Source organism: Thalassospira sp. TSL5-1 (assembly GCF_001907695.1).
In the GTDB taxonomy this organism is placed as follows: domain Bacteria; phylum Pseudomonadota; class Alphaproteobacteria; order Rhodospirillales; family Thalassospiraceae; genus Thalassospira.
In genome coordinates, this window is record NZ_KV880639.1 from 288358 (window position 1) to 388309 (window position 99952).

The following is a 99952-nucleotide window of genomic DNA, read 5'->3' on the forward strand; positions in this document are numbered from 1 at the left end:
CAACGGCCTTTGGCATTTTTTCGGTTGTGGCCCACTGGAATGACCTGTTCTGGAACCTGATTGTCACCTCCGACCCGCATCTTGCCACCCCGCCACGCGGCATTCTGTATTTCCGCGACCGGGAATCAGGCTCCGATATCGGCCCGCTGATGGCGGCAACCGTAATCGTCATCGCCCCCATGATTGTCGGTTTTTTAATGGCGCAACGCCGCTTCATTCAGGGGCTGGCAACCGGTGGCCTGAAAGGATAACGCCGCTACAACCCAACCGCCAAAAGGTCACAAACCCTTGTGGTCAAACGGCCTTTTCAACTTTGTTTTTTCACTTTCACCCGCCTGTTCACTTCCTTTGCACTTGCTTACTTCAGGAGAAAACCCGTGAAGAAAACCCTGTTTGCCGCCGCCCTGGGCCTTGCCGCCCTTGCGCCCGGCTTTGCCTTAGCACAGGACACCACCACCATTCGCGTGCATTACAGCATCCCCACCATTTGGGCCAATACACAGGAACAATTGGCAAAGGCCTTTATGGCCGCCAATCCTGACGTAAAAGTCGTTCTGGATGGCCCGGCTGACAGCTATGAAGATGGCACCCAGCGCCTGTTGCGTGAATCGGTCGCAGGTAAACTGCCCGATGTTGCCTATGTTGGCCTGAACCTGTGGCGCGTTCTGCAGGCACGCGACCTTTCCCAGCCGCTTGATCCCTTTATTGGTGACATGAAAGCGTTTGATGAAAAGGGTTACGGCCCTGCCGTTCGTTTGGGGCAATACAAAAACAAAACCTGGGCACTGGGCGTATCCGCCTCGACACTGGTAATGTATGTCAACCCGGACCTGGTCAAACAGGCGGGCGGATCGATGGAAAACTTCCCGACCGATTTTGACGGCATCATCAAACTGGCCGCCAAAATCAACGCCCTGTCCCCCACCACCGACGGCATCTGGATTGAACCGCATGACTGGCGTTTTCAGTCCCTGTTAGGTGCTTATGGCGGGCGCCCGATGAATACGGATGAAACCGACATTACCTTTGACAGCCCGGCGGGCATTGCTGCAGCAACCCTGTATCAGCGTTTCGCCAAAGAAGGCGGCATGAAAACCTATGGCAGCAGCGAAGCCCGCCAGGCTTTCCCGGCAGGCAAGCTGGGCATCATGCTCGAAAGCTCGTCGCTGCTGAACCGGTTTGTACAAGGTGCAGGCGACAAGTTTAATGTCACCGTCCGTCCGCTGCCGGTTATGGCCCCGGCCGACAAGGTTTATTTCCCCACCGGTGGTTCCGGCATGGTGATGCTGGCAACCGACCCCGCGCAGCAAAAAGCTGTGTGGCGTTATATGAAGTTTGTCACCAGCCCGGCAGGCGAAAAAATCATCGTTGAAAATACCGGCTACGCCCCGACCAATTCGATTTTGGTCAAGGACGACAGCTATCTTGCCAGCTATTACGCCGCCAACCCGCAGGCCCGTGCCGCCCACCAGCAAATCGCCAACTTTGCCGGTCCGTGGTATGCCTATCCGGGTGACGAAGGCGTTGCGGTAAACGACCTGATCGCGGCTGCCCTGGTTAATGTGACCGAAGGAGCCAATCCGGCCGAAACGGTTAAATCCCTGGCCGAAACAGTCCGTACCCGCCTTGGCATGAAATAATTAGTCTTAAAAAATCACCCGAAAACAAAAACCCCGGCGCACAAAACAGCGCCGGGATTTTTGCACATCTTATGTCGCACACAAGGGCCGCCTAAAGCGATGCCAACCGAAACGTTATTAACCGGTACGCTCAATGCCGTATTTTTCCATTTTACGATACAGGGTGTTGCGACTGATCCCGAGCATTTTTGCGGTTTTACTGACATGCCAATGCTGCCGAAGCAGCGCCTGTTCCAGGGCATCCTTTTCGGCCTGCCATAACGGGTTTTGCGACGGGCCCGACGCGGGCTTGTCACGCATTGTAACACCGGGCTGCATCTCGTCGGGCAAATCGGCTGCACGAATAATGCCATCCTCGGCAAAGACACAGGCATATTGTAACACATTGACCAGTTCACGCACATTGCCCGGCCAATGATGCTGGCGCAAAATTTCCATTGTTGCGTCATCACATTGCACAGGTTGCCCCTTGGCAAAATCCGCCAACAGCCGGGCAACAAGATCCTCCAGATCCGCCCGGTCACGCAAGGCGGGCAAGGCCAAACGTGCGCCTTTGATCCGATACAGCAAATCTTCGCGAAAATTGCCCTTGGCAACGGCGGCAGTCAAATCCACGTTCGAGGCACAAATCAGGCGAAAATCCACTGGTACCGATTTGGTACTGCCAAGCGGCTCAACACGCCGTTGCTCCAGAACCCGCAACAACCGGCCCTGAATGCCAATCGGCATATCGCCGATTTCATCCAAAAACAGCGTCCCGCCATCGGCCTGTTTGATACGCCCGCCAAAACCGTCGCGCGCCGCCCCGGTAAAGGCCCCGCTAGCATGACCAAACAATTCACTTTCAATCAGGCTTTCGGGCAAGGCCGCACAGTTAATGGCGACAAACGGTTTTTGCGCCCCAACCGCCTGATCATGAATGGCCCGCGCCATATGTTCCTTGCCGCTGCCCGTTTCGCCCGACATCAGCAAATTGATCTCGCCTGCCAGCAATTTACAACCCATCTGGAACAACCGCCGCAGGGCCGGGTCCTGGTCTGGAATATCGATATTTTGAGTGCGTGGCTTTGCCACGGCAGAGGCAATACCGGGAGTATAAAACCGGCGGCGCTGCTTTTCGGGCAGGGTCAATTGCCCAAACATCACGCCACCACCACCCAGCGGAACGGCTTGTGTTGCGCTGTTTTTATTGTCACTTGAGCCTGTTGCCAGCATTCGCGACATCAAACTGTCAAGGTCGGTCCCCAGTAACGATTTGACATGATTAATGCCCCCCTGGGCCGATAACAAACGCCGTGCCAGCGCCGTACTACCGGCAACACTGCCATCCGGGCGAATGGCAAGCAGCGCATCGCGCGCACTGCCGACATGGCTGGCATCGGGATGCAAATGCAAAATGATTTCGCCTGCACATTCCTCGAAAAACAAAATACGTTCGAGGGCATCGGCATAATCGGCAACAAGGCTGCGCACGCGCAAACAATCCTCGCGGCGGATGTCATTGCGCACCGCAGATACATCCAGTACCGAACACACCCGGCCTTCCGGGTCAAAAACCGGGGCGGCGGTGCAGGTTAATCCGGCATGCTGGGTTAAAAAATGTTCGTCTTTATGAATGGTAATCGCCCGCCCCTCGACCAGGCAGGTACCAATTCCGTTCGTACCCTCGCGTTCCTCGCTCCAGATCGCGCCGGGCAGAAGCCCATTTGAGCGAAAAGACGGCAACATGGAATGTGCGGCCACACTATCCAGGATCACGCCATCATGGTCGGTTAGAAAAACCGCATAACCTGCCGTATCGATCTGGCGATAGAGGGTGCGCACCGTATCATGCGCATGGTGAAACAACCGGCCACTGCGATCCCGGCGCTGGCGGGTCTGGCTTTCGGAAATGATTTCGGGGCGTCGGGCTGTTTCATGAACAAGACCAAACTGATCATGACACCGCTGCCACGATTCAAGGACGGCGCGGTTCTGGGCAACACCACTCAGTTGCAAGGCAGCCTCGATCCGTCCACCGGCATGGCTTCCAGACATCAGACGTTCCTTTTTCCTGTGCCGGCTGTTTTGGGGGCCTTGTTGTTTTCTGGCCTGCACTGCGTAGGAACAGCACACCGGTCACATTGAAATCCTAACAAAGCACAGGCCGGACACCAACCAGTTTCGACCACCTTCCACCAAGGTCGCATATATGCGCCAAAAACGGGACATTTTGTCTCATATGCTCCAAACACAGAACAGCAAAACAAAGCGGAACTCCCATCGGCTCCAACGGCCAAATAATTGATAATTATCATATTTTCTGCATCACACCTGCCTTTCCCCAATCTGGCACAGCCTTTGCCAGTGTAGAGATGGATAAATTCAAAAAAGTGGCAAATGCCATACATCACGGAGGATAAGTTCAGATGATCTACAAAAATCCCGGCGATTCCGGCAGCGTTGTCTCGTTCAAGTCACGTTATGAAAACTTCATCGGTGGTGAATGGGTTGCGCCGGCCAAGGGCCGCTATTTCGAGAATGTCTCGCCGGTAAATGGCAAAGTGTTTTGTGAAGTCGCCCGCTCCAGCGAGGAAGACATCAACAAGGCCATTGATGCCGCCGAAGCCGTTGCGAACAAATGGGGTAAAACCTCGGTCACGGACCGCGCCAATATCCTGAACAAAATTGCCGACCGCATGGAACAGAACCTGGAAATGCTGGCGGTTGCCGAAACCTGGGACAATGGCAAAGCCGTGCGTGAAACGCTGGCTGCCGACATTCCGCTCGCGATTGACCATTTCCGTTATTTTGCCGGTGCCATCCGCGCGCAGGAAGGCTCGCTGGGCGAAATTGATGACGATACCGTTGCCTATCATTTCCATGAGCCGCTGGGTGTTGTCGGCCAGATCATTCCCTGGAACTTCCCGATCCTGATGGCCGTCTGGAAGCTGGCCCCGGCCCTTGCTGCGGGTAACTGCGTGGTTCTGAAACCAGCCGAACAGACCCCGGCCTCGATTTGCGTGCTGATGGACCTGATCGGCGATCTTTTGCCTGCCGGTGTGATTAACGTGGTGCAGGGCTTTGGTGTCGAAGCGGGCAAACCGCTGGCACAAAGCAACCGCATTGCCAAAATTGCCTTTACCGGCGAAACCACCACTGGCCGCCTGATCATGCAGTATGCCAGCGAAAACATCATTCCGGTTACGCTGGAACTGGGCGGCAAATCGCCCAACATTTTCTTTGCCGACGTGATGGCACAGGATGATGATTTCCGCCAGAAAGCCGCCGAAGGCCTGACCATGTTTGCCCTTAACCAGGGCGAAGTCTGCACCTGCCCGTCGCGTGCCCTGGTCGAAGAAAGCATCTATGACAAATTCATGGATAACGTTCTTTCGCGTGTTGCCAAAATCAAACAGGGCAACCCGCTTGATACCGACACCATGATCGGCGCACAGGCCTCGACCGAGCAAATGGAAAAGATCCTGTCCTATCTTGATATTGGCAAACAGGAAAAAGCCGAAGTTCTGTGCGGCGGCAACAAGGCCGAACTTGAAGGCGATCTGGCGGGTGGGTTTTACATCCAGCCGACCATCTTTAAAGGCCACAACAAGATGCGCATCTTCCAGGAAGAAATCTTTGGCCCGGTGGTTTCTGTTACCACCTTTAAAGACGAAGCCGAAGCCATGCACATCGCCAACGATACCCTTTATGGCCTGGGGGCCGGTGTCTGGACCCGCGATGCCAACCGCGCCTACCGCTTTGGCCGCGCCATTAAGGCCGGTCGCGTCTGGACCAACTGCTATCACCTCTATCCGGCCCATGCGGCCTTTGGCGGTTACAAGCAGTCGGGTATCGGGCGTGAAAACCACAAGATGATGCTCAACCACTATCAGCAGACCAAAAACCTTCTGGTCAGCTACAATCCCAAACCGATGGGCTTCTTCTGATTTCTCCCCGGATGGTGGCCGGGTTCCTGTTTTCAGGGGCCTGGCAACCTTCTTATCGCAGGAGCAGAAAATGACCACGAACCCCGCGGCCGATGGCGGCAGCGACGGGAAAATACCCGACCGCGTGACCGCAACCGACGCCGCCCTTGAACTGATCCGTACCTTAAAGGACATCCACGGCCCGGTGATGTTTCACCAGTCTGGCGGGTGTTGCGATGGCAGTGCGCCCATGTGCTTTGCCCAGGGCGATTTCAAAACCGGAGCACAGGATGTGCTGCTGGGCGAAATTGAAGGCAGCCCGTTTTACATCGGCAAGGCGCAATATGAATATTGGCGTCACACCCAACTGATTATTGATGTTGTCGATGGGCGTGGCGGGATGTTTTCGCTTGAAGGGCCGGAAGGCAAAAGATTTCTCACCCGTTCACGCGTTTTCAGCGACGCGGAATGGGCCGCATTAAAGGATGCAGAACACGCAGAATAACCTCTATGCCTCCCGTTTTCCGTTCTGCCGAACTGGAAAACCGCAAGGCAGAACGTAACCGGTCTTTACCCCGATCCGGTTTTGTGTAGCGCGCTTTCTTGCCTCCTGCCTGTGACGGGATGTTCTCTCCGTCCCGGTGGAAATGCCAGCGCCGACGTTCTGTTTTGCAAACTTGTCCGCCGACCTCTCAGGAGCCGGCGGACTTTTTTTTTGCCGACAGCCTTTCGCCCGTCATTACGCAATCTGCAAAATGGCCAGCAAACCAAAGGCCGCCATCGACAGGCACACCAGCGACAGCTTTGCCGCAAAAATTACCTTTCCCCCAGCATTCATCACATTGCGCACATCCACACTTAACCCAAGGGCGGCCATCGCCATAATGGTCAGGATCGAGGACACATGCTGCATCGGGATCACGGCCGCGTCGGGCAGCAAATTCATCGACCGCAACGCCATCATGGCCAGAAAACCGATAATGAACCACGGCAGCAACTTGCCAATTGGCAGGCCCGCCCCAAGGCCGGTCTTGACGGCCTGTTCGCCCGCAACCATGCCATTTGCATCCGGGTTATTTTTACGCGCGATGCGCCGTGCGCCCAAACCCAGCGTGCAAATCACCGGCCCCAGCATCAAAACCCGCACCAGTTTCACCAATGTGCCAATCTGGGTGGCAACCAACCCGGCAGGGGCCGTTGCCGCCAAAACCTGCGGTACGGCATACACCGTTAACCCGGCAAAAATGCCATATTGCGTAGACGACATCCCCAGGGCCGCCTGCAGGAACGGCAAAAGCAGCACAAAAACCACCCCCAGCACAGCCGTAAAGGCTATCGAGGCGGCAACATCTTCGGCATCCGCGTCAATGACCGGGGCAGTGGCGGCAATGGCCGAATTTCCGCAAATCGAATTGCCACAGGCCACCAAAATCGCCAGCCGATTGGGCAGGCCCAGCAAACGGCCAATCATGTAACTGACAGCCAAACTCAGGCACACCACCAATACAATCCCGCCAACCAGATAAAACCCGGCCCCGGCCAGCGCGTTGATGCTAATGGAGGCGCCAAGCAGGACAATCGCCACTTCCAGAATGGTTTTGGCGCTAAAATTCACCCCGGCATCAAATTTATCAGGCAGGCCAAAAATGCTGCGATAGGCCGTGCCCAGCACAATCGCCAGCACCAGCCCCTCGATCCAGGGATGGCCAAACAGGTGCAATTCTGCCTTTTCGCCCATCTGTGCCACCAGGGATATGACAGTTGTTAAGGCCAAACCGGGCAACAGACGTTTGATATGATCGAAAATTAACATGGCAGCACCTGTAGAATTATGACAGGCGGAATTTCACATTTTACACAGTTCGCTTCCATCGAATAATATAAGATAAATCATTCGTTATTATTTGATGATTGGAACGCCGTTATGACATTTGAGCAATTGCGGATTTTTGTCGCCGTCGCCCAGCGCGAACATCTGACCCGTGCGGCCGAAATCATCAACCTTACGCCGTCTGCCGTGAGTGCCGCGATCAAAAACCTTGAAACCTATTATGGGGTAGAGCTGTTTCACCGCGTGGGACGACGGATCGAACTGACCGCAACGGGGCGGATTTTTCTGGATGAAGCCAGGGCCACCCTTGCCCGCGCCCGGGCCGCCGAACTGACCCTGGCCGAACTGGGCGGCCTTCAGCGCGGCACGCTCAATGTTGCGGCCAGCCAAACCATCGCCAGCTATTGGCTGCCACCGGTTCTCATGCGCTTCCACGACCAGTATCCGCGCATTGAAATCAACCTTGCCATCGGCAACACCCGCAATGTCAGCGATGCCATCCTTAATGGGTCATCCGATCTTGGCTTTATCGAAGGCGAGATTGATGAACCGGCTCTTTTGATGCGCGAAATTGCCAAGGATGCCCTGATGGTCATCGTTGCGCCAAACCATGACTGGGCCAAGGGCCAACCGCTGACATTTGCCGATCTTGTCACCCAAACAAGCTGGGTTCTGCGCGAAACCGGCTCTGGTACCCGGTCGGAATTTGAAAGTGCGTTGCGCCGCGCGGGTGTATCCCCAGCGGACCTTAATATCGTCATGACCTTCCCCTCCAATGAGTCGGTCATATCGGCCGCAGCTGCGGGCAATGCGGCAGCTGTTGTATCAAGCAGCGTCGCACTGCCCTTCATCGAACAGGGCCGTTTATGTGCCGCCAACATCACCCTGCCCGAACGTTCCTTTATGATGCTGCATCACAAGGAACGCCATCACAGCCGGGCGGCCAGTGTGCTGGGCGACATTGCCCTGTCCAAAAACTGAATGTCTGCCAGCCCCAGACCTTGCTTAAAAACAATTCCGGCCCGGGGCCGGCGCGCAAATATCACAAGGGCCAGGCACGTCAACCAGCTTCCCCGCCAGGGTTTAACCAGTTTGCATGCCCCTTAAACAATCAGGACTGCGACGCCTGCGTTGCTGAATGGCCCTCAGAAACCTCCGAAGCCGGGTCGGCTGTCTGCCCCGAAATATGATCACCGATCACCTGCTCATTCATCAAATAGGCGCGGCACAAAATGACAGCCAAAAACGCAAGCTCAACAACCCGGATAATCGAAGCGGCCCCCATCAGGGCCATATATTCCGGCATGCGCCAGAAATGCGTTGCTTGCAGTGTCGCATCATCTACAAGCACATTCATATAAACCAATACCGCGCCAGAACTGACCAGCACAAGCAGGCAGGGAATTAGCAAAAAGCGCAAAAAAGTTTCCATGGCGTTTATTTTGCCGCGGATAAAGGCTTCGCGCAGGCTGGCATGCTTCCCCTCGATGGCGGCGGGCACCATCGTCCCAATACGGGTAAGAATGTTGGATACGGCTGCCATCGCAACAAAAAAGCACAGGAAAAGAAGAAAATAGTTCGAAGTTAAGGCATAACCTGCCACCTGTGCGAAGGCGAAGACCACAAGAGCAAATGCGAGGCCGCATAACAGCACCACAAACAACAAGCGCCACGAAAACCTGAACACCGCCCTAAGACCGTGCCAGCGTTCCACTTTCCCGTGCTTCTCTGACGACACGATTGTGGCCTGAAACACAAACATCAACATGCCCGCCATCACCGCACCAGACAGGATCGTGACAGGCGTGCCATTCCTGCCAAGAATTTCACTTGAAACCTGGTCCACGGCAACAAGCACAATCACGAATAACACAGATAGAGCCCAATTCTGACGTATCACGAAAAAGGTTTCCGCAAACAAATTCCTGTCGAACCTGGCGTTTTCATAAGAAGTTGTTTGCAGCATGTCAGTTGCCGGTCTTTCATTCTGATCCGTCATTTCAACTCGTATCCACCAATCGTTATAAATGGTTTTTATTGGTGTAATAATGACCATACAGAGCAGAACAAACAACCATCCCCCGGCCAATCGGGACAAAGCAATTGATCAAATAAAACAATACAATTGAGATTTTAATATAAACTTTTACCCAAAGAACAACCCAAACGTATAGCCGACCGGATCACTCGAACGTCTAAAATCCCTTCAAACTTCAGATTTTTATGCAGGAAGCAATAAACAAGAAAAAACCTCAGACTGCGGCAACACCTTAAGATTCTGTCCTCCTTCTTTTTGCATTCGCGTAAAATCTTGTCGCCCCATAGCAGAACTGGCTAAAAGTTCTCATCGGCGCACTTCCGACCTGAAACACACATAACCGGAATAAAACCATGCCCCTTAAAAAGCTAAAATTTCAGGCCGACTGGAGACTGTATCAGGCGCGCATTCTGCATGAATTGGAAACCCACCTGAACGACAACCATCTTCATGTGGTCGCAGCACCGGGGTCGGGTAAAACCATTCTGGGGTTGGAAGTCATGCGCCGCATTGGTCATTCAACCGTTATCCTTGCACCGACCATTACGATCCGCAATCAGTGGATGGACCGTCTTGTGTCAATGTTTCTGCCGAAAGACGAGGCACACCCAGACTGGATATCGCAGGACATCAAAAACCCAAAATTCCTGACGATCATTACCTATCAGGCTTTGCATGCTGCTTTCTCGGGTACCGATGAACAGGAAGAACCCCGTGCAGCCACGACCAAAAAGCCCAAAATAGCCGATATCATCACGCAGCTTGCACAATTGAATGTCAAAACCATCATACTTGATGAAGCGCATCACCTGCGGAATGAATGGTGGAAAGCACTCACCAAACTTAAAAAAGGGTTACAAAAACCGACCATCGTTTCCCTTACAGCCACGCCACCTTATGACGTGGATGCCAACGAATGGCAAAAATATCAGGAACTTTGCGGGCCGGTAGATTCCGTCATTTCCGTACCGGAACTGGTGAAAAATGGCGACTTATGCCCTCACCAGGATTATGTGTACTTTTCTTTACCGACCAAATTGGAAAAAGAAAAACTAAAGCAATTCAAGAAAAGCATTGCCGAGCTTATTATCTTTCTTAAAAATAACACCACTTTCATGAATGCCCTAAGTGCGCATCCTTGGGTATATAACACAAAAGAACATATTGGAGAAATCCTTCAAGACCCCAAATTCTTTTCCTCTTTAATTATCTTTTTAAATGCTGCCGGGTATCCGCCCCCGCGCTATGCGCTGGATATTTTGGGCGTTGGACACTCCAGAATTCCCACCCTGGACCCTCAATGGCTGGAAACGTTACTAACCGGAATTTTATATACACATGCCAAATATCTCGACCGGCACGAACGTACTCTGGAGGCAATTCGCACGCACCTCAAACGGATTGGCGCCATCGAACGCAGCAGAGTTATTATTAACAATACCAAGGAAATTAAAAAATTACTGACCCGTAGCCTTGGTAAACTGGACAGCATTGCCGACATCACCCGCATGGAGGCAGATCACCTGAACGAAAATCTTCGGATGGTGATCCTGACGGATTATATTCGCAAATCGGAACTGCCAGTTAACGCCTTTGATTTACGGCCAATGGACAAAATTGGTGTTATTCCGATCTTTGAATATCTTCGCCGAAAAGACATTTCAAATGTCAAACTAGGCATTCTAACCGGGTCTCTTGTTTTCATTCCCAAAACATCACGGACCATTATTGAAAAGATTGCACCGAAATTAGATATTGACGTGAATCACATCCACTATGAGGCGGTTAAACACGACGAAAATTATATCTCGGTAAGCATCAAGGGCGAACACAAACAAAAGATTGTTCATTTGATTACCGAACTTTTCAATGCGGGCGGCATTACTGTCCTGATCGGCACACAGGCGCTACTTGGCGAGGGTTGGGATGCTCCATCCTTAAACACGCTCATTCTGGCAAGCGTTGTTGGCTCTTATATGCTTTCTAACCAGATGCGTGGCCGTGCCATTCGCACAAATTCCGATAATCCCGATAAAGTTGCCAATATCTGGCATCTTGTCGGGGTTGACATTGAAACACAGCGCGACAAGCTGCGATTCATATTCACCGGCCAAACCGATCGTCAAAAATTCTTCCATCCCTTCGATGAAATCAAAGAAGACCTTGGGCCTGATATCCTGATGTTACGCAGGCGTTTTCGCGCCTTTGAAGGACTGTCATATCAAGATCCGCCCCTTATCGAAAACGGCTTCAAACGACTTAATCTTGGCAAAATGAAATGGACAGAATCCGCAGTAACAGACCTTAACCAACAGATGTTGCAACGCGCACGCGAACGCGAACGATTGCCCGAATTGTGGGATAAGGCGTTGCTGGGTTCCAGCCCCCGACCGGAAATGCGGGAAAAGATCGAATCAAACTATGCACCACAAGGCTTTGCGTTCGAAAATACAATTAAAAGCCTGACAACAGAAGGGCTTATCTCCGGTGCAATAGTGGGTGTTTATTTACTCAGGGGAATTCATAAAGGCTCCTCTCTTCTCAACCTGCTTCTCTTCATCTTCGGTATTACCTTCATCGTCGCATTGCCAAAATTGGTCAAAGCACTTTATTTGCTGGTTCGTCACGGAACCCTGGAAAATTCAATAGAGCAAGTTGGATGGGCGGTATTGGAAACCCTCCACCATATGAAACTGATCGAGAGGAACCTAAGAGGCCTGCGCATTGAAACGGCTAAAAACGACCTGGGTGTTGTCTTTTGTCGCCTGGATGGTGCCAGCCCCAAAGAAAGAAAGTATTTTCTCGAAGCCATGCTCGAAGTCCTGGGACCGGTAGAAAACCCGCGCTATTTGCTAACCCATTACTCTTATCTGGGTAGGCTTTTACGTGTTAATTATCATCCTGTACCAACCATCATTGGTCAGAAGAAATCACATGCGGACTTCTTCACCAAATGCTGGAATCGCCGAGTTGGCTCTGTCGATTTGATTTATACAAAAAATGTTGAAGGCCGCATCACGCTGCTACAAGCTAGAACCCAGTCCTTTTCCGCTGCATTCCAAAAGAAAACAGATCGTATCAGCGTTTGGGAATAAATGATCAATAAACCTGCTAAATATAGCAAGGGCCTATAGGCTGCATCGCCAAGCAGCTCACTTCGACAGCAAAATAACAACACCGCAAAAAATCACGTCAAACACATATCGAATGGCAACATCTAAAATTATTCCAATAAAAATTGCGCATTCGCAATGCAGCATCCGGACCGATGATTTACCAGATTGACGACGCCAGACCCGATCAATCTTTGCAGTGTACTGCCAGAAGGCAGGCGTCCAAGAACACCCGGTCAGAATGGGTGTTTTGCCATGGTCCGGTATCACCCCGATGGCTGACTGGCAGCCATCGCGCCGGCAATTGGCACCAAACAAAGGGAGCTTCGCTTAGCAAAAGGACAGACAGGCAATGCTTGATCCTGAGATACTGGCGCGTGTGCAATTTGCCTTTACGATGTCGTTTCACATTATCTTTCCATCCCTGACCATCGGGCTGGCAAGTTTCCTGCTTGTGCTGGAAGCCCTTTGGCTGCGCACCGGAAACGATACCTATCTTTCACTTTATAAATTCTGGACCAAAATCTTCGCCCTGGCCTTTGGTATGGGGGTGGTTTCAGGCATCGTCATGTCCTATCAATTCGGCACGAACTGGGGGCCATTTGCCGAAATTTCCGGGCCGGTCATCGGCCCCTTAATGGCCTACGAAGTACTGACCGCCTTTTTCCTTGAGGCGGGGTTTCTTGGTGTCATGCTGTTTGGCCTTAACAAGGTTGGACCAAAGCTGCATATCACGGCAACCGCAATGGTTGCCATTGGAACACTTTTTTCCGCCTTCTGGATTTTGTCGGCCAATAGCTGGATGCAAACCCCGGCGGGGCATACCTTTGAAAACGGGCGACTGGTTGTTGAAAACTGGTTTGCAGCGGTTTTTAATCCCAGCTTCCCTTACCGTTTGGCGCATATGGTTCTGGCGGCTTATCTGACCACTGCCTTTGTCGTTGCCGGGGTTGGTGGCTGGCATTTACTGCGCAATCGCGAAAATGCCGCCGCGCGCATCATGTTTTCTATGGCCTTGTGGCTCATCACCTTTCTGGCACCTCTGCAAATTTTTGCCGGTGACATGCACGGTCTGAATACTCTGGAGCATCAGCCCGCCAAGGTCGCGGCAATGGAAGGGCATTTTGAAACCACCAAGGGCGGCACTCCGCTTATCCTGTTTGGCTGGCCCGACATGCAAGCGGGCGAAACCCGCTATGCGCTGGAAATCCCCTATCTCGGATCGATCATTCTGACCCATAGCCTGGATGGCGAGATTACCGGTCTTAACGACTTCGCCCCCGAAGACCGCCCCAATGCAGCCATTGTGTTCTGGTCATTCCGCATCATGGTGGGCATGGGCATGTTAATGTTGCTGGCCGGGCTGGGCAGCCTGTGGGCGCGTTACCGCAAAAGCCTGTTTGACTGCCGCATACTGCATCGTTTTGCCCTGATCATGGGGCCAAGCGGGTTTATCGCCGTCTTGGCAGGCTGGGTCACAACCGAGGTTGGCCGTCAGCCGTGGGTGATTTATGGCATCCTGCGAACTGCCGATGCCGGATCCCCGGTCTCGCCCATTGCGATTGCCGGCTCGACTATCGCCTTCTTTATTGTCTATGCCATCGTGTTTGGCGTGGGAACGGCCTATATGCTGCGTGCCATGCGCCAGGACCCACGCCATGCCCATATTGCCCCCGGCGAAATATACCGTGCCGATCACGCGGGCGTCGTCGATCATATCGACAGCCACAAACATTAAGGCGCAGGAGAAAGATTATGGATTATCAACTTATCTGGGTCCTGCTGATCGCCTTTGCCGTCTTTGCCTATGTTACCATGGACGGGTTTGATCTGGGCATTGGTATTCTATTTCCTTTTGAAAAGAATGCCGAAAACCGGGGCAAGATGATGAATTCCATCGCCCCGATATGGGATGGCAACGAAACCTGGCTGGTGTTGGGGGGCGGCGGCCTTTATGCAACCTTCCCTGCCGCCTATTCCCTGCTGATGACGGCCTTTTATATCCCCGTCATTATCATGTTGCTGGCCCTGGTGTTTCGCGGTGTTGCATTTGAATTTCGCGTCAAAAGCCGCGATCACACCAATCACTGGGATTTTGCCTTTGCTGCCGGATCCATCATTGCTGCTGCCATGCAGGGTGCCATGTTGGGGGCCTTCATTGAAGGCATCAATGTGCAAGACGGCCACTTTGTTGGTGGCCCGCTGGACTGGGTCAGCCCGTTTTCACTCTTTTGCGCCAGTGCTGTTGTCGTTGGTTATGCCCTGCTTGGTGCGGGCTGGCTGATCATGAAATGCGATGGCCCGTTGCAAGGACGTTTGCGCGCCATAGCCAAGCCCGCCGTCATCTGGATGGCAGCCAACCTTGGTGTTGTGTCACTCATGACCACCTATTTAAACCCGGCCTATGGTGAACGCTGGTTTTCAACACCCAATATCTACATTCTTGCCCCTATTCCGATTGTCACCATCGGGCTGATGTTTTGGTTGTGGCATGCGGTAAAACGGCGGGAAAAAACGGTATTTGGCATTACGCTTTCGGTTTTCTTCCTGTGTTATCTGGGATTTGGCATTACGCTGTTTCCCAATATCGTCCCGCCAATCATAAGCTTCCGCGAGGCTGCCGCCCCCGATAACAGCCTGTCCTTTCTGCTGGTTGGGGCCGCCGTCCTGCTGCCGATTATTCTGGGCTACACCGCCTATGCCTATTATGTGTTTCGTGGCAAAGTCGATGATACGGGATATCATTGATCATGGCAGCGCAAACCAAAAACAAAACACACCGCATGTTATGGTTTATCGGGCTTTATCTGGCCGGGCTCAGCACCCTTACCGCTGTGGCCTATGGCCTGCGCGCCCTGATGGGGCTTTATTAACACCAAACCTAAACACCAAATGGGCCGCATATGGCGGCCCGTTTGCTTACCCTCAAAATCAGTTACCCATCAGCATCAGGCCGTTGCAACGGGCTTGCGCAAACGCGCGCCGACCGTCATGGCAAGGCCGGCAAAAATCATCAGAAATGACAGACCCAAAATAACCCAGCCAGTTTCCGCCGGGCTGGCGGCAAGGGCCACAATCAGGCCAGAAAGTGGCAAACTAAGACTGTTAAACAAAATCACCACACCGGTTGTTTTGCCAAGGTCGCGTGCCGGAATAATGCGCTGGCGGGCCGTGCGGATATACACCGCATACATGCCATCAAAACCAAGGATCAGCACAAAACCCAGCGCATAAATCCAGTAATTGGGGCTAAGGGCGGTAACAATGCCGCCCACAATCACCATCACATAGCCAATGGCACCAAGCCGGCCAATGCCGAAATTGGTCATCGCAATCAATAACAACACCGAAACCGTTGCCAACGCGCCCATTGTTTGCAACAGCGCATAATAATTACCCGGCAATTCAAACAGACCCGTCACAACTGCCGCCGAGGTGGCCAGCGTTGCCCCAAAAACCAGATTAATCGCCGCTGTCAAAATCACCAGACGGCGCAAACCGGGCAAATACATCACATGATGAAATGCCACACGCAGCGGGGCCATAAAGGGGGTTGTGGTCACTTCGGGCTCAATCAATTCAATGGTATTGATCCGCCGCCAGACCATCATCGCCGCCTCGCCCAGCATAAACAGCACCGCCGCACCGCCAACAACAACCTGCCAGTTGCTGATGCCAAAAATGGTTGCGGCAGCCAGCGGGCCAATAATGATGCTGCATTGATCCACCGTTTGCGCCAGGGACTGGACCCGGTCAAAACGGGCGGTGGCAAAAATTTGCGGCAACATCACTTCGCGCGCCATAAAACCCTGGCTGGCCAACACCCCACACAGCGCAGAAATCATCACCACCCATACCGGATTGGGATAAAGCACAAAACCTGCCAGCCCAAGAACAGCAATGGCGGCCCGCCCAAGCTGGGTGATGCGGATCAGGCGAATGGGGGAAACGCGATCTGACAAAATACCGCAAAAGGGATAGCACAGGATGCGCGGCAGGGTTTCCACCGCATAAGCCAGCCCGGAAAGGGCAACGCTTTCGGTCGTCTGATAAACGACCAAAGGCACGATAAACAGCAAAAACTGATCGCCCAAACGGGCAGAAAACATCGAGGCAAAAAACAGCCGGGCATTCAGCGACATGGGCGGAACTTTCGCGGGAAAGGCGTGGTGGCGCCAATAAGGATAAATTGACGATATACCCGTCCTGCGTGCCGTCAATTAAATCAGTATCGTGAAAAAGGCCGCCCTGCCATGCGTTTAGCGCAGATATTCAAACGGATATACCCGCCCAGTCAAACAGGCATACAACCTGGCGCGCCCAACTGTCGGCTACCGGACACCCACCACACAGATAAACACATGAAAAATATGTGTTATTACAAAAGCAACCTTACGACCATATGTCGAATATGGCCTTTCCTGCCTCGAGATACAGTTCAACACGGCGAGACTTCACTGAAATCGCCGTGCCGACTGTTTGGATCCAAAGCTGAATACAGCTTAATACTGATTATGTACCCGCTTGATCAAGGCAGCCAGCCGCTCGATGCCAGAACGAATACGTTCGGGCTTCTCGGTTGCAAAACTTAGCCGCGCGGTATTAGTGCCAGAATGATCACAGAAAAACGCCTGGCCTGGCACAAAGGCAACTTTGGCGTCTTCCAGGGCCAGTTCCAGCAACTTACGGCTATCGATATATTCCGGCAAAGTTAACCATATGAACATGCCGCCTTCGGGGCGCGTATAGCTGACACCATCAGGCATAAAATCATCCAGGGCTTTCAGCATGGTATCGCGTTTATGGCGATAGGCATCGCGCAAACCTTCAATATGTCCGGGAAACAACCGGCTAGCGGCACGCAATGCGGCTTCCTGATTAACCGTTGAAACATGCAAGTCCCCTGCCTGTTTCATCAAAACCAGCCGTTCAATCACCGGGCGCGGGGCGGTGACCCAGCCAATGCGCAAGGCCGGTGCCAGGGTTTTGGAGAAAGTCCCCAACTGAATGACACAACCGGCATTGGGATCCCCCTTTGTTTCATCTAGCGCCAGCAATGATGGCAACTGCGTGCCATCATAAGACAGCTTGCAATAGGCAGCATCTTCCAGAATAACCGCGCCATATTTCCGTGCCACTTCAAGCACGGCCAAACGGCGCTCCAGCGAATAGGACCGGCCGGTGGGGTTTTGAAAATCCGGTGCCAGATAGGCAATGCGCGCGCCATTGGCAAAGGCTGTTTCAAGCTGGTCAATCACCGGGCCGTCATCATCCATATCCACGCCAACATAGTCCGGGCGGCGCATGGAAAAGGCCTGCATTGCGCCCAGATAGGTCGGCTTTTCCACCACAATCTGACGGCCCGATTCCAGCAGCAAGCGGCCCAGCATATCCAGGCCCTGCTGCGCGCCACAGGTGATAAGAATATTGTCGATGTCACGCTTTGCCCCGCTAGCGGCAAGATCATCGGCAATCCATTGGCGCAGTGCGGGCAAACCCTCGCTGATCGAATATTGCAGGCTGCGGCGTCCAGCGGCGTCATCGGCCATCAGGTCGCGGTAAACGGTGTTAAAATCATCCAGCGGAAACAGGGAAGGGTCAGGCACTCCACCAGCAAACGAGGTAATTTCCGGCCGTTCGGCCACCTTCAACAAATCCCGGATTTCCGACGCCGTCAGGGCGCGGGCGTCCCGCACGATCAAATCATTCCACTGGAGGGTCATGGCGCTTCTCTTTAGGTCAGTTTTGCTGTCCTTATTAAGCAAGCAATCCTGCCCTAAATCAACATTATTCTTCAAGAAGCATATTTTTTGAAATAAAATTACCGATCAGTCTTTTATAGGCCCAAGTCACGGATGGCTAACCGACAGCCTGCCCCGGCTTGCTTTTTGCAACCGTATTCTTTTTTTCCGCGTCGATACTGGCTACAATGCGCGCCACCTCACGAGATTGGGCAAAATGATAAAAATCGATGCGATCAACCTTAAAATCCTGCGTGCCTTGCAAGCCAATGCCAAGCTGACCAATCTTGTCCTGTCAAAACTGGTGGGGTTAAGCCCCAGCCCCTGCCTGGACCGGGTCAAAAAGCTGGAAAAGGAAAAGGTGATCAAACGCTATCGCGCGGTGATCGACCTTGAAAAACTGTGCCCGCATGTGCGCGTCTTTGCCGAGGTCACCCTGGAAGGCAAAGGAGAGGATGATTATAAAAAATTCGCCGACGCCATCCGTGAAATTCCCGAAGTCGTTGCCGGATATCGCATTTCCGGCCCCTATGACTATATGCTCAGCCTCGTCTGCCGCGATGTGCAGCACTACCATTCCCTGTCGGAAGAAATGATTTACGGCAATCTGGGCATTACCAAATTTATCGGTCACGTTGCCCTTGCCCAGACCAGAGCGTTCAAGGGCTTTCCGGTTTAATTGCCTGGCACCACAATCACCTACCGCATTCAGGCCGTTTAATTGCACAAATTAAAACTGGAATTCGCCACAGAGACAACAAATTTACTGTGAATTCTCAAATGGCGCTTGCATCGGAACGCATTCCGTATTACCCGGATTACAGAAGTGAAATTAATTCAATAACACTATAAATGTGTTATTTACCGTCAGGAAAGACAATGCAGCCTAATCTGACCCATCTCCGCCAGCTAGAGGCCGAGAGCATTCATATCATCCGCGAGGTGGCCGCGTCCTTTGAACGCCCGGTGATGCTTTATTCCATCGGCAAGGATTCATCGGTTCTGCTGCACCTGGCCCGCAAGGCCTTTTACCCGGCCCCGCCGCCCTTTCCCCTGATGCACGTTGATACCACCTGGAAATTCCGCGAAATGATCGAATTTCGCGACCGGGTGGCAAAGGAATATGGCTTCGAGCTGATTGTTCACATCAATAAAGAAGGTGTGAAACAGGGGATTGGCCCGTTCACGCATGGCTCCAGCGTACATACCGATGTTATGAAGACACAATCCCTCAAACAGGCGCTCAACAAATACAAGTTTGATGCGGCCTTTGGCGGTGCGCGCCGGGACGAGGAAAAAGCCCGTGCCAAGGAACGTGTTTTCTCTTTCCGCACCGAAACCCACCGCTGGGATCCGAAAAACCAGCGCCCGGAACTGTGGGATATTTACAATTCCCGTATCAATAAGGGCGAAAGCATCCGTGCCTTTCCGATCTCGAATTGGACGGAACTGGATATCTGGCAATATATCTATCTCGAACAAATCCCGATTGTGCCGCTTTATTACGCGGCCAAACGACCTGTTGTTGAACGTGACGGCACCCTGATCATGGTTGATGATGACCGTATGCCGCTGCGCGATGGTGAAGTGCCGGAAATGAAATCGGTCCGTTTCCGTACCCTTGGCTGCTATCCGTTAACCGGAGCGGTTGAATCGGAAGCCGCAACCCTGCCCGAAATCATTCAGGAAATGCTGCTGACCCGGTCTAGCGAACGCCAGGGCCGTATGATCGACCATGACGAAGCCGGATCGATGGAAAAGAAAAAGCAGGAAGGTTATTTCTGATGGCACACAAGTCTGATCTGATTGCCGATGATATTCTGGGCTATCTCAAGGCCCAGGAAGAAAAAAGCCTGCTGCGTTTCATTACCTGCGGCAGCGTGGATGATGGCAAAAGCACCCTGATTGGCCGCCTGCTTTGGGATTCAAAACTGATTTTTGAAGACCAGCTTGCCGCCCTGGAGGTCGATTCCCGCAAGGTTGGCACGCAGAATGGCGAAATTGATTTCGCGCTGCTGCTTGATGGTTTGCAGGCCGAACGCGAACAGGGCATCACCATTGATGTGGCCTATCGCTTTTTCTCGACCGACAAGCGCAAATTCATCGTCGCCGATACGCCGGGCCACGAACAATATACCCGCAACATGGCCACCGGCGCCTCGACCGCCGATGTTGCCATTATCCTGATTGATGCGCGCAAGGGCATCCTGACGCAAACCCGCCGCCACAGCTTTATTACCTCCCTTTTGGGTATTCGCAATGTGGTGCTGGCAGTCAACAAAATGGATCTGGTCAATTATGATCAGGCCACTTTTGATCAAATCGTTGCCGATTATCAGGAATTCGCCCAACAACTGAATTACCATTCCATTCAGGCGATCCCGATTTCCGCCCTGCGCGGTGACAACATCATTGAATCCAGCCCCAACACCGCCTGGTATGAGGGGCCCACCCTGCTTTCGCACCTTGAAACGGTTGAAGTGGAGCAGGAAGCAATTGAAAAACCCTTCCGCCTGCCGGTTCAATGGGTCAACCGCCCCAACCTGGATTTCCGCGGTTTTTCCGGCACGGTATCGTCGGGCGTGGTCAAGCCGGGTGACGCGATTGTGGTCTCCTCCTCGGGACAGACCAGCAAGGTCAAGGAAATCGTCACCTATGATGGCCATCTTGACCAGGCGATTGCCGGACAGGCCATTACCCTGACACTGGAAGATGAAATCGACATTTCCCGGGGCGATGTTCTGGCAGCGACCGAAGCCCGCACCGATTATGCCGACCAGTTTGAAGCCAAAATCATCTGGATGCACGAAGACGAAATGCTGCCGGGCCGCCCCTATTTAATCAAAATGGGCGGGCAGATTTCGGGCGCACAGATCAGCACCCTAAAATACAAGGTTAATGTCAATACGCTCGAACATATGGCCGGTAAAACGCTGGAGCTAAACGAAGTTGGCATTGCCAACATCGCAGCCGACCGCGCGTTGGCCTTTGACCCCTATGACGATAACCGCCATACGGGCCGCTTCATCATCATTGACCGCTATACCAACGCTACCGTTGGGGCGGGCATGATCAACCATTCCCTGCGCCGTGCGACCAATATCAAATGGCAGGAAATGGACATCAACAAACAGGCACGCGCCACCCAGAAGGGCCAGAAATCGGCTGTTCTGTGGTTTACCGGCCTGTCAGGTGCGGGCAAATCGACCATCGCCAACCTGGTTGAAAAGAAGCTCAATGCCCTTGGCAAACATACCTACAGCCTCGATGGCGACAATGTCCGTCATGGCCTGAACAAGGACCTTGGTTTTACCGATGCCGACCGCGTGGAAAATATCCGTCGCGTGGGTGAAACGGCCAAGCTGTTTGTCGATGCGGGTCTGATCACGCTGGTTTCCTTCATTTCACCGTTCAAAAGCGAACGGCAAATGGCACGCAGCCTGCTGGAAGACGGTGAATTCATCGAAGTCTTCATCAATACCCCGCTGGAAGTTTGTGAAGAACGCGATGTAAAGGGCCTGTATAAAAAGGCCCGCGAAGGCAAAATTGCCAACTTCACCGGCATCGACAGCCCCTATGAAGCCCCGGAAAACCCGGAAATCACGGTCAACACCTCGGACCAGTCTGCCGAGGACGCTGCTGAAATGGTGGTCCAAAAACTCGAGGAATTTGGCATTCTCGCTGCCTGGTTCCCGGAAATCTGACCCTGACCTAATTGCTTACCAAACACCCGGCAATGAATTTTGCCGGGTGTTTTTTGCATTATACGCTTGGCCCCCAAACCTACGCAATTTCCAACCAGTATAAATTTGCGCGCTGAACGCACGTTTTATCGCATTTGACGCGCAAATATGATAAAGTGACAGAGATTACAAAGGAGCCTGGCAATGACTGCCTCTAACACAAAAATGATCAAACGCCTTAACGCAACATTGCCTGACCCATTGGCAATTTATGTTGCGGAAATGACCGGCAAAGACGCCTTATACGAAACACCCAGCGAATTTATCCGCGATCTGGTGCGCCGACACATGGAAAAAACGCAAGACCAGGAACGTGCCGACATTCATGCACATCTAAAACGGTCTTTGCATGAAAATGATTATTCTGACTGGACGGATAACGACCTTACTGATGCCCGCAAAATCGCAATCGACTAGTTTTTCATGACCCGGATCGTCCGCAGTGCGGCTTTCAAACGCCAGCTTGTTGATTTAACGGCCGGCTATCGCGCACGGGCGAGCTCGAACATCGCGCTTAAATTCGTCGATCAGGTCGATAGCGCCATTCGCTTCATCGCGACAAAGCCGCTGGCCTGCCCGATCTATACCCGGATTGAACACAAAGATTTCCGGAAATGGAGCCTGCAGGATTTTCCGACATCTATCTTCTTCCGGTTTGAAAGTCAGGATATAATCATCCTCGAGGCTTTATACGCCCACCGAATGAACATTTCCGCTCGACTTTCGAAATCATAAGATAACCAAACGATTTAGCATTTCGCGCTTAAGCCCGTTTCGACCTGTTCCCAATCGCAAGCGCCTGATCGAGCATGGGTTGGCAGCGGGTGATATCAAGTCGCAAGCTGGTTTTACGGGCATCGGCAAACAGGCTGCGCAAGGCATCATCGGCTACCGGCTCGGCCAATGCACCAAATTCGTTTTGCAAAAAGGCATGATATGGCTCTGGCAGCGGGTCGCCATAATTTTTGCGGTTAAATAAGTACGTTTCCGCCAATTTAAAATTCTGTTCCATGTTGCGATAGAGGATGGTCTGGTAATTGGCTTGTAATTCCACCTCGCCATAGCGATTGACGAAGATGATGGGAAACATTACGGCCAGTTCGGGCAAATACCGATTGGGGTAGACCTTTCCGCCCCAATAAACCTCTGCCAGTTTGGCGTATTTGGCATAGTCGCGAATGGCGTAAAAACCGGATTTCGCCCAGGGCAAGATTTCCACCTGCGGCTTGCTGGGATTGACCGTATCATTGGCAACATCGACATAAAGGCTGCCAAACTGAAAGGCATTCTGGAAATAGCTGTTGCGCAAATTGCCCCACACCCGTTTGGCAATGCCCCCATTGAGGCAAAATTCGCGCAGGGCCTGCATGGCCGGGGTGGTTGGTTGCTGGATCTGCTGTTGCAAAAGGTTCAGCATACCCTTGCTGATTTCCAGACAATAGCCCTTGGGATAGGTCCGGCGCGGGTTGTTTGTGACTTCGGCAGAAAGGCGATAGGTGTTGTCAAACGCTGTGCGCAATTGCTGCAAATCGACATAAAGCGCATCCAGATGCGGCAGCAACCAGGTTTTGGTCAGTTTGGTCTGGCGCAACGTGATTTCGACCGGGGTTTCCTCGTTGGCACGATTTGTGATTTCCTCAAGTGTCAGAATATCCGGCATTTACAGACCTTTTTATGTTGCCGAGCGCCAGTCATAACCATACACGGCCCGCCCCAAAGCTTCATGGATAAAATACGCCTTCAGGTGTACGCGGCCTTCTGTCAATGCTGACGCAAAAAATTCATTCAGGCTGAAACCCGGGAATTTCCGGGTGACACACGTCACAATGGCCGCAATGTGGGCGCCGCAGCACAAGGTTTTTATTGCATCCCCCCGCCTTAATCCCCATCTTCAGGTAAACCTTTTGGACAGGGTCCAAGATCGAAAAGTCAGGATCGCGCACGAAACACATTTACCCCGGCACTTTTGTGCTTCCCGATAAACTTTAAACCGGGATTTCAAGGCACAAAAGCCCTTCAGGCGACAACGCCTTATGAATGCGATCCGTAACCGGCCCGGATAACCGGCCCTTTATCTTCCCGAACGACAGAACTGGAACTTTATATAATGCCCATGACGACCGCCAGCCCGGCACCCGAACCAAACCAGCACCACGATGATATCATCTATCCGGCCCTGATCCCGTTTTCGCTGGTGCATTTGGCCTGTTTTGCCGCGATCTGGACGGGAATCACATGGCAAGCCGCCATTTTGGGCCTTGTGTTATATGTCGTGCGCATGTTTGGGGTTACGGGTGGGTATCATCGCTATTTCTCCCATCGTGCCTTTGCCACCAGCCGCTTTTTCCAGTTTGTTCTGGCCCTCCTCGCGCAAAGCAGTGCGCAAAAAAGTGTTCTCTGGTGGGCCGCCAAACACCGCCATCATCACAAATATTCCGATACCGAAAACGATGTGCATTCCCCGCGCCATCGTGGATTTCTCTACAGCCATGTCGGTTGGATCTTCGCCCGCCAGCATGACCAGGCCGACCTGTCCACCGTAAGCGACCTGACCCGCTATCGCGAACTGATGTGGCTGCATAAATTTGAAACCGCGCCCGCCATTGTCCTGGCGGTGGCCAGTTTCCTGATTGCCGGGTGGTCGGGCCTTGTGGTTGGCTTTTTCTGGAGTACGGTTGCCTGTTACCACGGCACATTCGGCATTAATTCGCTGGCCCATGTCAGCGGACGCAAACGGTATGTCACCGGGGATGATTCGCGCAATAACTGGCTGCTGGCAATTGTGACTATGGGCGAAGGCTGGCACAACAACCACCACGCCTATCAAAGCAGTGCGCGCCAGGGGTTTCGCTGGTGGGAATATGATGCCACCTATTACATCCTGTGCGTCCTGTCATGGATTGGTTTGGTCCGCGATTTGAAACAGCCGCCCAAGCAGGTTTTGCGCAACGAACAGCGCCTAGGCACCAAGGTGATCAACCGGGCTGCCGAACAGCTTGCCGCCCGCTTTGACCCGGACCGCATTGCCAAGGCCATCAGCACCACCCTGCACGGCCCGGACCTGCAAAACCTGCAGGACGTACTGACCAATGCCCGCCACCGAACCGGCGATGCCCTTTCGGCGTTCCATTTGCCACACCTGCCCAGCCGGGACGAATTTATGGCAACCGCCCGGCAGATGTTTGCCAAGACCCGTTCGCTCGATGATATTATCGACCGCGCCTATGATTATTTCCTGGCATCCGTGGGCAACAGGTTAACCCCGGCACCCGCAACAGCGGGCTGACAGACAGGTTCAGCCCCCCGCAACAAATACCCCCGCAGGCAAAACACCCTGCGGGGGTATTTTGTTTCGCCCTCCGCCTGTCACCGCCTGGCACGGTCACAAGACAAGCAAAAATATCGGCTGATTTCACCACACCTATTCGTTTTGCACATAGCGCGTTTGTGCATGCCATGATTGACATTTTATTTTCAGTAAATGAATAATCAATCACACTATTTTTAGTGGACAAACCACCTCATACGATCGGATCTGCCTTCATGAATAACACTGCGACGCGCAAAACCTCTGGCTGGACATTGTTTTTACCCAAACTGGTCACAGTCTTTCGCGAGGGTTATTCGCTGGCACATCTAAGGCAGGATGCCATTTCGGGCATGACAGTGGCGGTCGTTGCCCTGCCGCTTTCCATGGCGCTGGCTATTGCCAGCGGCGCCACGCCGGACAAGGGGCTGATAACCGCCATTATTGCCGGTTTTTTCATATCTGCCCTGGGCGGCAGCCGTTTTCAAATCGGTGGGCCTACCGGTGCCTTTGTAGTGGTGGTGTTTAATGTCATCGCCCAATATGGCTATGACGGGTTGATCCTGGCAACGCTGATGGCCGGTATCATGCTGATCATTGCGGGGCTGGCGCGCTTTGGCACATGGATCAAATATATCCCCGAACCGGTGGTAACGGGCTTTACCTCCGGCATTGCGGTAATCATTTTCACCAGCCAGATCAAGGATCTGTTTGGCCTTAAAATGGCAGAACTGCCGGCCGAGTTTATCGCCAAGATCGAAGCCCTGTGGCAGGCTCGTGCAACCCTGGACCCGGTAAACCTGGCAATTGCATTGGGCGCACTGGCCGTCATCATCATCGCCCGGCGCACCGCCCCCAAACTTCCCAGTTTCCTGATCGCGGTTGCCCTGGCATCGGTAATTGTCGCTGTTGGCAATTTGCCCATCGAGACCATTGGCTCTCGCTTTGGTGGCATTTCAGCCGATATCGGCCTGCCCTCCCTGCCTGATGTCTCGACCGCACGTATCATGCAGCTCATGCCCAGCGCCTTTACCATCGCCTTTCTGGCCGGGATCGAAAGCCTGCTATCCGCAATGGTGGCCGATGGCATGACAGGCCGCCGCCATCGTTCCAACTGCGAACTGGTGGCCCAGGGTGTTGCCAATCTGGCATCCGGGCTGTTTGGCGGGCTGCCGGCGACCGGGGCCATTGCCCGCACGGCCACCAACATTCGTTCCGGGGCGAAATCGCCCATATCAGGCATGTTGCATGCGGTTTTTCTGCTGATTTTCATGCTGTTGCTGGCCCCGCTGGCAAATTACATTCCGCTGGCTGCCCTGGCCGCCGTGTTGATGGTTGTTGCCTGGAATATGAGCGAGATGGACCGTTTTGCCCGCCTGCTGCGCGGCCCGCTGGGCGACCGGCTGGTGCTGATCGTAACATTCGGCCTGACGGTGATGGTGGATTTGACGGTTGCCATTCAGGCCGGTGTGGTGCTGGCTGCCATCCTGTTTATGCACCGCATGTCTGAAAGTGTCATCATCTCCCAGACACCGGCAGGCAATGGCAATGCAAACAACGGCGACAAATTGAGCACACAAAACCGTTCCGGCACCACCCCGCTGATCCGCCAGGACCAGCCCGATGGATTGCCCGATAACCCGATCATGCGCGAGGGCATCCCCGATAATCTTGAAATTTATCGCCTGTCGGGACCGTTGTTTTTTGGCGTCGCCAACCGACTGACCGATGTGATCGACAGTGTAGCCGGTTATCCGCGCGATTTTATCCTGTGTATGGATGATGTGCCCATGATCGATGCCAGCGGCGCATCGCGGATCGAACATTTCATTTCCACCTGCCAGCGGCATGGCACACGGCTGTTTCTGGTGGGCTTAAGGTCTCAACCGCAAAAGGTTCTGGCGGGTATGGGCATCCTGGAACGCAACGCCCTGCATGTTGAATCCGACATTGCCGGTGCCTTGCAAAAAATCCGCCCAACGCGCTAAAATGGCCAATAAAGCAAAGCAGATTGCACAAAAGGCCGCCTTCTATTGACCATTGTTTTTCGGGTCGCGTGATCAAACAGTTACGCAATCAATGCGCGACCCAAAACCAACCCAGACGCGAATAATCATTAAATCCCTGCGATCGCACCCTTTTTTGGAAACCATTCATCGCGTGCAACGTTACCCCTGAATATAGTCTGTCTGCCCGGGTCTAGAGAGCCAGGCGATTATCTATTGCTGGCATTCGCGTGAACAACAATAGACAATTGTGAAAAGGCGGGCGCACAATACCGTCAGAAATTGACAATATTCAGGGAAGTTTTATGTCAAACAAAGACGTTGTGATCTCCGCGCGTGCGGTCAGCAAGCGGTTTGGGGGCGGCTCCAACGCTGTTCTGGCACTTGATGATGTATCGGTTGATATATTCCAGAACGAATTTTTCACCATGTTGGGGCCGTCTGGCTGCGGCAAAACCACGCTTTTGCGCCTGATTGGCGGATTCGAGCAGGCAAGTGGCGGTGAAATTGCCCTAGAAGGCAAAGCCCTAAACGACCTGCCCCCATTTAAACGCCCGATCAACACGGTATTTCAGTCCTATGCCCTGTTTCCGCATTTAACCGTGCGCGAAAACGTGACATTTGGCCTTGAAATGCAAAACATACCCAAGCGCGATGCCAACTGCCGCGCCGAAGAAATGCTGGAACTGGTGCGCCTGGCTGAATTTGGCGACCGCCAGCCCAGCCAGCTTTCCGGCGGGCAGCAGCAGCGTATTGCGCTCGCCCGTGCACTCGCCCCGGCCCCCAAGGTTTTGCTGCTGGATGAACCGCTTTCGGCACTTGACCTGAAATTGCGCAAGGAAATGCAGATCGAACTCAAACGCCTGCAAACCGAAACCGGCATTACCTTTATCTTCGTCACCCACGATCAGGAAGAAGCCCTGGCAATGTCAGACCGCATTGCCGTGATGAAATCGGGCAAGATCCTGCAAATCGGCACCCCGCGCGACATTTACGAAACCCCAACCCACCGCTTTGTCGCCGATTTCATTGGCGATAGCAATTTCCTGCAAGGTGAAATTCACCAAAACGGGGCGGATGCTGGCAATGCCGTCCTTGCGCTGCCGGGCGGGCAAACCATCAGCCTGGCCGGGGTGGCAGAAAACCCGTCGCGCCCTGCTCAACAAGCCAGCGCAACCATTGCCATTCGCCCGGAACGCATCATTCTGGCCCCACAAGGCAGCAGCGAGACAGCACTGCGCGGCAAAATCGACGATGTGGTTTATTTTGGTACCGACACCACCTATCACATCCGTCTGGATGATCAGACACGCCTGTTAACGCGCGTTCAAAACCGCGACGGGGCCACCATGTCCTTTGCGCGGGGGGATGATGTCGATATTACCCTTCCGGCCGCTGCCATCCGTGTATTGGTGGACTAGGCCGATGGAATTTTTCACCCGACACAAACGTTTCTGGCTGATCGCCCCGGCAGTGGTCTATATCGGCTTTTTCATGGGCCTGCCGCTTTTGCAAATGGCCTATGTTTCCATTCTCGAACGCGGCACAAATGGCGGGGTAAATTGGGGCAGCCTGTCCTTTGATGCCTATGTTTCGTTCATCTTTGACCGCGATCTGATGGATAATCTGATCGTCAATACCGACTATCTGCAAATCTTCCTGCGATCCTTCGAACTTTCAGCCCTGACCACCGTTCTGGCGCTGATCCTGGGTTTTCCCACCGCCTTTTATATTGCCATGCAGCCGCAAAGCCGGCGCAACATGTTCATCTTTCTGGTCACAATCCCGTTCTGGACCAACATCCTGGTACGCAACTATGCCTGGATGCTGCTGCTGCGCAATGGCGGACTGATTGACAATTTGCTGAATGCCGTTGGTCTGGATACCGGCGGGCTGGATATTCTTTATACGCCCTATGCCGTCTCCATCGGTCTGACCTACACCTATCTGCCCTTCATGGTGCTACCAATTTATGCCAGCCTTGAAAAACTGGATCACCGTTTGATCGAGGCAGCATTTGACCTGGGGGCCAACAAACGCAAGGCCATGACCCGCATCATTCTGCCGCTGGCAACACCGGGCATTATTGCCGGGTCCATTCTGGTTTTCATTCCCTGCCTGGGCGCCTATGTCACGCCAGAGCTTCTGGGTGGTGGCAAATTCATGATGATCGCCAATCTGATTGGCAGCCAGTTTGGCGCAGCACGCAATTGGCCCTTTGGCGCAGCACTGGGCTTTGTCCTGCTGGCATTGGTGCTGATCGCGATGATGGTCTATTCGCTTAAATTCAAAAAAATGCCGGAGGACGCATCATGAAAGTTGATCGCGCCAACCCGTTATGGCGGTTTCACGGCATTACGCCAATGGCGATTTTCTTTTTCGCCTATCTGTATTTGCCGATCATTGTGCTGCTGGTTCTTTCCTTTAACGAAAACCGGCTTGCCACCATCTGGACCGGCTTTTCCACGCACTGGTACAGCGTGGTGCTGGATAATTCCGACATGCTGCGCGCAGCGAAAAATTCGCTTATCATTGGCCTGTCGGCCACTGTCATCGCCACCCTTGCAGCAACCCTGGCCGCAATGGGCATGGCACGCGGTCGGTTTCGCGGCGAAACCGGCGTTGCCGCCATGCTGACATTGCCGCTGCTGGTCCCCGAAATCGTTACCGCCATTGCCACCTTGCTGTTTTTCATCGTGATTGGCGTCAAACTGGGGTTAATCAGCATCATCGCCGCCCATACGGTATTTTGCATTCCCTTTGCCTATTTGCCCATCCGCGCAAGGTTGGACGGTATGGACCCTGCCTTGATCGAGGCAGCAAACGACCTTTATGCCAATGAATGGCAGGCGTTTAAGCGCGTGACTTTTCCACTATTATGGCCGGGCATTCTTTCCGGTGCGATGCTGTCCTTCATCATCTCGCTCGATGATTTCGTGATTTCCTATTTCGTCGGCGGGGCCGGGTCCACCACCCTGCCAATCTATATCTTTGGCATGATCCGCATTGGCATTACGCCCGAGGTCAATGCCATTTCCGCCCTAATGCTGATCATATCGATCATTTTTGTCAGCATCTCGTTTTTAATTGACCGGATCCGGTATTAACAATCGGCCCTGTCATATTATTCGACGTAAAACGCGTGCGGTTTGGGGGACGGGGCCGCACGCCAGAGCATAAATCAGACCGTCCGATCAGGGAGTTTTAAAATGAAACTACGTTCTATCCTTCTGGGCGCATCCGCCTTTGCCCTTTTAAGCCTTGGAGCCGGGGCTGCCAAAGCCGACGGCGAGCTGTTTTTCTACAACTGGTCCAACTACTTCCCGCCGGAACTTTTTGAAAAATTTGAAAAGGAAACCGGTATCAAGGTGACGCTGGATGTTTATGATTCCAACGAAACCATGCTGGCGAAGCTCCAGGCCGGGGCATCGGGTTACGACATTGTTGTCGCATCCGATTACATGGTCGATGTCATGATCAAGGAAAAGCTGGCAACCGAATTTGATGCCAAAAGCCTTGAAAATTTCAAAGATGTCGCCAAGCCGCACGACACCATGAAATACGACCCGGAGCGCAAATATTCGGCTACGTATTTGTGGGGTACAACCGGCTTTACCTATGATTCCGATATCGCCAAAGAAAAGCTGGATGATAGCTGGAAAGAGTTTTTTGAACCACGCCCCGAATTCCAGGGCAAAATCGGTGCTTTGAATGACGAAGTCGAAATGTATGCCGCTGCGGCCTATTATGCCGGGGTGGATAAATGCACCGAAGACCCGAAAGAAGCACAACAAATCCTCGACATTTTGCAAAAGCAGAAACCCTATGTCGCGGTTTATAGCTCCGAAGGGACGATTGACCGGATGGCCGCCAAGGAAGTTGCCATGCACATGCAGTGGAATGGCGCATCGCACCGCACCAAAGAAAGCCTGCCCAGTGCCGTTTTTGTCTATCCCAGGGAAGGGCTGAGCTTCTGGTCCGATCACTTCATCATCCCCAAAGGGGCCCCACACTTTGACAATGCCAAAACCTTTATCAACTGGATGATGTTGCCCGAGAATGCCGCCGCCGCATCCAACTATACCGGTTATATGAATGGCATTAAGGGATCGGATGCCTATCTTGATGAAGCCCTCAAGAATGATCCGGCCGTGAACATGCCCGAGAAATATGCCGACCGGCTGGTTGCTGGCAAAAACTGTTCAACAAAGGCCCGCGATTTGCGCAACCGCGTCTGGACCAAGCTGAAAAGCTGATAAACCTGCGTTTTTGCGCCACAAACGTGGCTGACAGAGACTAAACCATCACCGGCAGCCGGTATCTGACAGTGAGCTCAGGTTTCCGGCTGCCTTTTTACCCCGCATATATATTTGGGGGCGTCACCATGACCCAAGACCTGACAGATACCGTCAATATCGCCCTGTGGGCCACCAATCTGGGTGTTGCCATTTCCGGCATCGCTGACTGGATCGCTCATATTGACCAGAAAATGAAACAGGCCCGTGCTGAAGGGGCCGATATTTTTGTCATGCCGGAATATGCCAGTGAACAATGGCTGGCCTTTAAGCCCCACGGCCTGCAACCGGACGAGGAAATCGCCTGGATGGCCGACTTGGCCCCAACCGTCATCGATGGCGCAACCAACCTTGCCATTCGCCATAACATGATGCTGGTTGCGGGTTCCATGCCCTGGCATATCGGTGATGATCCGCGCCGCGGTCAAACCAACCGGGCCCTTGCCTTTCTGCCCGATGGCAAAATGATTGCCCAGGATAAACTCAGCCTCACCCCGGGCGAACAGGAACCCGATAACTGGAACCTGACACCAGGTAAGAAATTGTCCGTCATCGACTGGTGCGGTTTGCGCATTGCCATTTTGATCTGCCTCGACATTGAAATGCCCGCCCTGTCCTGCCTGCTGGCCCGGCAAAATATCGATCTGGTGCTGGTGCCATCCATGACAGCCAAACCCTCGGGCTATCATCGGGTGTTTGGCTGTGCCAAGGCGCGTGCCGTGGAATTGATGTGCACCATTGCCGCCTGTGGCACCACCGGCGCAGCCATTAACACCACGCAAAACCCCACCAATTACAGCGGCTGTGCCGTTTATATTCCGTGCGAACCCGATTTGGGCCATAACGGCATATTCGCCATGATCGCACCCGATGGTGGGGATGGTGGCGATGGTCCCGTCTTGCTGGCCCGTGATGTCCCGGTTGGCAAAATCCGCCAGTTGCGCGCGGGCGATGCCGAAGTCTGGCCAGGGAACTGGTCGGCGCGCGAAATCGAGGTCACACAGGCCTGAATGTGATGGGGTCATTTGCGAAGCGAAGCATTACCGTCATTCTTCACGACGCCAATTGGCCCCATAAAATTTAGCAAACTGGTCCTTCGTCTAGAACCGACTGTACCTCACATTGGCCGAACTGCGTATCATTGAGGATAAAGACCATGACCACCGCGCCCCGATACAACCAGTTCGGCCAACCCATTGGCCACCCTGTCGAAAACTGGAAACCCAGCACCCTGCCACCTACTACAGCCATGACGGGCACCCACTGCCGGGTTGAACCGATTGACCCCGCCAAGCATGCCAACGACCTGTTCGAGGGCAACCGGGTGGCCGCGACGGGCGAACGCTTCACCTATCTTCCTTACGAGGCGTTCGAGGATGTTGGTACCTATCAAACCTGGCTTGAAAGCATGCGCGGACCGGACCCGATGCTGCATGCCATTATCGACCTTGCCAGCGGCAAAGCAGTAGGCATTGCGGCATTTCTGCGGCCCGATACCACACATGGTACAATTGAAGTTGGCCATATCAACTATACCCCGGCCCTGTCGCAAACCATTGCCGGCACCGAAGCCATGTATCTGATGATGAAACGGGCCTTCGACGAGTTGGGCTATCGCCGCTATGAATGGAAATGCGACGATCAGAACGCCCCGTCGCGCGCCGCCGCAACGCGGTATGGCTTTGTTTATGAAGGCACCTTCCGCCAGCACATGGTTTATAAGGGCCGCAATCGTGATTCGGCATGGTTTTCCATCCTCGATCAGGAATGGCCGCTGGTCCGTGCCGCATTTGAAGCCTGGCTTGCCCCAAAAAACTTCGATGCCAATGGCAAACAAATCAAAAGCCTGCAAACCCTGCGCACGGAATTGGCCGCATCATAAGGCCGGTGCAATAATCAAATTGTCCAACAGGATAAAACGCCGCCGCTGCCTGGCGGCGTTTTTATTGGGGGGTAACATGCCCTTCAGCAACCGGGCTCGTGCGCTGATCGTCTGATGATTATGAATTTGGCAGAAGTCACGTTATAACAAACCAACGCCTTAATCCCGGAGCCCCGAATGTTTGATGCTCGCCTGCGCCCGCTGATTGATCCACCTTTGAACGCAATGGCACGGCGGCTTTCGGGCAGCGGTATTACACCAAACATGGTCACAGCACTGGGGTTTCTTTTGGGCTTGATGGCCGCCTTTGCCCTGGCAATCAACCTTTATTACGTGGCTGCCACCCTGATCATCCTCAGCCGCCTGGCCGACGGTATGGACGGGGCCATTGCCCGCCATGCCGCCCCGCGCAGTCGCCACCCCAATGCCAAAACACAGGAAAGCGATATTGGCGGCTATTACGATATCGTTGCCGATTTTCTGTTTTATTCAGGCATGGTGCTGGCCTTTGCCATTGGACGCCCGCAGGATGCGTTAATGGCCGCGTTCCTGATTTTCTGCTTTGTCGGGACGGGCAGCAGTTTTCTCGCCTATGCCATTATCGCTGCCAAACGCGGGGACAATCATGAAAAACAGGGTAAAAAAAGCTTCTATTACCTGACCGGCATTACCGAAGGCAGCGAAACCATTGCCGTCCTGCTGGCCTTTTGTTTCTTCCCGCACTATTTCCAGCCCATCGCCGCCATTTTCGGGGTCCTGTGCCTAATCACAACCTTTGGCCGCGTCCTGCAAGCACGGCGCGATTTCTCCTGATCCAAGATCACGGTTGTGCCCTCCTATCAGCCTTTCACCTAAATCCTTTTGATGGGTCTTGACGGAATACACTCTCGACACCTAATACATTGGTATAGTAAATTATTCTTATGAAGATTAATTACCTCCTATAACAGGTATCGAGCAGAAGGGCGTCCCGCCTTGACTAACGACGAATTTGTTTTTCTCGAAGATGACGAAACCACGCCAGCGCCATCGCAGCCCCAAATGGCGCATGGCATTGCCTCGGCATGGCGCATTCTGGTCGTCGATGACGACCCCGATGTTCACGAAATCACGCAAATGGCGCTCGATGGTCTCGCTTTTCTGGGGCGCCCGGCAGAATTGCTTCATGCCTACAGCGCCAAAGAGGCCGCCGATCTTCTGACGCGGGAAACGGACATTGCCGTCATTTTACTGGATGTGGTGATGGAAACCAGCGATGCCGGCCTTAACCTGGTTGGGCATATTCGCGAAGCACTTGGTATGCGCAATGTCCGCATTATCCTGCGCACGGGGCAGCCCGGCCAGGCACCGGAAATGGATGCCATTACCAAATACGACATCGACGATTACAAAACCAAAACCGAGCTGACCCGCAACAAGCTGTTTACCACCATCACCACCGCCCTGCGTTCTTACGAGCGGATGCAAAAGCTCGACGCGAGCCGGGTGGGACTTGAAAAGATCATTTCTTCAAGCAACGAATTTCTGTCCCGTCGGGGTTTGCGCAACTTTGCCGAAGGGGTCATTACCCAACTTTCAAGCCTGATTGATGTTCATCCCGAAGGATTGGTTTGCGCAATTGGAGAACATGAACATCTAGACCTGATCGACAGCCATCAGCCGGTTCCAGCCGGTCATATTCAGATCATTGCTGCCGCGGGGCGCTATAGCGAACTGATCGGCCTTGATCTTGAGGAACTGCGTGCCAGTGACATCCGGGAAGCCCTGCGCACATGTATGTTGCGCAAAGAAACCATTCTGCTGCCTGACTGTGTTGTTCTCTATCTTTATGTCCGCGAGGGATATGCCCTTACAGTCTATATCGGTGCCCCCCACCCGGTTAGCGAGCTTGACCAGCATCTGCTTGAAATATTTTGCAGCAACCTGGCCCTGTGTGCCGAAAACATCCAGCTTGTCGAAAAACTCAAACGTCGCGCCTATGTCGATGAACTCACCGGACTTGCCAATCGCACGGCCATTCTGGAAACGATGACGGCCTTTCTTAAAAATCCCGATCCGCAGCCTCACTCCCTGATGCTGGTGGACCTGCAATTGTTTGCCGAAATCAATGATGTGCTGGGACATGCCTATGGTGACCGGCTCTTGTGCGCCGTTGGCGACCGACTTTCCAGTGTTCTGTCTGACTGCATAGTCGGCCGGATTGCCGCCGACCTGTTTGCCGTTGTCGGACGCAGCGAAGAACTATCACAAATATCAATGACCGCCATTTTCAAGGCCCCGTTCAAAATTGATCATTTTGAACTGCCCATGCGCATCGCTGCCGGATCAACCGACCTGTTTGCCGATGGGCAAACGGCACTGGATTTCATGAAGCAGGCCTATATCGCGCTCAAACGGGCAAAGTCAGCCGGGTTCGGTCAGGTCACAAAATATGACCCTCAACAGGCCGCCATCACCCGCGACCGCGCCCAGCGCCTTAATGACCTGCAAATGGCCCTGGAACGCAACCAGTTTGAATGCCATTTTCAGCCTCTGATTGATTTCACAACCGGCCGCCCCTGCGGCATGGAGGCCCTGGTGCGATGGCGCCGTACTGATGGCACCTTTGTCCCACCGTGCGACTTTATCCCGCTGGCCGAATATTCCGGACTGATCCGCCCGATTGGCGACTGGGTTTTACGCGAATCCCTGCACATGCTTGGTAAAATACATGCGGCAGGCTTTTCCGACATGCGCGTCTCGATCAATGTTTCAAAGGTGCAATTGCTGGCCGATACATTCATTGACGGGCTGGAACGCCTGGTTGCGCATGCCGGTATTTCGCCGCGTTTTGTTGAACTCGAAATCACCGAAAGCGCCTGTGACATTGGCATTGATGATCTTGAAATATTGCTGACACGTATTCGCGATTTGGGGTTCTCGATTGCCATTGACGATTTTGGCACCGGTTTTTCGTCATTGTCCTATCTGGACCGCCTTCCCGTCGACAAACTGAAAATTGACCGCTGTTTTGTCACCGGGCTCGATAGTGACGCCGAAAATGACAGCCGCATCGCCGAACTGATCATTCCCTTGGGGCATCGCCTGGGACTTAAAATTGTGGCCGAAGGCATCGAAACCGATAAACAGGCCCGCAAGTTGCGCGATATGTCCTGCGATATCGCCCAGGGATATTTGTACGGCCATCCCATGCCGGAAAACGAGATGTTGGTCTGGCTTGAAAATTTCAAGTCAGCTTAGGGGTAACAAACGCCAAATGACAACGCTGTTTCGTCTTGCATCGCTGGCTTTTCCTGCCTTGTTTGCCCTGGCAGGTTGTGAGGCCCCGCCGCCGGTTAAAATTGGCTTTGTTGCCGGGTTAACCGGCGCAGGAGCCGACACCGGCCTTGCGGCGCGCAACGCCCTGATGATGGTGGTTGACGAAACCAACAAAAATGGCGGTATTAACGGACGTTCCCTGGAACTGATCATTCGGGATGACCAAAAAAACACCGACCTTGCCAAAGACCTGATCGAGGAATTCCACAAGCTGGAAGTCGCAGCCATCATCGGGCCGATGATAAGTTCGGTCGGGTCGGCCATGCTGCCCGGTATCGATAAACACCAGATCGTCACCATTTCACCAACCGTTTCGGCACTGGAACTGGCCAACCGGGATGATCATCTTTTCCGCATCAATTCCACCACCAGCGAAAATGCCAGTATCTATGCCCGCAAACAGGCCGAACTGGGGCGCAAAAAAGTCTCTCTGGCACTTGACCATGCCAACGCCGTCTTTACCGAAAGCTGGGCAGCAGAATTCGAGCGCGCCTTTACCGCCCTTGGCGGTGAAGTCATTGCCCGCATTGCCTTTAACCATGAAAAAGAAACCGGGTTTTCGCAACCGGCCGAACAGCTGATTGCAACAAATGCCGATGCGTTTCTTTTGGTTGCCAACGGGTTTGACAGCGCGCAATTATCGCTTCAGCTTCGCAAACGTGGGGAGACACGCCCCATTGCCGCGGCCGAATGGGCCGCTTCGGAAGAACTGATTGTCATGGGCGGGTCTGCCGTAGAAGGGCTGGAAGTACTGCAAACCTATGACCGGCACAGCACGGACCCACATTTTCAGCGTTTTGTCAGCGCGTACAAATCCCGGTTCAATGCCATGCCGGGCTATACCAGTGTTGCGACGCACGATGCCGCCACTCTGCTTGTCGCCGGGCTGAAATTACAGCATCAGGCCAAAATCCCGCTGAAAAACGCCCTGTTGCAGCTTCCGCCGGTCAAGGGACTGCAACAACCGCTTCGTTTTAACAGCTATGGCGATTCCGGTCGGCAAAGCTATTACCTTATTATCCGCGATGGCCAGTTTGTGCTGCAATGAAAATCATTAAACCCTACCGGTTTCGCACCTGGCTGATTCTGTTGCTGTTTTCGACATCATTGTTCACCTTCATTGTCGTCGGCAGCCTGATTTTGCTGGTCAAAATTCCGCAAATTCGCAATGCACACGATGCGGCCCTTATCCAGGGCGTTTCCAACCTTACCGAGCGCAGCGAAACCATTCTGACGTTTCTGGAATCTGACCTTTATATCGTCGGCAACATGTTGGCACATGTGCCGGAAAACGACATACATCATGCTGTTATTGATCCGGAAAAAAGCCGTTTCAATGCAATTTATCTGGTGCGACCAAACGGTAAACTGACGATCACCTATATCCGCAACGCCAGTGCGCAACGCTGGCAGGAACTGGTTGGCATGGATATGTCACAAAATAGCCTGTTCCGCGCAGCTGCATCATCCGACAATGCAGTCTGGAGCGACCGTTACCTCTCTGTTGTCAGCGGTCACACAACCGAAGCCGTTGCAATGCGCCTTCCCGAAACCGGTGATATCATCATTGGCGAGCTTTCAATTCGGCGGCAAATCCTGCTTGACCAAAGCTTTGTCGGCAACAACGAAATCATCTTCACGATTGTCGACAGCAATGGCGAAATCATTGCCGACAGTGAAGCCAATGACATTAGCCAAATCTTTTTGCCCAAAATCACCAGCCTGATTCAAAATGACCGCGACAGTTCGGATCTCCAACAAATTACAATTGATGATATCGATTACGATATTGTCTCAAAATACTCTCAAACGCTGGGCTGGCATTTTACGGCACGGGTGACAACCGGCCTGGATAACCCCGAAGTCATCAGCCTGATCGATATTGTGCTTTTCTGTTTTGGCGGGTCGCTTTTGATCGGGTTGCTTATTGTGCCATTTTGGGCGCGCACCATGGTTTCACCGCTAAATGGCCTGGTTGAGCATGCGTCGCGTACCGCGCGTGGCACGCGGTTGCCCGCCCGTAAAAAAGGTGCCGTGCAGGAATTCAACCGTCTGCTTGCCGATCTTGACCGCCTGGCAACTGCTGTGCGCATTCGCCAGCAGGAACTGGGCCGCCTGAATGACGGCCTTGAAAAGCGTGTTCGTGAACGCACCGCCGAGCTTGAACGGAGCAATGCCGAACTTTCCACGACCCTTGAGGCCCTAAGCCTGACCCAGGACGAACTGGTTCAGGCCGAAAAAATGGCCGCCCTTGGCCGTCTTGTGGCGGGCATCGCGCACGAACTGAACACCCCGCTTGGCAATGGGCGCATGGCGGTTAGCACTCTTTCAGACCAAAACACCGAATTTTCCCGCCAGTTGGAACAGGGCATTCGCAAATCCGACTTGCACGATTACCTGGCCCAGAGTCAAAATCTGACGACGATGATCGAACGCAACATCATCCGTGCCAGTGATCTGGTTAGTAGCTTCAAACAGGTTGCGGTGGATCGCACATCATCATTACGGCGCAAATTCTCGCTGGCCGATGTCATTCATGAAATTGTCCTGACCCTGACGCCGTCGCTTAAAAATCGCCCCATCACCATCGAAAAACACATCGATACCGATTTTACACTCGACAGTTTTCCCGGCGAAATCGGCCAAATCATCACAAACCTAATCGACAATGCCCTTATTCATGCCTTTGATTCCAATCAGCAAGGGATCATTTCAGTGCATCTCGCAGCAGCCCCCGACAGGAAAGACGCCGTTCTGCTGGAGGTACGCGACAATGGCCGTGGCATGACAGAAGACGTTGTTGACCGTATCTTCGACCCCTTCTTTACCACACGCATGGGAAGTGGTGGCACCGGCCTTGGCCTGTCAATTACCGCCAATGCGGTCAATTCGCTGCTGGGCGGCACAATTAGCGCCACCAGCACACCGGGCGAAGGCACAACCTTTCGCGTGATCGTGCCACTGATCGCCCCGGAACATGTATCTGCCTGACCACAGGATCCAAAAAAAAACCCCCGACTGCCCTGTAACAGGCAATCGGGGGTTGGGGGCTTTATGCCGTTATCCCTCCCTGTTGGGTCACAACAGGAAACGGCACCAAACATTGGATCCGTTAATCAATGATCCGATTCTTCCACAAAATGTTCGGCAAGGCCGGTATCGTATTCAAGGCCTTCTGCCGTCAAGACGATGGATGCAGGATAACCTTCGCGCGCCAGGCCCTTACGGGCCAATGCCACCCAAACAGCAGGATTATTAAAACCGCTGGCATCGCGGGCCGACACCACAAATGCACCAACATGCACATGGTCACCATGCCCGTGCGGCAGGCGATGAATGGTGGCATCGCCGCTTTGCGCATCAATGCTGCCGGAATTCGGGTCTTTGGCCAAAATTTGGGCCAATGCCAGGGTGCGGGTTTGCAGGGCATTCAGTTTCTTGGGGTTGGCTTTTTGTACCGGCATTGCTGTGTCCTTGGCAAAAAACAGGTTGATTTTATCGCCTGACTTAGCCGCAAACGCGGCCCCACATCAAGCCCGATTTTACGATGGGAAGCACGCCACCAGCTGTTTGCGCAATTTGCGATCGCGCTTTAAATGCCATTCGCGACTCATGGCCTGCCCAAAGGTGCGGAAACGTTCCATATACACCACTTCCCAATGGCGCCCCCGGGTGGATTTGGCCCCCTTGCCGCTGTTATGGGCGGCAAGGCGGGCCTCAACATCGGTGGACCAGCCAACATAGGTGCGCGGGCTGGCACTGCCGGTTTCCCGCAACACATACACAAAGGTCCAGCTGGCCATAGCGGCCCTCAGCCCATTGTCGAATTAAATGCGCCACCATCAAGCAGCAGGTTCTGTCCAATCATGAAGCTGGCATATTCGCTGCACATAAAGGCACAGGTCGCCCCGAAATTAAGCGGATCGCCAAATTTACCGGTCGGCAGCGACGCCTGAGCACGGTCGCGGGCTTCATCCATCGAAATGTTTTCCGCCTTGGCGCGATTGCCCATCAGGGCATTAATGCGGTCCGTATCATGCTGGCCGGGCAACAGGTTGTTAATCACAACACCCTCCTTTGCCACCTGGCGCGCGGTACCCGCGACAAACCCGGTCAAACCGGCGCGGGCCGCGTTGGACAGGCCAAGCTGCGGGATCGGCGATTTGACCGAACCCGACGTGATATTAACAATCCGGCCCCATTTGCGCGCAATCATGCCCGGCAGAACCGTCGTGGTCAGCAAAATCGGGGTTAGCATATTGGACTGAATGGCGGCCTGCCATTCATCCTGCCCCCAATCGGACCACACACCGGGCGGCGGGCCACCGGCATTATTGACCAGAATATCGGGTTCCGGGCAGGCTGCCAGAACCTTATTGCGGCCTTCTTCGGTGGTGATATCGGTGGCAACAGTCTGCACATTCACGCCAAATGTATCACGAATATAGTGTGCCGTTTCTTCCAGCGGGCCTTCGCTGCGGGCATTTAACGTCAAATCAACACCGGCTTCGGCCAATTTAATGGCACAACCCCGTCCAAGGCCCTTGGACGACGCACAAACAATGGCCTTGCGGCCCTTAATTCCCAGATCCAATGGATCCTCCCATGAATGGTCGGTTTATCGATGGCGCAAAGATAGCCTGCCGGACATTCCAGCGTCAAAGATCAATGGCAACCGCGATAAACCGCATCATAGGTATAAACATAATCCATCGCCCGGCGGCCCACTTCATCGGCACTCATGCCCGGTTTGTAAATGCCCGATCCCAGGCCAAAACCGTTACATCCTGCCTTGGCAAAGCTTTCAAAATCAATCGGCTCCACACCGCCAACGGCAAAAACCGGTAGTGATTTTGGCAAAACAGCGCGCATCGCGGCAATACCTTGTGCGCCAACCTGGCTAGCCGGAAAAATCTTTAACCCGTCCGCCCCGGCCTTGATCGCGGCAAAACACTCGGTTGGCGTCATCACGCCGGGCCACGAACCCATGCCGCATTTTTTGGTATGCGCAATCACCTCGATATCGCAATTGGGCGATACGACAAATTCGGCATCAATACCTTTAAGGCGGTCAACATCCTCGACCGTCAATACCGTTCCCGCGCCAACTTTGGCATTGTCCCCAACCGCTTTTTTCATCACGGGTATCGCCTCGAACGGATCGGGCGAATTCAGCGGTATTTCCATCCGGGTAATGCCGGCATCCACCAATGCCCGGGCAATATCAGCTGCCTCGGAAGAGTGTATGCCCCGCAGAATGGCAATCAGATTACGATGTGACATCACATGATCCTTTCCGGTCTCAACGTTTCCTAGTGGGCCGATTTATAAGTTGGTCAAAACGGTATGGGCCCGCCGCAACCCGCCCAGGGTCGCCGCTTCGGCATCGATAATTTCAGCATCAAAACCATGAACCCGCAAGGCCTGGTTGTAACGGGCGGAAAGTTTGCCATCCCCGATCAGGGCAATGCTCTCGCTGTGGTCCAGCCGGGCAACAATATCGGCAATTTCACTGCCAATCACATAGCCCGACAACGTGGCCGCTCCGGCACCAGCCGTGTCCGTATTCGGGGCGACCAGCCCGCTTGCGCGAATGCCAAACAGACAATGCAACAAATCACCCTGTTTTTCGGCAACATGACGAATGGCGGATTCAAATGCCTGCGCATCATCCGCACCCGGCATGGAATGACGCAGGATCGATTGTTGCGACAGCAAAGCAAAAACCTCGCCGCTCATATAGGTGCGAAAACCGGTAATGCTGCCATTCTCAATACGGGCCCATTTACTGTGCGTACCAGGCAGGCAGACCCACCCGGCAAAATCGGGGTGATCGGCCATAAAACCGACAAGCTGGGTTTCCTCGCCGCGCATCACATCGGGGTCATCAACCTGGCACAAACCGGGCAGGATATGCACATCAAGCCCCACCTGCCTTAGCACCGGTTTCACCACCCCTGCCGCCAGTGTTTCCGGGCGTGCAGGAACCGTGGCATAAGGGGCCTCGCACCAGCCCTGTTTTGCACCGGCCATACCACATATGATGACGGAAATACGATCATCCTGCGACAGGTGATCAGGCAACCAGCCCGCAATCAGGTCACGCAGAACCGTTTCAAAACCCCCATCGGTAATTTTGTTCAGGCCAAGGTCCGACTCGGCACGCGCCAAAATAGCGTCATTCGCATCCATCGCCCACAGGCGAAGATTGGATGTTCCCCAGTCAACCGCGACCCAGTCAAGGCGCGAAGCAATATCCGTTTGCGACAAAGCCACCTCTACCTGCCCTAAATATTTGATGGTGCTGTTTATTTCCTCATACGATTAAACCCGATTGTCCCGCTTGTACATCCCGGATTTCAAATCCGTCACTGTCAACACGAACAACTAAAGACTTTTGACCAGCGCAATCAGATCATCTTCTACCTCGATCCCTTCGCTGGCAGCCTTGTCGCGCAGCGCCTGCCCGCGCCGTCCCGGCAGCCGCACGCCCGGGTCCAGGGCAATTTCTTCGGCCAAATGATAAATACGCGCGAGCGGATCAAACCCGGGCGCCGTATTTTTCGGGTCTATGGCAATAATTGTATGACCCAGCGCAGGCGGTGCGCCCTTATCGTCAAAAAGCGACGTTGCCTCATGCGAAAAATTAGCCGCGCTCAGCCCCGCGGCCAAAATTTCCACCATCAACGCCAAGGCCGCCCCCTTGGCATCGCCGGCCGGGATCATGGTGCCGTCCATTGCCGCATTGGCATTGGTCGTCGGGTTGCCATCGCGATCCAGCGCCCAGCCTTCGGGAATATCCACCCCTTTTTGGCGGGCGGCCATGATTTTGCCGCGCGCCACCTTGGACAGGGCCATATCCACCACAATTGGCGCCTTGCCTTGCACCGGTGCGGCAAAGGCCAGCGGATTGGTACCATACATCGGCCGCACCCCGCCCCACGGTGCCATCGCAGCAGGGGCATTTGCCGCCATGATGGCAAGCAATCCCTGCTGGGCAAACCGCTCCACCGTCAGACCCATAACGCCTGCATGGTGGGAACGGCGAATGGTTGCCATTGCAATGCCTTGCGACCGGGCCATGTCGGGCAACTCGGCAACGGCAATGTCAATCGCCGGGTACGCATAGCCGTGTGCGGCATCAATTGCCAGAATGCCCGGCGCCGGGCGGCTAAAAGTTGGTGTGACCTGACCGTCCACTTTGCCGCTACGGGCCTGGGTGGCATAGGCCTCGACCCGGCGAAAACCATGCCCGCCCTGCCCGGATGCCTCGGCAGCAATCAGTGCCGTTGCCACCGATGCGGCATTTTCAGCCGAGACGTTATTACGAACAAGGACGTCAACAATCAATTGACGGGAATCGGACAAAGACAAAAGCATCGGCAATACCTGACATATAAAACAACGTGCCTTCTGCACCCCGGCACTTTAAACCGGTATTCAATTGGGATGCTTGTGTTTTTTTGGGCTGCGCAGCGCATACCACGCCCCAGCCGCCACCATAAGCGCCAATGAAAACCAGGTAATCGCATAAACCAGATGACTGTTATTAAAACGGATTTGCGTTAGCCCGCCAATCGGCAGTCCTCCGGGATTTTTCTGCGCGTCCGCATCAATGAAATAAGGGGCGACCTGGTTGGCATCCAGGCCATCATGTTCGGCCATTGCCTTGACATCGCGTGAATACCAACGGTTATCCGCCGGGACATTATCGCGCAAAAATGTGCCGCCCGGCTCATCCATGCGCAGCAGGCCATTGATGGTAACAACACCTTGTGGCTGCCCTTCGGCACGGGTGGCGGGCTCTTTATGGTCGCTCGGCACAAAGCCCCGGTTGATCATGATGATGGCCCCGGAATCCGCCCGCACCATCGGCGTCATCACCCAATAACCCGCACCATAATCGGTCGAGGTATAAACCTGGGTTTCCTTGTCATTCAGAAACGTCCCCGTCACGGTTACATGGCGATATTCGTCATCCTTGCGATTGACCTGTGCCCAATCCGCCTGGCGCGGGGCGGCCTGCACCGGGGCCGCAACACGGGTTGTGACCCTTTCAATCAGGTCAAGTTTCCAGGCACGCCGTTCGATCTGCCAAATCCCCAGGGCCACAAAGCCACAAAACAGGATTGCCGCAATAATAGCGAGAATGATCCGGGTTGCCTTTGACCTTGGCTGGCCGGTGGTGCTTTCATCAAAAGAAACAGGCTGCGTCATGAAAACTTGCTTTCAGGAAAGAACCAAAAATCTACCATAGACAGAAAAAAGGCGCGCCAGGTTCCCCCGCCGCGCCTTTCAATCATTAAATCCTGCCGATCACGGCATGGATTTCATCATGCTTTCGGACATCTGCGGCATCATGTTGGTGTTAAGATGGAACATAACCCACAGCGAACCACTAATCGCAATCGCAACAATCACGATGGTAAAAATCAGCGCCAGCATGTTCCAGCCGCCTTCCGATTTGGTGTTCATATGCAGAAAATAGATCATGTGAACCACAATCTGAATCACGGCAAGGCCCATCACGGCAATGGCGGTTGCGGTGCTGCTTGAAAGCACATCCGCCATCACCAGCCAGAACGGAATGGCTGTTAGGATAACCGACAGGATAAAGCCGGTCATATATCCCTTGAAGGAACCGTGGGCGGCGCCATCACCATGACCGTGGTCATGATCATGCCCGTGGGAATGGTCATTCGCGTGCGAGGTCATCCCAGAACTCCCATCAGATAAACAAAGGAAAACACACCAATCCAGATCACGTCCAGGAAGTGCCAGAACAGGCTGAGGCACATCAGGCGGCGCTTGTTGGCTTCACCCAGGCCGTATTTGCCAACCTGGACCATCAAGGTGATCAGCCAGATGATACCGCAGGTGACGTGCAAACCGTGGGTTCCAACCAGCGTAAAGAACGAGGTCAGGAAAGCACTGCGCTGCGGACCGGCACCTTCGGCAATCAGATGCGCAAATTCGTAAAGCTCAAGGCCCACGAACGCGATACCGAACAGACCGGTAATTGCCAGCCAGACCAGCGTTCCCTGTAGCTTGTTCTTTTCCATCGCCAGCATGGCAAAGCCATAGGTGATCGACGAGAACAGCAACATCGAGGTGTTGATCGCAACCAGCGGCAGATCGAACAGATCCTGCGGACCAGGCCCACCTGCATAATTGCGGCCAAGAACACCATGTGTTGCAAACAGGACCGCAAAGATGAGGCAGTCGCTCATCAGATAGATCCAGAATCCAAGCATGGTGCTGCTTGGCGCGTGCGGCTCTTCCTTAACCAGGAAGACCGGGGTCTCCGTATTATTCACGGCAGATTGCGTAGCCATTATCGAGTTCTCACGCCTTTTTTGCCAGAAGCCGGGTTCGTGCGTCTTCGGTCTTCACGACCTGCTCTTCCGGAATATAGAAGTCGCGGTCATAGTTGAACGAATGCCCGATGGCGACAGCAACCATCGCAACAAAAGCGACAATGGCCAGCCACCAGATATACCAGATCATCGCAAAGCCAAAGACAACGGACAGTCCAGCAAGGATCGCCCCCATACCTGTGCTCTTGGGCATGTGAATGGACTTGAACCCTTCGGTCGGACGGACAAACCCGCGCTGCTTCATGTCCCACCACGCATCGTGGTCATAAACAATTGGCGTGCGCGCAAAGTTATATTCCGGCGGCGGCGACGAGGTCGACCATTCCAGCGTGCGTGCATCCCACGGATCGCCCGTTACATCGCGCAGCTTTTCACGGTTCTTGATGCTGACAAAAAGCTGCATCAGGAAGGAACCGATACCAACAGCGATCAGAACAGCACCGAAGGCGGCAATGATGAACCAGATATGAAGCGAAGGATCATCGAAATGGTTCAGGCGGCGGGTAACGCCCATCAGGCCAAGCACATAAAGCGGCATGAAGGCGAAATAGAAGCCGATAAACCAGAACCAGAAGGACATCTTGCCCCAGAACGGATCAAGCTTGAAGCCGAACGCTTTGGGGAACCAGAAATTGATCCCGGCAAAGACACCAAACACAACGCCACCGATGATCACGTTATGGAAGTGTGCGATCAGGAACAGGCTGTTATGCAGCACAAAGTCAGCGGGCGGAACAGCAAGCAGAACGCCGGTCATACCACCGATAACAAAGGTCAGCATAAAGCCGATCGTCCAGAGCATCGGCACTTCAAAGCGAATACGCCCCTTATACATGGTAAACAGCCAGTTGAACATTTTCGCACCCGTCGGGATGGAAATGATCATGGTGGTGATACCAAAGAAGGCATTGACGCTGGCACCCGACCCCATCGTAAAGAAGTGATGCAGCCAGACCAGATAGGACAGGATGGTGATCACAACCGTTGCATAGACCATCGAGCTGTAACCGAACAGCCGTTTGCGACAGAAGGTCGACACAATTTCCGAGAAAATGCCAAAGCAGGGCAGGATCAGAATGTAAACCTCGGGATGCCCCCAGATCCAGATCAGGTTCACATACATCATCACGTTGCCGCCCATATCATTGGTAAAGAAATGGGTGCCGACATAACGGTCAAGTGTCAGAAGAGCCAGAACAGCAGTCAAAACCGGGAACGAGGCAACGATCAGGACGTTGGTGCAAAGCGCGGTCCAGGAAAAGACCGGCATTTTCATCATCGACATGCCCGGGGCGCGCATTTTCACAATCGTCGCAATCAGGTTAACCCCTGATAACAATGTTCCCAGACCGGCGATCTGCAAACCCCAGATATAATAGTCAACACCGACGCCGGGACTGTGAATAATGTCGGAAACCGGCGGATAAGCCAACCAGCCGGTACGGGCAAACTCACCGATAAAGAGCGACAGCATGATCAAAGCGGCACCGGCCGTTGTCATCCAGAAGCTGAAATTGTTCAGAAACGGGAATGAAACGTCGCGCGCGCCAATCTGCAGCGGCACCACAAAGTTCATCAGACCAGTGACGAACGGCATGGCAACAAAGAAGATCATGATCACGCCATGCGCGGTAAAGATCTGGTCATAGTGGTGCGGCGGCAGAAAACCCTCGTTTCCACCAAACGCCATGGCCTGCTGGGCACGCATCATCAGCGCATCGGCAAAGCCGCGCAGCAGCATGACAACACCAAGGATCATATACATCACACCGATCTTTTTATGATCGACAGACGTGACCCATTCGCGCCACAGATAACCCCATTTACCGAAATAGGTGATACCACCCAAAACGACGAGACCACCGAATGCAACACCAATAAAGGTCACAATCAGGATGGGCTCGTGATACGGAATTGAATCAAGGGAAAGCCGACCAAAGATCAACTTTAACAGATCCGTGTTTGAAGACATCGGTTTACTCTTCTTTTCAGTGTGGCTGTGTCAGACACAGCCACCAAGGTCCGATAAAATCGGGATCGCGTTTCAATCAGAGCTTCGCAGCCGGCGTTTCCTTGTCGGATGCCGATACCGGAGAATAACCCTCTACCGAACAAATGCCGACTTCCGACCCTTCCAGGGAAGGAAACAGCTCGGCGTGTTCGTCATGGGACTTCCCGCCTTGTTTGTCGCGCATGTGATCCATCATCATCATTTCATCCATGCACATTTTGCCCGCTTCGACACAACGGTTCAAAATGGCGTGATAAAGTTCCGGATCAACACTGTTATAATATTCAACCGGGACGGCCGTGCTCGGCTTGACCAGGTCAAGATATTCGCTGCGACCAAGTCCGGTAGCACCATCCGCTTTCACTTTGGTAACCCACTGATCAAAATCAGCCTGGCTCAGACCATGAAACTTGAAGTGCATGTCCGAAAAGCCATCGCCACTATAGTTGGCGGAAAAGCCCTTATAGACACCTTCCTTGTTGATCACGGCATGAAGCTTGGTTTCCATTCCGGCCATCGAATAAATCTGGCCTGCCAGTGCAGGAATGTAAAACGAGTTCATGATCGAGTCCGAGGTGATCTTGAAATTGATCGGAACATCAACAGGTGCTGCAAGTTCGTTAACCGTCGCAATGCCCTGTTCCGGATAAATGAACAGCCATTTCCAGTTCAGTGACACAACTTCAACCGTCAAGGGCTTTACATCAGCCGCGATCGGGCGCTGTGCATCAATACGGTCAAGCGGACGATACGGATCAAGCCTATGCGTGCTTACCCACGTCAGCGCCCCTAATGCGATAATGATCAGCAACGGAGCTGACCAGATGATAACTTCCAGCTTGGTCGAGTGATGCCACTCAGGATCATACTCGGCGTCTTTGTTCGACTGACGGTATTTCCATGCGAAAAATACAATCAGCACCATCACCGGAATGATGATCAGCAACATCAGAACAGTGGAGATAAGGATCAGGTCGCGTTGCTGCATTGCAACGTCACCCGAAGGCTGCATCACAACCAGATTGCATCCAGTCAGGAGAAGCATCAGAGGAGCAATGAGCAGGCCGCGTGAAAGTTTTAATGACATACGCTTGATCTTTTGACCAGTCTCAGGACGAGACCATTTACAAACAAAACAGCAATATTCGCATTGCGCCCCGAAAGCCCCAATCACGTCTATTGCCTGTCGTTCCCGGATTCAGTTTCAAAAATGCGGCAACACCAGGCTGCCACATTTGACGAAAATATAGCTTGAAAAATTCAAACCAGTGCCCGGATTGCTACATCCGGCACGCAATTTTGTCAACCCCGGCACCCCAGCTTTTCCGCCACATTTGCCATGCCCCTGCGACATAAGTCACAATCCCAATCAAGAGGCGATTTGACAGCAATGATTTACAGGCTCATAGTTGTTTTAAGACCAATTCCAAATCTGGCTTTGACTCAACCATAAAGGTCATAAAACAACTAGGGAGGGGTATATGAGTTATCCCAGTCAGTCTTATGCAGCGGCCTCCTCGTCACAGCTTGAACGGGACGTCAGGCAACTCTCTACACGCAAACAGGTCGACCCGGGCAAGATCGCACTGGGCGTCATTATTGGTCGTACGTCGGAGTTTTTCGACTTTTTCACATATTGCATTGCAGCAGTAATTGTATTTCCCCGCCTTCTATTCCCCTCTTTTGATCCGGTAACAGCGACCCTTTATTCCTTCGCCATTTTTTCCCTTGCCTTCATCGCCCGCCCGGCCGGGTCTCTTTTGTTTATGGCGATTGACCGCAAACATGGCCGGGGAGCAAAACTTACGGTTGCCATGTTCCTTCTGGGCGGATCAACCGTCGCCATCGCCTTTATCCCCAGCTATGCCAGTGCGGGGGCACTGGGTATTTATCTGCTGTGCACGTTCCGTTTTTGCCAGGGTTTGGCCCTTGGCGGGGCCTGGGATGGACTGGCATCCCTGCTTGCGCTCAATGCACCGGAAAACCGCAAAGGCTGGTATGCAATGATGCCGCAACTGGGCGCGCCTGTTGGCTTCATTCTGGCGGCGGGCCTGTTCGCATTTTCCTTGCTCACCCTTAGCGACGCCGATTTTATCGACTGGGGCTGGCGCTATGCGTTCTTTGTCGCCTTCGCCATCAATGTGGTTGCGCTGTTTGCCCGCCTGCGCCTGGTTGCCACCACCGAATTTGGCTCCCTTCTCGATAAAAATGAACTTCAGGCCGTTCGGATTTCCGATACCTTTAAGGTTCATAGTCGTACGATTCTGCTTGGGGCATTCCTGCCACTTGCCAGTTATGCACTGTTTCATCTCGTCACAGTCTTCCCGTTAAGCTGGGTCAACCTTTATACGGACCATTCGGTTGGCCGGTTTTTGCTGATCCAGCTTGTTGGTGCCGTCATCAGCATGGGCACCATCGCGGCATCCGGCATCATTGCTGATCGCATCGGCCGACGTAAACTTCTGGGCATTTCCGCCGTCATCATTGGCGCAGGCAGCTTCGTTGCTCCCTTCCTGTATCAGGCAGGGGCCATTGGCGAAGACATTATAGTTCTGGGCGGTTTTGCCATTCTGGGCCTGTCCTTTGGACAGGCAGCCGGCGCACTGGCGTCAAACTTCCGCCAGCAATATCGCTATACCGGTTCGGCCATTACATCCGACCTTGCCTGGTTGATCGGTGCGGGCTTCGCCCCTCTGGTCGCGCTGTTTCTGTGCGAGGAATTTGGCCTGATCATGGTGGGTGCCTATTTGCTCTCGGGCGCAATCTGCACCCTTGTCGCCCTGTATTTCAACAAACAGATGGTTGAAACCCAGGCAGACTGATCCTTCGGAAGCTTAAAACTTTACACCCGAAAAACATACCAAGGGCCGCCTGACAACCGGGCGGCCCTTTGGGATTGAAAGATGCAATACATAGATATGATTGTTCCAAAACCACCCCAAACGCAAAACGCCCTGCATCATGGCAGGGCGTTTTGGTTTGGGCCTTTATAAAAGGCAAAAGCGTTTGCACACTTAAACAAGCGGCGGCAGGTCTTCTTCAAGGATCATGATTTGCAGCGAGTAGCTGACTTCACCTTCGTCTTCGTCACGGTGCAGAACGCCGAGAAATTCGTCGCCAACCCGCATTTCAACCGGCTGCCCCTTGGCGCGCGGCGGGTCAATGGCAATACGGTTATTATCAAAAGTGCGACGCAAATAGTTCGTTACCCGTGCAATCTCGGACGGTGTCATACTCTGCTTCCTTGTTTCAACTGTTGTCGTCAACGCGCGCGGGCGGCACAGCAAAAAGCCGTTTCCCTGCCCATATGGCGCAAAACGAAAAATCCCGTGCTTTTCCTTTCACAAACCGGGCCGGTAAATCAAGCCCGTCGATTGTAAAACGATCAATTTTTTGCCCTGTTCCCGGCAAAACCAAATTCCTGGCCCGCATCAGGACTGTCAGAACAGATTAACTATAACGGCTTTGTTTCCCGTGCGATACCCGTCTGCGGCAAAGTTGGTTGCAAAGAACGCCCCTTATGGTTAAGTCGATAACATGACCCAGCAAACAAAATCCCCTTCTTTCGCCGAGGATACATCCGCGTCCCCGGCCCCATATCCGGTTTTATACAGCTTTCGCCGCTGTCCCTATGCCATGCGGGCCCGCATGGGCCTGATGGCGGCTGGTATTGATGTTGAATTGCGCGAAGTTGTCCTGCGAGACAAACCGGAAACGATGCTAAAGGCCTCCCCCAAAGGCACGGTTCCCGTACTGGTTCTGCCCGATGGCACCGTAATCGACGAAAGCCTGGAAATCATGGTTTGGGCGCTGGCCGAAAAGGACTCGCATGAATGGCTAAGCCCGGCAAGCGGCAACCTTGATGATATGCTGGTCTTGATCGCACAAAATGACGGGCCGTTTAAAACCCATCTTGACCGCTATAAATATGCCAGCCGTTACGAAGGGGCAGACCCGGATTTTCACCGTGAACAGGGCGAAAAAATCCTGAACCGGCTGGATGGCAGGCTTGCTGTTGGTCAATATCTGTTTGGATCGCGCCCTGCCCTGGCCGACTTTGCCATTGCACCCTTTATTCGCCAGTTTGCCCGCACCGATCAAACCCGGTTTGAGGCGCTGCCCTTTGTGCATTTGCATCGCTGGCTGAAAACCATGCTGCAAAACCCGTTTTTTACCGGCATCATGGGTAAATATGACCAGTGGCATGAAGGCGACAAACCGGTCTTGTTACAGGCCGCCAACATAACCAGATCAGATATTCAACCGCAAGCGGGCTGGTAAAGCCCCAACGCCTGTGGTAGCAACGCCTGCATTGAACAATTCCACCTTCGGGGACCCGGACGAATGGCCGATTATGAAGTCAAGCCGTTGATCACTGCTGAGGAAATTGCCGCGAAAATCGACACGCTGGCAGCCCAGATCAACGAAAATTTCAAAGATACCAAAAAACTGATCGTGGTCGGCCTGTTGCGCGGATCATTCGTTTTTATCGCCGATCTGGCACGCAAACTGACTGTACCGGTCGAAGTCGATTTCATGGTGGCATCCAGCTATGGCGATTCCACCGAAAGCTCGCGCAATGTCCGTATTGTCAAGGACCTTGATGGTCAAATTCGCGGCAAGGATGTTCTGCTGGTCGAAGATATCATCGATACCGGCTATACCCTGTCCGAGGTTGTGCGCCTGCTGCAAACCCGCGATCCCAACCGCCTTGAAATCTGCACGCTGCTGAACAAGGCATCGCGCCGCGAAGTGGACATTCCGATCCATTATTGCGGTTTTGACATTCCCGATGAATTTGTCGTCGGTTACGGCATCGATTACGCCCAGAACAATCGCAACCTGCCCTTTATCGGCACGGTGCATTTCCACGGCGAATAAGCAACACCTTCCGCACACAACAAAACCGGCACAGCCTGGGCTGATTGCCGGTTTTTTGTTTCGATATCATGGCAGTTAACGTCATGGCAAATGGCGCGATTACTTCCGGTCCTGACCTGGATCACGCGGGAATGGCGAGCCCCGATTGTCATTCACCATTTCATCAATTCCGCCGGTTGACGGGTCATCGGGCTTTTCCGCAGCCCGCGTCATCGCGGCCTCCTCGGCTTTCTCGGCGCGCTCAAGAGCATCGGCAATTTTTTGCCGACGGTCAAAAACGCCCAAGCCATCCAGATCATGAAGCAGGCGTTCAAAGCCCTTATTCATTTCAGACCTGTTACCCTGCCCGGTGGCAAAACCGGCACGGGCGGCATCCATCAGCAAATCCAGGATCATGTCATCTTCGCTGCGCGGTGCAGCTGTGCCGGGGGCTTTTTCCTTTTCGCCGGTCTCATAGGTCGGACTTTTACCAAACCAGATGGCAATCGCCACCAGCCCGAGTACAATCAGCACCAACCCCACGGTTAAGGCCGACAATACCGAACCAACATGGGCGGCAAGCCCCATATAGATAGACGCCAGAACAAACCCGGCCCCCACCAGCATGACAACACCAATCACGGCGATGGCCGCAAGCCTTGCGGCTGCGGCCTGCGCCATGTCACCGATTGCCTCGATGAGCTGATTGATCATCGTTGCAGCAGGCGGCCAATCAACAGGCCAAGCCCAAATGTTGCCGCAACCGTGATTAACGGACGTTCACGCACCTGATCAACCGCCACATCGCGGGCATGGTCAAACTGTTCACGCGCCTGGCCGGAAACTTCGCGAACACGTTGTGCGGCTTGCGCAGCACGGCTCTCGCCGTTTTCCATCGCCATCGTCTTCAGCGTTTTTGTGACTTCCGCCAGGTCTTTGCGAAGGGTCTCAACCTCGGCCTGCAACTTGGAAGCGTCAGTGTTCGTGTCGGCTTCATTCTTGGCCACCATCGGGACCTCCTGTTTTGTTATCATCTGTTGCCGTATACAACATATCTGTAACGCAGGTGGCCCCGTCCGGTTCCATATCAAATGTGATGATTTAGTGGCAAAACCAGCAATAAGGTTCAACCAAAACGCATCCTAAAACCGCAACCCGACATAATTTTCCGCCAAGCTGGTTTTACCGGCATCCGATGACAGCACATAATCCAGCTCCGCCCGGCGCACCCGGCCATCAAAACTGTCCTCATCGCCAAAACGATGCAGCATCGATGTCATCCACCAGGAAAAACGCTCCGCCTTCCACACCCGCGCCGTCGCCTGTTGTGAATACTGCGCCAGGTGCTGTTCATCATTATCGCAGAACTTCGCAATCAGGGCCTCGGACAAATAGTGCACGTCACTTGCCGCCAGATTAAGCCCCTTGGCCCCGGTTGGCGGCACAATATGCGCGGCATCCCCTGCCAAAAACAGCCTTCCATGTGACATGGGCTCAGCCACAAAGCTCCTGAGCGGCGCGATGCTTTTTTCAAAAACCTCACCTTCATTGACCAAGTCGGCATCCTCCGGGCCAAGGCGCAGACGCAATTCATCCCAGAACCGGTCATCGGACCAGTCTTCGATTTTTGCGTCACTGGGCACCTGGACATAGTGCCGCACCACCGTTTCGGACCGCATCGAACACAGGGCAAACCCGCGTTCGTGGCTGGCATAAATCAGCTCGTCGGCCACCGGCTTGGCCTTTGCCAACACCCCCAACCAGCCAAAGGGATAGACCCGCTCAAAGGTTTTAAGGTGGTTTTCGGGCATGGTACGCCGTCCCACCCCATGATACCCGTCGCAGGCGGCAATATAATCGCAAGTCAGGCTGTGTTCGGCACCATCCTTGACATAGCGAACCGTGGCACGTTCGCCGTCAATATCGTGCAAGCTCACATCTTCCGCCTCGAAAACGATCTCGCCACCCTGACCCAGCCGTGCAGCAATCAAATCTTTAGTCAGTTCGGTCTGACCATAAATCATCACCGTTTGCCCGCCGGTCAACTCTTTCATATTGATATGATGCCGCTTGCCATCGACGCTAATGTATATGCCATCATGCAAAATGCCCTCGGCATTCATGCGCTGATCCACACCAATTTTGCGCATCAGGCCTACTGTGCCCATCTCCAGCACCCCGGCGCGAATGCGGCCTTCAACATGGCCGCGGCTTTTACGCTCCAGAATGATGCTTTCGATGCCACGGCATTTTAACAGATGCGATAACAGCAAACCTGCCGGGCCACTGCCGATGATGACGACGGGAATATACATGACGCTTTCCTGATGATCTTATTCTCATTCGGCCCAACATGGCCTTTGTTATGATCACAGGATAAATCGCGCCCCAATCCGGCTGAATGGACAAACCCGGAAAAGAAAGGCACAAAACGAACATCTATAACCAAACGGCTATAGCAAACGTTTGAATACTCATAAAATCAGGGCGGGTGCACAAAACGCCCCGCCCTGCAAACAGCCGAATGTCGTGGTACCAGCCCCTAAAAATGATGTTCGCGATGTTCAAACATCCAGGTTTCCGTCAATTGCCGGTCGCCCTCTTTTAGGCTGGCGCGCAAATTGACCGGACCATTGCCATCCGGGAACACATCAAACACCAAACGCCAATAATCCTGCCCCACCACCCGCAGGCAATAGGCATTTTGAATGGCAGCATTGCTGGCCGATACATCCGGCGTAATCTTCTTGTCCTCGGTTTTGAAGTTGGCAAGCGCGCCCCCGGCAAAATCGATCGCATATTTAAGCCCCTTGTCCGGGCGCTTTTGCCCCGGCACACCGGCCCGGCCGGTGCGTGTGGCAATGGTATGGGCCACATTTGCCGCGCCAAACATATCGGCCTTCATCCAGTGCATCCGATATTGCCAGGCGCGTTCTTCCCCGGCGGGGATTTCCGCGTCCGTCGTCCAGTAGGCACCGATATTGTCATGAATTTCATCATCGGTCGGGATTTCCAAAAGCTGAACCATCCCCTTTCCCCAGTCGCCTTTGGGTTCAATCCACAAGGATGGCCGACGGTCATAAAACACGCCGTCATCCTGATAATTGGCAAAGCTGCGATCGCGCTGCATCAGGCCAAAGCCCTTGGGCGACTGATCGACAAAGCTGCTGGTACGGGTGTGTTTGGGGTTATCAAGCGGCCGCCACAACCGCTCGCCCGTTCCGGTCCATAGAGCAAGCCCATCATTGTCATGAATTTCCGAGCGCCAATCCACCGCCTCGTCGCGGTTGGTTTCCGAAAACCAGAACATGCTGGTCAGCGGCGCAATCCCCAACCGGCGAATGGCCTGACGGGTGAAAAACCGCACCGTCACATCCATCACAATGTCGGTATCGTTGGGTTTCTGACAGGCAATTTGCATTGCCCCGGTCAGGCTGGGGCCGTCCAGCAGCGCATAAATATGCAGGCCGCCATCCTGGGTGGGCTCCAGCCAGAACTCGGTAAACCGGGGAAATTCCTCTGGCTGGTCATGCAGGGCAATATTGACCGCAACGGCGCGGGCCGACAGGCCATATTGGTCCTGCGGCCCGGCACAGCGAAAATAGGACGCGCCCATAAAGGCCAGCCAGTCGCGCGAATGGTCCTTTTCATACAGGGCGCGAAAACCGCCCCATCCCGTATCATCAGGCATGTCACCCGCCTGAATATCCCCCTTATAGGCAAAGGCCGACGGGTCATATTCCACTTCCTGGGCCTGACCGTTTTCCACGATATAAATACGAACTTTTTCCGGCGTGCCCCGGTTTTGATGAAATGGCGCTATCGGCGGAACACCATCCTGATTCAGCCACAGCGCCTTTTGTGTATCAAAGCGGATCTTCTGATAGGCGTCATAATCAATGCGTGAGAGAACATTTTTTAGGGCATCAGACACAACAGGGGGCTGATAAGGCTTTTTTGCCTGCTCCCGTGCCCAGCCAATGACACCCTCAAATGAAAACGGCTTTTTTTCACCACGCGGCAGGCTGCTGTCCTCCGCGGCAAAGGCGCGCGATACCCCGCCCGGGATCAACCCCGCCGCGACCGCCGCGCCCATATAACCAATAAATTTACGCCGTTCCATATTCACGCCCATCAAGCACCCTTCACCTTGCCATTTGCCATATCTTCCGTCATTTGCCTTAAACCACAAAGGCTTACAAGCACGCATATCCCTCTTGCTGCACGATATGCCCGATAAAAATGGCAATGACAGGGCCTGTTTTGTTTTTCCCAACTCTATTTCCTGGCAAACGTCCCCCGCCCCATCAAGTTCCCGGGGCAAAACGCCACCTGTTAACCCGATCATCCTTCGCAGCGCGCTTATGCCATTTTATCAACCAACATCAATCTTGGATGAAAATGTGCACAAAATTTAATCTTTACGCTGTCGCCCAAACCCGCGCTGTGTGTTAAGCTTCACAGTCAAGGCCATCAACACACTGTTTTCACAACATTTTGCGAGATAGATGCCCCATTTAACCGGACTTGTCGTTTTCACCGACCTGGATGGCACCCTTCTGGATCATGATGATTATTCCTGGGAGGCCGCCCGCCCCGCCCTGATGCGGTTACGTGAGAACAACATTCCGTTGCTTGCCATTTCCTCCAAAACCCTGGCCGAACTGCGTGGTCTTAATGCCCGCCATCATCTGTTTGCCGGTTTGATTGGTGAAAATGGCGGGGTTATTGAAATTGGCAGCGACCTGCACCAGCCCGGCCCGGCCACCCAAACCATCGACGATGCCCGCAGTGCCATTGAACAGGCCGTTTCGGTCCCGGTTTCCAGCTTTCGCAGCAGTGCCGCCCGGCAAATTGCCGATGCAACCGGCCTTTCGGTCGAGGATGCCGCCCTTGCCGGGAACCGGAACTGTTCTGATCCGTTAATATGGCAACCAACCGATAACGACATCACACTTGCCCAAAACATCGCCGGGGAATTTGGTCTGAAACTGGTCAAAGGGGGCCGTTTCCACACCCTTTGCGGCGAAACAGACAAGGGCCGCGCCATGCAAACCGCCATCGCCATGTTACAGGACCAGCAAAAACTACCGGCGCAACGCTCAGACATTACCAGCATTGCGCTGGGGGATTCCCCCAACGATGCCGGGATGCTGGCCCAGGCCGACATTGCCGTGCAAATCCCGGCTAAACACGGGCCGGTCCCGACCCTTGATCTGGGGGGGAAAAGCGCCCGCCTGGCCCCGGCACCGGGACCACAAGGCTGGAATATTTCGATCAATACGATACTCGACGACTTGTCGCAAACGCCAACAGCAATAACAAAAGCGAGGTAAAAATGGCCGATTTTCATCAGGGTGGCCCTATTACAACCCTTCATTCCATCATCGATCGTGACCCGGAAGAACTCGCTTATGAAATGACGGCCTTTGCCCGGTCGCGCCGTCAGACCCTTATTTTACCATGCCTGTATTCCGAACTGGAAACACCGGCCATGACCACCATCCTTGAAGGGTTGAAAAAAGCCACCTATATCGACCAGATCGTGGTGGGGCTGGACCGGGCCAGTGAAAGCCAATACGCCTATGCCCGCGAATTTTTCAAGGACCTGCCGCAACGTACCCGCATCCTCTGGAATGATGGCCCGCGCCTGCGTGCGGTGCATGACAGGCTGGCAAATTATGACCTTGCCCGTTACGAACCGGGCAAGGGCCGCAATGTGTGGTATTGCATGGGTTATACGCTGGCAACCGGGCGCAGTTCGGTGATTGGAATTCATGATTGCGACATTGCCACCTACACGCCGGACCTTCCAGCGCGTCTGATGTATCCCATTGCCAACCCGGCCTTTAATTTCGCCTTTGCCAAGGGGTACTATGCCCGTGTGGCAGGTGGCACCCTTAAGGGCCGTGTCTGCCGCCTGTTTGTTACGCCGCTTATTCGTGCCCTCAAGCAGGTGGTCGGTAAAACCGACTTTTTGAACTATCTGGATTGTTTCCGTTATTCGTTGTCGGGCGAAATTGCCATTCGCACCGATGTGGCCTATGGGTTGCGGGTGGCATCGGACTGGGGGCTGGAAGTTTCGATGCTTTCGGAAATGTATCGCAACCACACCGTCCACCGCCTGGCCCAGGTCGATATTGCCGATATTTACGACCATAAACACCGCGAATTTGACCCGGCCGAAAAAGATGACGGCCTGTCGCGCATGGCCAGCGACATTGCCAAATCGCTGTTTCGCAAACTTGCCACCCAGGGCACGGTTTTTTCGCATGAAACCTTCCGCACCCTAAAGGCCACCTATTACCGCACAGCACTGGACCTGATCGAGCAATATCGTGCCGATGCCCTGTTTAATGGCCTAAAAATCAATCGCGACGAAGAAGAAAAATGCGTCGAGGTTCTGGCCGAAGTTATCATTAGTGCCGGACAGCATTATCTGGAAAACCCGCTGGAAAGCCCGTTCATCCCCAGCTGGCAGCGCGTAGAAAGTGCGATGGACGACATTTTCGAGCAACTTTCCGCCGCCGTCGAAGATGACCTGAATGACAGCGACATTGGCAAATCCGCCTGAGCCATTTGTGCCCCCCCCCTAAAACAAACAGGCCGGGTAGCACATGCGCCCGGCCTGTTTGGCATGAAAAGCAAAAACGTCAGACCGGCATCGCGTCGCGATAGCGCTGCAACAACCGGCTTTCGGTGCGATGGCGACCATCCAGGTTGGAAATCCAGACGATCTGATAGGGGGCCAGCGTCATGATGCCATCATAATCAGGGATATCCTTGCCCGTAATCAGGTCCTGCCAGCCTTCATTCATGATCAGATTGATGCGGGATAAATCAAGATCCTGGTCCTGTGCCGTCAGGTTAAACACACAGAAAATGCTTTGATCATTCAAATGGCTTTGCCGCCACACCCCCAACAATTCCGAACCCAGATTAAGCGTATATTGCGTGGCATTAGGGTGAAAGGCCGGTTGCCCCTGACGGATGGACATCAGCGCGCGCAACTGACCAAAGGCCTGCTGCGGCATCCCTGGGTTTTCAAGGGCGGCTTCGGCATCCGCCAATTGCCAGATTTTGCGGTTAAGGCGGCGCGGAATGCCGGTTTGCTCAAACCCCTTGTGATCATTTTCCGAGGCAAAAATCGACTGCACATAAATCGCGGGAATCCCCTCCAGCGACATGGCAATTGCCTGCGACATGATGAACCGCTCCAGCCCAAAGCCGCGATCACCGGCAAAACTTTCGGCCAGCATGCTAAACAGCGTCACATTCATCTCATATGGGCGCTGCCCACCCCCTGCGACGGAGCGATAGCTGACCTCGCCGCCCATTTTACGGGCATGTTCCGTCATTTGGGTAATGTCATCATCGGGCACGATATTTTCCGCCGGGCGCAGGCCAATGCCATCATGGCTGGCGGTAAAATTAAAAAAGGTACAGCCTGCCGGAGCGGGCGGCATCGCCATGATACATTTGCGGATATAATCCGACCGCCCGCTGAGCAGGGCATGCAAAATTACCGGCGGCAGGGAAAAATTGTAAATAAGGTGGGCTTCATCCTGCTGGCCAAAATAGGAAAGGTTTTCAACCATCGGCAGGTTGGTTTCGGTAATAAACACCAAATCCGGTGCCACCGCATTGGCCGCCAGGCGCAGCGCCTTGATGATTTTATGGGTTTGCTCGGCATTGATCGAGGGGGTTCCCGCCTCTTTCCAGATAAAGCCGATGGCATCAAGACGAATAACACTGACCCCGTGGCTGACATATTGCAGCACGATTTTCAGGATCTCGAAAAACACATCCGGGTTGCCATAATCCAGATCCACCTGGTCATAACTAAAGGTGCACCACACATTTTTGCGGCCTAGCGCCGTTTCAACCGTGTTTAACAGCGGGTGGCTGCGCGGGCGCACCACTTGGGAAATGTCATCATCGTCATTGGCGGTTTTGATATAATGCACGCCGGGTTCCTGCCCGGCCAGAAACTGCGAAAACCATTCATGCGAAGCAGAGATATGGTTCGCCACCAAATCGGCCATGACCTTGGCATGTTTGGAAAGGTCCTCAACATCCTCCCAGGTGCCCAATTCGGGTCGCAGCATGGTAAAATCGGAAACGGAAAAACCATCATCCGAAGTAAAAGGGTGAAATGGCAAAATGTGAATGCCCGGCAGCCAGTCTTTCAGCCATTTCTGATGAAAATCACGCAGGGATTTCAGGCCCTGATAGCCATTGCGCGAAATACTGTCGCCATAGGTGATCAAAAAGGCATCGCGCTGGTCCCATTTGCGCAAGGATTCTTCGGCCGGTTCGGGACCGTCGCCTTCTATTGGCAGGTTCAGGGTTTCAAATACGCGGCGCACCAGCAATGCAGGATCATGCTGTGGATACACATCGGCCAGCAAGTTTCGCATTGCACTTGCAAAAGCGATCCGTCCAGACGTGCCAACAACCCGGTCCATTCGACCTCCTCAAAACAGGCGATACAATTTATTGAATCCAATCAAATAATTTTTCTGCTTATGATGCAAGCAGGTATTTTCCACTGCCTGGCAAACAGGCACGCATATTATCCATCCTCCCTTATGCCGTACCCCACACCCGGCCTGCCCCGTGCAAACCGTAATCTGTAAAGTGCCACCCTCTCCTCATCCCCCCCCTCAAGGCGCAATCGCAATTTCGACAAGCGCGTGTGTGCCTGTTTCCTCGATATGGGCGATGGCGCGCTTCAGGGTCGTGGTCAGCTCGGCCGGGTTTTCAACCTTTGCGCTCCAGGCACGGCTGGCTTCCGCCACTTTGGTAAAATCCGGGCTGGGGGCTAACGATGTTAACGGCATCCGGTTGGCGCGGGCGGCATATCCGTCCGGGTACATGCCCGTAACCGATTGCCGCACCGTCCCCCATTCATTGTTGTTTAGCACCAAAATCAAAACTGGCAGGCGCAATGCCTCGGCAATTTGGTGGCAGGCCGTGGGGTTGGCGAACATATAGGACCCGTCCCCCATTGTCGCGATGACAAGACGGGTACGATCCGCCAGCGCAAACCCCATTGCCGCCGGAAACGACCAGCCCAGCCCGCCCGAATGGGGTTCCTGATACCACGCCTGAAAATGATCCAGATCCATCGGTTCCAACGGGCAACCCAGCTCGGAAAACACCGTCACCTCTTTACCGGCAATCGCGCTTGAAAGACAACGCGACACACAAGCCTTGCTCATGGGCATTTGTGCGCCATCATCGGCCAGTTGTTGGGCCGCTTTGCGAATAACGCTGTTTTGTGCTGCCACCTTTTCACGCCGTGTTTCGCAGGCGTCTCGGTGTTTGGCAAACAGGGGGACCATTGCATCGGCCAGCGCCAAAATCACGTCTGCCGTTTCACCAGCCAGCGAGAAATCTGCCGGGAAATGGCGGGCAGGAAAACGCCCATAAAGCGGATCCTGCCCGATCTGGATCACTTTGCAATCCTCTTGCAAAGCACGAATATCGGGCCACCAGGGGGCCAGGCAATCCAGCACCACCACAATATCGGCATCCTTCAGGTAAACCGCCGGGTCCATGCCGCCAAACATCGGATCGGTGGTGGCAATAGCAAGCTGGACCGCCCAATACTGCACCACCGGAATGCCCCAGTCATTTGCCAGTTGTGACAGGGCGGCAAAACCATCGGCACTGCCTGCCCCGCGCTGGGCAATAATAACGGGCCGTTTGGCGCGAGCCAGCATTTCGGCGGCCTGTTGCAATGTTTCCTGGTGCGGAGCCACGCGCACCGGCTCTATACGCGATGGGGCGTCAATGCCATCTTGCGGGCAGGTATCGCACAAAACCTCGCGTGGCAGGCTCATATAAACCGGGCCTTTGGGCACCGAATTAGCGATGGCATAGGCGCGATCCACCATATCGGGCACCTGTTCGGGAAATTTCAGTTCATAATCCCATTTCACCGCCTCGCGCACCAGGGCTGTTTGGTCCCGCATTTCCTGGCCCCAGCCAATCGGCACGGTACGGGAACCCAACCGGCCCTGTTCCATCACCGGAGTCCGGCCGGAAAATAACAGCATCGGCACATGTTCGGTGGCGGCATTGATCGCCCCAATCGCACAATTGGCAAGGCCGACATTGGTATGCGCCATCACCGCCTGTGCGCGGCCCGTTGCCAGATAATAACCGTAAGCCATCCCCATCGCCGCATTTTCGTGCGGCATGATCAGGGCTTCGGGCAGGGGAATATTCTTTGCGCTGGCTTCGGCCAGGCCTTCAATAATGGGCGGAAAATCGGTGCCGGAATTGGCAAAAATATAATCCACCCCCACCACTTTCATCCGCGCCAAAACGGCACCGCCTGCGGTTAAACCTGCTCCGGCTTTCTGATCCGACATATCACCACCCTGCCTATTATTACTATATTTGAAATTTAATTTATAATATAGTATATTATGCAAAGTTTTCGGTCGTCAAGCAACGGCACGGCAGTCGCCTGCGCACTGCATCTCCTCATCCACAACCTTTGCCACGACTTGCAAGGCCCTCCTTCTTCACAAACACGAAAGGCCCTCAAATGTCGGCACAGCTTAACGGTTCGGTGATCAGGGCCTTTCGCATTCTTGACCTTTTTGCCGCCGGATACCGCGAAATGACGGCGGGGGACGTGGCCCGGGAGTTGAAAATCAATCTGATTACCGCGCATCGTTTTTTACATACGCTTGAACATGCTGGCGCCTTGCGCATGACGGCACGCGGCGTTTTCAGGCTGGGATATGTTTTTGCCGATCTGGGCGAACGCATCCGCACCGATGGTGGCCCCGCCCCGATCCTGCAGCCCGTACTTGATGATTTGGCACGCGTCGCGCACGAGGCCTGTATGGCCACCCGGTTTGACCAGGACAAGGCCGTGTGCATCGCCAAGGCCCTGCCCGAACGTGCGCTTTATGTCGACATTCGCATTGGCACCCGGCTGGAAGCCCATTGCACGGCACATGGCAAATTATGGCTGGCCTTGATGGAGGAAGAAAAGCGTGATGCCTGGCTGCAAACAGCAACCACCATCACGGGCAAATCAGCCCTGATCCAGGAACTGCACCATATTCGACGCCAGGGCTTTGCCCTGAATGACGGTGAAGGGCTTGGCGACATTTATGCCATTGCCGTGCCGGTTTTTAACCACCACAACCATATGGTCAGCGCCATTTCCTGCTTTGGCAGCAACAGCATGATTGTCCATCAACACCAGGCCACCCTGCTGGACCATTTAAAAAAGGCAGCAACAACAGCCCAAACCGCCCTTTATGGCACCCATCGCAACACGTCCTGATAAATTGCGACCAAGGGTGAATTGACAAACACACGCGCAGGCATAAATTTGGCACCAGAACAGGCTGTGATATCGCCCATATGCAACACTATGCGCGATATTATGGCTAGCTCACCAAACTTATTCGTCAAATCATCGCCGTTAACATTGCATCACGGCCTTCCAGACGGCATAAAGCGAGACGAACCATTTCCGATCCGCAACACAGAAGACCGTAATGACTCCATCCCCGGCATCGCTTTATCCTGATCGTTACGCCCTGTTTGACCGGGATAAATGGCAGACATTAGGGGAAGATACCGCCCACCATCTTAGCCCTGAAGACCTTGATGCGCTGCGCGGGTTAAATGACACCACCGATACAACCGACCTGGCCGAGGTTTTCGCCCCGCTGGTCCATTTGATCCGCACGCACCGCGACCATTTGACCAGCCTTAAAACCGGCATGGGGAACCTTTTGGGCACTGCCCCGCGCAAGGCCCCCTATATTATCGGCGTGGCAGGCAGTGTTGCCGTTGGCAAAAGCACCTTTTGCCGTGTCTTGCGCCAGATGCTGGCACAATCCTTTGGCCCGGATGGCCGGGTGGATTTGATGTGCACGGATGGTTTTTTATGGCCACTCGCCGATCTTGAAGAACGCGGGCTTCTCTCGCGCAAGGGCTTTCCCGAAAGTTATGATCGCCGCGCACTTCTTGAAACGCTTGAACATATCAAGGACGGGGCGGAACGTGTCGAAATTCCGGTTTATTCGCATGTCACATACGATATTGAGCCGGACCGGAAACAAATCATTACCAGCCCCGATATCCTGATTGTCGAGGGGCTGAATGTGCTGGAAATCAGCACCACAGGCAACCCGGCCGCCGCCACCCATGCCGGGGACTATTTTGATTTTACGCTGTATCTTGATGCCGATGAAACCGATATTCGTGCCTGGTATATCCATCGGTTTCTAACCCTGAAAAACAGCGTGTTTCAAAACCCGGAATCCTATTTTCACCGCTATGCCCACCTTAATGACGACGAAGCCCGCCATCTGGCAGGTGAAATCTGGACCAGTATCAATGCAAGGGTTCTGGAAGAACATGTCGCCCCGTCGCGGTTTCGGGCCGATGCCATCCTGTGTAAGGGAAAAGGTCATAGGGTGGAAACCGTTGCGGTCCGCAAACCCTGAACCCTAAACCCTTTGTCCTTCGTCAGGCGCGGCGCATCTCGCCGGGTGATGTACCCGTAACCCGCTTGAATGCCCGGCTGAATGCCGCAGCAGAGCCATAACCCAACCGGGATGCCATCTCGTCTACCGGCATGCGGTCCTGGCGGATCCACTGGGTTGCCAAACGCATGCGAAGGTCCGCAACATAGCGCAGCGGCGTAATCCCGGTTATCGCCAAAAAACGTTCGGCAAAAACTGACCGGGATGCCCCCATTTCCGCTGCCATCGATGCCACCGTCCAGTCCCGCCCCGGGTCCCGGTGCAATGCGCTGATCACACGGCCCAAACGCGGGTCGCGCAGGGCCTCAACCCAGCCGCTGGCATCGCCGCAGCCGCATTCCACCCAACCGCGCACAATAGAGGCCGAAACCACATCGGCCAGGCGCGTCACAATCGCCCCATAACCGGCACGTGCCGTGCAAACCTCGCGTGCCATTGCTTCAAGGATCGGCAAAATCTCCGGGTTTCGATCCAGCAAGGTTCCCACCTGCATGACTTCCGGCATCATGCTGATCAGCGGGCTCATGCTGCCAAGATCAAATTCCATGCACCCGCTAAAAAACAGAACGTCATCATCCTGCTCTTCCGCGTTGCAGGCGGTAATGGCACCCACCTGGCTGCAAATCGGCGCCATGACAAAACTTTTTATGTCGCTGCCACTTATGTCGGGGGCAGAAAGCAATTCGTGCGACAAGCCAAGCGGCAGTAAAACGGCATCGCCGGTTTGCAAAACATGAATTTTTGCCTTGCTACAGCGCAGATAAACCGGCCCACGGGCCACAAAATGAAATTGCGCCCGTGCAACATCATGATTGCCAAACCGCACCCCAAAAGGCCGCGACAGATATACACGGTTATAGTTGAGGCCCCGCAGGCGCATCCCCAGCAAAAGTTCACTCATCACGTCGCTACCGACGCGCTGCACATTTTCAGAACGGGACAATTCGGACGAATGATCAATCATTCAAGATTATCTGACATAGATCGTCTGAAATTTCCAGCCTATTTATAGGATCAATCGAACTCACATCCTTTTAAACAGGACCCATATCAAGATGGACGATCACATTTCTGGCAGCCACCACGCTGGCGGGCAAAAGGCCCCGGCATGGGGCGCTGTCTTTTCCATGACACTGGGCGTTTTTGGCCTGGTCACAGCCGAATTTTTACCCGCAAGCCTGCTAACTCCGATGGCACACGACCTTGCCATTCCCGAAGCCCTGGCCGGACAGGCCGTATCGGCCACCGCCGTTATCGCCCTGATCACCTGCCTTTTTATCGCAACCCTGACCCGTCGTTTTGACCGTCGCCATGTTCTGCTGGGATTTTCGATATTACTGATTTTATCGAATATTCTGGTCGCCATCGCCCCCAACCTGTCATTCCTGTTAGTCGGGCGTGTGTTGCTGGGCGTCGCCCTGGGTGGTTTCTGGACAATGGCAACTGCTGTTGTTATGCGGCTGGTGCCCGAACATCTTATTCCCCGCGCCTTATCCATTATGTTTAGCGGCGTTTCCATTGCCACGGTTTTTGCAGCCCCGGTCGGCAGTTTTCTGGGTGATATTATTGGCTGGCGCAATATCTTCCTGTTGACCGGCGGTCTGGGTGTTGTGGTGCTGATTGCGCAATTTGCCTCCCTGCCCCGACTGGCACCGGTGGGCCATGCCAGCCTGCGCACCCTGTTTGATGTCATGATGCGTCCGCGCATGCGGTTTGGCCTGGTCCTGACCATGCTGATCTTTACCGGCCATTTCGCCATGTTTACCTATGTACGACCGTTTCTGGAGAACGTCACCGGCGTTGCGGTTTCGGGCATTTCCGGCATTTTGCTGGGCTTTGGCATTGCCAATTTCATTGGCACCTATATCGCCGGGGCACTGATTGAACGCAGCCTGAAACTGACGCTCAGCATCATGCCCATCATCATGGGGCTGGCCGGGCTGGGACTGGCAACACTTCAGGGCAGCAGCACGATTGGCGATAGCATCCTGATTGCCATTTGGGGCATGGCCTTTGCCGCGATGCCAGTAGGCTCGTCCACATGGATTACCCGCACCGTTCCCGACGAAGCCGAAAGCGGCGGCGGGCTAATTGTTGCCGCGATCCAGCTTGCCATTGCCTTGGGCGCGGCACTGGGCGGGGCGATTTACTCGGCCAATGGTGCCCTTGGCGTCTTTGGCCTAAGCGGCACCCTGCTGCTGGTAGCCGGTTTCGTGGTGATGCTGGGTTTGCGCCCGGCCCCCATAGCAAGCGCGCAAAACGAAGCCTGAAAAACTGAAAGCAAAAAAATCCGGCCCCCAAACTCGGGGCCGGATCAACAACAGGATGGTTAATGCTCCCCTGACAAGTGCATCAACCAACGGGATGAAACCTGCCTTGCAAGCGCTGGTTAGATCGTGCGCACCTTCACCGGGCGTTCCGCCTGAACTTTAAGACGGTTACGAATGGGACGGCCAAACGTTTCGGACGAAATTTCAAATTCGTCGCCGTCCTGTGTTGTGACACCATCGGCAAAGCTAAGGGTTGCCGTACCAAAATAATGGGCGTGGACATCGCCCGGACGGCAGAACAGATCATATTTGAAATGATGGTATTCCAGATTTTCCAGTGAATGCGACATGTTGTCTTCACCACTGACAAACTGCTTTTCCCAAATGACCTTACCGTCGCGATAAATCCGCGAGGTGCCTTCGACATGGCTGGGTAAATCGCCCAGCAGCAGTTCCGGCCCCAGGGAACAGGCCCGCAGTTTGGAATGCGCCAAATAAAGGTAATTTTGCCGTTCCATCACATGGTCGGAAAATTCATTGCCCAGGGCAAAGCCCAACCGCACCGGTGTGCCCTGATCATCGACCAGATAAATCGCGGCAATTTCAGGTTCTTCACTGCCATCAAGGGCAAAGGACGGGCTGGGAATATCTGCCCCCGGTGCAACGACAACCGAGCCATCGCCCTTATAAAACCATTCCGGCTGCACGCCCTTTTGGCCGGCGGCGGGTTTGCCGCCTTCTACACCCATGCGGAACATTTTCATGGAATCGGTTTCATCGGCCTGCTTGTTGGCTGCCGTGTGCATATTGGCCCGCGCCGATGCCGAGCCCAAATGCGTAAGGCCCGTACCCGTCACCAGAAAATGTGCCGGGTCGGCATGGCTGACGGGCGGCAACAAACGGTTTTCGGCGGCAACTTCGTCATAATCCACGCGGGCATCACCCTTGTGTTTTTCAGCAGCCGCAATCAAATTAATGCCTTCGGCCAGCGCCGATTTTGCCAGATCCACAATCGATGCCACATCCTTGAGCGGCGCCAGCGTTTTAGCATCTTCAACAATAGCAACCGATGCTTTGCCGTCTGTATCCAGAAATTGAACCAGTCTCATTATCTTGTCCTGAATATATTTACAAATAACGGAACGTGAATGGTGCGGCATATCCCGGCAGGAATGCCTCGCACGCCATTAAACCCAGCCGCCATCAACGATGAAATTCTGCGATGTAATCATGCGGCTTTCATCGGATGCCAAAAACAGCGCCATGCGGGCAATATCATCAGGCATGACCTTGTTTTTCAGGCACTGGCGTTCGGCAATTTCCTTTTCGGCGGCTTCATCCACCCACAGGTCAAGCTGGCGCTGCGTCATCACCCAACCCGGCACCAGCGTATTGACCCGGATATTATCCTTGCCAAGGTCGCGTGCCATGCCGCGTGTCAGGCCCTGCACGGCGGATTTGGCCGTGGTATAGCCGGGCATGCCGCCCTGACCCATCATCCAGCTAACCGACCCGAAATTGACAATCGAGCCGCCACCGGCCTCTATCATCATCGGGGCGACGGCCTGAATGGCAAAAAAGGCCGGACGGATATTGATCGCCTGGCGCTGGTCCCAATATTCAACTGTCACATCCTGCCATTTATGGCGGGTGTCATTGGCGACATTGTTCAGCAAAACCGAAATCGGGCCGTTTTGAGTACTGGCATCCTTGACCGCCTGGCGCAGGGCGTCGATGTCAGTCAGGTCGCATTCAATAAAAAGCGGCGCATGGGCAGATTTCCCCGCGAGATTTTCCGCCAGCTTCTCGCCCTCTTCACGCAGAATATCGACAAAGGCGACCTTCGCCCCCTGCTCGCAAAAGGCTTCAACCAGGGCCATGCCAATGCCGGTTGCCCCGCCGGTAATAAAAACCGAGGCATCCTTGAGGCTGGTATAATGGGTGGGTTTACGGTCGGCCATGATGGCGGTTTCTCCCTTGATCGGATCAGCAAGATTTATAATTTTCAGCAGAACGACGAAAACACATCATCCCCCCGCCTGACCAGCCCAAACCCACCAGTGTATCCCGCCCTGGCATGCCGCATCGACACATCCCGGTAGAGCAACAAAAGAGGTCACAAGCCCGCACTTTCAGGGGTAAAATCCAACAGCGCGGCTCCAGTTCCACTCCTGAAAAAGGCATGGTTCATGAATGGGCCGCAGTGTTGAAAATGATATTTCCCGTTTCCTCCTGCCAAGTGGGCACCTTAAGGCACCCTTATTCTTCATACTATAACATTAATGATCAATCGCGCCGAAGCTGTCAAGAAGGCAGACAGGGCAAATACACGTTGGCGGCTTTCACAGCGGAGGGTAGTCCGCTATAAGCGAGGCGGAATTTCAAACATATTCGGGTTATTTCATGTGTGCCGGCGGGAAAGCCGGTTGACCCGATATGCTATTACTGATCAAATATATTCATATCATATGAATAATGAGCCAATGCCAAACCCGACAGGCAAAACCAGACCACTTTGCGCGTGGCCGCACGGAAAGCAGGAAACATGTCGTCCATGTCCAGAACATATGCCAGGCGCAGCCTGCATAGCATTGTCGCCCACGATTTGGGACGGCGCATTGTCACCGGTGAATTGACGCCGGGTGACAACCTGCCGACCGAAGCGCAACTAAGCGAAACGCTGGATGTATCGCGCACCGCCCTGCGCGAGGCGATCAAAATCCTGTCGGCCAAGGGCCTGATTGAAAGCCGCCCCAAAACCGGCACCCGCGTGAAACCGCGCCATTTCTGGAACCTTTTGGACCCCGATGTTCTGTCCTGGCATTTCCCTGACCCGGACCCGGCCTTTTTATACGGCCTGTTTGAAACAAGGCTGATCATTGAACCCAATACCGCCGCCATGGCCGCCGAACGGCGCAGCGAAGAACAGCTTGAAACCATTCGCAAGGCCTATCTTGGCATGGAACAGGCCGAACCGGGTACCGAGGCTATTTATTTGACCGACCTGGAATTTCATCAGGCGATCCTGGATGCCTCGCAAAACGATTTCATGAAATCGCTGGGGATGCTGATTGAAAGTGCCCTGATCGGATCTTTCAAAATGTCGAGCACGGGACCAAAGGCACAAGTCCATTCGCTGCCCAGCCATAAGGCGGTGTATCAGGCGATTGCAGACCGCGACCCGGACGAAGCCCGCAATGTCATGCGCCAGTTATTGCGCCAGACCATGATGCAGTTGCGTGACGAACTGGGTATGGACAGCACCACCGACTGGGAACGCATTACCCTGTAACGGCCCGGTCCGAACAGCCAACCACATCGCCATCTTTCACGAAATACGGGCCGCCCAACGAAGGCGGCCCGATATTTTTGACTTTACAAATCCTAGCTGGTCCCCGCCCGCATCCCGGAAAAGGACCGGGTAATCAAACGTTGCAGCACAATAAAGCCGAACAGCAACCCGCCAATGACGATTTTGGTCCACCAGCTATTAAGTGTGCCATCAAAGGCGATCAGGGTTTGGATAACCCCCATAATGATGCCGCCAAAGAATGTGCCCGCCACAAAGCCCATGCCCCCGGTCAGAAGGGTGCCGCCAATGACAACGGCAGCAATGGCATCCAGTTCCACCCCGACAGCCGCCAACGGATAGGCCGAGGCCGTATAAAAGGCAAACACCACACCGGCCAGCGCGCTGAAAACACCGCTTAGCGTATAGACCTGAATGATGGTGCGTTCGACAGGAATGCCGAGCAACTGGGCGGACTGCCGGTCGCCGCCAATAGCATAAACATTGCGGCCAAAGCGGGTATAATGCGCAATGACCATGCCAACCAGCACAGCTACCAGCATCACCATTGCCGAGGCACTGAGCCACCCCCGCCCGGGCAGCGGAATGCGAAAACCGGCAAAAGCACTGACAAAATCATGGCTGATGGGCACGGAATCCAGATTGATCAGGAAACACATGCCGCGCAAAAAAAACATCCCCGCCAGGGTAATGATAAAGGGCTGAATATCGAACCTGGCGATAATAAAGCCCATAAAGGCACCAAACAGCCCGCCAAAGATCAACGATACAACAACCGCCACCAGCGGATGAATGCCAAAGCCAGTCACAAGCTCCGCCATCAGCACGCCGACAAAGGCAATCATGGAACCCACCGAAAGATCAATGCCGCCCGACAGGATCACGAAGGTCATGCCAATCGCGGTAATGATCAAAAAGGCATTATCGGTTAACAGGTTGCCCAGAACATAGGTATCGCTAAAGGCGCGATATTCAAACATGCCATACCCATACAGCAGCGCACAAACCGCCAGGGTTGCCAGCAACGGATAATAGCGTTCATTAATCATTGCGGGTTCTCCTGCGCCAGAAACTGCCCATCATCTGCCGGGCCTTCGGGGCCTGCATCAATAACACGACCATGACGACGGCGGCCTTGACGATCAGGGTATATTGCGACGGCAAACCCGACAGCAAAATGCCGGTACCCAGCGCCTGAATGATCAGAACCCCAATCACCGTCAGCCCCAGATAAAACCGCCCCCCCATCAGCGACGCCCCGCCAACCACAACGGCCAGAATGGCATCCAGCTCCAGCCACAAACCGGCATTATTGGCATCCGCACCGCGAATATCGGCCGCAATAATGATGCCCGCCACCGCCGAACACAGCCCGGAAATAACATAGGCCAACACCTTGATACCGCGTGCATCAATGCCCGCCAGGCGGCTGGCGCGTGCGTTGCCGCCTACTGCCTCGACAAACAGGCCAAGCGCGGTTTTGCGCATGATTGCCCACAGGCCGGCAATGACGATGGCGGCAATAATCACCCGCCACGGAATACCCAACAAATAGCCACTGCCAATCGCCTCGAAAAACGGGCCGTGGAAAGTGACGATTTGCCCGCCGGTAATCATTTGTGCAATACCGCGCCCCGCCACCATCAAAATCAGGGTGGCGATAATCGGCTGAATATCCAGAAACGCCACCAAAATGCCGTTCCACAAACCGCACAAAACCCCGGCCCCCAGGGCGGCCAGAATAATCACCAGGGGTGACAGGCTGGTATCGCGGATCAGCACCGCCATCACCGCCCCCGAAATGGCAATGACCGAGCCCACCGAGAGATCAATGCCGCGCGTGCCAATGACAATCGCCATGCCCACCGCGACCAGCGCGGTTGAGGCCCCACGATGAATAATATCCACCAGCGAGCCATATAAATGCCCGTCAACAACCTTGATGTCGAAAAACCGGGGCGAGATCAGACCATTAACGATAATCACCAGCGCCAGCGCAATAACCGGCCCCAGCCACTGGCGCGATGACAGCGCAATTGACCGCCGGTCTTTGCCGCCCTTTCCTGCCGATTTTTTAGTATCTTGCAATATTGTCATCGTGCAATCGCCTCGATGATATTGTTTTGGGTAATGTCCGCGCCCGAAAGCTCGCTTGCCAATTCACGGTCACGCAACACGGCAACACGATCGGCAAAGGCGACAATTTCCTCAAGCTCGGAAGAGGCCACCAGCAAAGCCAGCCCTTCGTCACACAAATCACGGATCAGTTTGATGATGTCGGCATGTGCCCCCACATCAATGCCGCGAGTGGGTTCATCCAAAATCAGGAAAACCGGTTTGGACACCAGCCAGCGCGCCAGAATAACCTTTTGCTGGTTCCCGCCCGAAAGCTGGCCCACGGGTTTTTCCCGGTCCGGCGTGGCAATGCCCAGCGCCTTGATCATGTCATCGGCAAATTTATCCTGCTCTGCCCGGGGAATGGGCCTGAGCCAACCGCGCCGCCCCTGAAGGGCCAGGGCAATATTTTCGCGCACGCCAAGTTCGGGCACGATGCCATCCTGTTTGCGGTCTTCCGGGCACAGGCCAAACCCCGCCCGGATCGCCTGGCGCGGGGTGCGCAGCATCACCGGTTTATCATCCATAAAGACCAGCCCGCTATCGGCACGCTGTGCGCCAAAAACCAGTTCGGCAAGCTCTGTACGGCCTGACCCCAGCAACCCGGCCAAACCGACAATCTCGCCACCGGAAAGCTCCAGCGACACGGGCTTAAGCACACGCTTTTTACCGAGATTTTTGATCTGAATATGGTTTTTGCGCTCGGTTGCTGTGGTTTTGGCATGATGGCGGTGTGAACTGATTTCGGCCAGCTCCCGGCCCAGCATGTGATTGATCAGGTCAATTTGCGGCAATGTGGCGGTTTCAAAGGTGCCCACCAGCCCACCATTGCGCAAAATCGTGATGCGGTCGGTAATTTCGTAAACCTGATCCAGGAAATGGGTGACAAACACAATGCCCAGCCCCTTTGCCTTCAGCGACCGCATAATACCAAACAGCGTTTTAATCTCGTCTGCATCAAGCGACGCTGTCGGTTCATCCAAAATCAGCACCCGCGCATCCAGTGCAACGGCGCGCGCAATCGCCACCAATTGCTGGATTGCAACCGAATAGGAGCCCAGCGCCCGGTTAATATCAATATCCAGCCCCAGAATTTTCAGCGCCTCGCGCGCATCCTCGGCGGTTTTTTTCCATGAAATAAGGCCGAACTTGCGGGTCTGGCGTTCCAGCATCAGGTTTTCCGCCACCGACAATGTCGGCACCAGATTAACTTCCTGAAAAACCGTTGAAATGCCCAGCTGCTGCGCTTCACCCGTGTGCCCCGGATGGATTTCGCGCCCGTCAAGGGTGACGGTGCCTGCATCGCGCGGATGCACCCCGGTCATTACCTTGATCAGGGTTGACTTACCTGCACCATTTTCACCCAAAAGCGCGTGAATTTCGCCGGGCATCAGCGAAAAATCAACATCCTGCAGGGCCTTTACGCCTGGAAAGAACTTTCCCACACCACGCGCAGACAGCACGGGTTGTGCCCTATCTGCCATATGATCCTCCCTGATCTGTGAACTGTTGCGCAAAAGGCGTGCCCTTCATTTTTCCAAAGGACACGCCAATGCGTCAGCCATCAGGCCGGGTGTTTTTCACCCGGCACGATTATCAGCTACCGCTACGTTTTTTATATTCTTCTGCAGCCGTATCAGGCAGGTAAAGCGGACCATTCGCCTTGATCCATTTCGGCACTTCCTTGCCATCCATTGAAGCCTTGATGGCATCAAAGGCCGGTGCCCCCAAATGCGGGTTCAGCTCGATCGAGGCATTGGTTTCACCATCGGCCATTGCCTTGAAAATATCAGGCACACCATCAATCGAGACGATCAGAATGTCTTTGCCCGGTTCCAGACCGGCTTCCTTAATCGCCTGAACGGCACCCAGCGCCATATCATCATTATGGGCATAAAGGGCACAAATGTTTTTGCCGCCATTTTCCGCCTTCAGGAAACTTTCCATCACTTCCTTGCCGCCTGAACGGGTGAAATCGCCCGACTGCGAGCGCAGGATTTTCATGTTGGGAAAATTGGAAATAACGTTGCCGAAGCCTTCCTTGCGGTCAATCGCGGCCGAAGACCCCACCGTGCCCTGCAATTCAACCACATCACAAACGCCGTTGGTTTTTGCTGCAAGCCACGCCCCGGCAAGGGCCCCTTCCTCGACAAAGTCAGAGGCGACCTTGGTAAGATAAAGCGACGGATCGGCGTCAACACCACGATCAATCAGGACGACAGGAATACCCGCATCCTTGGCTTCCTTCAAAACCTGGTCCCAGCCGGTTTCAACCACCGGGGCCAGCAAAATACCATCCACACCCTGGGCAACAAAGGAACGTACCGCCTTGATCTGGTTTTCCTGTTTTTGCTGGGCATCAGAGAATTTAAGATCAATGCCGCGTTTCTCTGCCTCGGCCTTGATCGAGGCGGTTTCGGAGGTACGCCATCCGCTTTCCGACCCGATCTGCGAAAACCCGATAATCATTTCCGCCTGCGCGGCAAGCGACATTCCCATACCGATGCACACGGTTGCACCAGCAATTGCCAGCTTTTTAAGCCCTTTCATTATTTCCTCCCTGAATTGGCCTTTTGCCTAAAAGCCATATAGTATTACAATATGATGATCAGGAAGACAATCACATCAACAACTGGCAATTGAAAATCGCAGTTTTCTGCGATTATTCTGGACAAAAAAAGCTCGGGAAATGCCTTTATGACATCGCAACACGCGCCAGAAACTCACGTAAAGCTAGAAAATCAAAAGATTCGCGTCCTTTTTTCCAGGCAGGGGGCACGCATCCTCTCGTTTTCATTGAAAGACAATCACAAATCCGACGTAAATATCGCACTTGGGTTTCCCTCTTTGGGGGATTATGCCCGTCACGATAGCTATGTCGGTGCCACCTGTGGCCGATATGCCAACCGCATTGCCGGGGCACATTATCGCGATCAACAGGGAAATCTGGTGCAACTGGCGGCCAATGAAGGCCCAAATCTGTTGCATGGCGGGCCGGAAGGGTTTGACAAACGCCCCTGGATGGTAATGGAACAAACGGCAAGCCATGTGGTATTTGCCCTGTCATCGCCCGACGGCGACCAGGGCTTTCCCGGCACCCTGCATTGCACGGTGCGCTATGAACTGGCGGGTAACAGCATGCGCTGTGAAATTTCGGCAACCTGTGATGCCCCCACCATTATCAATATAACCAACCACAGTTACTGGAACCTCTCGGGCCGGTTTGATCGCAGTGCCGCCGATCACGAATTGCAAATTCATGCCGACCAGTACCTGCCGGTAGATGACTGCCTGATCCCCCTGCCCGGTCGCGCCGATGTAACGGGCACAACATTTGATTTCCGCACCCCGCGTGCCATTGCCGCACCCGAGGAATTACAGGCCGATAAAGTCATTGATTACGACCACAATTTTTGCCTGAGCGGACGGCGCGGCACATTGCGCAAAATCGCCAGCCTGTTTCATGCCCCCACCAACCGCCGCCTGACCCTTTCAAGCACCGAGGCGGGATTGCAGTTTTATCTGGCCCGGCATTTTACCAGCGAGATGACATCGCAGGATGGCACGCCGCTGCATCCGCAATGCGCCATCGCGCTGGAGCCACAGACCTTTCCCGACAGCCCCAATCGCGAGGATTTCCCATCGCCGTTCCTTAATCCCGGCGATAGCTATTCACATGTTATGGTTTGGCAGATCGACGGTTGACCACCCGGTCAAACCAACAAATCAGGGCAAAGCATGGTTTTATGATTAAATCAAAACCTGTGCTTTGCCTGCTGCCAACCAAAAAAAGCAGAATATTTAGCCCGGAACGCAAACAGACAAACAACCTGACACCGCAACAGTGTTGCCAGCGGCGATCCGAATGACTATTTTCCGCTGATCATTCCGGAACCGGGCCAAAATGACCAAAACCACCAAAGGTTCTTCAGCATATCCCTGTATCGAGGCAACGGCGCATTCGCCGCTGCGGTGGGTCATGCTGTGCCTTACGCTTCTGGCCCTGGCGATTATTGGTGGCAGTCTGGCAACCGCAACAACCGGGTTTCCGGGCAGCAATATCGGCCCGCATAACCCAAAGACCGCCTCATATGGCTTTCCGGAAAAACAGGGCGTCCTACCCGCCGGTGGTGACTCTTACGTCCTGACATCGCGACAGATCACCAGCAAAAAACATCCGCCTGTCACCGATCCGGTAGATGACACAATAGCAAATCTGGAAATTCCATTTTTGCCAGGGCCAACATATCGCATCTTTGCCTTTGGCAACCAGACGCATCTGTCATCCCGGCCACATGCGCCCTATGCGCCGCGCTCTCCGCCCGCCGCAGTCTGATTTCATCCCCATTATCCCATCGCGCTTTCTCGTGCGATCCATAAAAGTTATCGGACGACAGTAACAGGCCCTGTCGGGCATGCGTGCTGTCCGGAGTTTTGTCATGCGAAATTCGACATGGCGCGTGGTGTTCTATGCCCTGATTTTGCTTATAGGGTTCATCACGGCGCTGCCAAATCTGCTTTCTCCCCAACAATTGGCACACTGGCCTTCTTTCCTGCCGTCAAAACAGCTTTCGCTCGGCCTTGACCTTCGCGGCGGGTCTCTTCTTGTGCTTGAAATCGATACCGCCGAGATGATTCACGAGCGTCTTGATATTACCCGAAAGGAAATATCTGAAACCCTAAACAAGGCGGCAATACAGCCCCGTACCCTTCAAACAAAAGACCATAGCATCGTCATTACCCTGAACAATGCGCAGGAACTTCAACACGCGCGCAGCGCATTAAATAACCTTACGAACAAAACAGTTGAAACACCGGGCAACCGCCCGGCTCCGGAATATCTTGAAACCACACCTGACGATCATACGCTAACAATTACGCTGTCGGATGACGGGATACGAAACAGGGTTGATGCCAGCGCCCAACAAAGCCTGGAAATTATCCGCAGTCGTATCGACCAAATCGGCATTGCCGAACCCACCATTCAACGCATCGGCGCGGATCGTGTTCTTGTTCAACTGCCCGGCGTTCAGAACCCGGCCCAGGTGCGCCAGCTTCTGGGCAGCACGGCAAAACTGGGCTTTTATCTTGTGCAATCGCCAACCGGGCAAAGCGCACAAAACCGGGCAGGTCTGATGACCCTGAAGGGCAAGGACGGGCAAACTTACATTGTCGCACGCGGCGCAACTTTAACCGGCGAACACCTGACCGATGCACATGCCGGATTTGATTCGCAAACCCAGCGACCTGTTGTCAATTTCCGCTTTGACACATCCGGCGCAAAACAACTGGCTGATATTACCAGCAGGAATATCGGCCGCCCGCTTGCCATTGTCCTGGATCAGGAAGTCCTGAGCGCCCCGATCATTCAAAGTGCAATCACCGGCGGGGCCGGTCAAATCAGCGGTAATTTCACAGTCGCTGATACGGTAACCCTTTCGGCATTGCTACGCGCGGGTTCCCTACCAGCACCGATGACGGTGATTGAAGAACGCACGGTTGGCCCCGACCTGGGGGCGGATTCCATCCGGATGGGGCTTTATACCGGCGCAATCGGCTTTGCCCTCGTCGTGGCATTGATGATCTTTCTTTATGGACGGTGGGGGTTAATTGCAAATCTGGCACTCGGTCTGAATGTGATGCTGACCATCGGTGTGCTGAGTGTCCTGGGCGCCACCCTCACACTGCCCGGAATTGCGGGCATTATTCTTGGCATCGGCCTTGCCGTAGATGCCAACGTGCTGATCAATGAACGCATACGGGAAGAAACAAAAAAGGGATTATCCGCCTTTATGGCGCTTGATGCCGGCTTCAAGCGGGCCTATGCCACCATTGTTGATTCCAATATTACAACACTGATCGCGACCTGTTTGCTGTTTGAATTCGGCTCCGGCCCGGTTCGGGGGTTTGCGATTACCATGAGCCTGGGAATTTTGATTTCCATGTTCACTGCCGTTGCCGTGGTGCGGGTCATCATGAGCGAGATCGTCTGGCGCAAGCGGCTAAAAAAACTGGTCATCGAACCGCTTTTCGCCTTCATGCCGGAAAAAACCAGTTTTTCCTTTATGCGGGCGCGATTCCTTGGCATTGCCGTTTCACTGGTGTTATCGACAATTTCAGTCGGTCTTTTTTTCAAACCCGGGCTAAATTACGGTGTCGATTTCAAAGGCGGCATACAAATTGAGCTGGCATCCCCGGAACAGGGCAGCCACGCCCTTGCCAACGAGCTCCCGCAACTGCGCAGCACACTGTCACACCTTGACCTTGGTGAAGTAAATCTTCAGGAGGTTGGCAAGGATGGTCATGTCCTGCTGCGTCTTGCCCGTCAGCCCGGCGGTGAAGAGGCCCAGACAAAAGCCGTCGATACAGTTAAATCCGCCATCCAAAAGCTTGATCCGCAGACCTCGTTCTCCAGCAGTCAGGTTGTCGGGGCAAAAGTCAGCGGTGAACTCGCCACATCCGGGGCAACGGCGGTCATTCTCGCGATTGTTGCGATGCTGGTTTATATCTGGTGGCGGTTTGAATGGCCTTTTGCCGTTGGGGCGATTGTGACGCTCCTTCTCGACATCACCAAAACAGTCGGCTTTTTTGCCATTATGGGCCTCGATTTCAACCTGACGGCAATCGCGGCCCTGCTGACGCTGATCGGCTATTCCGTCAATGACAAGGTCGTCGTTTATGACCGCATGCGCGAAAATTTGCGGCTGTTTCGCAAAATGCCCATGCGCGAAATCATCGACATGTCAATAAACCAGTCCCTCGCCCGTTGTGTTTTTACATCGCTGACAACTTTACTGGCCATATTGCCAATGGCGATTAGTGGCGGCAGTGCGGTTGAAAGTTTTGCCGTCCCAATGGTGTTTGGTGTCGCCATCGCAACAACTTCATCCATCTTCATTGCCGCACCGATTTTGCTGTTCCTTGATACTTGGCGGCGCAAACAACATGCAAAGCGCCTTAACAGCAGCAATCTCCCGGACAATCGCGGTCAACCCCCCGTAACCTGAGGGTAAAACAAAAAGACAGGCAGCATTTCGCGTGCTGCCTGCCCTACTTTTTTGCATTCGGCATGGCGTTTAAAGAAGCCGCTACCACCTGAATTTTCGTAAAATCGGGCTGGTTTATAACCCGCCCATATGGAACGCCTTGGTTTCAAGATATTCCAGAATGCCTTCCCGGGCCCCCTCGCGGCCAAGACCGGAGAATTTGACCCCGCCAAACGGGGCCTCGGCATGAGAGATGGCACCGGTATTCAGGCCAACCAGCCCAAATTGCAATCCATCATTAAACCGGAAGGCGCGTGCCAGATCGGTTGTAAAGAAATAAGCCGCAAGGCCAAAGGGCGTGCCATTGGCAATTTCAAGGGCTTCTTCTTCGGTCTCGAATTTGAAAATCGGTGCAACCGGACCAAAGGTTTCCTCGGCGGCCAGTTTCATATCGGTGGTGGCCCCTTCCAGAACCATCGGGTCGGCAAAACGGGCATCCAGGTCCCGCTTGGCTGTGACCCGCCTGGCCCCCTTGGCAAGGGCATCTTCAACATGGGAATTGATTTTGGCAATCGCGGCACTGTTGATCATGGGGCCAATATCGGTCCCGGCATCCTCGCCCGCACCCACCTTGAGCGCATCCACCCGTTTTGCCAGTTTGGTGACAAATTCATCGTAAATACCCGCCTGAACCAGCATACGGTTGGCACACACACAGGTTTGCCCGCCATTGCGGAATTTCGATGCCATCGCTCCTTCTATCGCAACATCAATATCGGCATCATCAAACACCACAAACGGGGCATTGCCACCCAGTTCAAGCGACAGCTTCTTAAGCGTCGGGGCGCACTGTTCGGCCAAAAGTGCGCCGACACGGGTGGAGCCGGTAAAGGACAGCTTGCGCACGGTCTGGCTTTTTGTCAGCGTCGCACCGATTTCTTCGGGGCGGCCGGTCAGCACATTTAACACACCCTTGGGAATACCGGCCCGTTCGGCCAGCACACACAGGGCCAAGGCCGAATAGGGCGTGAAGTCCGAGGGTTTGATCACCATCGTGCAACCTGCCGCCAACCCCGGTGCCACCTTGCGGGTGATCATGGCATTGGGGAAGTTCCAGGGGGTGATAATCGCACACACGCCCACCGGTTCCTTCATTGCCAAAATCTTTTTACCCGGCACGGGGGAGGGAATGATATGGCCTTCAATACGGCGGGCCTCCTCGGCAAACCAGCGGACAAAGGAGGCACCATAGGCAATTTCGCCTTTGGCCTCGGCCAGCGGTTTGCCCTGTTCGGCGGTCAGAAGGCGGGCAAGATCATCGGCATTTTCCAGCATCAGATCATGCCAGGCCATCAGCAAATCGGCGCGTTGCAAATGGGTCAGGGCACGCCAGCCTTTCATGGCCTTCTCGGCGGCGGCAATCGCCATTTCGGTTTCCGCTGCCGTGCAATCGGGCATATGGCCCAGCACCTTGCCTGTTGCCGGATTAAGAACCTCCATGTCGTCACGCGTCAGCCATTCCCCATTAATATACGCGGCCTGACGAAACAGTTCGGTATCGTTAAGTTTCATCTCAGTTCTCCAATACGCCCAGAATTTTTGCTGTAATTTCGTCAGTCGTGTGTGATCCGGGGCGAATGCCAATCCCGTCGCCAGTTGCAGTTTCAATTGCAGTCAAAACCGCCTTTGCGGCTTCGGCCTCGCCAAGATGTTCGAGCATCATCGCCCCGGACCAGATCGCGGCAGTCGGATTGGCAATATTCTGACCGGCAATATCCGGGGCGGAGCCATGAACCGGTTCAAACATCGACGGGCTGGAACGGTCGGGGTTAATATTGGCCGATGCGGCAAAACCCAATCCACCCTGAATGGCTGCCCCAAGGTCGGTCAGGATGTCCCCAAACAGGTTGGAGGCGACCACAACATCAAGCTGTTCGGGGGCCATCACCATTTTGGCGGCCATCGCATCAATGTGCATCTGGCTGACGGTAACATCGCTATATTCCGCAGCCAGTTCGCGCGTGACATCATCCCAGAATACCATCGCATGTTTCTGGGCGTTGGATTTGGTCACAGAAGTCAGATGTTTGCGCCTTTTGCGCGCCTGCTCGAACCCGAAACGCAAAATGCGCTCTACCCCTTCGCGGGTGAAAATCGTGGTTTCAACGGCAACTTCATTGCTTTTACCCTGATGAACACGCCCACCAGCCCCGGAATATTCGCCTTCGGTATTTTCACGAATGCACAAAATATCAAACGCCGATGCCTTTAACGGGCCTTCGACCCCGTCAAGCAGGCGATGCGGGCGAATATTGGCATATTGATTAAATGCCTTGCGGATTGGCAGAAGCAAACCGTGGAGAGAGACGGAATCCGGCACTGTTTTGGGCCAGCCCACCGCGCCAAGAAAGATGGCATCGAAACTCCGCAGCGTTGCGATGCCATCTTCGGGCATCATCGCCCCGGTTTCATGATAATATTCGCACGACCAGGGGAAGGTTTCGGGCGATAAACCAAACCCGAAACGCGATGCTGCTGCATCCATTACTTTCATTGCGGCGTTGGTCACATCAACACCAATCCCGTCACCGGGAATAACTGCAATCGTGTAATTTTTCATATCAATATGCGCTCCAAGCGATATTACAAATCAATCAAAACCGATTTCGTTCTGCGATTGGCGCGATAGGCTTCCTGCCCCAGGTCCTTGCCAATACCCGACGCCTTCCATCCGCCCGTTGGCAAAATATGATCGCGCGAACGTCCATACCGGTTGACCCAAACTGTACCAGCTTCCAACTGGCGGGTCAGGCGCAGCGCGCGGGACAAATCACGGGTAAACAATCCGGCACACAGTCCGTATGTCGCATGGCAGGCCAGTTCCATTGCCTCTTCTTCGGTCTCGAAAGTTTGGAAGGTGGCGACCGGGCCAAAAATTTCGTCGCGAACCGCCGGGTTATTTTCATCCACAGCGCCAATCAGGGTCGGCTGATAATAGCTGCCCTCGCAGTCAAACCGCTCGCCACCGCATAAAATATGGCCACCGGCATCTATCGATGCCCGAACGATGCCATCGATCCGGGATAATTGTTTTTCGGAAATGATCGGTGAAAACCCGGCTTTCTCGGCCAGGGTATTGGCCGGACGGTAACGTTTGAAACGCTCTGCCAGCTTGGCGGCCAGTTCATCGGCAATTTCGCGGGCAACAATCATGCGCGAGCCCGCAACACAAAACTGCCCGGCATTGGGCATGATGCCACGATCAAGGCATTCTGCCGCAAGGTCAATGTCGGCATCGGCAAACACCACCATCGGGCTTTTCCCGCCCAGTTCCAACGTCATGGGTTTGATGCCGGTGCGCGCAATATTTTCCATAATGGCGCCACCGGCACGGGTCGAACCGGTAAAGGAAACCTTGTCAATTCCCGGATGGCCGGTCAGTGCGGTGCCAGTTACAGGGCCATCCCCCAAAACCACATTGATCAACCCCGCCGGAATACCCGCCTGAACGGAAAGCTCCGCCATATATAATGTGGAGTAGGGCGTCATCTCGGACGGCTTGATGACCACGGCATTTCCTGCTGCCAATGCCGGGCCCAATTTCCAGCCTGCCATTGATATTGGAAAATTCCACGGCGTAATGGCCCCGACAACACCATAGGGCGCATCCGCAATATAACCAAAATGCCCATCGGCAACCGGCACCAGATTGCCGCCTTCCTTATCGGCAAATTCGGCAAAGAAACGAATTTGCTCTGCGGTTACACACACATCACCGGCCCTGGCATCGGCAACAGGCCGCGACGAACAAACCGCCTCAAGAAGGGCAAGGGTTTCAGCATTTTCCTCGATCAGGTCTGCCCATTTATGCAGTGCTTTTAAGCGGTCACGCGGTGCGATACCGCCCCAACCAGAACGAACCAATGCCGCACGCGCATCACACACGGCATGATCAACCCATGCGGCATCCGCACAGGGAATGCTGCCAACGGTTTGCCCGGTTGAAGGGGAAATAACCTCGATCTTTGCGGCCGAAGCATCGGCCTCGACATAGCGGCCACCAATAAAATGGCCCGAAGGTAACTTGATCTTTACAGGATTGAAAACGGATGACATCCGGTCGCCTCACTTCTGAACTTACCGCTAAAATTATGGCTTAAGCACACACACGAAGGTGCCGAAAAGCACGTTCGTGCGGCAGATTCGACTGCGTCAAAACAACAGATGCCGCACAAGATTGCGCAAACCGAATGCCACCTGCCCCACCTTCCACCTGACACAGCTTTTTTGGGGGAGGCCTAAAACCCGGCGACCTTTCCCCATTGCGCATGATCAAAGCGTTCAAGTTTATATTGCCGGATTTCAGTTATCGGCGTGCGATCCAGCAACATGTCGGCAATCAAATGGCCAACACCAGGTCCAATACCAAACCCGTGCCCGGACAGGCCCGCTGCCAGTGTGAGCCCTGGAATGGAAAGGTTGCTGTCAATAACCGGCACCCCGTCTGGCGTGCTGTCAATGTAACCGGCCCAGCTTGCCTGCACCCCGACATTTTCAAGGGCAGGTAATAATTTGCGCGCATTTGACAGGGTTTCATTGATCAGGCGTTTGGATGGGCGCGGGTCAAGGATACGGGTCCGTTCCATTGGGGATTCAGCATCAAGCGACCATTTTTTGCGGGTCTCAAAGCCAGCATTCCATGCCTGCAACCCGCCGGGCGACAAAGCCCGCCAGCGTTTGGCAAACATCGGCAGAAAATGCTTCGCCCCCAAAAGGGCGCCTGGCGTAATATCCAGATTGGCCCGCCCGGAAATCGCGAGCGTATAGGCCCCATCCCCACGACGGGTGACGGAGACCTTGGCCGTATGCAAGGCTGCGGGCAAACCCTGAACCCCCGGCCCGATCGACATGATTGAGCTTCGGACCGACGCCTGAGGGAAGGAAATACCCGACTGATACATAAAACTCGACGCCCAGGCACCACCGGCCATCACCACCTGCGGCGTTTTGACGATGCCCTTTTCCGTCACAACCCCCGACACTTTGCCGCCGGTGGTTTCAATGCCACGGGCCGCACAGGACTGGATAACCTGTCCACCATGTTTGACAACCCCCTGGGCAATCAGGGGGGCCGCGCACGACGGATCGGCAATACCATCAGTCGGCGACCACACACCGCCCAACCAGTTTTTGCCTGTTGCCTGCCCACGCTCTGTTGCTTCTTTGGCACTAAGGATTCGCGTATCGATGCCTTCGCCGCGCGCAAACCGGCCCCATTTGTCCCAGCCTTCAATTTCAGCCGGACTATTTGACAAATACAGCAACCCGCACCGCTGAAAACCGATTTTTCTGCCAAGATCGGCCATGATTTCTTCCCACAGCGCAAGGCTTTTGGTCGCCAGCGGTAATTCGCGTGCATCACGATTTTGCTGACGGCACCAGCCCCAATTGCGGCTGGACTGTTCCGCCCCAACCCGCCCCTTTTCCAGCAGGACCACACGCATCCCGCCACGGGCCAGCCAATAGGCAGCACATACACCTACGATGCCCGCACCAATGACCACACAATCTGCGTCGGCGGGCAAATTTGAACTTGTCTCTATCTTCAGCAAGGGTGCTGGCATATATTTATCTCCTCTGTTGAGACAAAACATACACCGGCTTTTTCAGTCACCTATGCCGGATTAACAATAAAAAACGGCATTTCCTGTCGAATAGAGTTGACTTGCATCTGAGGCTGGATTTTACAGGAAGTTATAATGATGACGACTATCAGGGAACCACTAGATGACATCCGACTATAAGCTTGATCGGATTGACGTAAAAATTCTGTCTGAATTGCAGAAAAATGGTCGCATAACAAACGTTGAGCTGGCTGAACTGGTTCACCTATCCCCGTCTCCTTGCCTTATGCGTGTGAAAAAACTGCAAAAAGCAGGCTATATTTCCGGGTATGCTGCTCAGATCAATGTGGCAAAGCTGGGCGAGACGCTGACGGTCTTTACCGAATTCACCCTTACGAACCATCACCAGATCGATTTTGCCCGATTTCAGGATGCGCTCAAACAGATCGAGAGTTGTGTTGAATGCCACCTGATATCCGGAGGCTATGATTATCTAACGAAATTCGTCACATCCGGGATCACGGAATATCAGGAAATCATCGAGATGCTGATCGACAAAAATGTCGGGATTGATAAATATTTCAGCTATGTGGTGATCAAAAGCCCGATCGTGAGAACCGAAATTCCATTGACCAAACTCTTTGGCAAGCATCTATAAAAAAAGCCCGGCGAAACGCTGGGCTTTTTCTTTAACATTGCAACTTCCCAAATCGCCTTTGGTTAGCGATCCGCCATTTGTGCGGCAAAAACCGGATCGGCATCCACCCGGTCAAGCCAGCCTGTATCCAATTGCGGGATGGATGAAATCAGCAGCTTGGAATAGGGATGTACGGCCTTTTGCGACATTTCGCTGGCGGGAAGTGCTTCGACAACTTCGCCCTGCAACATGACCAGCACATCATCACAAATGGCCTCGACCGTCGAAAGATCGTGACTGATGAACATGTAACTCAGGTTCAATTCACGCTGTAATTCCTTAAGAAGGTCCAAAATGGCCGCCGCAACCACGGTATCAAGTGCCGATGTGATTTCATCACATAAAATTAGTTCCGGTTCCGCAGCAAGGGCACGGGCCAAATTGACCCTCTGTTTCTGCCCACCCGATAATTCCTCGGGAAGGCGATGCCGGATATTTGCCGGAAGCCGAACCATATCCAGAAGCTCGATCACCCGTCTTTCCTTATTCGCCCCGCGCAGGCCATGATAAAAGGCCAGCGGGCGCGCCAGGATGGATTCAATCGAATGGGACGGGTTCAATGCCGTATCGGCAAGCTGAAAAACGATCTGGTTCTTTTGAAGTTGCGTTTTGGTGCGGTCCTTAATACCGGCCCCCAATTCCTTACCGTTAAAAAGGGCATATCCCCGATAAGGTTTCAGGATGCCGGCAACCGCGCGGGCCAATGTCGATTTACCCGACCCGGATTCACCAATAACCCCCAGATTTCGACCCCGTTCCAGTTTGAAACTTATGTCTTTAAGAATTTTTGCAACCGGCTCGCCGTCTTTGATCGGGCCATAACCGGCACAAAGTTCATGCACCTCCAACAGGGGCTCCACATCGGCACCGGGCTGATCCTGCGAAACATGGGTAACGGGCTTAAACGCGTTTAGCAGGTCTTTGGTATATTGATGGGTCGGCGCACGCAGGATTTGATCAACATCGCCTTCCTCTTGCACCTCGCCGCCGCGCAAAACAACAATGCGATTGGCAACCTGCGCCACCACGGCAAGATCGTGGCTGACATAAACTCCGGAAATCCCCTTTTTCGCCATGACGGACTTGAAAGCCCGTAGCACCTCGATCTGGGTGGTCACATCCAGTGCTGTTGTCGGTTCATCAAAAATAACAAGTTCCGGGTCACCGATCAGGGCCATTGCCGCCGAAAGACGTTGCAATTGCCCGCCGGAAACCTGATGCGGATACCGCTTGCCAATCGTTTCAGGATTGGGCAACCCCAATGCACGAAACAGGTCAACCGCTTTAGCCTCGGCCTCGTTTCGGCTCATCAAGTGGTGAATAACCGTAATCTCGATCACTTGGTCGATAATCCGCTTGGACGGATTAAAGGCCGCAGCCGCCGATTGTGGAACATAGGCAACACCTGTTCCGCGAAAACCAGCAAGCTGACGGGCTGTCATGGATGTGACGAGATTTTCACCCACACGAATATCACCACTGGCTATGGTGCATCCTGTGCGGGTATGCCCCATCAGGGACAGGGCAATCGTTGTTTTTCCCGAACCGGACTCGCCAATCAGCGCCACCATTTCACCAGGGGAAACATCAAAGGAAACCCCTTTGATGATTTCGACCATACGACCGGAATCGGTCTTTGCATTAACGTACAAGTCCTTGACGGAGACATGGGATTTTTGGGTCATCACTCGCTCCTGTCACGAATTTTGGTCGGCAGATTATCGATGAACATATTGACCGAAATTGTCAGCGAGGCGATTGCGATGGACGGAAAGATCACGGCTGGCGCGCCAAAGCTCAGTCCGCCAATATTTTCCCGCACCAGCGCGCCCCAGTCCGCATTTGGCGGCTGAACACCAAGCCCCAGAAACGAAAGGCCCGAAAGAACCAGAACGACAAAAACAAATCGCAAGCCCAGATCGGCCAGAACAGGCCCCAGGATATTGGGGAATATTTCGCGAATAATAAGATAGGGGGTGCTTTCGCCCCGAACACGGGCCACGGTAACAAAATCCATCGTATTGACATTTACCGCCAGCGCCCGGGCAAACCGATAGGAACCTGGCATATAATTGGCTGCCAGTGTGAGGATCAGCACGGGAATGGACGACCCCACCGCCGCAACAACAACCATACCAAACAACAGCGAGGGAATGCCGTTAATCGCATCAAGCAGGCGCGACAGAATCATATCAAACCAGCCACCAATAACGGCAGCAATCATGCCCAAAATCACGCCGATTGTGCAGGCGATGGTGACAGCAGCCAGCGAAATGCCGACCGTATAACGTGCCCCCAACAGAATACGCGAAAACATGTCGCGCCCCAGATAGTCGGTTCCCAGCCAGAATTTAGATGTAACCGGACCAAAATAGTCCCAATCAACGATTTCACCTGGGGGATGCGGAGATATCCAGGGCCCCAAAAGCGCCACCGTCATCCAGAACACAATAATCACCAGGCCAATACGCCCGACAATATTGAAAGAATAGCTCTTGGTGCGCAGCGCGGGTGACGAAGAGGCAATCGAAATTTCTGATTTCATCAGCGCAACCTCGGGTTAGACAAAATAGCAATCAGATCAGCCAGGGTAATCAGCGAGAGGTAGCTGATACAGAATATCATGGCACAGGACTGGATTAACGGCAGATCGCGGGTTGAAACCGCATCGACCATCAACTTTGCTACACCGGGATAATTGAAAATCGTTTCAACAATGATCACACCGCCGACCAGATAACTCAGCGACAGGGCGATGGCATTTGCAATCGGCCCCAGGGCATTGGGAAGGGCATGAACAAGCACCATGCGTGGGCGCGAGGCACCCTTAAGTAACGCCATTTCCACATAGGGTGTATTGATGGTTTCAATGACGGCCGCGCGTGTCATACGGATCATTTGTGCCGAAACAACGCATGACAGCGTAATAACAGGCATCGCGTATGCCCTGAGCATCGCCGAAAAAGAACTGACATCCGCACCAAAACTCAGCGCGGGCAACCAGTCGAGCCACACGGCAAAGATCAGGACAGAGAGGGTTGCCACCATGAATTCCGGCACGGAGATCACCGAAATCGTCAAAACGGAAATAACCCGGTCAAACCATGAATTGCGCCACATCGCCGCCCCGATCCCCATGAACAGCGACACCGGAACAGAAACAAGTGTTGTCACACCGGCAAGCTTCAAAGAGTTGCTCAGACGACCATGAATCAATTCTGCCACAGGCATGCTGTTTGCGTAGGAAATTCCAAGGTCACCGTGCGTCAAGCCGATCAACCAACCAATAAACCGATGCAAGGCAGGTTCGTTAAGCCCCATTGCATCGCGCAATCCGGCCACGGCTTCGGGGGTTGCCGCCTGTCCCAAAAGAATCTGGGCCACATCGCCTGGCAACAGTTCGGTGGCAAAGAAAACGGCAAACGAAACGATGACAAGCGTCACCAAGGCAATCGCCAGTCTCTTTGTAACCTGAATGAATAAATAAAATGACATAAACGATTGTCTCAAAGAGAACCCCCGTCGCATAGCTTTCTAAAAAAGAACTGCCTGCCGGCACTCATCCGGCAGGCAATTCAGGCAAATCAACGGCTTATGCTTTCAACCATACATATTCGGCAAAAGCGTATCCCATCATGCCGCCCAGTGGGTTTGGACGAAGACCTTCAACCTTGGAGGAAACGCCATCAACGTTCGACAACCAGGCAGGAATAACTGTCCCCGCCTCTTTGGAAATCATTTCCTGCAATTCCCAGTAAATCGTCGTGCGCTTATCTTCATTCAGTTCGCCGCGTGCTTCGAGCACCATGTTATCGAATTTATCCGATTTGTAACGGCTTTCATTCCACGGCGCGTTTGACATATAGAAAAGCGAGAAGAGGATATCGGGGGTCGGGCGCGGGTTGATGTTGCCGAAATGAACCGGGGATTTCAGCCAGTAATTTGACCAGTAACCATCCGATGGCACCCGTTCCACTTTCAGGTTCATGCCAATTTCGGAGCCGGCCTGCTGGATGACAGTGGCCATATCAACCGCCGAATTTGCCGCATCAGACGCAATAATCGGAATTTCGGTGCCAACAAGCCCGGCTTTTTTAAAGTGGAATAAAGCCTTCTCTGGGTCGTAAGCGCGCGGTTCCAAATTCAGGTTATAGTAGCGGCTTGACGGGGGAATTGGCTGGTCGTTGGCAACTTCGCCCAAGCCGCGCAGAACCGAGTTTTTGATCATATCCCGGTTCATAAGGTTTTTCATGCCTTCGACAAAATCGAAATGGGTCCCCGGATCCTGATCAAGACGAATATTCAAATCCGTGTAGTTGCCGGATGTGGAGATGGAGGCACGAACCGAATCATGACCATCCAGCATACGCATCGAACGCGGGTTTAAGTTGGCTGCAAGCTGAATGTCCCCGGACAGCAAAGCATTGATCCGCGCACTGTTGTCGGCAATCGCAAAAAACTCGAAGCTTTCAAGATAGGCTTTTTGCGACTTAAAGTAGTTTTCGTTGCGCACGGCAATGGAACGCACACCCGGTTCAAAGGTTTTGCAGATGAATGGTCCGGTCCCGTTTGCCGTCGTAAAATCGGTCGTCCCGTCAGCCAAAATCATGAAATGGTGCAGGGCGAGAATTGTCGGCAAATCGGCATTTGCAGCCAGCAAACCGATTTTGACCGTCAAGTCATCTACTTTTGAAATGTCGGTCATCTGCTCGGCAATAGAGTGGGCTTTGGACCCCACCGATTTATCAAGATGACGCTTCAGGGAATAAATGACGTCATCGGCCGTCAGTGTTTTGCCGTCATGAAACTCAACCCCGGATTTGAGTTTGACTTCCCAGGTCTTGGCGTCTTTGGTATCAATTTTATCGGCCAGCTCCATCCTGACGATCCCTTTTTCGTCAAGAAATGTCAGCCGGTTATAAAATGCGCAACACCGCACATAATCGGTTGCATTCGATGCCTTCGCCGGGTCAAGGGTATCAGCCGTCGAAGATGACCAGGCCGCAGCGCGCAGATGCCCACCCGAAACCGGTGTTGCCGCCAGTGCATTGCCAGCGCGCAGTAAAATCGAGCCACCGGCTGCGGCCCCCACACCAGAAACCATCATGAATTTCAACAGATCGCGACGTGACGCGCCACGACGCAACATGTTTTCAACCATCGCATCATCGCGATTTGTCCAGTTTGTCGGTTTATTCATCGTTATATCCACCTTCCCTGAAAAAAAGATAAGTGAGCCACCGTGATCTTTTCGCCACGTATCAGCTCTGTCGAGTTCGCGCACCGAATGCGTCCTGGGCTGCTTTGGCCAGTTCGATCAGCGCATGAAAATGGTAATCGGGTTGCGTAAATTGGCGGGGCGTAATCGTTCCACCATAGCCCTTTTGCGCATGACGGCGTTCGATCCAGGCGTTTTTTATCCCCAGTTCACGGGAAATTCCGATGTCGTGATACTGGCTTTGCGCCGTATGGAGAATTTCGTCCGTACTGCCGCCATCTTCTTCAATATAGGCAAAAACCTGATGAAAGAACTTTGGGTCCGGCTTTTCGGTTCCGGTATCATCTGTCGTAAAACCGGCCAAGAAAGGTTCGCCCAGTTTACTTGCATATTTTTCAAAGGCCCAACGCCGGGCATTTGTCATGGCTATCAGCTTGTAATGCTGTTTCAGAATTGCCATTGCCTCGACACTATCGGGAAACGGTTTCGCATCCCCCACCGCATCAATCATAAACTGGCGGTATTCTGCTGTATCAGGCAGCGAAAATTTCTGGGCAATTCGGGAATAACAACGACCAAGATCATCGGGAAAAAGCCCGGCATCGGGCTCATATCGTGCATCACGATATACCGCCAGGGCCTCTTCACCATCCAGCGCAACGCCTTCCTTGACGGCAATTGCGGCCAGGCCATCCTTAATCGCGCCCTCAAAATCGATCAGCGTGCCAACAACGTCAAACGTCACATAACGAAATTCGGTTAAAGACTTGATAGCAGCATCATTCGCCATACGGGAATCCCTCTCGCACCAGCACCATTAAAGATACTTCACACGGCAATGTTAGACTGGATCGTTTCGGGCAAAATCGGTGCAAACTGACTGTTTGCCATGTCTGTAGCTGAATGGCTCAACCGCCGGACATCCCGACCTCTGCCTCCCTGCAATTTTTTCTTGCCTTCAACTTTCTACCCAAAAGCCCTGCTCGAAACGCCGAAACATAAGGCAGACGCAGAATATTGTTCTTTTTTCGGGGCCAAAGCGGCATATTTCACCACTTGGGTAGGTATTGGGGCCTAATAGCCCAAATTTTGATCAACACGTCCTGGAATTTCACAGCCGTCACGGTCGGCTTTGATCACGGCAAGGACATGCCGTGCGCCTTCTTCATAATCAGTCACAGAACCAATATGCGGCGTAATGATGACCCTGGGATCGGACCAGGCCCAATGCCCCTGGGGCAAAGGTTCCGGGTTGGTCACATCAAGCATCGCACTTTCAATCCGCCCTTCCTGCAAGGCAGCATGCAGGGCATCCATATCAAGCTGAGCTCCCCGCCCGGCATGGACCAGGCGGCTTCTGATCGGCAGTTTTTCAAAAAATGTGCTCGACATCAGCCCCCGGGTTTGATCCGTCAGGGGCAGCAAGCAAATCAAAAGGTTGGTTTGCCCCAAAAAGCGGTCGAGGTCCCTTTCCCCATAAACAGGCATTCCCTCGACAGGACGGCCCGAACGGTTCCAGCCACAGACATTAAAACCAAGATCAATCAGTGTTCGGGCAACGGGCAGGCCAACCCGCCCGGTGCCCATGATACCAACCGTGGTTTCGCGCATGGCCGTACCAGCATGCGCCTGCCACACCTGGCGTGCTGCCTGGTCAATATAGGTGGCCATACCGCGATGAAGCATCAGGGTGGCCATCACCACCCATTCTCGCACCATCCGGTCAATTTGCGACGACACAGTCCGTGATAACTGCACCCCGCCAGGCAGCGCGGGGATCTGATCAACCCCCGCCCCTACACTGATCACAACCCTCAAATTGGGATAGCGGGCAATATCAACCGGTGGATACCAGCAGGCGATATGTGTAATGGCAGCAGGATCCTTCACGGCATCCTCGCCAATCACCATTTCCTCGCCCACATCGGCAAAAACCTTCTGCCAAACAGCCGCACGTTTCGGTGTTGAGAGATACAGCAGCGCCATCAGCGCAGTGCCGCAATAATTTCAGGATCATCCAGCGTCACATCAAGCACGCGGCGGGTCCGTTCCACGATCTGGTCGATTTCTTCATCCGTACAGCACAGCGGTGGCGCATAGCCAAAAACACCTTGCGGGAACGACCGGACAATCAGGCCATGCTCCCAGGCCCGGTCCAACAGGCGGGTGGCAGGCTGAATCTCTGCCGGGAGCGGGGTTTTCTTTTCCTTGTCCACAACAAGTTCAACGGCCGCCAGCATGCCTCTGCCTCGCACATCTCCCACCAGCGGATGGTCGCGCAGCGTTTCCAACCCGGCCATCAGGCGTTTACCGGCCTCGATACCACGCTCAAACAACCCGCCTTCATAAAGCCTTAGAACTTCCAGGGCGACAGCGGCCGAAACCGGATGTGCCGAATAGGTAAAACCATGTCCCACAGCCTTGGGGCCTGCGCCCTGTGCGATCGTCTCGTAAACACTGTCGGACATAAACACGGCCCCCATTGGGGCGTAGCCAGCGGTCAAGCCTTTGGCGACCGTCATCAGGTCCGGCACAATATCCTCGTCAAAGCACGCAAATATCGGCCCGGTACGGCCAAAACCGGTAATGACTTCGTCAGCAACGAACAAAATGCCATATTCAGTACAAACATCGCGCATCGCCTTGACCCAGCCCGTGGGCGGAACCAGAACGCCACCGGAACCCTGGATCGGTTCGGCATAAAATGCGGCAACACGGTCTTCGCCAAGTTCGGCAATTTTTGCCCTTAATTCGGCAACGGAAGCATCGATAATCGCCTGTGGGTCCGTGCCTACCGGATTGCGATAGACGTAATGCGATGAAATTTTGTGCTGCCACGCATATGGTGCGCCAAATCCGTCGTGGAAAGCTGGAAGTGCGGTCAGGCCAGCGCCCATCGTTGATGAACCATGATAGCCCTGTTCAATCGAAATGAACTGGTCCCGGTTGGGCTGCCCCTTGGCATGCCAGTAATAACGGATATAGCGGATCGTACTGTCAACCGCGTCCGACCCGCCCAGCGTGAAATAGATATGATTTAGGTCGCCCGGGGCACGGTCAGCCAGTTCCGATGCCAGCCGGATCGGCGCTTCGGCCCCAATGTCGAAATAACCGGTCGCATAGGGCAATTCGCGCATCTGCCGTGCTGCCGCCTCGACAATGCTGTCCTGACCATAACCGGTATTCACGCACCACAAACCGGCAAAACCGTCGATCAGTTCGCGCCCTTCACTATCGCGAACAATGGCCCCCTTGGCCGATTTCAGAACACGCACACCACGGGCTTCGTGACCACGAAACGATGAAACCGGATGAACCAGATGCTGGCGATCCAGCTCGATCAAAGAATTGGTTAACATTGCAAACTCCAAATTGATGTCAGCCAAGCGCCTGGGACACCAGGGCATAGGTTTTCATATCTTGCGGATCACGTTCCCTGGCGGCACGGGTCATGCACAGCCCACCACCGGTATGGGCAAGCCCCAGGGATTCAACAAAGCCAGACAGTTCATATTCAGCAGGAAGATCAAGGCGCAGGAAGGAACCTTCACATCGGGCGGCGGCGGCAGAAATCAGGGCTTTTGCCGTTTCCGTGCTGTTTGCCACAATCGGGCCAGCAACCTCGCCCCGGCCAAACCGGCGCAGCATGGCAAAACCACCCTCGACAACAAAAACGGTACCCCCTGACAAGGCAATATTTGCAAACAGCTTCTCGCGCGACATACCCGATGCAGCCCGATCCATTTGACAAATTGTCTTTAAGTCTTCCTCGATATTGTCCGCCGTAGCCACGCGCACTGTTTCTTGCGTGGCAATCACAGGACCGACAATCCCCTGATGCTGGACGATGCGCCCCTTGCCGACAAAACCCATTTTCTCGTAAAGCGGCACACCTTCCCGGGTCGCAACAAGGCGTTGTTCACGATCGCCGGCGATGGCGATAATTTTTTCCATCATTAAACGGCCAAGGCCCCGTCCGCGCATACGGCCATCGACAACAATCATATTCAGGGTCGCAACATCACCAAACAGCGAGCAAAGCGAGGTTCCCACAATTTCCCCGTTGCAAACAGCAACAACACCTTGCGAAACAGACAGGGTCAATGCCCAGTCTTCCACCCGATGGGGCCAGGATTCTGCCTGGGAAAGGCCCCAGGCCCCTTCAAGATGATCTGTGGTGAAAGGGACGATTTCCATACCCTCGGGCAGCTTTCGCGAATGGGTTTGATCTGTTGTCATTGTTCAGAAATTTCCATTGTCATTGTTTGTAGAAATTACACCCGCGCAAACAGCATGAGTGCTTTGATCGGGTGCTCCGACGGCACTATTCTTTGCAGCATGGTGCGATTGCCGCAGGAAATGCTGTCTTCAGGCCAGCAGCCTGTTTGCCAGCGCCATAACCATGCCCGCAGTGGCATTCAATTCCGACAGGGTCAAATATTCCTCTGGTTTGTGCGCCCGTGAAATATCGCCTGGCCCGCATATAATGGCCGGAATACCCGCCGCCTGGAAAAGCCCGGCTTCGCTGCCATAGCTCACGGCTGCAACCGGACTATGGCCGGAAATTTCCGCAACCACATTCACAAGCGGATGATCTTCGGGCAGGGCCAGGGCCGGATAGGAAGAAATCCAGTGTGCCGCCAGCTTGGCCTTTGTCGCCGAATAATTTTCACGCTCGACAGCATCAAGCAGCGGTGCAAACAGGCTCTTTGGGTCCACCCCGGCAATTGCGCGTGCTTCTATTTGTACTTCTGCATGGTCGGGAATGATATTCACCGCCTGTCCACCAGAAATGGTACCGATTTGAAGGCTGGAACAGGCCGGGATAAAGCGCGGGTCAAACGGGCCTTTTTCAAGCATTTCTGCCTGCGTGCGCGCGGCCACCAATACCGGCAAAATCGCGTGAATGGCATTTACCCCCAAATCCGTGCGCGAACTGTGCCCCGATATACCCGTTGCCTCAATGCTCAGGGCGGCCTTGCCCTTATGCGCCAAAACAGGCACCAGCCCCGATGGTTCGCCGATAATCGCGCCCAATGGCGCGGCGCAAAGGTCGGGCAGGGCCGCAATCATATGCGGAACACCACGACAGCCAATTTCCTCGTCATAAGACAGGGCCAGGTGAATGGGCGTTTGCGGGTTAATGGCAACCAGGGCGGGCACCATTGCCAGGATGGCAGCCAGATACCCCTTCATATCGCAGCTCCCCCGGCCAATCAGCCGTCCGTCTTTGTGCTGGCGCAAAACAAACGGGTCGGACTGCCACTCCGGCTCGCCTGCGGGAACAACATCCACATGCCCCGACAGGATGTAACCGGGCCGTGACGGGTCGCCAATAGTGGCAAAAAGATTGGACCGATCCCCTTCCGGGCCAGGCAGCAAGTGGGTAAGAACACCATGCCCCTTAAGGTAGTCCGCCACAAAGGCGATTAAGTCCTGATTGGAGGTCCCGGCAACTGTCCGAAAAGAAACAAGACAATCAAGCATTTCGACCGGGCTGAAATTCTGTGCAGTCATTTTCGACCTCAGGACGCGGTAACGAAAATTTTGCGAACGGTCTCGATGGTTCTCCACTCACCAGTAAAACCCGGCTTCATGACAAAACTTTCACCGGCGGAAAATCTATGGCACGCCCCACCCGCCTCGCTGATTTCAACCACCCCCGACAGGATATGGCAAAACTCAAAGGTTTCCCCTTTGATCGAAACGGTTGTGCCGGGCGTTGCCTCCCAAATACCACTGCGGATCTGGCCCCATTTGTCGGCTCCGGCCTCGGCCGCATCAAGGTCCCATGTTTTAAAATGAGGATTGCCTTCAATCAGGCGCTCGGGCAAAGCCGTGTTTTCACGCGGGGTGAAAGAAGGCATAACATCAAGCGGCACAAGTCTGGTCACAGTTTTACATCCTCTATGCGGGGAAAGGCAGCCGATGCCACCATGTGATATTCAATCCTTTAACCCTGCCCGAGCAGGCGCAGCGACGCACACCAAAGATTTTTCTTTTGCGGCATCGCGTGCCGTAACGGCGCAAACAAACGCAATTTTCTGCTCTGGAAACGGTAAACGCGGCAATCACTGTCGCCATAAAGGGACAAGGATATTCCCATCAATCTTTCAGGGAGTACAAAAATGACATTCCGCCCCAAATTCATTACTTTTGACTGCCACGGTACCATGATCAAATTTGACATGGCAGGCGCTGCCCGTGGTCATTACGGTGACAAGCTCTCGGCTGAACAAATGGATACCTTCATTGAAAACTTCTCGGCCTATCGCCTTGACGAAGTGCTGGGCGCCTGGAAGCCCTATGCCGAAATTGTCTATAATGCGCTGGAGCGGACATGCAAACGCAACAATATCGCCTTTGACCCGGCGATTGCCGAAGACATCTACAACCAGGTGCCAAGCTGGGGCCCGCACCCCGACGTTCCGGCGGGCCTTGCCAAAATCGGCGGCAAAATTCCCCTGGTTGCATTGACCAATTCGATGAATGAACAGATCCCGCATAATATTGCCCGTCTCGGCACGCCGATCACGCACGTCTTTACCGCCGAAAGTGCCGGGGCCTATAAACCGCAAATGCAGGCCTTTGAATATATGTTCGACCAGCTCAATTGTGGCCCGGAAGATATTCTGCATGTGTCGTCAAGCTTCCGGTATGACCTGATGACGGCCCATGACCTTGGCATTCGCAATAAAGTCTGGGTTAATCGCGGCCACGAACCGGCCAATCCCTACTATGGTTATACCGAAATTGCCGATGTCTCCGGTCTGGCCGCCGTCGTCGGACTGTAACTCGGGAAGCATGCAATGAAATATGTGTCCTACTGGCATGACAGTTCCACCCCCTTCGCACAGGGCCAAACCGGCCCGGTGGAGGGAAAGGTTGATATTGCCATCATTGGCGCTGGATTCACCGGCCTGAATGCCGCACGCAAACTAGCAAAAGAAGGCGTTAACGTTGCCGTACTCGAAGCCGGTCATGTGGGCTCGGGTGGATCTGGGCGCAATGGAGGACACCTTAATAACGGCATCGCGCATGGCTTTGCCGATGCCCAAAAACATCTTGGCGCCGAACGTGCCAAGAATCTCTACAGGGCATATGATTCCTCGATCGACATGATCGAGGAACTCATCACCGAAGAAAATATCGCCTGTGATTTTCGCCGCTCGGGAAAACTCAAACTGGCCTCAAAGGCATCCCATGTGGCCGGGCTCAGGGCCAATTTCGACCTGATTAACAAGGAAGTCGATCCAGATACAAAATGGATCGACAAAAATGACCTTGCCACAGAAATCGGTCCGCAAATCTTTCATGGCGGCATGCTCTATGAGAAATCGGCGATGATGCATATGGGGCGCTTTGTCATTGGCCTGGCTGATGCCGCCCATCGCCACGGGGCAAAAATATGGGAAAACGCACCTGTTACCGGCCGGTCCCGCAATGGCCGCATGTGGGAACTGACAACCACCAAAGGTAAAATTCTTGCCGATCTCATTATTGTGGCAACAGGTGGCTATACCAGACGTGAAAAAAGCGCCCCGCTTGGCTATTTCCGCAAACGGATCATTAGTGTCGGTTCCTTCATCATTGCCACCCGCCCGCTGACCGATGCGGAAATTGCCGCGACCGTGCCGGGCAACCGTACCTATGTAAATTCAATGAATATCGGCAATTACTTCCGCCTGTCGCCCGACAATCGGCTTATTTTTGGCGGCCGCGCCCGGTTTTCCGCGGTATCAGACCAGAAATCAGATGCCAAATCGGGCGAAATTCTGCGCAAAAACATGGTGGAAATCTTTCCGCATCTGGCACATGTCGATATTGATTATTGCTGGGGTGGCCTTGTTGGCATGACCCAGGATCGCTTCCCGCGGGCGGGTGAGGCCGATGGCATGATCTATGGCATGGGCTATTCTGGCCACGGGGCACAAATGTCCACCCTGATTGGACAGGCGCTTGCCGATCTGGCAATGGGTCGGAATGACACAAACCCGCTGGCAGATCTCGATTGGCCTGCCATTCCGTTTAATAGCGGCAAACCCTGGTTCCTCCCCCTTGTCGGCATGTGGTTCGGCCTCAAGGACCGCCTGTCTTAAGCCAGATGCACAAACACATAACCAAAACAAAGGCCT

General features: G+C 53.9%; 86 protein-coding genes (1 of these 86 cut by a window edge). 41 read left to right on the forward strand and 45 right to left on the reverse strand.

Annotated features, from left to right (window positions below; translation table 11 throughout):
* Together LF95_RS18195 and LF95_RS18200 are read left to right on the forward strand one after the other, a co-directional pair.
* Nucleotides 1–251 carry the 3' end of a carbohydrate ABC transporter permease gene (locus LF95_RS18195; protein ID WP_073956592.1) on the forward strand. Its footprint begins 565 nt before the window's first position, so only the last 251 of its 816 coding nucleotides appear in the window; its start codon lies beyond the left edge, outside the window; the stop codon is at nt 249–251.
* A 126-nt stretch (nt 252–377) separates the two neighbouring features.
* On the forward strand, nt 378–1640 hold the full coding sequence (locus tag LF95_RS18200) for an extracellular solute-binding protein (RefSeq protein WP_073956593.1): 1263 nt from the start codon (nt 378–380) through the stop codon (nt 1638–1640).
* Between the two features lie 117 nt (nt 1641–1757).
* On the opposite strand, the gene LF95_RS18205 is transcribed toward LF95_RS18200, so the two are convergent.
* Nucleotides 1758–3677 (reverse strand): sigma-54-dependent Fis family transcriptional regulator, encoded by a 1920-nt coding sequence (locus tag LF95_RS18205; RefSeq protein WP_073956594.1) that lies wholly within the window; start codon nt 3675–3677, stop codon nt 1758–1760.
* Nucleotides 3678–4048: 371 nt separating this feature from the next.
* On the opposite strand from LF95_RS18205, the gene adh reads away from it, so the two are divergent.
* Nucleotides 4049–5569 carry an aldehyde dehydrogenase gene (gene adh / locus LF95_RS18210; protein ID WP_073956595.1) on the forward strand — a complete coding sequence of 507 codons (1521 nt, stop codon included), beginning with the start codon at nt 4049–4051 and terminating at the stop codon, nt 5567–5569.
* 70 nt (nt 5570–5639) lie between these two features.
* The gene (locus LF95_RS18215; RefSeq protein ID WP_073956596.1) at nt 5640–6053 is read left to right on the forward strand and encodes a DUF779 domain-containing protein; all 414 of its coding nucleotides are present in this window, start codon (nt 5640–5642) and stop codon (nt 6051–6053) included.
* A 234-nt stretch (nt 6054–6287) separates the two neighbouring features.
* Here LF95_RS18215 and LF95_RS18220 read toward each other — a convergent pair whose 3' ends face one another.
* The gene (locus tag LF95_RS18220; protein WP_073956597.1) at nt 6288–7361 is read right to left on the reverse strand and encodes a YeiH family protein; all 1074 of its coding nucleotides are present in this window, start codon (nt 7359–7361) and stop codon (nt 6288–6290) included.
* Nucleotides 7362–7472: 111 nt separating this feature from the next.
* Between LF95_RS18220 and LF95_RS18225 the strand changes: the two genes are divergently transcribed.
* Nucleotides 7473–8360: a LysR family transcriptional regulator gene (locus tag LF95_RS18225; protein WP_073956598.1), complete on the forward strand. Its 888-nt coding sequence runs from the start codon at nt 7473–7475 to the stop codon at nt 8358–8360.
* 130 nt (nt 8361–8490) lie between these two features.
* Here LF95_RS18225 and LF95_RS18230 read toward each other — a convergent pair whose 3' ends face one another.
* Nucleotides 8491–9453 carry a hypothetical protein gene (locus LF95_RS18230; RefSeq protein ID WP_143182096.1) on the reverse strand — a complete coding sequence of 321 codons (963 nt, stop codon included), beginning with the start codon at nt 9451–9453 and terminating at the stop codon, nt 8491–8493.
* A gap of 317 nt (nt 9454–9770) precedes the next feature.
* On the opposite strand from LF95_RS18230, the gene LF95_RS18235 reads away from it, so the two are divergent.
* The 4 genes from LF95_RS18235 to LF95_RS22855 all read left to right on the forward strand — a co-directional run bounded on the left by LF95_RS18235 (nt 9771) and on the right by LF95_RS22855 (nt 15403).
* A complete protein-coding gene (locus LF95_RS18235) occupies nt 9771–12512 on the forward strand; it encodes a DEAD/DEAH box helicase family protein (protein ID WP_073956600.1) in 2742 nt (913 codons plus the stop codon).
* Between the two features lie 370 nt (nt 12513–12882).
* Complete coding sequence (locus tag LF95_RS18245; protein ID WP_073956602.1) at nt 12883–14268, forward strand: cytochrome ubiquinol oxidase subunit I; 1386 nt, start codon at nt 12883–12885, stop codon at nt 14266–14268.
* Nucleotides 14269–14285: 17 nt separating this feature from the next.
* Nucleotides 14286–15278 carry a cytochrome d ubiquinol oxidase subunit II gene (gene cydB / locus LF95_RS18250; RefSeq protein WP_073956603.1) on the forward strand — a complete coding sequence of 331 codons (993 nt, stop codon included), beginning with the start codon at nt 14286–14288 and terminating at the stop codon, nt 15276–15278.
* Nucleotides 15279–15280: 2 nt separating this feature from the next.
* A complete protein-coding gene (locus tag LF95_RS22855) occupies nt 15281–15403 on the forward strand; it encodes a DUF2474 family protein (protein WP_143182097.1) in 123 nt (40 codons plus the stop codon).
* A gap of 75 nt (nt 15404–15478) precedes the next feature.
* Here LF95_RS22855 and LF95_RS18260 read toward each other — a convergent pair whose 3' ends face one another.
* Nucleotides 15479–16672, reverse strand: coding sequence for an MFS transporter (locus LF95_RS18260; protein ID WP_073956604.1), 1194 nt, complete (start codon nt 16670–16672; stop codon nt 15479–15481).
* Nucleotides 16673–17032: 360 nt separating this feature from the next.
* Nucleotides 17033–18253 (reverse strand): aminotransferase-like domain-containing protein, encoded by a 1221-nt coding sequence (locus LF95_RS18265; protein ID WP_073956605.1) that lies wholly within the window; start codon nt 18251–18253, stop codon nt 17033–17035.
* A 235-nt stretch (nt 18254–18488) separates the two neighbouring features.
* Here LF95_RS18265 and LF95_RS18270 point away from each other — a divergent pair, with 235 nt between their 5' ends.
* The 5 genes from LF95_RS18270 (at nt 18489) to LF95_RS18290 (ending at nt 22749) form a co-directional block, all read left to right on the forward strand.
* On the forward strand, nt 18489–18950 hold the full coding sequence (locus LF95_RS18270; RefSeq protein WP_083607808.1) for an Lrp/AsnC family transcriptional regulator: 462 nt from the start codon (nt 18489–18491) through the stop codon (nt 18948–18950).
* A gap of 200 nt (nt 18951–19150) precedes the next feature.
* Entirely contained in the window at nt 19151–20056 is a 906-nt protein-coding gene (cysD, locus tag LF95_RS18275; RefSeq protein ID WP_073956607.1) for a sulfate adenylyltransferase subunit CysD, read from the forward strand.
* On the forward strand, nt 20056–21975 hold the full coding sequence (gene cysN, locus LF95_RS18280; RefSeq protein ID WP_073956608.1) for a sulfate adenylyltransferase subunit CysN: 1920 nt from the start codon (nt 20056–20058) through the stop codon (nt 21973–21975). Before cysD ends, cysN begins: the two co-directional genes overlap by 1 nt.
* Nucleotides 21976–22158: 183 nt before the next feature.
* Nucleotides 22159–22431: a ribbon-helix-helix domain-containing protein gene (locus tag LF95_RS18285; RefSeq protein ID WP_073956609.1), complete on the forward strand. Its 273-nt coding sequence runs from the start codon at nt 22159–22161 to the stop codon at nt 22429–22431.
* Nucleotides 22432–22437: 6 nt separating this feature from the next.
* Nucleotides 22438–22749 (forward strand): type II toxin-antitoxin system RelE/ParE family toxin, encoded by a 312-nt coding sequence (locus LF95_RS18290; RefSeq protein ID WP_073956610.1) that lies wholly within the window; start codon nt 22438–22440, stop codon nt 22747–22749.
* A gap of 28 nt (nt 22750–22777) precedes the next feature.
* Here the strand turns inward: LF95_RS18290 and LF95_RS18295 are convergent, their stop codons facing one another.
* Nucleotides 22778–23674 (reverse strand): hypothetical protein, encoded by an 897-nt coding sequence (locus LF95_RS18295; RefSeq protein ID WP_073956611.1) that lies wholly within the window; start codon nt 23672–23674, stop codon nt 22778–22780.
* Nucleotides 23675–24121: 447 nt separating this feature from the next.
* Between LF95_RS18295 and LF95_RS18305 the strand changes: the two genes are divergently transcribed.
* The 12 genes from LF95_RS18305 to LF95_RS18360 all read left to right on the forward strand — a co-directional run bounded on the left by LF95_RS18305 (nt 24122) and on the right by LF95_RS18360 (nt 39813).
* A complete protein-coding gene (locus tag LF95_RS18305; protein ID WP_215905703.1) occupies nt 24122–25300 on the forward strand; it encodes an acyl-CoA desaturase in 1179 nt (392 codons plus the stop codon).
* Between the two features lie 257 nt (nt 25301–25557).
* Nucleotides 25558–27309 (forward strand): SulP family inorganic anion transporter, encoded by a 1752-nt coding sequence (locus tag LF95_RS18310; protein ID WP_073956613.1) that lies wholly within the window; start codon nt 25558–25560, stop codon nt 27307–27309.
* A 323-nt stretch (nt 27310–27632) separates the two neighbouring features.
* Complete coding sequence (locus LF95_RS18315) at nt 27633–28748, forward strand: ABC transporter ATP-binding protein (RefSeq protein ID WP_073956614.1); 1116 nt, start codon at nt 27633–27635, stop codon at nt 28746–28748.
* Nucleotides 28749–28752: 4 nt separating this feature from the next.
* A complete protein-coding gene (locus tag LF95_RS18320; protein WP_073956615.1) occupies nt 28753–29643 on the forward strand; it encodes an ABC transporter permease in 891 nt (296 codons plus the stop codon).
* The gene (locus LF95_RS18325) at nt 29640–30434 is read left to right on the forward strand and encodes an ABC transporter permease (RefSeq protein WP_073956616.1); all 795 of its coding nucleotides are present in this window, start codon (nt 29640–29642) and stop codon (nt 30432–30434) included. Before LF95_RS18320 ends, LF95_RS18325 begins: the two co-directional genes overlap by 4 nt.
* Nucleotides 30435–30536: 102 nt before the next feature.
* Entirely contained in the window at nt 30537–31583 is a 1047-nt protein-coding gene (locus tag LF95_RS18330) for an extracellular solute-binding protein (RefSeq protein ID WP_073956617.1), read from the forward strand.
* A 128-nt stretch (nt 31584–31711) separates the two neighbouring features.
* Entirely contained in the window at nt 31712–32632 is a 921-nt protein-coding gene (locus LF95_RS18335) for a nitrilase-related carbon-nitrogen hydrolase (protein WP_073956618.1), read from the forward strand.
* Between the two features lie 146 nt (nt 32633–32778).
* Nucleotides 32779–33504 carry a GNAT family N-acetyltransferase gene (locus LF95_RS18340; RefSeq protein WP_073956619.1) on the forward strand — a complete coding sequence of 242 codons (726 nt, stop codon included), beginning with the start codon at nt 32779–32781 and terminating at the stop codon, nt 33502–33504.
* Nucleotides 33505–33681: 177 nt separating this feature from the next.
* Nucleotides 33682–34317 carry a CDP-alcohol phosphatidyltransferase family protein gene (locus tag LF95_RS18345; protein WP_073956620.1) on the forward strand — a complete coding sequence of 212 codons (636 nt, stop codon included), beginning with the start codon at nt 33682–33684 and terminating at the stop codon, nt 34315–34317.
* A gap of 162 nt (nt 34318–34479) precedes the next feature.
* Nucleotides 34480–36744, forward strand: coding sequence for a two-component system response regulator (locus LF95_RS18350; RefSeq protein WP_073956621.1), 2265 nt, complete (start codon nt 34480–34482; stop codon nt 36742–36744).
* 16 nt (nt 36745–36760) lie between these two features.
* Nucleotides 36761–37870, forward strand: a complete 1110-nt coding sequence (locus LF95_RS18355; RefSeq protein ID WP_073956622.1) for an ABC transporter substrate-binding protein — start codon at nt 36761–36763, stop codon at nt 37868–37870.
* On the forward strand, nt 37867–39813 hold the full coding sequence (locus tag LF95_RS18360) for a sensor histidine kinase (protein ID WP_073956623.1): 1947 nt from the start codon (nt 37867–37869) through the stop codon (nt 39811–39813). Before LF95_RS18355 ends, LF95_RS18360 begins: the two co-directional genes overlap by 4 nt.
* 125 nt (nt 39814–39938) lie before the next feature.
* Here LF95_RS18360 and LF95_RS18365 read toward each other — a convergent pair whose 3' ends face one another.
* The 11 genes from LF95_RS18365 to cyoA form a co-directional block, all read right to left on the reverse strand.
* The gene (locus LF95_RS18365) at nt 39939–40286 is read right to left on the reverse strand and encodes a hypothetical protein (protein ID WP_073956624.1); all 348 of its coding nucleotides are present in this window, start codon (nt 40284–40286) and stop codon (nt 39939–39941) included.
* A 78-nt stretch (nt 40287–40364) separates the two neighbouring features.
* Nucleotides 40365–40625 (reverse strand): GIY-YIG nuclease family protein, encoded by a 261-nt coding sequence (locus LF95_RS18370; RefSeq protein WP_073956625.1) that lies wholly within the window; start codon nt 40623–40625, stop codon nt 40365–40367.
* 8 nt (nt 40626–40633) lie between these two features.
* Complete coding sequence (locus tag LF95_RS18375) at nt 40634–41416, reverse strand: SDR family NAD(P)-dependent oxidoreductase (RefSeq protein ID WP_073956626.1); 783 nt, start codon at nt 41414–41416, stop codon at nt 40634–40636.
* Between the two features lie 71 nt (nt 41417–41487).
* A complete protein-coding gene (locus LF95_RS18380) occupies nt 41488–42105 on the reverse strand; it encodes a 2-dehydro-3-deoxy-6-phosphogalactonate aldolase (protein ID WP_073956627.1) in 618 nt (205 codons plus the stop codon).
* A gap of 42 nt (nt 42106–42147) precedes the next feature.
* Nucleotides 42148–43098 carry a 2-dehydro-3-deoxygalactonokinase gene (locus LF95_RS18385; protein WP_252509828.1) on the reverse strand — a complete coding sequence of 317 codons (951 nt, stop codon included), beginning with the start codon at nt 43096–43098 and terminating at the stop codon, nt 42148–42150.
* A 111-nt stretch (nt 43099–43209) separates the two neighbouring features.
* The gene (locus LF95_RS18390; RefSeq protein WP_073956628.1) at nt 43210–44202 is read right to left on the reverse strand and encodes an Ldh family oxidoreductase; all 993 of its coding nucleotides are present in this window, start codon (nt 44200–44202) and stop codon (nt 43210–43212) included.
* Between the two features lie 60 nt (nt 44203–44262).
* Entirely contained in the window at nt 44263–45039 is a 777-nt protein-coding gene (locus LF95_RS18395) for an SURF1 family protein (protein ID WP_073956629.1), read from the reverse strand.
* Nucleotides 45040–45138: 99 nt separating this feature from the next.
* A complete protein-coding gene (locus LF95_RS18400) occupies nt 45139–45537 on the reverse strand; it encodes a cytochrome o ubiquinol oxidase subunit IV (RefSeq protein ID WP_073956630.1) in 399 nt (132 codons plus the stop codon).
* A complete protein-coding gene (gene cyoC / locus LF95_RS18405; protein ID WP_073956631.1) occupies nt 45534–46157 on the reverse strand; it encodes a cytochrome o ubiquinol oxidase subunit III in 624 nt (207 codons plus the stop codon). The genes LF95_RS18400 and cyoC overlap by 4 nt, the downstream gene beginning before the upstream one ends.
* A 10-nt stretch (nt 46158–46167) precedes the next feature.
* Nucleotides 46168–48171, reverse strand: a complete 2004-nt coding sequence (gene cyoB / locus LF95_RS18410) for a cytochrome o ubiquinol oxidase subunit I (RefSeq protein ID WP_073956632.1) — start codon at nt 48169–48171, stop codon at nt 46168–46170.
* 76 nt (nt 48172–48247) lie between these two features.
* Nucleotides 48248–49297 carry a ubiquinol oxidase subunit II gene (cyoA, locus tag LF95_RS18415; RefSeq protein WP_073956633.1) on the reverse strand — a complete coding sequence of 350 codons (1050 nt, stop codon included), beginning with the start codon at nt 49295–49297 and terminating at the stop codon, nt 48248–48250.
* A gap of 394 nt (nt 49298–49691) precedes the next feature.
* Here cyoA and LF95_RS18420 point away from each other — a divergent pair, with 394 nt between their 5' ends.
* On the forward strand, nt 49692–51032 hold the full coding sequence (locus tag LF95_RS18420) for an MFS transporter (RefSeq protein WP_073956634.1): 1341 nt from the start codon (nt 49692–49694) through the stop codon (nt 51030–51032).
* 192 nt (nt 51033–51224) lie between these two features.
* Here the strand turns inward: LF95_RS18420 and LF95_RS18425 are convergent, their stop codons facing one another.
* A complete protein-coding gene (locus LF95_RS18425) occupies nt 51225–51443 on the reverse strand; it encodes a DUF3126 family protein (RefSeq protein WP_073956635.1) in 219 nt (72 codons plus the stop codon).
* A 304-nt stretch (nt 51444–51747) separates the two neighbouring features.
* Between LF95_RS18425 and LF95_RS18430 the strand changes: the two genes are divergently transcribed.
* On the forward strand, nt 51748–52491 hold the full coding sequence (locus LF95_RS18430; RefSeq protein ID WP_073956636.1) for a glutathione S-transferase: 744 nt from the start codon (nt 51748–51750) through the stop codon (nt 52489–52491).
* 63 nt (nt 52492–52554) lie between these two features.
* The gene (hpt, locus tag LF95_RS18435; RefSeq protein ID WP_073956637.1) at nt 52555–53091 is read left to right on the forward strand and encodes a hypoxanthine phosphoribosyltransferase; all 537 of its coding nucleotides are present in this window, start codon (nt 52555–52557) and stop codon (nt 53089–53091) included.
* A 99-nt stretch (nt 53092–53190) separates the two neighbouring features.
* Here the strand turns inward: hpt and LF95_RS18440 are convergent, their stop codons facing one another.
* The 4 genes from LF95_RS18440 to LF95_RS18455 all read right to left on the reverse strand — a co-directional run bounded on the left by LF95_RS18440 (nt 53191) and on the right by LF95_RS18455 (nt 57193).
* A complete protein-coding gene (locus tag LF95_RS18440) occupies nt 53191–53784 on the reverse strand; it encodes a phage holin family protein (protein ID WP_073956638.1) in 594 nt (197 codons plus the stop codon).
* A complete protein-coding gene (locus LF95_RS18445) occupies nt 53781–54080 on the reverse strand; it encodes a DUF883 family protein (RefSeq protein WP_073956639.1) in 300 nt (99 codons plus the stop codon). Before LF95_RS18445 ends, LF95_RS18440 begins: the two co-directional genes overlap by 4 nt.
* A gap of 132 nt (nt 54081–54212) precedes the next feature.
* Entirely contained in the window at nt 54213–55385 is a 1173-nt protein-coding gene (pobA, locus tag LF95_RS18450) for a 4-hydroxybenzoate 3-monooxygenase (RefSeq protein ID WP_073956640.1), read from the reverse strand.
* A gap of 227 nt (nt 55386–55612) precedes the next feature.
* Nucleotides 55613–57193 (reverse strand): OpgD/OpgG family glucan biosynthesis protein, encoded by a 1581-nt coding sequence (locus LF95_RS18455; RefSeq protein ID WP_215905704.1) that lies wholly within the window; start codon nt 57191–57193, stop codon nt 55613–55615.
* A gap of 385 nt (nt 57194–57578) precedes the next feature.
* Here LF95_RS18455 and LF95_RS18465 point away from each other — a divergent pair, with 385 nt between their 5' ends.
* On the forward strand, nt 57579–58406 hold the full coding sequence (locus LF95_RS18465; RefSeq protein ID WP_073956643.1) for an HAD-IIB family hydrolase: 828 nt from the start codon (nt 57579–57581) through the stop codon (nt 58404–58406).
* Nucleotides 58407–58408: 2 nt separating this feature from the next.
* On the forward strand, nt 58409–59644 hold the full coding sequence (locus tag LF95_RS18470) for a glycosyltransferase family protein (protein WP_073956644.1): 1236 nt from the start codon (nt 58409–58411) through the stop codon (nt 59642–59644).
* A gap of 79 nt (nt 59645–59723) precedes the next feature.
* On the opposite strand, the gene LF95_RS18475 is transcribed toward LF95_RS18470, so the two are convergent.
* Entirely contained in the window at nt 59724–61538 is a 1815-nt protein-coding gene (locus tag LF95_RS18475) for an alpha-amylase family glycosyl hydrolase (protein ID WP_073956645.1), read from the reverse strand.
* A gap of 198 nt (nt 61539–61736) precedes the next feature.
* Nucleotides 61737–63452 (reverse strand): thiamine pyrophosphate-requiring protein, encoded by a 1716-nt coding sequence (locus LF95_RS18480; protein WP_073956646.1) that lies wholly within the window; start codon nt 63450–63452, stop codon nt 61737–61739.
* Nucleotides 63453–63631: 179 nt separating this feature from the next.
* Between LF95_RS18480 and LF95_RS18485 the strand changes: the two genes are divergently transcribed.
* Together LF95_RS18485 and coaA are read left to right on the forward strand one after the other, a co-directional pair.
* Nucleotides 63632–64384, forward strand: a complete 753-nt coding sequence (locus LF95_RS18485; protein ID WP_073956647.1) for an IclR family transcriptional regulator — start codon at nt 63632–63634, stop codon at nt 64382–64384.
* 217 nt (nt 64385–64601) lie between these two features.
* Nucleotides 64602–65558 (forward strand): type I pantothenate kinase, encoded by a 957-nt coding sequence (coaA, locus tag LF95_RS18490; protein ID WP_073956648.1) that lies wholly within the window; start codon nt 64602–64604, stop codon nt 65556–65558.
* A 22-nt stretch (nt 65559–65580) separates the two neighbouring features.
* Here the strand turns inward: coaA and LF95_RS18495 are convergent, their stop codons facing one another.
* Nucleotides 65581–66561, reverse strand: coding sequence for an AraC family transcriptional regulator (locus LF95_RS18495; protein WP_073956649.1), 981 nt, complete (start codon nt 66559–66561; stop codon nt 65581–65583).
* Between the two features lie 91 nt (nt 66562–66652).
* On the opposite strand from LF95_RS18495, the gene LF95_RS18500 reads away from it, so the two are divergent.
* A complete protein-coding gene (locus tag LF95_RS18500; protein ID WP_073956650.1) occupies nt 66653–67867 on the forward strand; it encodes an MFS transporter in 1215 nt (404 codons plus the stop codon).
* Between the two features lie 119 nt (nt 67868–67986).
* Here the strand turns inward: LF95_RS18500 and araD1 are convergent, their stop codons facing one another.
* On the reverse strand, nt 67987–68976 hold the full coding sequence (gene araD1 / locus LF95_RS18505; RefSeq protein ID WP_073956651.1) for an AraD1 family protein: 990 nt from the start codon (nt 68974–68976) through the stop codon (nt 67987–67989).
* A 78-nt stretch (nt 68977–69054) separates the two neighbouring features.
* A complete protein-coding gene (locus tag LF95_RS18510) occupies nt 69055–69828 on the reverse strand; it encodes an SDR family NAD(P)-dependent oxidoreductase (protein WP_073956652.1) in 774 nt (257 codons plus the stop codon).
* A gap of 593 nt (nt 69829–70421) precedes the next feature.
* Here LF95_RS18510 and LF95_RS18515 point away from each other — a divergent pair.
* A complete protein-coding gene (locus LF95_RS18515) occupies nt 70422–71159 on the forward strand; it encodes a FadR/GntR family transcriptional regulator (RefSeq protein ID WP_073956653.1) in 738 nt (245 codons plus the stop codon).
* Nucleotides 71160–71251: 92 nt separating this feature from the next.
* Here the strand turns inward: LF95_RS18515 and yjfF are convergent, their stop codons facing one another.
* The 4 genes from yjfF to LF95_RS18535 all read right to left on the reverse strand — a co-directional run bounded on the left by yjfF (nt 71252) and on the right by LF95_RS18535 (nt 75842).
* The gene (gene yjfF, locus LF95_RS18520) at nt 71252–72226 is read right to left on the reverse strand and encodes a galactofuranose ABC transporter, permease protein YjfF (protein ID WP_073956654.1); all 975 of its coding nucleotides are present in this window, start codon (nt 72224–72226) and stop codon (nt 71252–71254) included.
* A complete protein-coding gene (locus tag LF95_RS18525) occupies nt 72219–73274 on the reverse strand; it encodes an ABC transporter permease (protein WP_083607811.1) in 1056 nt (351 codons plus the stop codon). The genes yjfF and LF95_RS18525 overlap by 8 nt, the downstream gene beginning before the upstream one ends.
* Complete coding sequence (locus LF95_RS18530) at nt 73271–74776, reverse strand: sugar ABC transporter ATP-binding protein (protein ID WP_073956655.1); 1506 nt, start codon at nt 74774–74776, stop codon at nt 73271–73273. The genes LF95_RS18525 and LF95_RS18530 overlap by 4 nt, the downstream gene beginning before the upstream one ends.
* Nucleotides 74777–74888: 112 nt before the next feature.
* The gene (locus LF95_RS18535) at nt 74889–75842 is read right to left on the reverse strand and encodes an ABC transporter substrate-binding protein (RefSeq protein WP_073956656.1); all 954 of its coding nucleotides are present in this window, start codon (nt 75840–75842) and stop codon (nt 74889–74891) included.
* Nucleotides 75843–75989: 147 nt separating this feature from the next.
* On the opposite strand from LF95_RS18535, the gene LF95_RS18540 reads away from it, so the two are divergent.
* The 3 genes from LF95_RS18540 to secD all read left to right on the forward strand — a co-directional run bounded on the left by LF95_RS18540 (nt 75990) and on the right by secD (nt 80299).
* Entirely contained in the window at nt 75990–76997 is a 1008-nt protein-coding gene (locus LF95_RS18540; RefSeq protein WP_073956657.1) for an aldose epimerase family protein, read from the forward strand.
* Between the two features lie 199 nt (nt 76998–77196).
* A complete protein-coding gene (locus tag LF95_RS18545; protein WP_073956658.1) occupies nt 77197–77628 on the forward strand; it encodes a hypothetical protein in 432 nt (143 codons plus the stop codon).
* A gap of 103 nt (nt 77629–77731) precedes the next feature.
* Complete coding sequence (gene secD / locus LF95_RS18550; protein WP_073956659.1) at nt 77732–80299, forward strand: protein translocase subunit SecD; 2568 nt, start codon at nt 77732–77734, stop codon at nt 80297–80299.
* A 114-nt stretch (nt 80300–80413) separates the two neighbouring features.
* Here secD and LF95_RS18555 read toward each other — a convergent pair whose 3' ends face one another.
* The 4 genes from LF95_RS18555 to LF95_RS18570 all read right to left on the reverse strand — a co-directional run bounded on the left by LF95_RS18555 (nt 80414) and on the right by LF95_RS18570 (nt 85902).
* Nucleotides 80414–81850 carry an NAD-dependent succinate-semialdehyde dehydrogenase gene (locus LF95_RS18555; protein ID WP_073956660.1) on the reverse strand — a complete coding sequence of 479 codons (1437 nt, stop codon included), beginning with the start codon at nt 81848–81850 and terminating at the stop codon, nt 80414–80416.
* 1 nt (nt 81851) lies between these two features.
* Nucleotides 81852–82898, reverse strand: coding sequence for a tartrate dehydrogenase (locus LF95_RS18560; protein WP_073956661.1), 1047 nt, complete (start codon nt 82896–82898; stop codon nt 81852–81854).
* A 23-nt stretch (nt 82899–82921) separates the two neighbouring features.
* Nucleotides 82922–84394 carry an aldehyde dehydrogenase family protein gene (locus LF95_RS18565; protein ID WP_073956662.1) on the reverse strand — a complete coding sequence of 491 codons (1473 nt, stop codon included), beginning with the start codon at nt 84392–84394 and terminating at the stop codon, nt 82922–82924.
* A gap of 182 nt (nt 84395–84576) precedes the next feature.
* Nucleotides 84577–85902, reverse strand: coding sequence for an NAD(P)/FAD-dependent oxidoreductase (locus LF95_RS18570; RefSeq protein ID WP_073956663.1), 1326 nt, complete (start codon nt 85900–85902; stop codon nt 84577–84579).
* A 163-nt stretch (nt 85903–86065) separates the two neighbouring features.
* On the opposite strand from LF95_RS18570, the gene LF95_RS18575 reads away from it, so the two are divergent.
* A complete protein-coding gene (locus tag LF95_RS18575) occupies nt 86066–86560 on the forward strand; it encodes an Lrp/AsnC family transcriptional regulator (RefSeq protein WP_073956664.1) in 495 nt (164 codons plus the stop codon).
* A gap of 62 nt (nt 86561–86622) precedes the next feature.
* Here LF95_RS18575 and LF95_RS18580 read toward each other — a convergent pair whose 3' ends face one another.
* The 10 genes from LF95_RS18580 to LF95_RS18625 all read right to left on the reverse strand — a co-directional run bounded on the left by LF95_RS18580 (nt 86623) and on the right by LF95_RS18625 (nt 97711).
* Complete coding sequence (locus LF95_RS18580; protein WP_073956665.1) at nt 86623–88284, reverse strand: ABC transporter ATP-binding protein; 1662 nt, start codon at nt 88282–88284, stop codon at nt 86623–86625.
* Nucleotides 88284–89144: an ABC transporter permease gene (locus LF95_RS18585; RefSeq protein WP_073956666.1), complete on the reverse strand. Its 861-nt coding sequence runs from the start codon at nt 89142–89144 to the stop codon at nt 88284–88286. The genes LF95_RS18580 and LF95_RS18585 overlap by 1 nt, the downstream gene beginning before the upstream one ends.
* Entirely contained in the window at nt 89144–90127 is a 984-nt protein-coding gene (locus tag LF95_RS18590; RefSeq protein ID WP_371440831.1) for an ABC transporter permease, read from the reverse strand. Before LF95_RS18590 ends, LF95_RS18585 begins: the two co-directional genes overlap by 1 nt.
* A gap of 64 nt (nt 90128–90191) precedes the next feature.
* Complete coding sequence (locus LF95_RS18595) at nt 90192–91799, reverse strand: ABC transporter substrate-binding protein (RefSeq protein WP_073956668.1); 1608 nt, start codon at nt 91797–91799, stop codon at nt 90192–90194.
* A gap of 61 nt (nt 91800–91860) precedes the next feature.
* Complete coding sequence (locus LF95_RS18600) at nt 91861–92607, reverse strand: HAD-IA family hydrolase (RefSeq protein ID WP_073956669.1); 747 nt, start codon at nt 92605–92607, stop codon at nt 91861–91863.
* A gap of 284 nt (nt 92608–92891) precedes the next feature.
* On the reverse strand, nt 92892–93803 hold the full coding sequence (locus LF95_RS18605) for a 2-hydroxyacid dehydrogenase (RefSeq protein ID WP_073956670.1): 912 nt from the start codon (nt 93801–93803) through the stop codon (nt 92892–92894).
* Nucleotides 93803–95176 carry an aspartate aminotransferase family protein gene (locus LF95_RS18610; RefSeq protein ID WP_073956708.1) on the reverse strand — a complete coding sequence of 458 codons (1374 nt, stop codon included), beginning with the start codon at nt 95174–95176 and terminating at the stop codon, nt 93803–93805. The genes LF95_RS18605 and LF95_RS18610 overlap by 1 nt, the downstream gene beginning before the upstream one ends.
* 19 nt (nt 95177–95195) lie before the next feature.
* On the reverse strand, nt 95196–96056 hold the full coding sequence (locus LF95_RS18615; RefSeq protein WP_083607812.1) for a GNAT family N-acetyltransferase: 861 nt from the start codon (nt 96054–96056) through the stop codon (nt 95196–95198).
* Between the two features lie 129 nt (nt 96057–96185).
* Nucleotides 96186–97334 carry an acetylornithine deacetylase gene (gene argE / locus LF95_RS18620; protein ID WP_073956671.1) on the reverse strand — a complete coding sequence of 383 codons (1149 nt, stop codon included), beginning with the start codon at nt 97332–97334 and terminating at the stop codon, nt 96186–96188.
* 8 nt (nt 97335–97342) lie between these two features.
* The gene (locus tag LF95_RS18625) at nt 97343–97711 is read right to left on the reverse strand and encodes a cupin domain-containing protein (RefSeq protein WP_143182098.1); all 369 of its coding nucleotides are present in this window, start codon (nt 97709–97711) and stop codon (nt 97343–97345) included.
* A gap of 234 nt (nt 97712–97945) precedes the next feature.
* Here LF95_RS18625 and LF95_RS18630 point away from each other — a divergent pair, with 234 nt between their 5' ends.
* Complete coding sequence (locus LF95_RS18630; protein WP_073956672.1) at nt 97946–98611, forward strand: haloacid dehalogenase type II; 666 nt, start codon at nt 97946–97948, stop codon at nt 98609–98611.
* A gap of 15 nt (nt 98612–98626) precedes the next feature.
* Nucleotides 98627–99916: an NAD(P)/FAD-dependent oxidoreductase gene (locus LF95_RS18635; RefSeq protein WP_073956673.1), complete on the forward strand. Its 1290-nt coding sequence runs from the start codon at nt 98627–98629 to the stop codon at nt 99914–99916.
* Nucleotides 99917–99952: the final 36 nt, after the last annotated feature.

What these genes read in the sequence shown, in the direction of transcription:
- LF95_RS18475 (WP_073956645.1), bottom strand. Translation starts at nt 61,538, where the DNA reads ATGGACCGGGTTGTTGGCACGTCTGGACGGATCGCTTTTGCAAGTGCA.
- LF95_RS18580 (WP_073956665.1), bottom strand. Translation starts at nt 88,284, where the DNA reads ATGACCCAAAAATCCCATGTCTCCGTCAAGGACTTGTACGTTAATGCA.
- LF95_RS18220 (WP_073956597.1), bottom strand. Translation starts at nt 7,361, where the DNA reads ATGTTAATTTTCGATCATATCAAACGTCTGTTGCCCGGTTTGGCCTTA.
- adh (WP_073956595.1), top strand. Translation starts at nt 4,049, where the DNA reads ATGATCTACAAAAATCCCGGCGATTCCGGCAGCGTTGTCTCGTTCAAG.
- LF95_RS18305 (WP_215905703.1), top strand. Translation starts at nt 24,122, where the DNA reads ATGCCCATGACGACCGCCAGCCCGGCACCCGAACCAAACCAGCACCAC.
- LF95_RS18310 (WP_073956613.1), top strand. Translation starts at nt 25,558, where the DNA reads ATGAATAACACTGCGACGCGCAAAACCTCTGGCTGGACATTGTTTTTA.
- LF95_RS18380 (WP_073956627.1), bottom strand. Translation starts at nt 42,105, where the DNA reads ATGTCACATCGTAATCTGATTGCCATTCTGCGGGGCATACACTCTTCC.
- LF95_RS18560 (WP_073956661.1), bottom strand. Translation starts at nt 82,898, where the DNA reads ATGAAAAATTACACGATTGCAGTTATTCCCGGTGACGGGATTGGTGTT.
- LF95_RS18395 (WP_073956629.1), bottom strand. Translation starts at nt 45,039, where the DNA reads ATGACGCAGCCTGTTTCTTTTGATGAAAGCACCACCGGCCAGCCAAGG.
- LF95_RS18540 (WP_073956657.1), top strand. Translation starts at nt 75,990, where the DNA reads ATGACATCGCAACACGCGCCAGAAACTCACGTAAAGCTAGAAAATCAA.
- LF95_RS18345 (WP_073956620.1), top strand. Translation starts at nt 33,682, where the DNA reads ATGTTTGATGCTCGCCTGCGCCCGCTGATTGATCCACCTTTGAACGCA.
- LF95_RS18595 (WP_073956668.1), bottom strand. Translation starts at nt 91,799, where the DNA reads ATGAATAAACCGACAAACTGGACAAATCGCGATGATGCGATGGTTGAA.
- LF95_RS18570 (WP_073956663.1), bottom strand. Translation starts at nt 85,902, where the DNA reads ATGCCAGCACCCTTGCTGAAGATAGAGACAAGTTCAAATTTGCCCGCC.
- LF95_RS18565 (WP_073956662.1), bottom strand. Translation starts at nt 84,394, where the DNA reads ATGTCATCCGTTTTCAATCCTGTAAAGATCAAGTTACCTTCGGGCCAT.
- LF95_RS18600 (WP_073956669.1), bottom strand. Translation starts at nt 92,607, where the DNA reads ATGGCGAATGATGCTGCTATCAAGTCTTTAACCGAATTTCGTTATGTG.
- LF95_RS18315 (WP_073956614.1), top strand. Translation starts at nt 27,633, where the DNA reads ATGTCAAACAAAGACGTTGTGATCTCCGCGCGTGCGGTCAGCAAGCGG.
- LF95_RS18355 (WP_073956622.1), top strand. Translation starts at nt 36,761, where the DNA reads ATGACAACGCTGTTTCGTCTTGCATCGCTGGCTTTTCCTGCCTTGTTT.
- LF95_RS18515 (WP_073956653.1), top strand. Translation starts at nt 70,422, where the DNA reads ATGTCCAGAACATATGCCAGGCGCAGCCTGCATAGCATTGTCGCCCAC.
- LF95_RS18285 (WP_073956609.1), top strand. Translation starts at nt 22,159, where the DNA reads ATGACTGCCTCTAACACAAAAATGATCAAACGCCTTAACGCAACATTG.
- LF95_RS18360 (WP_073956623.1), top strand. Translation starts at nt 37,867, where the DNA reads ATGAAAATCATTAAACCCTACCGGTTTCGCACCTGGCTGATTCTGTTG.
- LF95_RS18445 (WP_073956639.1), bottom strand. Translation starts at nt 54,080, where the DNA reads ATGGTGGCCAAGAATGAAGCCGACACGAACACTGACGCTTCCAAGTTG.
- LF95_RS18500 (WP_073956650.1), top strand. Translation starts at nt 66,653, where the DNA reads ATGGACGATCACATTTCTGGCAGCCACCACGCTGGCGGGCAAAAGGCC.
- LF95_RS18400 (WP_073956630.1), bottom strand. Translation starts at nt 45,537, where the DNA reads ATGACCTCGCACGCGAATGACCATTCCCACGGGCATGATCATGACCAC.
- cysD (WP_073956607.1), top strand. Translation starts at nt 19,151, where the DNA reads ATGCAGCCTAATCTGACCCATCTCCGCCAGCTAGAGGCCGAGAGCATT.
- cyoC (WP_073956631.1), bottom strand. Translation starts at nt 46,157, where the DNA reads ATGGCTACGCAATCTGCCGTGAATAATACGGAGACCCCGGTCTTCCTG.
- LF95_RS18235 (WP_073956600.1), top strand. Translation starts at nt 9,771, where the DNA reads ATGCCCCTTAAAAAGCTAAAATTTCAGGCCGACTGGAGACTGTATCAG.
- LF95_RS18365 (WP_073956624.1), bottom strand. Translation starts at nt 40,286, where the DNA reads ATGCCGGTACAAAAAGCCAACCCCAAGAAACTGAATGCCCTGCAAACC.
- LF95_RS18480 (WP_073956646.1), bottom strand. Translation starts at nt 63,452, where the DNA reads ATGTCGGATCAGAAAGCCGGAGCAGGTTTAACCGCAGGCGGTGCCGTT.
- LF95_RS18465 (WP_073956643.1), top strand. Translation starts at nt 57,579, where the DNA reads ATGCCCCATTTAACCGGACTTGTCGTTTTCACCGACCTGGATGGCACC.
- LF95_RS18260 (WP_073956604.1), bottom strand. Translation starts at nt 16,672, where the DNA reads ATGTCGCTGAATGCCCGGCTGTTTTTTGCCTCGATGTTTTCTGCCCGT.
- cysN (WP_073956608.1), top strand. Translation starts at nt 20,056, where the DNA reads ATGGCACACAAGTCTGATCTGATTGCCGATGATATTCTGGGCTATCTC.
- LF95_RS18430 (WP_073956636.1), top strand. Translation starts at nt 51,748, where the DNA reads ATGACCCAGCAAACAAAATCCCCTTCTTTCGCCGAGGATACATCCGCG.
- LF95_RS18225 (WP_073956598.1), top strand. Translation starts at nt 7,473, where the DNA reads ATGACATTTGAGCAATTGCGGATTTTTGTCGCCGTCGCCCAGCGCGAA.
- LF95_RS18295 (WP_073956611.1), bottom strand. Translation starts at nt 23,674, where the DNA reads ATGCCGGATATTCTGACACTTGAGGAAATCACAAATCGTGCCAACGAG.
- LF95_RS18425 (WP_073956635.1), bottom strand. Translation starts at nt 51,443, where the DNA reads ATGACACCGTCCGAGATTGCACGGGTAACGAACTATTTGCGTCGCACT.
- LF95_RS18470 (WP_073956644.1), top strand. Translation starts at nt 58,409, where the DNA reads ATGGCCGATTTTCATCAGGGTGGCCCTATTACAACCCTTCATTCCATC.
- LF95_RS18420 (WP_073956634.1), top strand. Translation starts at nt 49,692, where the DNA reads ATGAGTTATCCCAGTCAGTCTTATGCAGCGGCCTCCTCGTCACAGCTT.
- secD (WP_073956659.1), top strand. Translation starts at nt 77,732, where the DNA reads ATGCGAAATTCGACATGGCGCGTGGTGTTCTATGCCCTGATTTTGCTT.
- cydB (WP_073956603.1), top strand. Translation starts at nt 14,286, where the DNA reads ATGGATTATCAACTTATCTGGGTCCTGCTGATCGCCTTTGCCGTCTTT.
- cyoB (WP_073956632.1), bottom strand. Translation starts at nt 48,171, where the DNA reads ATGTCTTCAAACACGGATCTGTTAAAGTTGATCTTTGGTCGGCTTTCC.
- LF95_RS18590 (WP_371440831.1), bottom strand. Translation starts at nt 90,127, where the DNA reads ATGCGACGGGGGTTCTCTTTGAGACAATCGTTTATGTCATTTTATTTA.
- LF95_RS18370 (WP_073956625.1), bottom strand. Translation starts at nt 40,625, where the DNA reads ATGGCCAGCTGGACCTTTGTGTATGTGTTGCGGGAAACCGGCAGTGCC.
- LF95_RS18585 (WP_073956666.1), bottom strand. Translation starts at nt 89,144, where the DNA reads ATGAAATCAGAAATTTCGATTGCCTCTTCGTCACCCGCGCTGCGCACC.
- yjfF (WP_073956654.1), bottom strand. Translation starts at nt 72,226, where the DNA reads ATGATTAATGAACGCTATTATCCGTTGCTGGCAACCCTGGCGGTTTGT.
- LF95_RS18545 (WP_073956658.1), top strand. Translation starts at nt 77,197, where the DNA reads ATGACCAAAACCACCAAAGGTTCTTCAGCATATCCCTGTATCGAGGCA.
- LF95_RS18390 (WP_073956628.1), bottom strand. Translation starts at nt 44,202, where the DNA reads ATGCTTTTGTCTTTGTCCGATTCCCGTCAATTGATTGTTGACGTCCTT.
- LF95_RS18245 (WP_073956602.1), top strand. Translation starts at nt 12,883, where the DNA reads ATGCTTGATCCTGAGATACTGGCGCGTGTGCAATTTGCCTTTACGATG.
- LF95_RS18340 (WP_073956619.1), top strand. Translation starts at nt 32,779, where the DNA reads ATGACCACCGCGCCCCGATACAACCAGTTCGGCCAACCCATTGGCCAC.
- pobA (WP_073956640.1), bottom strand. Translation starts at nt 55,385, where the DNA reads ATGTATATTCCCGTCGTCATCATCGGCAGTGGCCCGGCAGGTTTGCTG.
- LF95_RS18575 (WP_073956664.1), top strand. Translation starts at nt 86,066, where the DNA reads ATGACATCCGACTATAAGCTTGATCGGATTGACGTAAAAATTCTGTCT.
- LF95_RS18635 (WP_073956673.1), top strand. Translation starts at nt 98,627, where the DNA reads ATGAAATATGTGTCCTACTGGCATGACAGTTCCACCCCCTTCGCACAG.
- LF95_RS18495 (WP_073956649.1), bottom strand. Translation starts at nt 66,561, where the DNA reads ATGATTGATCATTCGTCCGAATTGTCCCGTTCTGAAAATGTGCAGCGC.
- LF95_RS18555 (WP_073956660.1), bottom strand. Translation starts at nt 81,850, where the DNA reads ATGAAACTTAACGATACCGAACTGTTTCGTCAGGCCGCGTATATTAAT.
- cyoA (WP_073956633.1), bottom strand. Translation starts at nt 49,297, where the DNA reads ATGTCATTAAAACTTTCACGCGGCCTGCTCATTGCTCCTCTGATGCTT.
- LF95_RS18630 (WP_073956672.1), top strand. Translation starts at nt 97,946, where the DNA reads ATGACATTCCGCCCCAAATTCATTACTTTTGACTGCCACGGTACCATG.
- LF95_RS18290 (WP_073956610.1), top strand. Translation starts at nt 22,438, where the DNA reads ATGACCCGGATCGTCCGCAGTGCGGCTTTCAAACGCCAGCTTGTTGAT.
- hpt (WP_073956637.1), top strand. Translation starts at nt 52,555, where the DNA reads ATGGCCGATTATGAAGTCAAGCCGTTGATCACTGCTGAGGAAATTGCC.
- argE (WP_073956671.1), bottom strand. Translation starts at nt 97,334, where the DNA reads ATGACTGCACAGAATTTCAGCCCGGTCGAAATGCTTGATTGTCTTGTT.
- coaA (WP_073956648.1), top strand. Translation starts at nt 64,602, where the DNA reads ATGACTCCATCCCCGGCATCGCTTTATCCTGATCGTTACGCCCTGTTT.
- LF95_RS18610 (WP_073956708.1), bottom strand. Translation starts at nt 95,176, where the DNA reads ATGTTAACCAATTCTTTGATCGAGCTGGATCGCCAGCATCTGGTTCAT.
- araD1 (WP_073956651.1), bottom strand. Translation starts at nt 68,976, where the DNA reads ATGAGACTGGTTCAATTTCTGGATACAGACGGCAAAGCATCGGTTGCT.
- LF95_RS18525 (WP_083607811.1), bottom strand. Translation starts at nt 73,274, where the DNA reads ATGACAATATTGCAAGATACTAAAAAATCGGCAGGAAAGGGCGGCAAA.
- LF95_RS18215 (WP_073956596.1), top strand. Translation starts at nt 5,640, where the DNA reads ATGACCACGAACCCCGCGGCCGATGGCGGCAGCGACGGGAAAATACCC.
- LF95_RS18330 (WP_073956617.1), top strand. Translation starts at nt 30,537, where the DNA reads ATGAAACTACGTTCTATCCTTCTGGGCGCATCCGCCTTTGCCCTTTTA.
- LF95_RS18535 (WP_073956656.1), bottom strand. Translation starts at nt 75,842, where the DNA reads ATGAAAGGGCTTAAAAAGCTGGCAATTGCTGGTGCAACCGTGTGCATC.
- LF95_RS18615 (WP_083607812.1), bottom strand. Translation starts at nt 96,056, where the DNA reads ATGACAACAGATCAAACCCATTCGCGAAAGCTGCCCGAGGGTATGGAA.
- LF95_RS18530 (WP_073956655.1), bottom strand. Translation starts at nt 74,776, where the DNA reads ATGGCAGATAGGGCACAACCCGTGCTGTCTGCGCGTGGTGTGGGAAAG.
- LF95_RS18485 (WP_073956647.1), top strand. Translation starts at nt 63,632, where the DNA reads ATGTCGGCACAGCTTAACGGTTCGGTGATCAGGGCCTTTCGCATTCTT.
- LF95_RS18325 (WP_073956616.1), top strand. Translation starts at nt 29,640, where the DNA reads ATGAAAGTTGATCGCGCCAACCCGTTATGGCGGTTTCACGGCATTACG.
- LF95_RS18205 (WP_073956594.1), bottom strand. Translation starts at nt 3,677, where the DNA reads ATGTCTGGAAGCCATGCCGGTGGACGGATCGAGGCTGCCTTGCAACTG.
- LF95_RS18335 (WP_073956618.1), top strand. Translation starts at nt 31,712, where the DNA reads ATGACCCAAGACCTGACAGATACCGTCAATATCGCCCTGTGGGCCACC.
- LF95_RS22855 (WP_143182097.1), top strand. Translation starts at nt 15,281, where the DNA reads ATGGCAGCGCAAACCAAAAACAAAACACACCGCATGTTATGGTTTATC.
- LF95_RS18510 (WP_073956652.1), bottom strand. Translation starts at nt 69,828, where the DNA reads ATGGCCGACCGTAAACCCACCCATTATACCAGCCTCAAGGATGCCTCG.
- LF95_RS18320 (WP_073956615.1), top strand. Translation starts at nt 28,753, where the DNA reads ATGGAATTTTTCACCCGACACAAACGTTTCTGGCTGATCGCCCCGGCA.
- LF95_RS18440 (WP_073956638.1), bottom strand. Translation starts at nt 53,784, where the DNA reads ATGATCAATCAGCTCATCGAGGCAATCGGTGACATGGCGCAGGCCGCA.
- LF95_RS18455 (WP_215905704.1), bottom strand. Translation starts at nt 57,193, where the DNA reads ATGGAACGGCGTAAATTTATTGGTTATATGGGCGCGGCGGTCGCGGCG.
- LF95_RS18270 (WP_083607808.1), top strand. Translation starts at nt 18,489, where the DNA reads ATGATAAAAATCGATGCGATCAACCTTAAAATCCTGCGTGCCTTGCAA.
- LF95_RS18265 (WP_073956605.1), bottom strand. Translation starts at nt 18,253, where the DNA reads ATGACCCTCCAGTGGAATGATTTGATCGTGCGGGACGCCCGCGCCCTG.
- LF95_RS18605 (WP_073956670.1), bottom strand. Translation starts at nt 93,803, where the DNA reads ATGGCGCTGCTGTATCTCTCAACACCGAAACGTGCGGCTGTTTGGCAG.